Below are 114,619 nucleotides of genomic sequence, written 5' to 3' on the forward strand. Positions count from 1 at the left end.
CGACTCTCCCCGTGAGAGAAGCAATTCCGCTCTCCGCCCAGTCCCTGACCGGGTCGCCGGCGGAAGAGGAGGACATGAGCGTGATGCTACATTCCATCGCGAGGGGGCCGGAGTCGAGCGTGAAGGCACAACATATGGACCCGACGACAGCCGTCACGATTTCCGTTGCCGATCTCGCGGACGGGGCAGCCGACGAGCCTTTCTTCGCGGACGGGGGCGCGGCCGACCGTCCGATGCTGATCGTCGACCTCGACGATGTCCCCGCGTCGGTGCTCGAGCGGGCGGCTCACCGGGCCGCGATGTCCGATCGACTGCTGGTCGGCCGGGCGACGATGCCGCTCGATTCCGGCGCCTTGTCCCCATTGCTCGGCGCGCTCGACCTCACATATGCCACCGGCCCCGATCCGGTCGCGACGACGGTGGTCGGCACGCCCGATCCCGGCGCGAGCGCCGCAACCGTGCTCGACGCCGTCACGAAGAATCCGCTCGCGGTGCTGGTGTTGCGGCAGGTGTTGCGCACCGCCGACACCCTTGCGGTATCCGGCGCGCTCGATGTCGAGTCACTGGGATATTCCACGCTGCAGAGCGGACCCGAGTTCGCCCGGTGGCTCGACGACCGGGGACTCCGCCCGCTGCCCCCGCCCGCGTCCGGGGATCCCGTGCTCCTCGTGCGCGACGGCGTGACGCTGCACGTGACGCTCAATCGCCCGGAACGGCGCAACGCGTACGGCACGCAGTTGCGCGACGCATTGGTCGACGCGCTCCGGTTGCCGCTGGTGGACGAGAGCATCGAGCGTGTCGTGCTCGACGGCGCGGGACCGTCGTTCTGCGCGGGCGGAGACCTCGACGAGTTCGGGCGCACCCCTGACGCGGCGACCGCGCACCTGATCCGTACCCGCGGGGGCGCGGGACGAGTCGTCGCGCAGCTCGCAGACCGGATCGAGGTGCGTCTGCACGGTCACTGCGTCGGTGCCGGCATCGAGATTCCGGCGTTCGCGGGCAGAGTGGTGGCCCATCCGGCGACGGTGTTCCGCCTTCCCGAAGTGTCGATGGGGCTGATCCCCGGAGCAGGCGGCACGGTGAGCATCCCCCGTCGCATCGGGCGGTGGCGCGCGATGCATCTGTTCGTCACGGCGCTGCCGCTGGACGCGGATCGCGCGTTGGCGTGGGGCTTGATCGACGAGATCCGCGCCGACTGACCCGTCCGCGACCGGTCAGGCCATGAGGACGGTGAAACGCCAATCCAGGACGGGCGCCGGCTCGGTGGCCGCACGGTGTGCGTACACGAGAGAGCGCAGTGCGAGCACACCTCCGCCCTGTGGGAGCGGTTCGGCGGACTCGACGTGCAGGTCGCTGGTGAGGGTGTCGCCCTCGTGCACGGGACCGGTGTGGTCGCACGACCGCCACCCGAGCACGGTCACCATATTCGGCAGTGCACGCGTCGCCTGGGACAGTGCGATCCCGATCGTGTGCCCGCCGTACACCAGTCGCCCCGCCGACCCGACACGCTCGTCATGGTGTGTCGCAGCGATATTCAGGCTCAGGCGCGCGAGTTCGGGTGCACCGGACACGACGTCTCCACTCGATCGCAGCACGGCGCCGGCGAGCGCGGGATCGAAATGGGTTCCGGGAACTCGACTCCGATACAGATCGAGGTCCCAGTTGCCGGGTGAGGACCAGATCGGCTGGTCCCGAGGTCCGATTACGGACAGGTCTTCCGCGTGGACGATCCGGCCGGGATCTGGAGTCTCGCTCAACGGCAGCATCGCACATCGGTAGAAATCGAGCACTGTCCTGCCGTCCTGGTCCACGGTGTTCACGCGCAGCGCCGCCAGGCCGGTGGGTCGACGACCCGGCTTCGCCGAATTCTCTTTCAGGCCCACTACTTCGGTGGTCGTGTAGAGCGTGTCGCCGATGAAGGGGAATCGGTGGAAACGCAATCCTCGGTAGAACAGGTTGGCCTTGACGTGGTGCGTCACCAGCGTCGACTGGCCGATCGCGATGTCGGTGACGAAACCGGCGTGTGCGAGAGCGCCGCCCGCGACCGCGGTCGAGAGGTGCCGGTCGAGGGGAAGACGGAACCGGTCGCCGAGGATCGCTTGGTGGGTCGCCGCGAGTCCGTCGGTGAGGGTGACTGCGGGTGCGGTGTCGAAGACGCGGCCGACGGTGAGTTCGTCGAAATATGGGCCGCCGACAGAAACGGGATTCGTGGTCATGTCAGGCTCCGGCTTTCGACAGGGTGCGACGGGCGCTGCTCGCCGCCGGAAGAGTGTGGCTCGGACGTCACGGAGAACCTCGTGGATTTCGGGACAGCGGGGAACGCGGTGAATGTACGGCCATTGTGGGGTGCTGCGCCAGAGTTATAGGCAGATGCAGCCACACGTATTGCTGAAAACTCTGGAATTTCGGGCGGATTCGAAGGGGCAGGCATTGACACGGCTACGCGTGGTCAACAAAATGGCCGTACAAAGTTTGGTCGGGTCGCCACCCGGCACCGATCGAAGGATCCGCGTGAGCACTCTGAACGACGAAGAGACTTTTCTGATCGAGACGGTCCGCGACTTCGTCGACCGCGAGGTCAAGCCCACCGTGCAGGAAGTCGAGCACGCCAACGAGTACCCGGAACGCTGGATCGAGCAGATGAAGCAGATCGGCATCTACGGCCTCGCGGTACCCGAGGAGTACGGCGGATCCCCGGTGTCGATGCCCTGCTACGTGCAGGTGACCGAGGAACTCTCGCGCGGCTGGATGAGTCTTGCGGGCGCGATGGGCGGCCACACGGTCGTGGCGAAACTGCTTGCGCTGTACGGCACCGAGGAGCAGAAGCGCAGGTACCTGCCCAAGCTTGCCACCGGAGAGATCCGCGCGACGATGGCGCTCACCGAACCGGGCGGTGGCTCCGACCTCCAGGCGATGACGACCACCGCGAAGCGCGACGGCGACGATCTGGTGATCAACGGCGCGAAGACCTGGATCACCAATGCGCGACGTGCGGGGCTGATCGCGCTGTTGTGCAAGACCGATCCGCAGGCCACCCCGCGGCACAAGGGCATCTCCGTCGTTCTCGTCGAACACGGCCCCGGCCTGACGGTCTCACGGGATCTGCCGAAACTCGGCTACAAGGGCGTCGAGTCGTGCGAACTGAGCTTCGACAACTACCGGATTCCGGCCGAGGCGATCCTCGGAGGCGACCCGGGCAAAGGTTTCGGACACATGATGAAGGGCCTCGAGACCGGCCGTCTGCAGGTCGCCTCCCGCGCGCTCGGTGTTGCGGCCGCGGCACTCGAGGATTCGCTGGCCTATGCGCAACATCGCGAGAGCTTCGGGGTGCCCATCTGGAAACACCAGTCGATCGGCAACTACCTCGCCGACATGGCCACCAAACTGACCGCAGCTCGGCAACTCACCCGCTATGCGGCGGAAAAGTACGACAGCGGCGAACGATGCGACATGGAAGCAGGCATGGCGAAGCTGTACTGCTCGGAGATTGCGATGGAGATCGCCCTGAACGCGGTGCGCATCCACGGGGGTTACGGGTACTCGACCGAGTACGACGTCGAACGCTACTTCCGTGACGCACCCCTGATGATCGTCGGTGAGGGGACCAACGAGATCCAGCGCAACGTGATCGCGAGCCAACTCGTGGCCCGCGGCGGAATCTGACCGGTACCACCGGGATCGGCGGTCATGGACGGCAGAGCACGAGGGACGGAACCGGCCTACGCGCAGCTCGCCCGTCGGCTACGGGACGAGGTGGAAGCCGGCCGGTACAGCAACGGGACGCGCCTGCCTACCGAAGCCGAATTGGCCGAGCAGCACCGGGTGAGCAGGCAGACGGTTCGGCGTGCGTTCCAGGATCTCGTGGCGGACGGCATCGTCTACCGCGTCCCGGGGCGTGGCACGTTCGCGGACGAGTCGGGCAGGCGTTACCGGCGGCAACTCGGGTCGATCGAGGACCTCCTCGCGTTGTCCGCCGACACCGTCATGGAGATCGTCACCCCGCTACACAGGGGAGTCGACATCGATGCGGCGAGCCGGTTGCGGCTCGACACCGATCTGCTCTATTCGGTCGTGCTCCGGCGGGTGCACGGGGCCACCCCTTTCGTGCTCACCACCATTCATCTCCCCGACGAGATCGCGGCGCACGTGCTGGACGCACCGGCGTTGCGGGCGGGCGCGTCGAGCCGTAACACCGTGATCGGCCTGCTCGAGCCTCATCTCGACAGCCCGATCGTCGAAGCCGCACAGTCGATCACCGTGGCATCGGCATCCGAGCAGGTCGCGGCCGAGTTGAACTGTGCGGTAGGGCATCCGCTGCTGAGAGTGGACCGCCTGTACTCGAACGCCGAGGGACTACCGGCGGAGCTGTCGGTGAGTTACTTTCTGCCGGAGCACTACACGTATCGCGTCACCCTCAGGCGGACCGGGCATTGACCGCCACAACTACCCGAACAGGAGCACAAATGCGAGTTTTCCACGGAATCGACGAGGTCGAGAAGGCGGTCGGGGAGGACCTCGGCCACAGTGAGTGGATGGAGATCACCCAGGAGCGCGTGAACCTGTTCGCCGACGCCACCGGTGATCACCAGTGGATCCACGTCGATCCGGACAAGGCGAAGAACGGCCCGTACGGCACGACGATCGCACACGGGTATCTGACCTTGTCGCTGCTGCCGGTCCTCGGCGCGAAGATCTTCTCACTCGACGGCGTGACGATGAAGATCAATTACGGCGCGAACAAGGTGCGTTTCCCCGCTCCGGTGCCCGTCGGTTCGAGGATTCGTGCCGGCGCCGAGTTCACGTCGCTCGAACGCACCGCGAAAGGCGCGAATCTGGTGGTGAACTACACCGTCGAGGTCGAGGGCGGAACCAAGCCGGCGCTGGTCGCCGAAACGGTCGTCGTACTCGTTCCCTGATCCGTCTCAGGATATTTCGACGCGCAGGATGCGATCGTCGTCGTCGCCGGGCTGCCCGCGACCGTCGCGGTTCGAGGTGGTCAACCACAGCGAACCGTCCGGCGCGGCGGCGACGGTCCTGAGCCGTCCGTACTCGCCGACGAAGAATTCCCGCGCGTCCACCGTGTCGTCCGGCCGGATCGTGATGCTCCACAGTCTTTCTCCGCGGAGGGCTGCCATCCAGAGCCGGTCGTCGGCGAAGGCGAGCCCGGACGGGGAGGCGTCGGATACCGGCCAGGTCGTGACGGGGTCGACGAACTCCGGAGCGCCGCCGGTCCCTTCCACGTCGGGCCAGCCGTAGTTCGCTCCGGGCGTGACGAGATTCAGCTCGTCGACGTCGTTCTGGCCGAACTCCGATGCCCACAGACGACCCGGTCCGTCGAACGCGAGTCCTTGCACGTTGCGGTGGCCGAGCGAATAGACCGGCGATGCGGGATCGGGGTTGCCCGGAGCGGGCGCGCCGTCCGGCGTGATCCTGAGGATCTTGCCGCCGAGCGACGCGGGGTCCTGAGCGAGTTCGGCGTCACCGGCTTCACCCGTCGCGGCGTACAACATGCCGTCCGGACCGAAGACCAGCCGTCCGCCGTCGTGGATCCGGGCCGCGGGAATGCCGTCGACGATCACGGACGGTTCCGACAGGGCCGTGCCGTCGTAGACGGCGCGCAGGATGCGGTTGTCCGCGCCGGTCGTCGCGTACAGGAAGACGAGGCCGTCGGCGTCGAAGGTTGGGGAGACCGCGATGCCGAGCAACCCCGATTCACCCTGCGCGACCACATCGCCGATGCGGCCCACCTCGCGGACGGTGCCGTCGGGGGCGATATCGAGTACCCGCCCCGAGTCCCGTTCGGTCACCAGCGCGGAACCGCCGGGCAGGAACGCGATCCCCCACGGAGTCTCGAGCCCGGATGCGACGGTGCCGGTGACACGCGGGTCGCCCGCGTCGGGTGCCGGCGACTCGGCCGTGGCGGTGCTCGCCCGGGTGGGTTCCTCGTCGATCGCGGGAGTGGACGGCGACGCGCACGCCACGAGGGGCACCGCCACAGCGGTGACGGCGAGCCGAGCCAGGAGAGTTCTGGTCACGTCGTACATCCTCTCGCGGCGCGCGCGATTCTGCCGGGTCAGGACGAGAAACGGATGCGGGCTTGCGTCTTCCCGAGGACCGTCCGGCCCGCTGCCGACACGGTGATGTCGACGCGTGCCACACGCTCCACGTCGTCGAGGCGGGCGACCTTCGCGGAGATCGACAGGTCGGCCCCGTCCAGCGGGTCGACGACGACCGGCCGCGTGAAGCGCGCTTCGTACGAGATCACCGAGGTCGGATCCCCGGCCCAGTCGACGACGGCCTGCAGTCCCAGTGCCGCTGTCAGCATTCCCTGGCACAGCACGCCGGGCAGGCCTTCCCCGGCGGCGACCGCGTCGTCGAAGTGGATCGGGTTGAAGTCGCCCGACGCGCCCGCGTAGCGAACCAGATCCGCCCGAGTCACCTTCAGGTCCGACTTCGCGACGATCGCCCCGAGTTCGAGATCGTCGAAACGTGGTGCCGTGCTCCGCGTCATGCGTCGTCTCCCCGGTGCAGCAGTGTCGATGTGATCGTGGCGACCGGATCCCCGGCGGTATCCCGGATCTCGCACACCGTGGCGAGGATGGAACTGCCGGCGCGTTCGGTGACGTCGGTGATGGTGAGTGTGGTGGCCAGCTCGTCGCCGGCGACGATCGGGCGGTGATACTCGATCTTCTCCGAGCCGTGCACCGTCCGATGTAGCTCGAGGCCGGTGCCCGGAGTTTCCAGAAGTTGCACAACCGCCGGGCTCTGGACGACGGTGGTGAAGGTGGTCGGTGCGACGACGTCCGCGAAACCTGCGGCACGAGCGGCATCGACATCGTGGTGGATCGGGTTCTTCGATCGCACGGCACGAGCGAACTCGCGGATTTTCTCGCGTCCGACGAGATACGACGTCGCAGGGAAGACCCGTCCGCTCAAGTCGGGATTCAGTGGTGGCATCCACGGAGCGTAACGGTGAACGGCGGACGGGTCAGGTGGTGCATCCCCGCGCTGCGACCGGCCACCTGCCGACCACCGCGTCGCCGGAGACCGCCACCAACTCGTCGACCAGGTTCACGGCGTTGCATGCGTGGTTCGGCACCACTCGCACCCGCTCACCGAGCGCGGGCGGGGAGGTGTGACCCGGCCACTGCACGGTGGCGTGGTGTTCGGACAGCGCGACGATCCGGGCATCGGGCGTCCCCAGAATACGGCCGTATCCGGTTGCCCACGACGCCCGGTCGGCACCGAGAATCTTGCTCCCGGCGTCGAGGACCACGACATCGCCGCGTGCCGAGACCACCGTCGCGAGCGCGGTGAGCGCGAGGTCTTGCTCGGTGATCGCCTCGAGTTCGAGTTGCTGCGCATCGCCGAAGACGTATACGCCCGGCCGCAATTCCGTGGCTTCGGTCGGGGCCTCGATCATCACCGTGGGTGAGGAGCCGCCGCTGATCACCGCCGGTTCGATGCCCACTGCGCGCAGCGAGGCGGCCGCGGCCGCGAGCGCAACCGATTCTTCGGCGGCGGCCGCCGGCGGAACGCCCGGACCATACGAGTGACCGGGAAAGGTGAAGACGCCGTGTACCTCGAGGCCTTCGTCGCGGGCGGACGCGGCGACGGCGCCGGCCCGCTCGGGAGGAACTCCGGTGCGGTGATGCCCGCTGTCGATCTCGACGAGCACGCCGACGCCGGTGCCGGCATGCGCCGCGAGTGCCCGGACGCCGGCGGTGGACTCGACCCCGACCGTGAGCCGGACGCGTGCGGCGAGTGCCCGAAGCCGCGCGCCGCGGGCGGCGTCCACCCACAAGGGGTACGCCACGAAGAGGTCGTCGGCACCCGCGTCCGCGAATACCTCGGCCTCGGACACCGTCGCCACCGTCAGCCCACAGGCACCCGCGGCGAGCTGACGCCGAGCGATCTCGACGCACTTGTGTGTCTTGACGTGCGGTCGCAGGTGAAGCCCGCGCGCGTCGGCCGACTGCGCCATCCGCGTGACGTTGCGGTCGAGGACATCGGTATCGACGACGAGAACCGGAGTCGCGTCGAGGTCGGGGAACGAGGTCATTTCCGCAGCCTATCGGGGGTGAGTGGGGTCCCGGGGGAGCACATCGGGATTTGGAGAGTGCGCAACCTCTATTTGGGGTTACACTCGGCCGCATGAGTGGTGTGGATCACAAGAACGAGGATTTCGATGTCGTCGTGCGCGGCGGCCTGTGGTTCGACGGAACGGGTTCGCCCGGAGCCGTCCGCAACCTCGGTATCCGAGATGGTGTCGTCGCTGCGGTGACGTCGGACGACCTGCCCGTCGGGGCCGGCACCGAGGTGGTCGAGGCGGCCGGCCGCTGGGTCATGCCGGGCTTCGTCGACACGCACACGCACTACGACGCCGAGGTGCTCGTCGGCCCGGGTCTGCCCGAGTCGGTGCGACACGGCGTCACCACGGTGCTGATGGGAAACTGCTCGATCTCCACGGTGTACGTTCCGCCCGTCGACGCCGCCGACCTGTTCAGCCGCGTGGAGGCGCTGCCCCGCGAACACGTGCTCGCGGCACTCGAGCGCTCCAAGACGTGGAACTCGCCGCGTGAGTACATCGATACCCTCAACGAACTGCCGCTCGGCCCCAACATCACCGCATTCGTCGGACACTCGGACATCCGTGCCTCGGTGATGGGTCTGGGGCGTTCGACGGACGGTGCCAATCGGCCGACCCGCGACGAACTCGCCGCGATCGACGCGCGGGTATCGGAGGCTCTGGACGCGGGTTTCCTCGGCGTCTCCACGATGACGAATCCGTGGGACAAGATGGACGGCGACCGCTACCGCTCCCGCACATTGCCCTCGACGCATGCCTCGTGGTCGGAATTCCGTCGCCTGCACAGGATCCTGCGCAGGCGTGGACGTGTGCTGCAGGCCGTCCCCAATCTCAACACGAAGTACGACGTGGCGTTCTTCGCGGCGGCGAGCACCGGACTCGGGCGCAAGCCGATGAAGACCTCCGTCCTCGCAGCGGCCGACACCAAGGCGGAGCGGTGGGTCAATCGAATCTTCGGCCCGATCGCGTACGCGGCCAACAAGATCGGTAAGGGCGCGTTCCGCTGGCAGCACCTGCCGACGACCTTCGAGGTCTATTCCGACGGGATCGATCTCGTCGTATTCGAGGAGTTCGGTTCGGGGCGGGCGGCACTGCATCTCCAGGAGGAGATGGGGCGCAACGACCTGCTGCGCGACGAGGCCTATCGCCGCTGGTTCCGTCGTGATTTCGAGAAGAAGTTCTCGCCGAGGGTCTGGCACCGGGACTTCGACGACACCCGCATCGTGGAATGCCCCGACGAGTCGCTCGTCGGCCGGTCCATCGGTGACGTCGCGCGGGAACGGAAGCTCCACCCGGTGGACACGTTCCTCGACCTCGTCGTGGAATACGGCCGGGAATTCCGCTGGCACACCGTGATCGCCAACGATCGACCCGCGGTGGCCGACCGGCTCATCCGGACGGAAGGCATCACCCTCGGTTTCTCCGACGCCGGTGCACACCTGCGCAACATGGCGTTCTACAACTTCGGCATCTGCCTGCTGCGACGAATCCACGAAGGTGAGCAACGCGGAAAGCCGGTGTTGCCCTTGCACACCGCTGTCCACAAGCTCACCGGAGAACTCGCGGACTTCTACGGGATCGACGCCGGACATCTGCGGATCGGCGACCGTGCCGACTTCGTCGTCATCGATCCCGCCGGCCTCGACGAGGACACGGACCGGTATCACGAAGCGCCGCTGGAACAATTCGGCGGACTGCGGCGGATGGTCAACCGCAACGACCGGGCGGTCACCGCGACCGCTGTGGCGGGCACGGTCGTCTTCCGTGACGGGCAGTTCGTGGACGGATACGGGCGCACCGTCGGCACCGGCCGCTTCCTGAAGGCGGGTGTGGAGGAGCGCGGTCCCGCACCGGTACGGACGACGGAGGCGTCGGTGGGGTAGGAGTGCCCGTCCTGCACGGTGAGCGTCTGCCCCGGCGCACCCAGAAGGAACGACGCGAGGAAACGATCGGCCGGATCCTCGACGCGACGATCGCCTCACTCGCCGAACGCGGTTACACCTCCACGACCATCGGGGAGGTGTGCCGTCGTTCGGGAGTGTCGTCGGGCGGGGTTTTCCGGCACTTCCCCACGCGCCTCGGCCTGATGGTCGCGGCTGCCGAAGAGGTGAGCGAACGCCAGTTCGTGAACTTCCGGGCGGGACTCGCGGTGCTCGGCCGCCTCGAGGAACGCAGCGGTGCCGATACCACCGTCGACGTGGTGCGTACCTGCCTGCTGTTGTTGCGCCGCGCATGCCGGGCGCCGATGAATTCCGCGTGGTACGAACTTCTCGGCGCGGCCCGCACCGATCCGGCACTGCGTGATCACCTCTCTCCGATGGCCGCCCGCTACCACGCGCAGATCGCCGACTTCGGCAGGTCGCTGCCGGTCGCAGATCGGTTGCCGCCTGCGCAGTTCGATCTGGTCCTGTTCTCGCTCGTGCACATGTTCGACGGCGAGGCGGTGTCGTCGATCGTGCATCCCCAGCCCGAACTGGAGGATCCGCGAATCGAAATGCTGGCCCGAATGCTCACCGGCGTCACATCTCGCATAAGTTCGGACGATGATCGATAACGAAGCTGCTCCCGGTTGGTTTGTCGACGCTCTCGCGACACCCGTCGACAAGGGCACCGTCGATGTCGACGGTGCGACCATCGCCTATCGCGCGTGGGGTGAAGCGGGGGGCCCCGGTGTGGTGCTCGTGCACGGCGGCATGGCGCATTCCGGCTGGTGGGACCACATCGGACCGCAACTGGCCCGGGGACGCCGAGTGGTCGCGCTCGATCTCAGCGGACACGGGGACAGCACCCACCGTGAGCACTACTCTCTGGAGGCGTGGTCCGCAGAGGTGCTTGCCGCAGCGGCAGCAGGGGGGATAACCGGACGCCCGGTGCTGCTCGGGCACAGCATGGGCGGGATCGTGTCCTTCGCGACCGCGCATTTCCACGGCGACCGGCTCGGGGGTGTGATCATCCTCGATTCCCCGATCCGCGACATGACTCCCGAAGAACTCGAGATGCGAGCCAAGATCGCCGCGAATGCCGGTCCGCCGAAGGTGTATCCGTCGGTGGAGGCGGCGGTGGCGCGGTTCCGCCTCGTCCCACCGCAGGACACAGCCGAGCCTTTCGTCCTGGAACACATCGCTCGCGAATCCTTGAAGCAGGTCGAAGGCGGGTGGTCGTGGAAGTTCGACAATCTCCGGATGGGTCGCGAGGGACGCGGCAGCCTCGAGAACATGACGCCCCGATCGCGGCTGGCCTATTTCCGGAGCGAGCACGGCATCGTCGACGACGCGCTCGCTGCGAAGATCCGCCGGCAACTCGGCCCGGACACTCTCATGGTCGAACTTCCTGCGGCGGGCCACCATCCCATGATCGATCAGCCACTGGCTGTCGTCACCGCCGCACGTACCGTGCTGGCCGGCTGGGAAGGGTAGCGCCGTGAATCCCTTCCGTCCGGTCGCCATCCGGATCGGTGCGCTGCCCTGGCTCCCGAACTACTCACGCCCGATCATTGCCGTGGACAAGACGATTCAGCGCGTCACCCGTGGAAAGTTCACGCTCCTGAAGATCGCGGACTTGCCGTCGCTGGCGCTGACGGTGCGGGGACGGAAAACCGGTGAGCCACACACCACTCCGCTGCTGTGCGTGCCGCACGACGGCGGCTGGCTCGTCGTCGGCTCGAACTGGGGCCACCCCAAGCCTCCGGTCTGGGCGCTGAATCTGAGCGAGGCAGACGAGGCGGTCGTGCTGTTCGAGGGTCACCGGACTCCGGTGTCGGTGCGGGTCGCCGAAGGTGAAGAGCGCGAACGGTTGTGGCCCGAGTTGCTGAAGACGTGGCCCAACTACGACCTGTACGCGCGCCGGACCGACCGGACGCTGCCCGTGTTCGTGCTGACCCCGGAAACCGGGTAGGGGCAGTCGCTCACGCAGCACTTGCCATGGTGCGCTTTTCCTCCCGCGGTGCGAGGACCCGGAAACAGACACCCGCGACGACGAAGGTGCCCAGAGTCCCGATCAGTGCCGCGACGCCGGCGGATCCGGGCCGATCGCCGACCGTGTACCCGGCGAGCGCACTCCCGGCGAAGCGGTGTTCTTCGACCCGGCGTGCCATGCATTCGCCGGTATCGGTGTCCGGGCCCCGTGTGCACCCCCGCAGAGTCGCCGCTTCCAGTGCATCGGGCCCGGACGCACCGAGCGGGGAGACGAGGCCCGCGATCACCAGTGCTGCGAATGCCAGCCCGGCGAGCAACACCCCGCGCGGATGTGCGGCGGGGCGGGCCGCTAGGGACTGTTCTCGCAACAGGAAGACGGACGCCGGGTGGACCAGGGTCACGGCGACGACCACGAGGGCAGTCACCAACCCGTCGACGAGCGCGACCGGGATGTGCACCGCGAACAGGTACGCCACGTTCTCCACGGGCGTGGCGGTGGCTCCTCCCAGCGCGTATTCGACGACGAAACTTGCGGTCGCGGCGAACACGGAGACGAATCCTGCGGCGAGGGACACGAGCGTCGGCGTCAGGAGCGGCGAGCGAACCTCGCGACGCACAAGAAGTGCCCGCGCGGCCACCGCGACCACGAATCCGGCGGCGACCGCGGCGAGCGCCATGTTGGTGACGTTCGCACCGAGTGCGGAAAGCCCACCGTCCGCGAAGACGAACGCCTGCACGGTGAGCACGATGGCCATACTCAGGGCGCCGACGAAGGGGCCGAGCAGGATGGCGGCGATCGCCGCCCCGACGACATACCCGCTCACGCCGGGCAGGATCGGGACGGCAACCGTGTGCAGAGCGAAGATCAGCGCCGTGACCAGCGCGGCGAAGGGCACTGTCCGCACGTGGAGATCGCTGCGCGCGCACCAGGCGGCAAGGCACACACCGATCGCTGCCACGACATAGAACAAGACGGAGGCGCGCGGATCGATCAATCCGTCGCTCATGTGAAGTGCCACGACATCCACTTCGAGACCTCCCCGGCAGCGTGTTCGGGACGAAACAGTAACCCCGGCTACCCGCCGTCCGGGTGGGTTTCGGAGAGGCTGCCGACGATGCGGAGCATATACAGAAACCGGAACGTGTTCTATATTTCGGAGATGTACGAGTGGTCAGATACAGACCTCATGTTCCGCGATGCACTGCGCGGATTCATCGAGAAGGAACTCCGTCCGCATGTCGACAGGCTCGAGTCGGGTGAGTTGCCGCCCTACGACATCATTCGCAAGTTGTACTCGACGTTCGGCATCGACGAGATGGCTCGGGAATCGCTCGAACGGGCACTCGCGAAGGAAGAATCGGGTGAGAAGTCGTCCGGATCGGGCGGCATGGGCGGTTCTCCCGGAATGGCGGCATTGCTCAACATCGAGATCGCGGGGGTCAGTCTCGGTCTCGTGGCGTCTCTCGGTGTCAGCCTGGGTCTTACCGCCGGTACGATTCGCAGCCGCGGAACGCTCGCACAGAAGAAGCGGTGGCTGCCCGAACTCGTGACCTTCGAGAAGGTCGGCGCGTGGGCGATCACCGAACCCGATTCCGGCTCGGACGCCTTCGGCGGAATGAAGACCACGGTCCGCCGGGACGGTGACGACTACATCCTCAACGGACAGAAGACGTTCATCACCAACGGGCCGTACGCCGACGTCATCATCGTCTACGCGAAGCTCGACGAAGGAAACGCCTCCGTCGACCGGCGCGATCGCAAAGTACTCGCGTTCGTGCTCGACAAGGGAATGGAGGGGCTCACCCAGAGCCCGCCGTTCAAGAAGATGGGCATGAACTCCTCGCCCACCGGCGAATTGTTCTTCGACAATGTGCGCATCACCCGGGACCGACTCCTCGGGGAGACCGAGGACAGCGGCAAGAGCGACGGCAAGGACAGCGCGAAGGAATCGTTCGCGGCAGAACGCATCGGGATCGCGTACCTGTCGCTGGGCATCATCGAGCAGTGCCTGAAGCTGTGTGTCGAGTACTCCAAGTCGCGCAAGCTCTGGGGCAGCGAAATCGGCCGGTTCCAGCTGATCCAGCTCAAGCTCGCGGAGATGGAGATCGCGCGGGTGAACGTGCAGAACATGGTGTTCAGTGCCATCGAACGCGCAGAGGCCGGGAAGCCTGTGAGCCTGTCCGAGGCATCGGCGATGAAGCTCTACTCGTCGCGCGCCGCGACCGATGTCGCGATGGAGGCGGTGCAGTTGTTCGGCGGAAACGGCTATATGGCCGAGTACCGCGTGGAGCAGCTCGCCCGCGATGCGAAATCACTGATGATCTACGCGGGGAGCAACGAGATTCAGGTGACGCACATCGCGAAGGGATTGCTGTCCAGGTAATTTCGCTGGTTTCGATAACGACACGTCGGGCATTCTCAAATTCGCCCGGCGTGTCGTCTATTCTCGGCACTACAACAATCCGGCCACCGACGAGGGGAGTGGCCGGTACATAGTTATCGAGCGGAAATCGGGGGAGCGATGTACGCGTACGATATGGACACCGGAATCAGGCCACCAGGCCATGTCGACGGGCGGTCGGCGCGTGCCGAACGCACGCGGCAGGCCGTGATCGACGCGCATATTGCGTTGATCCGTGCCGGTGAACTCAAACCCACAGGAGCGCAGATCGCGGCGCGCGCAGGTGTGTCTTTGCGGTCCCTGTGGGGTCATTTCGGAGATCTCGAGAAGCTGTTCGAGGCGACCGGCGCCGAACTCTTACGGCGCCAGGACGACGCGTACGAGCCCGTGGATCCGTCGTTGCCGCTCTCCGAGCGGATCGATGCGTATTGCCGCCAGCGGGCCGAACTGCTCGAATTCATTGCGCCGTTCGCCCGATCGTCGGAGATTCGGGCGCCGTTCTCGCGGGAACTCCAGCACAATCGTCTGCGCTACTTCGAGCGGGCGGCGTTCGAAGCGCAAGTGTTGTTCGCGCGGGAACTCGACGGTGTGGGAAGCGAAGTGCGCTGCCAGATCGAGAGTTCGATCGCGATCAGCACGACGTGGCCGATGTGGGTTTCGCTCCGCGACGTGCTGCGTCTACCCGTGCCGGACGCCGTCGAAGTGATGAAACGCGCGGTCAAGGCGCTCATCTGCGAAGCGATGGCTGCCCGTCGTCCCGCAGCCGTGAGCTGAGCGCGAGGCCCGGTCAGCGCACGGTCCGGGCCTCGAGAAACGGCTCGATGACGGAGAGAACCTCCGGTAGCGCCGCCACCGTCGTCGCGTGGTCGAACCCACGCAGCACGGCCAGACGCGCGCCCGGGATCGAGCGCGATATCGCGCGGGTGTCGTCCACGCGCATGTGGTCCTCGGACCCGGCGACCGCGATCGTCGGAACATCGAGTGCCGCGAGGGCCTCGTCGTCGATCCCGGGCTCGAGGTCGGAGCGCCGGAAGTACGCGGCCAGCGCGAGTGGGTCGTTCGCGAGGAACGCCGCCCGCGTGGCCGCGTCCACCGGTTCCTGCCGCTGTCGTTCCCACTCGCGGACGAAACCCTCCATGCCGTCGCGCTCGAGCACGTCGACGCAGCCGCGAAAGAACATCGCGTCCATCGCCCCGCGCTGTGGTCGTGCGCTGCCGCCGAGCAGGACCAGGCCGGCGACCCGGTCCGGAGCGGCCAGGGCCAGCGCCAGCCCCGCCCTCGCGCCGAACGAGTACCCGACGTAGTGCACGCGCTCGACGTCCGCGGCGTCGAGCACGGCCAGCAGATCACCGACGATGCGATCCATCGCGTACGCGTCGGGCTCGTGCGGGGTGTCGCTGCGGCCGTGTCCACGCAGGTCCGGAAGGATCAGGCGGTACCGGTCGCCGAGCGCGCGCACGTAGCCGAAACCTCGCCACACCGAGGAGGACAGCGCGCTCCCGTGCACGAGCATCACATCGGGAGCGTTCTTCTCGTCCGAGCCGGCAATGGAGTACGAGAGATGGATTCCGTCGGCGGGGTTGGTCGTGACACTCATGTGCCCAGTGTGACCGACCGGGTGATCCCGATGTCGTCGAGGAACCGCTTGTCGTGCGAGACGACCACGAGTGCGCCCGCGAATCCGTGCAGCGCCTGCGTCAGATGATCGAGGCTCGGCAGATCCAGGTTGTTGGTCGGCTCGTCGAGCAGCAGCAGGCGGGGCGGCGGATCTGCCGCGAGGACGATCGCGAATGCGGCCCGCAGCCGTTCTCCGCCCGACAGCGCACCGACCGGCACGTCGCCGTCGCTGCCCCGGAACAGGAACCGGGCCAGTCGCGCCCTGATCTCCTGTGGTGGCAGATGAGGTGCCCGCTGTTCTGCGTTCTCCACCACCGACAGCGTGTCGTCGAAGATGTCGAGTCGCTGGGGGAGCAGCGCGAACGGCACAAGAGGGCCGGCCCCGACGATGCGGTCGAGCAGTGTCGTCTTGCCGGAACCGTTGGGGCCGCCGAGAGCGATACGTTCCGGTCCGACGATCTCGAGTGGCCCTTCCGCCACGCGACTACCCGGATGCACGGTGGTTTCCGGAAGGTCGACACGAATCTCCCGGTCGTCGCGCACGGCGTCCTGCGCGTGTGCGAGGTGCGCTCGCGCGGAGTCGAGATTCGCCTCGTGTTCACGGCGGTACCGTCCCGCCGATTCCTGAGCCTGCCGTTTACGCGCACCCATGACGATCTTCGGTTCGCGTTTCTGCTCGAACATCTTGCGTCCGTACCGTTGTCGTTGCGCGAGGGTCGCCTGCGCGGCTGCGAGATCTCGTGTTTGACGCCGGACGTCGTTGCGCGCGTCGCGCACGGCGGCACGTGCCGCCTCCTGTTCCGCAGCGACGATCTGCTCGTATTCGCTGTATCCGCAACCGAACAGCCGGAGTTGCCCGTCGCGGAGTTCGGCGATCGTGTCCATCCGGTCGAGGAGGTCGCGGTCGTGACCGGCGACGACGACGGTGCCGGCGAAACGGTCGAGGGCCTGTTGCAGTCGCGCGCGTCCCTCCGCGTCGAGATTGTTGGTGGGTTCGTCGAGCAACAGCACGTCCGGTTCGTCGAGCAACCGTGCAGTGAAGGCGAGCAGCATCGTTTCTCCCCCGGAGAGGCCACCCACGGTGCGGTCGAAGTCGCCTTCGTCGTGCACGATTCGTTCCAGACCGAGCCGGTGCACGAGTGCGAGGGCGCGCTCCTCGATGTCCCAGCGGTCGCCCACGATGCCGAAATCGCCGGCGTCTCCGACGCCGGATTCGATTCGCCGCAGGGCCCTTCGAATCTCGTCCAACCCGAGTACCGCCGCGACGGTTACCGACGGATCGAGCGTGACGTCCTGCTGGAGAAAGGCGACTCGGCCCCGGACGGTCAGCGCACCGCTCCGCGGCCGGAGGTGCCCGGCGACGAGACGGAGAAGTGTGCTTTTCCCGGTTCCGTTGCGCCCGACGAGACCGGTGCGCCCGAGTGTGAAAGTCGCGTCGAGGTTCTCGAAGACGCGGGTGCCGTCGGGATGGTCGTACGTGAGGCCGGACAGCGTGATGCCCGAGAGGGAAGACATGAGTGCTCCTGAAAGGTGGATCGATCGCGGGTGTGCCGCGTGGTCGACAACCACTACCGGAGCAACGCAGTTCTCCACTCGTTCGGTGACAGGGCCGAGTACCACGGTAGGTCGTGTGACGACGGTCGTGCAACCGAATATCGACACCCTCCCCGACGCTCCCGGCGGCGCGTACTGTCCGGCACATCGTCGAGAATTTGGGCATGATCGACGTCGTGCGTATTCGACGGCAGTGGGTTTCTGCAGGCGTGGCACCGGTCCTCGTGCTCGTGACAGCCGGATGCGGCTTGTTGGGGCCGGACCAGCCCGAGACGGTGGCCGCGGAGTTCGCATCCGCGCTCGACGCGGGCGATGTGCAGGCAGCGGCCGCGCTCACCACCGACCCGCAGGCCGCGGCCGCCGCGATCACCGGCATGTTCGACGGCCTCGGCACCAGCGATCCGGTGGTCGGCGTTGCGGGCACGGGCGACGGCAACACCTTCGACCTCGATGTCTCGTGGAATTTCGGGGAGGGACGCGACTGGGCGTACCGGACGACGGGGTCGGCTGTGGAGGACTCCGACTCGTGGAGAGTGCGCTGGGATCCGGCTGTGCTCTCCCCGGAACTCGCGCACGGGGCAGCAGTGCGTCTGGTGACCACCGCGGGTGCGCCGCCGACGATCTACGACCGGGCGGGCGGCACCCTGTTCAGCGAGCAGGTCGTCACGGTGGTGAATCTCGATGCGAACGCCGACCCCGCGGCAGTCGCACCGCTGCTCGCGCCCGTTGCGCCGACGATCACCGCAGAGTCTCTCGCCGCCGATCGGGCGAAAGCGCCCGGACAGTCGCTGACCGCGATCTCGCTGCGCGAGGACGACCTGGCTCCGATCGAGCAGCAGCTGACCGCCCTGCCCGGCGTCACGCTCGTTCCGCAATCGAGATTGCTGGTCGCAGACCGGGCGCTGGCCTCGCCGGTGTGGTCCGGCCTGGTGGAGTTGTGGGAACAGGGACAGGCCGAATCCGCGGGGTGGGTGGTCCAGCGGGTCGAGCCGGACGGGACCGCGCAGCAGGTGGCCGGCGAGACAGGGCCCGAGGCGCCCGACCTGTCCACCACGATCGATCCGCAATTGCAGATCGGGGCGGAAGCTGCGCTCGCCTCCCTCGACACTCCCGCGGTGATCGTCGGCATCGAGCCCTCGACGGGCGCCGTGCGCACGATCGCGCAGAACGCCGCCGCCGACCGCGAAGGTCCGCTCGCGCTCACCGGCCTGTATCCGCCGGGCTCGACCTTCAAGGTCGTCACCACCTCGGCCGCGCTTCAGGCCGGCCTCGCGGATCCGGACACGGTCCTGCCGTGTCCCGGAGTGGCGACGATCGAGGACCGCACGATCCCGAACGACGAGAGCTTCGATCTGGGGGCGGTGCCGTTGCACACAGCGTTCGCGTTCTCGTGCAACACCACGATGGGACAGCTCGCCGTGAACCTGCCTCCGACCGCACTGACGGACGCGGCTCGCCAGTTCGGGCTCGGCGCCGACTATGTCACGCCCGGACTTGTGACCGTCACCGGATCGGTACCGGAAACGGACACTCCCGCAGCCCTCGTCGAATCGGCGATCGGACAGGGACAGGTCACCGCGACACCCTTCGGTATGGCCCTCGTCGCGGCGGCCGTGGCGAACGGGAGCGCTCCGCTGCCGGTACTCGTCGAGGGGAGTGCGACGACCGTGGACGAGGAAATCGCTCCGGCACCGGCCGAAGTGACCGCTGCGCTGCGAACCATGATGCGCGAGACGATAACCGGCGGTACAGCAAGTATGTTGCGAGACATCCCCGATCTGACGGGTAAGACCGGGACCGCAGAGTACGGTGAAAACGACGGGGCGCACGGATGGTTCATCGGATCACGCGATAATCTGGCCTTCGCAGTGTTCGTGGCAGGGGCGAACGGTTCGGCTCCCGCAGTCGAAGCCGCCGGCAGGTGGTTGAGGGGGTAATCGGACGTGTGGCGTAATTGTGATTCGTTCGTAGGCACGCCGTGCTTGTTCCTCCTGTGGCTGAAGTGAAGGTTGGTTGTCATGGGATTTCGTGAGTGGCGGCGCAGGGGGCGGATGCGCGTGCTCGCCCTCACAGCGGTCGTCGTTCTGGTTGTCGCCGTGGCGGTCACTGCCTTCGTGGTCAACGGCTCACGGACCGACGCGCGTGGCCTGGTCGACGATTTCGTCGCCGCTCTCGACGCCCGTGACCCTGCCTCAGCGGCCTCGCTCACGTCGTACCCGAGCGCAGCAGAAAGCACCATCGGGCAGATGTTCGACGGCCTGTCCGACGGCACGGTCGACTACGAGGTCTCGCAGTTCGTCGAACTGAACAGTGAGTCCGGGTATTTCACGCTCTCCGCCGCCTGGAATTTCGGCGAGGGCATGGACTGGGGCTACCAGGTCGACGGTGCGGTCAGGAAACTCGGCGTGGGCTGGCGAGTGTCGTGGGACCCGGACATCATCGTGCCCGACCTCGGCGGCGGACGAACCGTTCACCACGTCCGCACCGACGCCGCGCCCCCGAAGATCTTCGACCGCACGGGCCGCCTCCTCATGGAGGAACAGACGATCAACGCCGTCGTGCTCGATCCCGCCGCCATGCCCGACCCCGGCGCGACCACGACCCGGCTGGCCGAGGTGCTCGCACCTGTCGCGCCGGTCATCACCGCGCAACTGATGCAGGACCGGCTCGCGAACGACCCCGGCAACCGGATCACCGCCGTCAAACTGCGGGACCAGGACTATCAGTTCCTCGGGAGCGACATCGAGTCGATCCCCGGTGTCGAAGTGATCCAGACTCCCACGCTGATCAGTGCCGATCGACGGATCTCCACGCCGTTGCTCGATACGCTGCGCTCGGCGTGGCAACTCGAACGCGACCGTACCGCGGGTTGGGCGGTCACGCTCGAAGATCCCGAGGAAGGTCCGATCCAGGTTGCGGGCTTCCAGGGGCCGCCGCCCCCGGACCTCAATGCCATGGTGGACTCGAAGGTGCAGCTTGCCGCGAAGGAAGCGGTGGTCACCACGGGAACGCCCACCGCGCTCGTCGCGATCCAGCCGTCCACGGGCGGCGTCCTCGCCGCCGACGTGAACAACTGGGCGATGGAACTCGGTCCGGTCGCGACCCACGGCATGTACCCGGCCGGAGGCACGCTCGACCCGGTCCGGTTGGCCGCCGGACTCGACAAGGGCATCGACGGCGCCGATGTGAGCTCGGAAGATCTCGCAGAGACGGCCCGCCGGCTCGGACTCGGCCTCGACGTCAGCGTGCCCGGCTTCGATTTCGAGACCAGCCAGATCGGCAATACGCGATCCGGAGTGGTGCAGTTCGCCGGATCCGGCAACGACGACGCACTGATCAGCCCCCTCGGGGCAGCTGTTCTGGCCGCATCCGTTGCGCGCGGCGAGGCTGTGGCGCCGTCGATCGTGCAGGGTCAGCCCGCGACGATCAACGACCCGGTCGACGCGTTGCCCCCGCACGTCGTCGACGCGCTGCGCGGCATGATGGCCGACAACGTACAGAAGGGACCAGCGTCCTTCCTGCGTAAGCACGCGGGACTGTCGGGAGTCGCCGCCGCGAGCGGGGACGACCGGTGGTTCTACGGCTACAGCGGCGATATCGCGTTCGCGGTATTCGTCGCCGACGCCGACGGGGGAGACCGGGCAATCAAGGTCGCGGATACATTCCTCAGCAAACTCGCGCAGCCGGACGAGGCTTTCTGACCTCGCCCGGCGACCGTCCCGGCGGAACGCCCGTCCGGGCGACCGGGGGCGGCAGGCGGTAGGTTCGGCGATCGTGACGGTTCTGGAACTGCTGCTGCTCGTGGTTGCGGGTTTCTTCGCGGGAGTGGTCGGATTCGTCACGGGGCTCGCATCATTGGTGTCGTATCCGGCACTGCTCGCCGTCGGGTTGCCGCCGGTCGCGGCGAACGTGACGAACACGGTCGCGATGGTCGGCGTCGGCGTCGGAGCGCTCACCAACTCCGTTCGTGAAGTCGTCGATACCGGGCCGCGGGTGTGGAGGTGGACGGCCTACGCCGCGTTGGGCGGCGCCATCGGAGCCGGGGTGCTGCTCGTCGCACCGGCCGGTTCGTTCGAGGCGGTCGTGCCGTATCTGGTGGCACTCGCCTCTCTCGCATTGCTGCTTCAGCCCCGTATCCGCGCTTTGGCGCGCGGCCGCGACCTGCCGCGTGCGTACGCCGCTGCGTTGTTCGTCGTGGCCGTGTACGGCGGCTACTTCGGTGCGGGCGCCGGCGTCATGATTCTGGCCGTGACCTTGATCTGTACGTCCGAGAGCATATGGCGGGCCAGCATCCTCAAGAGTTATCTGCTGGGTACCGCGAACCTCGTCGCCGCGATCGGATTCGCCGTGTTCGGGCCGGTGCACTGGCCGGCGGCCCTCGCGATGGCTCTCGGCGCGTTCGCCGGCGGCTGGTGCGGACCCCCACTGGTCGCGCGGATCCCGCCGACCGCGCTTCGCGTAGGTGTCGCGACGGCAGGATTCGGTCTCGCCGCGTGGCTCGCGCTCACGTGAACCGCGTCCGTGGCAACGCGGCGAGACCTCCGGGCGGCACTCAGTTCACGCCGTGCATCAGCTTCTTGATCCAGGGCGAACCCACGGCAAGGGCAACGCCGACCGCGATCGAGGCGCCGCCGATCCACAGGTAGTACGGCACTTCGTTGGTCTCGTCGTAGAAACCCGCCAGCGTGCCGGCCATCGCGCTGCCGAGGGCGACCGACAGATAGAACAACGCGACCATCTGTGTATGGAAGCTCTTCGGGGCGAGCTTCGTGGTCAGCGACAGGCCGACCGGCGACAGCAGCAACTCGGCAAAGGTGAAGAGCAGCAGGATGCCGACCAGGCCGAGCAGCGGGGCGCTGTTGGCACCGCCACCCGCCATCGGGATGAAGCACAGGAACGCGATGCCCATGATGATCGTGCCGGCAGCGAACTTGATCGGCGACGACGGCTGGCGCGGCCCGAGCTTGGTCCACACAGCCGCGAAGACACCGGCGAACGCGATGATGAACACCGGGTTGATGGACTGCACCCACGAGGGCGGGAACTCCCACCCGAACAGGTCGCGGTTCAGGCGGGTATCGGCGTACACCGCGACCATCGTGAACTGCTGCTGGAACAGCGACCAGAACACGGCGCTCGCCACGAACATCGGGATGAAGGACAGCACCCGGCTGCGTTCGACCGAGGTGATGTTCTTGCTCGAGAGGATGACCACGAAGTAGGTGATTGCCGCGATGACCGTCAGGGTGACGACGATGTCGGACAGACTGTTCGCGGAGATGATGCCGGTGGAGGCGAGGATCACGACCAGAACGAGCGCGGCCAGTGCGATTCCGCCGACACGCATCCGGCTTTCCGCCGGCAACGGGTTCGGCGGAACCTTGCCGATGTCACCGAGGTGCTTGCGGTAGAGCGTGTACTGCAACAGGCCGAGGAACATGCCGATCGCGGCGAGTCCGAATCCCCAGTGGAACCCGTACCGGACCTGCAGGAACCCCGTGAGCAGCGGACCGACGAGGGCGCCGATGTTGATGCCCATGTAGAAGATGGAGAATCCGGCGTCGCGGCGCTGGTCCTTCTCGTCGTAGAGGTCACCGACGATCGAGGTTGCGGTCGCTTTGAGTCCGCCACTGCCCACGGCCACGAGGATGAGGCCCACGCCGACACCGATGAAGCCCGGCAGCAGCGCGAGCGCGATGTGGCCGAACATGATCAGGATCGCGCTGTAGAACAGTGTCCGTTCGGAGCCGAGGAGACGGTCGGCGATCCATCCCCCGAGGATCGTCGACAGATAGACCGTGCCGCCGTACGCGCCGACGATCGAGGTTGCGGCGGCATTGCTGATCCCCAGACCACCCTCGGCAACCGAGTAGTACAGGTAGTAGATGAGGATGCCCTGCATGCCGTAGAAGGAGAATCGCTCCCACATCTCGACGCCGAACAGGTTGGCCAGCGCCAGAGGCTGGCCGAAAAACCTCGTATCGGATCGCGACTCCGGCACTGAAGCGGTGTCAGTCATATATCCACTGTTTCACCGTGGGACACCCTCGAGCCAATCGATCTCGAAAAATCACACAGTGGTTGTTCTCACGCGACCCGAGAATCGGACCGTCGGACCACACGGGCGAGAAGTCGCCAGCCGATCAGAGTCACGCCGAGGAAGCCGGTGGCGACGAGAATGAAGGCGGTGGCGGTTCCCTGACCGGTCGCCGCGCGGAGCAGCATGCCGCCGACAAGCGTGCTCACCCAGACGAGAAGGCCGGTGGGTGCTGCGGCGAACGCGTCGAACTTGTCGCGGTAGAGCCACGCGACGAGGAACCAGCCGACGGTCAGCCCGCCGAGGAACGGCCACGCGGTGCGTGCCAGGCCGACGAGATCGAGGACTTCTTCGTGGCTGGATCGGCCGAGGGCTGCGAACACGAGGATCAGGACCACGTCGGCAACCAGCGCGGGGGCGTACTTTTTCACGGCTTCAGGGTAGCGCCGTGGCGAACGTGTCCGAATGCACCGACGGGCGCCCCTCCGTGCGGAGGGACGCCCGAGGGCGATGGCGCGGGAGATGTCGGGGGGATCAGGCCTGCAGGCCGGCCTCGATCTCGAGGTGGAGAGTGATCTTGTCGCCGACGACGGCGCCGCCGCCCTCGAGCGGCATGTCGATGGAGATGCCGAAGTCCTTGCGGTTGATCACGGTCGTGGCGTCGAACCCGGCGACCGGGCCGTTGCCCATTCCGGCGTTGACGCCGTTGTACTCGAGGCGCAGCTCGACCGGCTTGGTGACGCCGCGGAGCGTGAAGTCGCCGTCGACGATGTAGTCGTCGCCGTCCGCGCGGACACCGGTGGAGACGAAGGTCGCGACGGGGAACTGCTCGGCGTCGAAGAAGTCGGCCGACCGGATGTGGGCGTCGCGATCGGCGTTCTTGGTGCTGATCGACGCGACGTCGATGTCGGCGCGAACCGATGCGGTGCCGTCCTCGGCGACGGTGATCGCGCCGGAGAAGCTCTCGAAGCTTCCGCGCACCTTGCTCACCATGAGGTGCCGGACGGTGAAGCCGACGTTGGAGTGGACCGGATCGAGGGCCCAGATCCCTGTGGTGAGGCCGGGAAAGGTGGTGGTGGCGGTCGTCATCGCGTTGTCTCCTCGTAGATTATTGAAACTTCAACTTGATGCGACAACCATGACACGACTTTGTTGCGCGCGCAACTACTTGGTGGCGCAGATCACAGAAGGTCGGTGTTGTCCGAGGTGTCCGCAGGCTTACGCCGCCGCGCGACGGCGCTGCGATCCTGTTCCTCACGTTCGGCGGCAGGGTCGATGTCCTCACCCGCGTTGCCCCCGCGGTACATCGCCGCGATCGTGCCCCAGCCGGTGAGCGCGACGAAACCGAAACTCACCGCGCGGTACACGAACACCGCGGCCAGCGACTGGGGAGCGGTCAGACCCGCCGCGGTGAGCGTGGCGATCAGAGTTCCGTCGACGAACCCCAGCCCGCCGGGCGCCAACGGCACGCTGCCCACCGCCTTGGCAGCGGCGAACGCGATGCACAGACCTGCGAGCGACGGGGAACCTCCCACCGCCCAGCACGCGAGACCGAGGCATGCGACATCGAAGACCCGGTGCACGGCCGACCACGCGATCGCCGCGACTGCGTCGCGTCGCGCGAGTTCGACAGCCTCGAGTTGGGCGAGCACCCGATCGAAGAGGCCGAAGCCGGTATCCGCGGGCTTTCCGGACACCCTGTTGACACGGGTGAGCACCCAGGTGCCGGCTGCCTCGATCGACGACGGGTTACGGGCGACATACCGCAGCCCGTAGAACATGGCGATGAGGCCCGCCAGCGACAGGACCAGCGTCACCGGACTGATCCGCGTGCCCACCGCGAACGCTCCCGCGACCCCGACGGAGGCCAGCGTGGCCGCCGCGATGACGCCGGATACCGCGAGCTGCCAGGACGCCACCACGGGGGTCGCGCCCCACTTGCGGGTCTGCCTGTAGGTGAACGCGGTCGAGAACACCGGGCCTGCCGGCAGCGTGACCGCCATGGCGGTACTGCCGTAGATCACCGATGCCGAGCGGAAGTGACCTACTCGCACACCGCCGGCGTGCAACAGCTGCTGCTGGACTCCCGCGAAACCGCTCAGGGAGATCATCTGAGCGGCGACACACGCTGCGAACCAGCCCCAGTGGATGCCGGTGAGCGCTTTCCAGGAATCGCTCATCGTGGGCCACAGGTAGATGGCTTCGGCGGTGAGCAACGCGATCAGAGCCGCCGCGACCAGCCATTTGATCCACAGGAAACGGCCCCGGCGCGGTGTGGCGTCGGGGCCAGAGAGGTCGTCCTGCGGCTGCGCCACGCCATTCACCGTAACCGACGCAGGTATGTAGGTGCCGCAATTAGCGTCCGCCCGTGACGTACCTCCCTGTGCTAACCCACCCGATCCGCGGAGTCGTCACCCGGACGCGGCCCGCTCGGATAATGGACGGGCGAGGCGAGCTGCGTGACCCTGCGCCGCCCGCGAAGCTGCACCTCGTCGCCGAGTTCCCAGTGCCCACGCTCGTCGTCGTCGGCGAAATAGAGTGCGCTCGACGACGCAAGAACGCGGCTCGGACGGAGCTTGGCCAGTTCCGTCAGGCGCGACGCCTCGTTGACCGGGTCGCCGATGACGGTGTATTCGAAGCGTTCGGCCGCGCCGATGTTTCCTGCCACCGCGAGTCCGGCCGAGACACCGATACCGACGTCGAGACCGGTGATGTCGTCGAGCGCGAAGCGCAGTTCGCGTGCTGCACCCAGCGCAGCGGTGGGTGCATCGGGCCGGTCGAGCGGCGCCCCGAAAATCACCAGGGCGGCGTCGCCCATGAACTTGTTGACGAAGCCGTGGTGCCGATCGACGACCTCCACCACGACCCGGAAGAACTCGTTGAGGAGATCGACGACCTCGTTGGGAGGACGCTCGGCCGCGGTGGCGGTCGACCCCACCATGTCCACGAACAGCACGGCCACGTAGCGGGTCTCACCGCCGAGTTCGGTGCCGTACTGCAGTGCCCGCCGGGCCACGTCTTCACCGACGTGCTGACCGAACAACTCGCGGAGCCGGCGGCGCTCGTCGGCCTCCGCCATCATCCGGTTGAAGCCCACTTGCAGGCGTCCGATCTCGCTGCCGTCGAACACCTCCACCTGCACGGCCGACGCGCCGCGCTGCACGCGTTCGATCGCCCAGCGCAACTGCTTGATCGGGTCGGAGATCTGCGCCGAGGTCAGCAACGACAGCACGAGGGCCAGCAGGATGGACGTGACCGCAAGCGCGAGTACCGCGTAGGCGAGTGCGTCGGACGAGAACGCGGAGTCGGTGGTGATCTGGGTGACGCACAGCAGGACGATCCCCGCGACGGGCATCAAGGTGCCCAGTCCCCACGTCATCGCGAGACGGGTGCCGACGCCCGGAGCCATGGTGCGATCGAAGTTGCCTTCGCTCAGTGCACGGGCCGCGACGGGGCGCAGAATCCGCTCGCCGAGCATGTAGGTGAACCCGAACGTGCTCGTCGCGGCCATCGCCACGGTGATCGCGACCGCGACGGCGAGGGAAGGCGTCTCCCCGGCGGTGAGGAACACGAACAAGACGCCGCCGAGCAACCACAGTCCGAGGTGCACGATCGCCTGACGCAACGGCGCGTGCAGTGCCGCCATCTGCTCGGACCGGGTGGGCGGGCCACCGCGGAGTTGCCAGCGCACCACCGAACGAAGCATCAGCGCCGCAGCGGTGAGACTCACGATGCCGGCGAAGACGAGGTACACCGCGAACACGGTGAAGTTCTGAACCCGGTCGACGGTGTCGAAGTCGTCGTCCGCGAACGGAACGCCGTAGCGCACGAAGGCGAACACCAGCATGGCGCCGAACAGGTTGGAGGCGCCCATCGAGGCCATATAGAGCGGCCAGCGACTACGCAGTGTCGCGGCGACGGCTCGATAGGACCTCAGCACGACTTCAGATCAAACCACTGTATGGACGGTCACAGCGCGTCGTGGTCACCTTCGGCACCACGGAGAGGTGAGAAGTCGCTCGGCGCGGCGGCACTTGCGGTTCCGCGATCCGGCAGGAGGCCGCGCGCTTCCGGTCGGGACGAAGAGTGTCACAGATCCTATTCTGTACGTATGGACCCGAAGGATCTGCGCGTTTCGGACGCCGAACGCGAACATGTGGGCGAGCTTCTCCAGCGAGCCGTAGGACAGGGAATGCTCTCGCTCGGCGAGTTCACCGAACGGATGGACACCGTCCTGGCAGCGAAAACGCGTGGCGATCTCAATCAGGTTCTCGTCGACCTGCCCGGCATCCAGATGCGGCCCGAGTACCTGCCGCAGGCCGCACCGGCGTTCCTGCCCCAGCAACAGGCGAGCACCGCCCCCGCGTACCCGGCGACCGGGCCGGGCGGTCCGCTCGTACTCAAGGGGCGTTTGTCGTCCCTGACCCGCAAGGGCCGGTGGGAGGTCGCGCCGGTTCTCCGGCTCGATACGTTCGCGTCCTCGGTCAACCTGGACTTCACCGAGGCGGTGATGCAGACGCAGGTCGTGCGAATCGAGGTGAACGACTCGTTCAGTTCGATCTCGATCCTGCTGCCCGCCGAAGCCACAGCCGATATCAACGGTGTCGAAACCGTCGCGTCGAGCGCCACCACGAAAGTGCGCGGCGGCGCGCCGTTCGGCCCGTTGCACGTCGTCGTGGTCGGGAAGATCTTCTGCGGCAACCTCAACGTCACACACCCGTTCGGCATGCGGCTGCGCAAGTTCATCAACGGCGCGTAGAACCCGCCCGCACCGCCGTTCCGTCCGTCCGGCTCAGGGCTGCTGCCGGCGCGCGATCAGTTCACTCACACTGATCGACCCGCCGGTGTCGGTGCCGTGCCGCCGACGGTGCGGATCGTTCGGATCGTCCGCGTGGTCGGGCTCCGAATCGGTGGGCGCCTCGGGCGACCGTTCCGTGGCACCGTTCCGTGGCACCGGCCGCTGAGGTGACTGCTGCGAATACTGCCCGGGTTGCGGGCGCTGCTGCGGGTTCGGCGGCTGCTGCGGGTACTGCCCCGCCTGCGGACGCGGCCGGGGCTGCGGGTGCTGTCTCACCGGTGGGCGCGGTCCGCCCTGCGGCTGCTGTCCCGCCGGTGGGCGCGGTTCGGCCTGCGGAAACAGCCCCGCCGGTGGGCGGGAACCCGGCTCCGGCCGCGGACCGGCTTGCGGCCGCGGTCCGGTTTCCGGCGGGCGATGCGCGTGCTGTCCCGACCCGGGAGCAGCTCGGCGCAGCTGCGACAGCCAGCTCTCGATCGCCTGCGGATCGCGTGCCCGCCCGGCACCCGTCGACGGCTCTCCGTCCTGTCGCGTTCCCTCGGCACCACCGTTCACCGGCGGGTTGCCGGCCGGATCCGGGTTCGTGGCGGACGGCCGCACGAAGTTCTGCGGCAGCGGCGGGGGAACGTCGCCCCGTCGGCGCCTGGGGAGCGGGGGCATGGCCGCCGTGGGCGGCTGGGACGCTGCCGTAGGCCGGCCCTGCGGCGGCTGTGCCTGCGCCGGGTCGACGGGAGGCGCGTCTGCGCCCCGTCGCTGCGGCATCGGCGGAAGCTGATCCGGAACCTGGCCCTGCGGTGCCCGGGGGCGCCGAGGGGGCAGCGGCGGACCCTGACGTTCGTCGCCCGCACCGGCCGGACCCTGCGGCCGGCGCTGCGGCGGCAGTTGCTGCGGGGAGCCGTGGCCCGGAGCCGCCGGCTCACCTGCGCGCGGCATCGGACGGCCGTCGACAGCCCGGTGACGCGGGTCGCCTGCCCGCTGCTGATCCGGACGGGGCCGGTGGGCCGGAGGACGAGGCACCGGGCGCCCGGGACCCTGGCGACGCGGCTGCGGCGTGAGATCGCGGAACTTGCGCTGCTCGGACGCCGGTCGCGGCGCTGCGATCTTGGGCAGCGGCTGAGTGAGGTCGGTTGCGTCGCCGAACATCCCTGCCGGGAAACGATGTGAACCGGTGGCCGAGACGGTCGCGGGACCGAACATGCCGACGGTGATGAGTTCGGGCACGTCCTCGGGCATCAGTTCGTCGGCGAGAATCGGTTCGGCGAGGCCGGCCTTCTCCTGGATCCGCTTCATCCACGCAGGTGCCCACCAGCAGTCGTCGCCGAGCAACTTCATCACTGCCGGTACCAGGAACATACGGATGACCGTCGCGTCGATGACGAGAGCGGCGATCATGCCGTAGGCGATGTACTTCATCATCACCAGTTCCGAGAACGCGAACGCACCGGTGACCACGATCAGGATCAGCGCGGCGGCGGTGATGATGCGGCCGGTGTGCGACGTGCCCACGCGAATGGATTCGGTGGTGCTCGCGCCCTGTGCCCGGGCTTCGACCATCCGGGAGAGCAGGAAGACTTCGTAGTCGGTCGACAGCCCGTACACGATCGCGATGATCAGCACGAGCACCGGAGACATGATCGGTCCCGGCGTGAAATTGAGTAGCTCTGCGCCGTTGCCGTTGATGAAGATCCAGGTGAGGATGCCGAGTGTCGAGCCGAGACCCAACGCGCTCATGAGGACGGCCTTGATCGGCAACACCAGCGATCCGAAGGCCAGGAACATCAGAATGATCGTCAGCGACACCACGACCAGCACCATCAAGGGCAGCGTGTCGAGGAGCGCGGCGATCGAATCCTGCTCGATGGCCGGCGTACCGCCGACGAGCACTTCGACGCCCTCTGGCCACTCCGCGGAGTGCAGGTAGTCGATAGTCGGAGCGGTCTCGTTGCGGTCCGTCAGACCGGCCTTCAAGACGCGCACGCCGTCCTTGGCCGGGCCCGTGATCGTGAAGTCCTCGACGAGACCCGGCGCGGCGTTCGCCGTCTCCATGATCTTGTTCAGGTCGCCGCCCTGGGCACCCTGGATCACCAGTCGCACGGGTTCGGCACGCTGTCCCGGGAACAACTCGTCGAACTGTTCCTGCGCGACGCGGGTCGGGTGGTCGGGCGGCAGGTAGGTCTCGTTGATGCCGCCGAACTTGATACCGGTCAGCGGCGTGATGAGCAGCAACAGGCCGATGACCGTCGGGATGGTCACCTTCATCGGATTGAGCATGACCCAGCGGGTGAGCCGCCCGATGTAACTGTTCTCGACCTGTTCGTTCGACTGGATCTGGCCGAACTTCTTCATGCCGAACTTGTCGATGCGCTTGCCGAGGATGCCGAGAATGGCGGGCAGCACCGTCACCGACAGCAAGGCGGCGAGAGAAATCGCAGCGATCGCGCCGTAGGAGACGGATTTGAGGAAGCCCTGCGGGAAGAGGAGCAGGCCGCCGAGGCTGGTGACCACCATCGTCGCGGAGAAGATGACGGTGCGCCCGGCCGTCATGACGGTGCGCCGGACGGCCGCGGGGGTGTCGTAGCCCTCGGCCAGTTCTTCTCGGAAACGGGACACCATGAACAGGCCGTAGTCGATCGCCAGACCCAGTCCGATCAGCGAGACGACGGGCGCGACGAACGAGTTGACCTCGGTGAAATTGGTGATCAGCCGCACGACGCCGTTTGCGGCGACGATCGTCAGACCACCGGTGATCAGCGGCAGCGCTGCCGCGATGACGCCACCGAACACGAAGAACAGGAGGATGCCGACGGCCGGGATCGCCAGGATCTCCATGCGCTTGATGTCGTTGGCCATCGTGTCGTTGAGCGCGCCGGAGATGGGCTGCAGACCGGCGAGCTGGACGTCGACACCGTCGATGTAGAACTTGTCCTTGATGTCGCGGAAGTTCCCGGTCAGCTCCGTGTCGTTCGCGCCGGCGATGGCGACCGACGCGAGGGCGTGCTGACGTGACTCGTCGGCCAGGCTCGGCAGCGACGGCGCGGTCTCGGTGGGCCAGTACGCACCGTTGATCTTGAGAATGTGTTCGGGATTTTCGGAAACCAGAGCGTTGAGGTTGTCGGTGACCTTCGCGGCGAACTCCGGGTCGTCGACGGTCTTGCCCTCGGGCGCGGTGTACAGAACCAGCACGTCACCGTTGGTGTCGCGGCCGAACGTGCCGTCTGCCAGCTTCGCCGCGGCGACGGACTGTGAGCCGGGATCGTCCCAGCCGCTCTGGCTGAGATGGTCGTTCAGGCTCAGTCCGTACCCGGCGAGCCCGAGCAGCGCCGCCACCATCACCGCAATGACGGTGAAGCGCGCGCGATAGACGAGCGTTCCCCAACGGTCGAACACTAGATCTCCTATTCGGCGACGCTCTTGCGCCCCACGAGGAGGGCGGACAGCGGTCGGAACGGCTGCAGCCAGGCTCCTTCGTCGGGCAGCGATTCCAGGCTGACGCGGGGCAGCGGTTCACGGAACACCCCGGGGATGTCCTCGAGATCGACGAAGTCGAGGATCTCGGACGTGACCGCCCAGCTGGCGTGCTCGCGGAAACCCAGCACCTGCACCGCGATGCCCGCAGCTGCGAGCTCTTCGAGAGGTTCGCGGAACGCCTGCCCGTCCGCCGACGCCACCATGACGCCGGCAAGGCCGCCACGCCGGCGCAACTCGATGTGCTCGAGCATATCGGAGTCGACGTCGCTGTCCTCGTCGATCTTGGGCTTGGCGAACACCGCGAAGCCCACATTGCGCAGGGCTTCCACCCACGGGCGCACCACGTCGGCGCTGCCCGGGGCGATGTTGGTGAAGACCGTCGCCTCGGGTTCGAGCGGAGTACCGGTCCGGCGGGACAGATCGGCGGTGCGGCCGAGAAGCCAGCGGCCGAGTGCGTCGAACCGGGGACGGTATGCGGCGGTGGGCCGGCCGCCGAGGATGGCGCCGAGACCCATATCGAGGTTGGGAGCATCCCACACGAGAAGGACACGACCGGGCTGGTCGCTGCCGCCGACAGGCCCGCTGTCGATGGCGGTGGGGTCGGTCGTATCGGACAGCTCTTCGTGGACGCTCATGCTCCGATCTTCCCCCAGACCATTTCGGCGATGGTGCTGCCCACCTGGTGGGCCTTCCCCTCGAACTTGGTCACGGGTCGCTCGAGGCTGATCGGCGACTCCCCCGACAGGGGCTTCAGCAGCGGCTCGGCGTCTCCGGTTTCCCGGATCGCTTCGGCGTATTCGGCGTGGTCGGTGGCGACATGCAGCACACCGCCGGGCACGAGGCGATCGGCGATCAGGGAGAAGGTGGGGGCCTGCAGCAGCCGGCGCTTGTGGTGCCGGGCCTTGGGCCACGGGTCCGGAAAGAAGACCCGCACCCCGGTCAGCGATCCGGGAGCAACCATCTTCTCGAGCACCTCCACGGCGTCGCCGCGCAGGATGCGCAGGTTCGTGACCGGGGAGTCGGTGTCGAGGGTGCGCTCGATGCGCTGCAGTGTCTGGGCGAGGCCGGGCCGGTAGACCTCGACGGCGATCAGATTCACGTCGGGTTCGGCCCGCGCCATCGAGACGGCGGCGGTTCCCGTTCCGGATCCGATCTCGAGCACCACGGGTGCCGAACGCCCGAACCACGCGTCGATGTCGAGCTGGTCGTCGCCGACGTCCCGGCCGAGCTGGGGCCAGAGCCGGTCCCACGTCAGCTGCTGGGGTTCGGTCAACGCTCCCCGTCGGGACCGGAAGCTCGTCACCCTCGGGTAGAGGCGATTCCCGCGGGTGGGCTGCTCGTCGAGCAGCTCGGTCGTGTCTTGATCGGCGTCGTTCACCCGACCATTGTCACGTATCCGGCGAGTGGGTGGCAGGAGTGACGGAAGGGACCACAGTGTTTTCTCAGGCTTGCACCGGGATTTTCAGGGTCTGAGCCTCGTTTACCCGGGATTTTGCACAGTTTTCCGGCCCGCGGTCGCTTTTCTTCCCACCGAGATCCCCTCACATTCTCAGAATTGCGTCGAGTGTTACCCCTGCACGGCAGGGTGTCTTCTGACACAATCCGCGCCGACGATCGGGGGATGTCGATGACGGAGGACCTCTGGCACCGGCTCGCAGGAGACGTGGAGCGCGTCGACAGCGTCGCCGGCCGCGCTCTGCACGCCGTGGTGCGCGACCGCGCCGCACCGCTACGGATGCAGGTTGCCGGACGAGTCGGCACCGGATTCCGGTCCGTGCGGGACGCCGTCCGGGCCTCGGCCGGTGCCGACGGCACCGTCGAGGTCGAGAGTGTGGCCGTCGACGTGCCGGACACAGCCGATCCCGTGTTCGACGGGGACGTCGTCGTCTACGCCGTGCCGGTCCGGCTCGATCCCGCGTCCGTGCATCCCGCCGACCGGTCCGCTCTGTCTCACATCGACGCACGACGTGTCGTCGTGGTGGTCGTCGGCGGCACGGTCGAACATGTCGATCCGGTCGCCGCGACACTCGGCCTCGGGGCGTTCGCCGTCGGTGATCCCGCGCTCACCGACGCGATTGCCGCACGACTGGCCGCGGCCTCTCGTCTCCGCGACGAGCACCTTGTGCGGATGGTCGCGGGGATCGCCGCCACACCCGCCGCCCGCGACCTGATCGAGGCGGCACTCGACGCGGCGAACCTCTCGCGCCGGGTCTCATGACGACCGGTGCCGACGATGTGGTGCGCCGCTGGAACCCTCGGGGCTGGGCGCGGCTCCACGAACCTTCGTCGCGGGCCGTGCGCGTCGTGGGTCTCGCGGGGTCGGGAGTCGGAGCACTGTGCGGTGAACTCGGCCGGCTCGGCGGTGTGGACGTGGTCCGCGACGGGCCGGCGTCGGTGGTGCTGGTGGTGTTCGACGCGTCGGCGGTGATCGGTCGCACCGAACTGGAGATGATCGCCGACGCCGCCGCCGACGCGACCGAGGTGGTGTGCGCCCTGACCGGTACGGACCGGTATCCGGGGTGGCGCACGGTGCGCGACCGCGATGTCGCCCTGTTGCACCGGCACGCGACGTACCTCCCGCGCGTCACCGTCCTCCCGGTGTCGGCGGAGATGTCGCGCCGCGCACGGGAGGTCGGCGGCGACGCGGGTTCGGTGCTGTTGCTGGAAACCGGAATCGTCGAGCTACGCGATGTGCTCGCCGCAGCGGTCGATTCCGCGAGCGACCCGCGACGTGCGCGCGGAGCTGTCGTGTCGCAGACCCGCCGCATGATCTACGACGAGGTGGACGCGCTGCGTGCCGGTGACGACACAGCCGGTCTCCGCGCCGAGCGGCAACGACTGGCGCTGACACCCATGCCCGCGGCCCCACCGGACCTCCAGCGCGCGCGGGTCGAACTACTCCAGGACGTCGCAAAGGAGATCCGGGGAGTGGCCGCGTCGATCCGTGATGTGCTCGACGACACCGGACGGCCCGCCGACGACGTGGCCGGTGCACTGGACGCACACCTCGAGGGAGTGCGCGCCCGCCTCGCCGCCGCTCTCGCCTCACGGGCCGGCGCGGCGCTGCACGACAGCGACGGAAGACCGCCCGAGTGGACACGTTCACCGCTGCCGGAGCCCGCGCGCACCTTCGAGGACCGGCTGACACTGGTCGTCGGCGCATCGGCCGGTGCGGGCCTCGGGCGGCTGCTCGTCACCCCGTTCGGTGAGATCCCCGGCGTGGCGGTGGTGGCCGTCGCACTCGGCGGTGCAGTCCCGGCGGGATGGTGGCTCGTTCACGCGCGGCGCCGGATCGCGCACCGCGAACGCGTGCGGCGCTGGGTCGGTGAAGAGCTGGCGACCGCCCGTGCCGACCTCGAGGCATGGGTGCGCGCGTGCACTTACGAGGTGGAGTCACGCGTCCTTTCGGCGGCTCGGAGCGCACACGACGCACAGACGAGCCGACGGCGGGAACGCGTCTCCGCGCTCGACGAGGAGATAGGACGGCTCACCGGCGAAAGGCGCGCGCGAATTGCGGCGTGCGAGCGGGACCTCGCGGCGCTCGGGCAGCCCAGGGAACCGGGAGGGCGTCCGGTGCGTCGAACCGATCGAACGGCGAATCGGCCGGGAGCGACCGTGCCGGGGATGGGGGATCGATCGGATGATGGAAACGTTTCCGGGTGACGACAGCCCGAGTGGGCCGAGGACCGACGTGTTCGACCCGGTGGCCGCGTCCGTCTGGGCAGACGGAACGGAACCCGCCGCAGATCTGGACGGGGACGGAATCTACGACACGGTGATCTTCGGCAGCGAGGTGTTCGACAGCGGCCTGTCCGCAGGTGGAGCTCTGATCGTCGCCACCGATACCGACCTCGACGGGCACACCGACAGGCTCACCGCTGTGGAGGACAACGGCGACTACGGCGTGTGGGAGTTACACCGCGACCTCGACGGAACAACACGCTGGACACGCGTCGACCACGGTAATCTGGAACGCGATGTGGATCACGAAAACGGTGGCGAGTGAGCGCCACCGTCTGTACGAGGGGGGTAGGTGAAGGTATTCTGCGCGCTCTCTGAATCGTTCATGTGACATTTCCGACCGGCCCCGAGTGTTACCGGTAGGACATCCACAGTTAGCCTCTACGAATAGGACTTCCGGCGCCCGCTTCGCCGTCCGGCCACGGATGAAGCTGGTGGTACCCCTGCCGAGAGGGGAAAAGCCCGGGTCTGCCACTGTCCCTGCGTCATCGGCGCAGGTCGGGGGAGGGATCCGGTTCCGGGCACACCCCAGGAGAGTTTGATGACCTCAGCGACCATTCCCGGTTTGAACGGTACCGACGACAAGCTCCCGACCCAGCATGCCGAGCTGCTTGCCTGGGTCCAGGAGGTTGCCGAGCTCACCCAGCCCGATCGCGTCGTGTGGGCCGACGGATCCGACGAGGAATGGGACCGGCTGACCGCTCAACTGGTCGAGGCGGGAACGTTCACCCGTCTCAACGACGAGAAGAAGCCGAACTCGTTCCTCGCCAACTCCGACCCGTCGGATGTGGCGCGTGTCGAGTCCCGCACCTACATCTGCACCGAGGACGAGATCGGCGCTGGCCCCACGAACAACTGGATGGCGCCGGACGAGATGCGCGCCCTCATGACGGAGCTGTACCGCGGCTGCATGCGCGGACGCACGCTCTTCGTGGTGCCCTTCTGCATGGGTCCGCTCGGTGCCGACGACCCGAAGCTCGGCGTCGAGCTCACGGACTCGGAGTACGTCGTCGTCTCCATGCGGATCATGACCCGCATGGGCACCGCCGCCCTCGAGAAGCTGGGCACCGACCGCCCCTTCGTGAAGGCGCTGCACTCCGTCGGTGCGCCCCTCGAAGCCGGTCAGCAGGATGTCGCGTGGCCGTGCAACGACACGAAGTACATCACCCACTTCCCGGAAACCCGCGAGATCTGGAGCTTCGGTTCCGGCTACGGCGGCAATGCGCTCCTCGGTAAGAAGTGCTACTCGCTGCGCATCGCGTCGGCCATGGCCCACGACGAGGGCTGGCTCGCCGAGCACATGCTCATCCTCAAGCTGATCTCCCCTGAGAACAAGCCTTACTACGTGGCCGCGGCCTTCCCGTCGGCATGCGGTAAGACAAACCTCGCGATGATCCAGCCGACCATTCCGGGCTGGCGCGCCGAGACCCTCGGCGACGACATCGCCTGGATGCGCTTCGGCGAAGACGGCCGCCTCTACGCGGTGAACCCCGAGTTCGGTTTCTTCGGTGTCGCACCGGGTACGAGCGCCGACTCCAACCCCAACGCGATGGCCACCATCGAGGCCGGCAACACCATCTACACCAACGTTGCCAAGACCGACGACGGCGACATCTGGTGGGAGGGCATCGGCGGCGAGACCCCGTCGCACCTGACCGACTGGCTCGGCAACGACTGGACGCCCGAGTCCGGCACCAAGGCCGCGCACCCGAACTCGCGGTACTGCACCCCGATGTCGCAGTGCCCGATCCTCGCCCCGGAGTGGGACGACCCGCAGGGTGTGCCGATCTCCGCGATCCTGTTCGGTGGACGTCGCAAGACGACCGTTCCGCTGGTGAGCGAGTCCTTCGACTGGCAGCACGGCACCTTCCTCGGCGCGACCCTGTCGTCGGAGCAGACCGCTGCCGCCGAGGGCACGGTCGGAACCGTCCGCCGCGACCCGATGGCGATGCTGCCGTTCCTCGGCTACAACGCCGGTGATTACCTGAACCACTGGATCAACCTGGGTAAGAACGCCGACGAGACCAAGCTCCCGAAGATCTTCTACGTCAACTGGTTCCGTCGCGGCGAAGACGGCCGCTTCCTGTGGCCCGGTTTCGGCGAGAACTCGCGCGTCCTGAAGTGGATCGTGGACCGTATCGAGCACAAGGCCGACGCGCAGTCCACACCGATCGGGTACGTGCCGACCGCCGCCGACTTGACCCTCGACGGACTCGACGTCGAGACCGCCGATGTCGACGAGGCACTGAAGGTCGACGTCGAAGAGTGGAAGCAGGAACTGCCCCTCATCGAGGAGTGGTTCGAGTTCCTCGGCGAGAAGGTGCCGTCGGGTATCCGTGACGAGTTCGAGGCACTGAAGCAGCGCCTCGGCTGATCGAACGTACTACGACGAATGCCGCTGTCCACCGGACAGCGGCATTCGTTCTATCCGAGGGCAGAAGCGGTCGGTCTCTTGCTGTTCGCTCGGGGGTCCGGTCCCGAGGCTCCGGGAGCGGAACGCCGATGTCGGTGGAGCGCTGCGGGGGCGGGATCCGGCCGTATCCACTCCGGCTCGATGACGACTGTGCCGACTCGGGACGTGGTTGTCGACTGATGTCTGGAAGAGGTAGATCTCGAGCCGCCAGGAGAGCCGCAAGAGTCCCGACGACGGTCGAACGCGCGGACCCGGCCTACGTCAGCCGGCGAATCGGCGGACGAGTTCCTCGACGCGGCGCTCCTGGTTCCCCGGTGAGTAGCGTGCCGCGAGCCAGAGTGTCGCCACGCCGTGCATCGCCCCCCACAGGACCTCTGCCCCCGTGTCGAGATCGGCCGGCGGGTGGCCGACGTCGCGCAATACGTCGACGATCGAGCCGAAGGCGTCCCGCAGCGCGCGGGGCGTGTCGTCGGACGCGAACGGCGTCCTGATCGGTAGACGGAACATCGCCTCGTACGTAGCCGGGTTTCGCGCGGCGAAGTCGAGGTACGCCGTGACGAGCGCGCGCAGGCGCTCGGCACCGGTCACGTCCGAGGCGTCCGGCAGTGCGGCGAGCGCCGCCGCGAGCTCGTCGAAGCCGACGAGTGCTACAGCCGTGACGATCTGGGACCGGCCCTGCGGGAAGTGGCCGTAGAGCACAGGCTGGCTGTACTCGATCGCGTCCGCGAGTCGCCGCACGGTCACGGCCTCCCAGCCTTGCTCCTCGGCCAGAGTCCGGGCGGAGGCGACGATCCGCTGCTCTCGTTCTGCGAGCTGTTGTGCCTTGCGCGCTGCTGCCGGTGTAGTCACGACTCGGAGTCTAGCGCCGCTAGGTTTCTGCTGCTACATTTACTAGCGTTGCTAGATTTTCAAATCATCCGAGGGAGTCTGACATGGACTGGTTGTCGATCGTCGCCGTGGTGGTCGTCGGACCGATGGTGGGTGTGGAGGCGTCGGTGGCGTTCGTCATCAACCCGATCGTCGACCGGCTGCCGGGGAACGCGGGATTGCTCGCAAGGAGCGACGGCGGGCGCATGCTCGGACGGGCAATGCCGTTCTGGTACGTCGGGTCTCTGGTGCTCACCGTCGCCACGGCGCTGCTGTCACCCGTCGCCTGGGCGGCCTGGACGTCCGCCGCCCTCCTGGCGCTGAGCATCGGCCTCTCGGTCGCAGTGCTCGTGCCGATCAACAATCGCTCGAAGAACTGGACGCCGGAGACTGCACCGTCGGACTGGCGCGAGCAGGTCGGGCGCTGGGATCGGTACCACCTTGTGCGCATCGCGCTGCTCGTCGCGGCCTTCGCGCTGCTTGCTGTCGCGGCCGCGGCCTGAGGAGTCGTCCGCTCCGAGGTCCAGGGCACGACGAACCGGAGACCGCGGCCACCCGCAGCCACAGCCTCCTCGCCTCCTCTGGGAATAATGCCGACTAGCGGATACGTTCGTACTTCGATGGGACCTCCGCGTCCGCATGCGGCGACGGGATGGTGCAATAGACCACAAGCTAGATCGATACGGCCGCAGCAGTGGCCACGAGGAGGACTCCACAATGGGGATCTACAACAATGTGACCGAGCTGGTCGGCCGCACGCCGATCGTGCGCCTGAACCGGCTGACCGAGGACGCCGGTGCGACCGTCGCCGCGAAGCTGGAGTTCTACAACCCGGCGAACAGCGTCAAGGACCGCATCGGTGTCGCGATCATCGACGCTGCCGAGCAGTCGGGTGAGCTCGCGCCCGGCGGCACGATCGTCGAGGGTACGTCCGGCAACACGGGTATCGCGCTCGCCATGGTGGGCGCTGCGCGCGGCTACAACGTCATCCTGACGATGCCGGAGACGATGTCGACCGAGCGTCGCGTCATGCTCCGCGCCTACGGAGCGCAGATCGTGCTCACCCCGGGTTCCGAGGGCATGAAGGGTGCGGTCGCCAAGGCCGAGGAGATCGTGGCGAACACGGAGAACGCGATCCTCGCGCGCCAGTTCGGCAACCCCGCCAACCCGGCGATCCACGAGCGCACCACCGGTGAAGAGGTCTGGAACGACACCGACGGCGCCGTCGACATCTTCGTCGCGGGCATCGGTACCGGCGGCACCCTCACGGGCGTCGGCCGCACCCTCAAGGCGCGCAAGCCCGACGTGAAGATCGTCGGTGTCGAGCCCGCCGATTCGCCGATCCTCACCGGCGGTGAGCCCGGACCGCACAAGATCCAGGGCATCGGCGCGAACTTCGTGCCCGACGTTCTCGATCGCGAGATCTACGACGAGATCATCGACGTCAAGTTCAACGACGCCATCGACGTCGCCCGCCGTCTGGGCACCGAGGAAGGCATCCTCGGCGGCATCTCGGCCGGTGCCAACGTGTGGGCTGCACTCGAGATCGCGAAGCGCCCGGAGAACGCCGGCAAGCTGATCGTCGTCGTCGTGCCCGACTTCGGCGAGCGCTACATCTCCACCCCGCTGTTCGAGCACATCCGGGACTGATTCCGTGCTCGGTATTCTCCGCACCGTTCGTGAAGATCTGCAGGCTGCGCGCGGACAGGACCCGGCCGCGCGCAGCAACGCGGAGAACGCAATCGTCTATTCCGGCCTGCACGCGATCTGGTCGCACCGGATCGCCCACAAGATGTGGGCTGTGCCTGCCCTGCGCGGCCCCGCTCGGGTTCTCGCGCAGTTCACCCGGTTTCTCACCGGCATCGAGATCCACCCGGGGGCGACGATCGGGCGACGCTTCTTCATCGATCACGGGATGGGCGTCGTCATCGGTGAGACGGCGGAGATCGGCGACGACGTCATGCTGTACCACGGCGTGACGCTCGGGGGTCGGGCGCTCGTCAAGCGCAAGCGCCACCCCACGCTGGGTAACCGCGTGACTGTCGGAGCCGGGGCGAAGATCCTCGGACCCGTCGTCATCGGGGACGACAGTGCGGTCGGCGCGAACGCCGTCGTCACGCACGACGTGCCGCCCGATTCCGTCGCGACCGGCATTCCGGCGACCGTGCGGTCGCGGCGGCAGCACGAGCCGCTCGTCGATCCGACGACGTTCATCGATCCCGCGATGTACATCTGACTGCTGCTTCGGTTTCCGCTGAAGCGAGAAGGGTGGCACCCGGTCTTCCGACCGAGTGCCACCCTTCTGCTGTGCGCAGTGCCGCGCGGATCAATCCTGTCCGGATCGACCCTGTGCGGATCAGTCCTGGTATCCGGGCGGGTAGAGAACAGACTTGGTCTCGCAGAACGCCTCGAGGCCTTCCGGGCCGTTCTCGCGTCCGATGCCCGAGTTCTTGTACCCGCCGAAGGGCGAACCGGGATCGAATGCGTACCAGTTGATTCCGTACGTGCCGGTGCGCACGCGCGACGCGATGTCCAGGCCCTTCTCCACATCGGTGGTGTACACCGACCCTGCCAGCCCGTAGTCGGAGTCGTTGGCGATCTTCACGGCCTCGTCGACGCTGTCGTAGGGCAGCACGCACAGGACGGGTCCGAAGATCTCCTCGCGGGCGATCGTCATGGAATTGTCGACGTCGGCGAAGACGGTGGGCTCGACGAAGTATCCCGTGTCGAGTCCGGCGGGGCGGCCGCCGCCGAGAACGAGGCGCGCGCCTTCTTCGAGGCCCTTGGCGATGTACCCCTCGACACGTTCACGCTGCTTGGCGGAGATCAGTGGGCCGAGCTGTGCGCTGTCGTCGGACGGCGGCCCGACGGGGAAGAACGCTGCGGTGGCGACGATCTTCTCGACGACTTCGTCGTACCGGGATCGCGGCGCCAGGATCCGGGTCTGGCCGACACATGCCTGTCCGGTGTTCATCAGGCCCGACATCACGAGCATCGCGATGGTGGAGTCGAGATCGGCGTCCTCGAGGATGATGGCCGCGGACTTGCCGCCGAGTTCGAGTGAGCACCGCTTGAGGTTGCGTGCGGCGATCTCGCCGATGTGCTTGCCCACGGCGGTCGAACCGGTGAAGGTGATCTTGTCGAGGTCGGGGTGCGAGACGAGGTACTCGCCGGTCTCGGCGCCACCGGGGACCACCGACAGGACACCCTCGGGAAGCCCTGCCTCCGTGAAGATCTCCGCGACGACGTTGACTGCCAAGGGAGATTCAGGTGCGGGCTTGAGGACCATGCTGCAGCCCGCGAGCAGGGCGGGGCCGAGCTTGTTGGCGCACAGGAACAAAGGCACGTTCCAGGCGATGACGGCGCCGACGACGCCGACGGGCTCACGGGTGACACGCGAGCGGCCGAACGAACCGGTCCGCTCGTCGGTCCACTGGAACGTCTCGGCAAGTCCTGCATAGTAATTGAGCGTCGCGAGCGACGGCGTCATCTGCATCATCTGGACCGAGGCGGCAGGCTGCCCCATTTCGGACGAGACGAGCGACGCGAGGTCGGCGGCGCGTTCTTCCATCAGCTTCGCGGCCTTCGCGATGACCTGGCCGCGTTCGGCCGGGGACATGCGGGGCCACGGCCCGTCGTCGAACGCGCGGCGAGCGGCGGCGACTGCGGCGTCGACGTCCTCGGGTCCTGCGACGGGAACCGATCCGACGCGTTCCTCCGTGGCAGGGGAGAACACCTCGAGCTTCTCGTCGGTCGACGGTTCCACCCAATGCCCGCCGATGAACAACTTGTCGTAGTCGGTCATGTCCGCTTCCTCACCAGTTGCTGTTCGCTCATGTAAAGGCAGGTTCGTGGTTCGGTGCCGACGATCCCGCGGCCCACCTGTGACCTCGAACACTAGAACAGGTTACAGGTTTTTGGAAAGAGTGCGGGCGACCGGTGGCGGGAAACCGTTGTGATGACCACACTGGAGAGTGCCTGGGGTCACGCGACGGACGGTCACGGGCCATGACGCTCGGTCACGGGCCAACGGTCAGGAGACAAACAATGGCGGAGAACAACCCCTTCGGATTCGATCCGGACGACCTCGACCGCGTGGTCCGTGAAGCCGGGGAGGAGCTACGACAGCTCAAGGACCGGGTGCTGTCGTTCCTCGACGCACCGGAACAGCCGCGCTCCCCTCGGAGCGCACCCACGCCCGAGACGACGGGCGACACCGGAGCCGGTGTGTGGGTCGTCTACAACTGCGACGAGGACGGCGTGGTGCGCGTCGACCAGGTCTACCCCGCCGAACTCGACGCACTGCGTGCGCTCAAGGGCAACACGGATCCGACCAGATCGGTGCGGTTCCTGCCGTACGGGATGAGCGTGAGCGTCCTCGACAGGCCGGACAAGACCGCGTCGGACGACGAGACGGAGACCGCCGAGGACTCCGGCCTGTAACGGGCTCAACCTCGGTGGATGTACGACTCGAGCTGGTCGCGCTCGGCTTCGAGTTCGTCGAGGCGGCTCTTGACCACGTCGCCGATGCTGACGATGCCGACGAGGCGGCCGTCCTCGACCACGGGTAGGTGACGCACCCGCCTCGAGGTCATGGTTTCGGCGAGACTGTCCACCGTGTCGGTGGGCAGGCAGGTCGTCACGTCGGTGGTCATGAGGTTCCGCGCCTGATCGGCGAGGATGGACGGCCCGCGGTGGTTGAGGCTGCGCACCACGTCGCGCTCGGTGATGATGCCGACCACCGCCCCGTCCTCGACGACGACCATCGCCCCGATGTTGTAGCGGGCGAAATCTCCGAGCAGCTCACAGATCGGCGTCTCGGGTGGGACGGTGCAGACTCCCGAACCCTTGTTCCGCAAAATCTCAGCAATCCGCATCCCGGTACCGCCGATCGATCCGCTGGAAGAGTGGTACGTCAGAGGGTAGGGCAGTGTCCCGCGCGCGCAGGACTTGGTTATCTAGTCGTGACCTGCGGCGAGGAGCGACGCGCCGGCCAGCGTGCCCAGTGCGCCGAGTTCGGCGGGCACGACGCGCACCTCGCGCAGGAAACCGAGGCGGGCATGCCGCGTCGTCGAGGCCAGCAACGGTCGCCACAGGTGCGTCCCGGACTGTGCGAATCCGCCACCGACCACAACGTGTGAGACATCCGCCAGGGCTACCGCCGATGCGATGACCTGGCCCAGCGCGGTTCCCGCGCGTTCGAGTGCGGCTGCCGCCACGCCGCTGCCTGCCTGTGCGTCGGCAGCGAGGGCGGTGCCGTCGGATCCTTCCCAGCCGTGCAGCCGCGCCCACCGCACCGCTGCCGGCCCGCTCGCGACGGTCTCGATACATCCGACCCCGCCGCACGCACACACCGCGGTGCCGTACGCCGAGACCATGTGCCCGATGTGGCCGGCGTTGCCGGTGCGGCCCGTGACGATCCGGCCGCCGAGCACCAGCCCGCCTCCGATGCCGGTACCGACGACGACGCCGAGCAGGTCGGCCACGCCGCGCCCGGCGCCGAAGCGCTGTTCGCCCAGCGCGGCGGCCGCTCCGTCCATCGCGAGCCGTACCCGGGCACCCGGGAACAGACTGCGGACCGCATCGGCCAGCGGGAACCCGCTCGCCCATTCGGTGATGTTGATGGGAAACACCGTGCCCCGCGCGGTGTCGACCGGGCCGGCCGCGGCGATACCGACCGCCGTGACCGGTTCGGTGCCGGCGACCTCCCGCAACAACGCCGCGCACGTCTCCCACACCCCTGCGGCGGGCACGGGTACGGACTGCGGTTCGAGAGGTGTCGCGTCGTCGGCGACGGTGGCCGCGGCAAGTTTGGTGCCGCCGACGTCGAGTGCCAGTGCGGTCATACCGTGACCCTAGGGGATGCCTGCAGCAGGACCCACCGGGACGTCACCGGCGTTGCATCACGAGAACCAGGTTGCTCACAAGGATTTCGCGGATCCACGGCACCTTCACGAGCCACCACGCCCACCGCGGGTGATACCGCGGGAACGCGGCGAGCAGGGTGCCTTCGGTACTCGAGCGCGCCCAGCGCAGACCGTCGGCCGCTCCCACTTCGAACAGGGACTGCCCGTACCGGTTCTTCGGCTCGTGGCCGTGCTTGCGCGCATACCGGCGCGCCGCGTACTCACCGCCGAATGCGTGCCACGGCCCGGTCTCGTGGCCCCCGAAAGGTCCCCACCACAACGTGTAGGACAGCACCATCAACCCGCCCGGTCGCGTCACCCGCAACATCTCGTCGGCCATCACCCAGGGGGCCGGGACGTGCTCCGCGACATTCGACGAGAAGCACACATCCACCGACCCGTCCCGCAGCGGCAACGCCAGCCCCGACCCGCGGATCGCGCCGCCCACCCGGAGGCCCGCCGCGTGCATCTCGGACGGGTCCGGCTCGATCGGGACATAACGGGCCCCGACGGCGTTGAAGGCGTCCGCGAAGTATCCGGGTCCGCCGCCGACGTCGACGACCGTCGTGCCGGCCAGCCCGGTGCCGGTCGCGCCGGTGTGCAGATCGCCGATCAGATCGACGGTGTCGCGGGCGAGCCCGCCGTAGAACTTGTCGGGCGCGGACTGCTCGAAACGGAAACTGCTCAGCAGGCCGGCCGACCGCCGCAACGTCGCGCGTCGTGCGAAGAGCCGGGTCACGCTGGAGTCGGGCGCGGTCGGAGAAGGCACGTCGAGACACCTTAGTGTGAGGCCGGCGGACGCTCTCCATACCTATGGCGCGGCGTACCCGTTAGGGTGTTCGTTGTCATACCTAGGCCCTCCCGGGTCACACACCGGTCCCTTCGGGACGTCGCAAGATATTGGGGGCTCCGCGTGCAGGAGGTACTGCTGCTCTGCTGGCGTGACACCGGACACCCTCAAGGGGGTGGCAGTGAGCGGTACCTGGAGCAGGTAGGAGCCCAGCTCGCTGCGCGCGGTATCAAGGTCACGCTGCGTACCGCGTCGTATCCCGGTGCCCGCCGCCGCGACAGCGTCGACGGTATCGACATCAGTCGCGGTGGTGGCCGGCTGACGGTGTACCCCCGAGCGCTGGCCGCGATCCTGGCCGGCCGGTTCGGTGTCGGCCCGCTCGCCGGAATCCGGCCCGACGCCGTCATCGACACCCAGAACGGCATCCCGTTCTTCGCGCGGGTTGTCGCCGGCGCACCGGTCACCCTTCTCGTGCACCACTGCCACCGTGAGCAATGGCCCGTGGCGGGACGCCTGATGGCCAAGCTCGGCTGGTGGATCGAATCGTCGCTGTCACCCCGCGTGCATCGCCGCAACCAGTACCTCACGGTGTCCCTGCCGTCCGCCGACGAACTGCGCGCGCTCGGCGTCGACCGGGAACGCATTGCGGTGGTCCGTAACGGCGCCGACGCGATACCTGCCGGGGTCGCACCCGGCGACGACCACACCCGTACCGAGCACCCGAGCCTGTGTGTGCTGTCGCGGCTCGTACCGCACAAGCAGATCGAAGATGCGCTCGGTGCTGTCGCGGCGCTGCGCGCCCGAATCCCCGGTCTGCATCTGGATGTCATCGGCGGCGGATGGTGGGAGCAGAATCTGCGCGACGCCGCCGCAGACCTCGGGATCGCGGACGCGGTGACGTTCCACGGCCACGTCCCGGAGGATCGCAAGCACGAACTCCTCTCCCGCGCATGGCTCCACGTCATGCCCTCCCGCAAGGAAGGGTGGGGTCTGGCGGTGGTCGAAGCCGCCCAGCACGGTGTGCCCACCATCGGCTACCGGAGTTCGAAGGGCCTGACCGATTCCATCATCGACGGGGTGACCGGGTTGCTCGTCGACTCCCCGGCCGAGTTGACCGATGCCGTCGCCGACCTTCTCGAGGACCCCGGGCGCCTGCGTCAACTCGGTGCGAAGGCACGCATCCGGGCCGGGGAGTTCTCGTGGGAGGCGACCGGCGACGGAGTGTTCGACGTGCTTGCCGGTACCACCCGTGGTCAGCCTGTATCAGGACTGTTTCCGAGGACGGGCGAACCGCTGCACCAGCACGCCCACCACGCCGCAGGCTGAGAGCAGCAGCCACACCACGTGTGCCGCGATGGCGGATGCACGGTGCGGAGAGGCGTCCGTGGTCACGCCGTCCACGCGGTAGAGACTCAGATCGTCGTCGCTGTAGACCGGCTCGAGCGCGGCCAGAGTCCGCTGCGACTCGCCCCGATCTCCGGGGGTGCGGTGCTCGACGAGCACCCAGCCCACCCCCTCCGCGGCGAGCGTGTCGGGACCGGCGCCGGTGAGCAGGAGTCGTTCCACTTCCTCCGCGCGGTGCCCCTCGCCGGCCACCGTGTCCCCGGCCACCAGCAGGGTCCCGGTCTGCAACACGTCCGCGCGCACCATGCGCGGAGCCGGATCAAGCACGGCGGCCGGACCGGCGAAATCGAAGATCCGGAACATGCCACCGGGGAGCACGGCCACGTCGCCGTCGCGTGCGGTCACGTACTCGGTGACCTTCTGCCACCCGTCCGGGTAGCGAGCGGGACGGACCTGCCCGGAGACGCCCCATGCGAGGTCGGGCAGTGCGAGGACGAGTCCCGCGACCACCACTGCCGCCCAGATCGGGGGACCGGAGAATCGACGTTGTAGTGCCCCGACGCCCGCTGCTGCGGCGAGCGCGTAGCCGGGCATCGCCACCGCCACCCACTTCTGGGTGTCCCGGAGCAGCCCCACGCCGGGCACGTTCGCCATCGACCATTCGCCGGCAGCGAGTCCAGGGCCCGTCGCGGCCAGGGCCGGTCCGAGCACTGCGACCGCGGCGAGCACACCGGCCGCGACGACCACGGGATGACGACGACGTCGCCACAGCGCCGGCACACCGCACGCGACGATGCCGAGCAGCAGCAACGTGCCGACGAGCGCCCACGGGGTGGTGCGGGAGCCCGGCACGGCATCGCCGTTCCAGATGCCGCCGAGTCCCGCGACGGAACCGAGGGTGCCGAGGAGTGGTTCTGCCCGCGCGGCGAACGCACGCACACCGGCCGGGTCGGCTTCGGTTCCTCCACCGGCCAGGAGAGTGGCGGTGAGCCACGGCAGCGACGCAAAGACGGTGAAGGCAACGGCTCCCGCCACCCGCATGACAGTCGAATTCCGGCCCCCGGGCAGGGCAAGAACGGCGAGCGTCACCACGGCGGCGAGCAGCACCCCGGTGGGCGTCAGCCCGGCCGCTGCCAGGCACACCGCCAGCGCGGGCCATCCACCACGCTGCCGACGTCGGATCGACACGGCCGCGCATATCGCCCAGGGCAGCGCCGCGTATCCGGCGAGCAGGCTCCAATGGCCTTGCAGCAGGCGCTCCGCCACATAGGGATTCCAGATGGCGACCGTCGCCGCCACCACTTGGGCTGCCACCCCGGCCCGCGGCAGAACGACGGCCACGAGACGTGCCGCTCCCCATCCCGCCGCCCACACCGACAGTGCGAGGATCGCGCTCACCGCGACCCCACCGTCCACCACCGTGGTCACCCACGCGAGCAGCGCATCCTGGGGGACCGCGCGGGCTGCCGCGTCGGACAGCCCGAGGGACGAGTCGGTGAGGAAAGACCGCGGCGTGCTCACCGCGTCGCGCAGCAGCAGGTAACCGGGTGACGTGAGGAGCGGGCCGAGCACGACGAACGTCAGGAGCAGCGACCACAGCGCCGGCACCGACCGCACCGGCAGCACCGGTGCGACCGACCGCGAGGACACCGGCGTCAGCATGGCGGCAGAATACGGGGTCCGTACTGATGCGAGGATGGGCGGATGCCTCGACCCGAGACCACGCGCCGGTCGGCTGCCGCTGGAATGACGATGGTGACCGTCGGGGCGATGACGGCCAACATCGCGGCCTACCTGCTGCACCTGCCCGCGGGCCGATGGCTCGGCCCCGCCGGGTACGGCGAGTTCGCGAGCCTGCTCGCCGCCCAACTCGTGCTGGCGGTCCCCGCGCTCGCGTTGCAGACGGTCGTGGCGCGCGAGGCTGTGCACGGCAGCAGCGTCGCGGTGCTGCGGCGCCTCGGGTACCGGTGCGCCGCCTGGGCGGGCCTCGCCGCGCTGGTTCTCGTTCCCGTGGTGGCGTGGGCACTCGACACCAGCGTCGCCGGTGCGTTCGGATCTCTCGTGACGGCGCCCCTGCTCGTCCTTCTCGCGGCCGAACAGGGCCTTCTCCAGGGGCGTGGCAGGTTCGCGGCGCTCAGCGTCGTGCTGGCCACAGCGGGCATCGCGAAGGTCGCCCCGGCGGTTGTCGTGCTCATGCTCGGTGGCGGACCCGGGGCGGCGCTGTTCGCCGGCGCTGTGGGGACCGGCATCACCGCGATCTTTGCGTCCGTCCTCGTCGGGCGCACCGATCCGGCTGACGCGGGGTCCTCCTGGACGCCGTCCGCCGGTGCGATCCTGCGCGCCTCCCAGGTGCAACTCGCGCTGATCGCGCTGACCTCACTCGATCTGCTGCTCGCCCGGATGGTGCTGGACCCGGAGTCCGCAGGCCTGTATGCCCTCGGTGCTGTCGCGACGAAGGTGGCGTTCTGGCTGCCGCAGGCTGTGGGTGTGGTGCTCTATCCACGAATGGCCGATCCGGCGGAGTCCGCGGGGGCGGTGCGGTCCGCGCTGACGGTGCTCGTGGCGCTGGGCGCGGCGCTCGTCGCGGCAGCAGCGTTGTGTGCACCGCTCGTCCCGCTGCTCGTGGGAGATGCGTACCGGCCTGTGCAGTCGTTGCTGTGGATGTTCGCCCTCCAGGGAGCGTGCCTGGCGGTGCTGCAGGGCGCGCTGCTGTCGGCGATCGCGGGCGAGCGCACGCACCTGGCACTGGTCGCATGGGCCGGTCTTCTCGTCGAGGTGATCCTGATGGTGACGGTGGCGTCGACGATCGAGCAGTTCGTCGGCGTCGCGGTGGGGGTGGCGGCCACGACCGCCGCGGTGGTCGCAGTGCTGGCCGTACGAACCGCCGCCGCGTCCGCCCCACGCCCGGACAGCGAACCCAGCCCGGGCAGCGGACCCAGCCCGGGCAGCGGACTCACGACCTGACCCACAACGACACCGCCCCCACCGTGAACGGTGGGGGCGGTGTCGTTGTTCTTTGCGCTGCGCGTGCCTACTGCTGCGGAGGCTTCCGCAGGTCGGTGCGCGGGATCTCCTGCGTCTGATCGGTGGTCCAGTCACGCTGCTGCGTGTCCGAGCCCTGATCGTTCCGCGGGATGACCTCGGTCCTGTCGTCGGTGTAGTCCCGCTGCGGCGACGCGGAGTGCGCCGGTCCCACCGTCGTGGTGGCCGGGCCGGCCGGCGACGGTCCGGTGGTGGCAGCGGCACGACGGCCACCGTTCTGTCCGCCACGGAGACCGAGCACGATGCCCGCGATCAGCAGGATCGCGCCGAGGATGCCGAGGATGATCGGCACGGTACGACCGAACAGGGACAGCTGATCCTGTCCGTCCTTGGCCTGGCCGATCTGGTACTCGACGGTTTCCTCGTCGAACGGCAGTGTCACGTCGAGAATCGTCACCTCGGGGGTGTCGGCTTCGCGTGCGTAGTACTGGTTCTGTGCTTCCTGGCCCTTGACCACGACACCCGTGATGGGGTCGACCCACAGGTCGCGGACGTTGTTGTACCAGCGGGTCATCGTGATCGGCTCGTCACCCTCACCGACACCCCACGTGGAAGCGGGAAGGCTCAGCTTGTAGGTCGGGACCTCGGGATCGGCCTCGGACAGGTCGATCGGTCCGACTTCCTGGCTGAAGTGGTAGACCGCCATGCCGTTGATCTCTTCCTCACCCTTGAACTCGAGGGGGAAGGTCTCACGCGCGTTGATGTCGTAGTAGGGGTACGACTCCTGCTTGACATCGAACGGGAACTTGTACTGCAGGCCGTCGCGGTCGCCGAGATCGGTGGGCGGCGCGTCGGCAGTCGACTGCACCGTGCTCACCCGATCGGCGAAGTCCTCGGACGACACGGGCATCGACGTGTCGCGGTCGATCGTGACGCGGTCGACGGTCGCCGACACCAGTCCGGTGTCGCCCTGCATGTCGAGGCGACGCACCGTCTGACCCGCCTGGAGGGTCATGATGTCGCCGTCTGCGGGATCTTCCACCGTCACGTAACGCTGCGCCACGATCGGGACGTCCCTGTCGACCTGAGCATTGCCTGCGAGCAGGGCTCGGGAATTGAGGATGTCACCCGTGCCCTCGGCAACGGTGGTCACCTCGAGGTCGAGGGGTGTAGTCGCCAATTTGCCGACAGTGTAGGTCGGTACGAGAATTGCGATTACCAGGAGGAACGCCCCCAGGCCTATCAGAATCAACGCAAGTATCCGGCCGGAGCTCGAACGCTCAGCCATGCTGTCTCTCCTCACTCAACGGGTTGTCATCGAGTACCCCCACCGGCAGCAGGGCTGCACGGATCGCCTTGGCATCCGACCCGCGAACGCCACGTGAGCCAAGACACTAACAGTCCGCGGTGCTCGGTTGCTCGTGGCTCGTGACGAACCCGCATTTACGCGGGTGTGCCTGGGCGGGCACACTGGTCGCCGATGAGTAGTACAAGGGTCTCCGACCCCCGCGTAAACGGGTTTCTCCCGGCGCTGGAGGGCATGCGCGGACTGGCATCGGTCGCCGTGGTGGTGACCCACGTCGCTTTCCAGACCGGTGCCGTGCACGAGTCGGCGCTCGGACGCGTGTGGGGTCGGCTGGACCTGGCCGTCGCCCTGTTCTTCGCCTTGTCGGGATTTCTGCTGTGGCGTCCGCACGCAGCCGAGGCCCGCGGTCTCGGCCCGCTGCCGTCTGCCCGGCGGTATCTGGTGTCGCGCGCGACGCGCATCCTGCCCGCCTACTGGATCGCGGTGATCCTGGTGCTGTGGCTGCTCCCCGGCGCCGGCGGCGGAGCCACGGTGTGGTGGGCGAACCTGACGTTCACGCAGGTCTTCGTGCCGCTCACCCTCACCGAGGGGCTCACCCAGATGTGGAGCCTGTCGGTGGAGGTCGCGTTCTATGCGGCGCTGCCGCTGATGGCGCTCGCCGTCTGCCGGTTGCGGGGCCCGGCCGCACGGATCCGGATTCCGCTCCTGCTCGGAGTGAGCGTGCTCTCGCTGCTGTGGGTGTGGTTGCCGATACCGACTCCCGAGCACATCAATCACGAGAACTGGCTGCCGGGGTATCTGCCCTGGTTCGCCGCCGGAATAGTGCTCGCCGAATTGGTGACCGGTCCCAGGACCTGGGTGCACCGGATCGCGGAGCGCCGGTACCTGATGCTGGGGATCGCGGCGGTCACATTCGGTCTGGCGACGACTCCGCTTGCCGGACCGAAGACGCTCACCGACCTCGAACCGTGGGAGTACAGCAACAAGATCGTGCTGGGCGCGATCATGAGTTTCGCGCTGCTCGCTCCGCTGGTCCTCGCCCCGCGCGAGCACCACGGATTCCTCGCGAGCGCGCCGGCGCTCGCGGTGGGGCGCTGGTCCTACGGCTTGTTCATCTGGCATCTCGCGGTGATGGCGATCATCTTCCCCGTCTTCGGGATCGCACCGTTCCAGGGGCATTTCTGGCCGGTGCTGGCCGTGACCTTCGTGCTCAGCGTTGCGATCGCGTCGGCCAGTTACGCGCTCGTGGAGGTGCCCGCGCGTGAGGCCTTCCAGCGTTGGGACCGCTCTCGCAAGGGCAGGGCGGCGAGCCCCACCGCGACGAGTCCCACCAGCGCCGCGAGCTGAATCAGGTACGAGTGCCCGACGTAGCCGTCGGGTGAGCGCCACGGCCCGGTGGACAACAGGGCCATCGCGAGCACGGTGGCACCGCCGGCAGTTCCCACAAGCAGACGCGATGCGGCTCGCCGACCCCAGCGTCGGGTCGCGGTGACGAGTCCCAGGGTGCCGAGGACCGCGACGACGGCACCTGCACCGCCGGCCACGACGACGGCAGCGGCGAGGACACCGGCCAGTCCGGCGACCGGCGACCGCCATGTGCGCGGTGCGGGACCGGGATCGGAGGCGCGCCGACGCGAGAGCGGCCACAGGGCCAGCGCGAACAGCGGCACCAGCAGCGCCAGTCCACCGAAGATCCCCACCCGGTACCAGCGGTCGGTCGTGAACTCGAGCGTCAGTGTGCTGTCCGGTCCGGCGGGCAGTATCCACCCCTGCTGCCAGCCGTCGACGACGACAGGGGTGGGCTCGAGACCGTCGGTGCTGCTGCTCGCCACCCAGCCGATGTTGGTGCTTTCCGGGATCACGACGAGCCGGTCCTCGTCGCTCGCGGGCACGGTGAGCTCCCGCAGGTTCGCGGACCAGGCGCCGGTCTCCAACTCCACCGGGGACACGGCCGGGGCGTCGGCGCCCGGCACCGTCAGTTGCAGGCGGGACACGATGAACGGGGTTCCCGGCGACACGTCGACGTCGACGCGACCGGCGTTCATGCCCACCGCATCGGTATCGCAGAGCGTCGCCGGCACTTCGGCCCCGGCGGCGAGATCGGCAACGCTCGCCGTCACCGACGTGCGGTAGGGCTGCCCGTCGACGGTGACCACCGGGCCGTCGTCGCAGCCGACCGTCACCTCCCGGTCGTAGATCCGGTCCTGCGCACCGATCGGGCCGTCGTCACCGCGGACGGTCACCTCGGCGATACCCGGGGGCGCAAGCTTCGAGAATCCCAGCACCGTGCGGTCGAGGACGTCGTCCCAGCGGAGAACGGTCAGCGTGATCCGGTCGGTGACATGCGGAGCGAGGTCCAGTGTGGTGGTGCCTTCGCTCAGCTCACGTACCTGTGGACCGTTCCCGAGGTTCACCGCGATCGCGCGTGGCGCGACGGGCAGCACTCCCAGCGACGTCGCGATGTCGAGGCCGGTGACCCGTTGCGGTGACGGCAGTTCCAGCGTCAGCGTCGGGCGGGGTCCGCCGGGTGCGAGGGAGCGTTCGTCGGCCGCCCACGATGTGCGCGGGTCCCCGTCGGTGGCGGCGAACGCCGACCCCTGCAGATCCACGACTTCCGCGTCACCGCGGGCGACGACGCGATCGGTGCGGTCGATGACATCGTCGAGTGCGGGCCCGGGGCGCACGCGCAGCCACAGGTCCGGTTCGACGACGGTCGCGGCAGGCACCTCGAGCGTGCGTGTGAAGAGGTTGGGTTCTTCCGTCGACGTCGCGAGTCCCCGCGCGCAGCGCACCCGGTCCGGGGTGTCGACGCAACTGCCGCGTCCGGGGAATTCCTGTCCGAGATCCCAGCCGCGCACCGTGACACCCTCCGCGGGTCCCGGAACGACGATGCGGCGCCGGATGTCGAGGCGCTCGGGGTTGCGGCCGTCGGTGAATTCGTCGACCGCAAGTTCCGCGATCCCGAATTGGTTTCCGCGCGAACCACTTTCGGTGTGGGTCGAGGTGATGCGGATCCACGACGTGGTACCGAGCGGCAACGCGACGGTCTGAGGGCGGCCGGGCTCCTCGACCCGCACGGCGGTACTGCCCCGCTCGGTGGTCACTTCGAGCCACCGGACGGGATCGCCGAGCGCACCGGAACTGGTGGTCAGTTGCAGCATGCCCGAGTGGACCGGGGTGTCGAGATCGAGTTGCAACCACTGTCCGACGGCGGATTCGAGGCCGTTGCTGTGCCACCCGGTGGTGGGATCTCCGTCGACGACAGCTGCGGGCCCGCTGCCCACCGCGGTGCCTCCGAGTTGCGTGGCGTCCGACGCCGCGCTCGACACGGTGATCCGTGCGCCTTCCCATTCGGCACGGACGAGTTCGGCGCCGGGCACCGGATAGTCGGGTACCGCGTTGCGGGTGCGGCGTGGGTCGTCCGCGGCACGAATCGCCGACGAATGGTGATCGACCTGGCCGTAGTCGGTTTCCCGGTCGGTGGGGGTGTCGGTGACGGTGGCCTCGTCGACGGGCAGCCCCGTGCGGGCAGCGTCGGCGGAGAGAAGCGTGGGCCCGGCCAGATCCGGGTCTCCCGCGCGGAGGTTGAGCAGCGATTCGGGACCGCCCTGGACGACGGGCACATCGGCCGCGTCCACCATGTACGGCCCGATGGGTGTCGATTCGGTAGCCGCGACCTTGTAGATCTCGACTGCGGGATATGCCGGCCGCAGGTCCGCGTCGGTCACGAACCCGTCGGCACTCGCCGACACGATGTCGTTGCCGAACCGGGCGACGCGCTCGATCCCGGGCGACTCGTCGAGGGCTCGATGGACGAGTGCGGGTCGCGCGGACGGGGACGTCTCGGGATCGAGGTCGTTGCGCACCACGAGGAACCCGATGCCCTGGCCACGCAGGGTTGCGGCGAGTCCCGGCGACGGGCGGCCGTCCGCGATCTGCCGTTGCACCGAATCGAGGGCGCGGATCGCTCCGGGCGGGACGAGGGGCACGGCGTCGCGCGAGGCCCACGGCGTGGTTGCGAGCGCCTGCAGCGGCTCGTCGCGCGTCAGTCCCCAGATCTGGCTGCCGAACGGTGCCCCGGGCACGATCAGAGCACGTTCGCCGCGTTCGTCGGTGTGCTCGTCGAGCCATGCGGCGGTGGCGTGCCAGTAGTCCGGAACCTCGTCGTAGGCGCCGCGCGGCGCGAGCTTGCCTGTCCACGCCAGCGACGTGGCGAGGGTGAGGGCAACAAGGATGAGCGTGGCGCACGCGACCATCGGGTTGCGTTCGGGGTGGGCGAACGCCGTCCGGGTGCGCGCCCACGGCACCGAACCGGGAAGCGGAACCCGGCGCAGCAGGTGCGCGAGACCGAGTACGAGCGGCAGCCGCACCAGCGGTTCCAGTTTGTGCACGTTGCGCAACGGCGCGCCCGTGGAGTCGAGGAACGCGCGCACCTGATCGGCGACCGGCGATCCGAGCTCCCCGGCATATCCGGCGCCGAGGCCCGCGATTCCGACGAACAGGATCAGCGTGAGCCGGCCACGTGCCGGCATCGAGTGCATCGCGAGCCCGGCCAGTCCGGCGGCGGCGATCGCACCGGTGACCAGCACGGCAGCGGGCTGTGTGACCAGTACGGCGCCGGCGATGCGTTCGGGTGAGACGAACGGCGTCCAGCTGCTCGTTCCGCGAAGAACTTCCGCGAGCGATGTCCACTGGGTGGTCACACCCGACGATTCGATGAAGTCGAGGAACGGCGGGCTGACGCGGCCGAGCAGGAGCAGCGGCACCATCCACCACGTCACGGCGACGAGGCACAGCGGTATCCACCACGCCGTGAACCGCCACCATCGGCGGTTGGGCTTGTGCGAGGCCCACCACAACGCTGCGATCAGGCACGCAGCGGCCGTCGCGACGGCATTGATCGCACCCATGAGCGCGACTGCCGCGGCCGATTGCGCCGCGAGCCTGCGCGGCGAACCCACGTACCGAGTGCTCAGATACCGCACCACCGGCAGGAGCACCCACGGGGCGAGCATCATCGGATGCGCTTCGGACGAGATGGACCCGAGCGTGGTCAGAACGCGGGGGGAGAGAACGAACACGGCCGCCGCGACAACGCGGGAACCGCGGTTCCCGACTCCGAGGGCCTCGGCGAGCCGCACGATTCCCCAGAACCCGACGACGAGCAGCACCGCCCACCAGGCACGCTGCGTGATCCACGGCGGGATGTGCAGCAGCTGCCCGGCGGCGAAGAACGTGCCGTGAGGAAAGAAGTAGCCGTACGCCTGGTTTTGTACCTGTCCCAGCGGTGCGGTGCTACTCCACTGGTGAGCGGCGCGCGCGAGAAATCCGAGAGGGTTCTGCGTCAGGTCGTACTTCGTGTCGGCGACGACCAGGCCTGGAACCTGAGCGAACGACAACAGCACTGCCACCACGGTGGCGCCGAACAGCCACCGGCGGGACAGGGGTTCGGCGGACGGAGTGTCCGTCGCGCCTCGGTACGTGAGTGAACTCGAAGCGTTGCCGGAGCCGTCAGCGGCTGCCGTACTCAACCTGGTTCAGGAGGGAGGACTCGGCGTTTCCGCTGCGGTCGATCTGGGGACGCGTGTTCTCCTGCACTGCAGCAGTAACTCCGAACACCGCGACGACGCCGAGAACAGCACCGATTACCGCGCTGCCCAGGCCCGGACCCAGGAACTTCGCCATACCAATCTCCCCATCGTTCGTAACGCATGTCATATTGCTCGCGCCAAACTATCACCCCGGCGCGCGATGTCCGACCGCCTGCACCCCGAGAAGGATCTAGACCCCGAGCGAACCCAGCAGCGTGCGCAGCTTCGCGGTGGTTTCGTCGAGTTCCGCGTGCGGATCGGAATCGGCGACGATCCCCCCGCCTGCCCAGGCGACCGCCCGCCGGCAGTCCGAACTCAGCTCGGCGCAGCGGATCGCGACGAACCAGTCGCCGTCACCGTCGGCGTCGCACCAGCCGACCGCACCGCCGTAGAACCTGCGGTCGCCCTCGACCCGCGCGATGGCGTCCATGGCCGCTTCGGTGGGCGTACCGGCCACGGCGGGGGTGGGGTGCAATGCGGCCGCGAGGGTGAGCGCGTCCGTCTCCGGGTCGCGCAGCGTCCCGGTGATGGGGGTGGCCAGGTGCCACACATCCGGCGTGGAGGTGAGCTCGGGGGTTTCGGGGATCTGCAGGTCGCGGCACAGCGGCGCGAGACGGGCCCGGATCCACTCGACGACGTACCCGTGCTCGGCCAGGTTCTTCGCCGACCCCAGCAGTTCCTTGCCGGCGCGGCGGTCGTCGTCGGGGTCGTCGCACCGCGCCGCCGTCCCGGCGAGTGGTCGGCACGTGACGGTGTCCCCCCGGCGGCTGACGAGCAATTCGGGGCTCGCGCCGACCAAGGTGTGTCCCCAGAATCGTTCACCGGCCGCACTGAGATCGACCGCGAACGTCGCCGCGTCGGGATGCCGCTCGATCATGCGGGTGGCGAGGGTGAGGGGGTCGATGGGTGCGTCGGCCTCGAGGGCGACTCTCCTGGCCGCCACGACCTTGTCGAATTCGCCGAGTTCGAGCCGTTCCACCAGTGCGCGGACCCGCGCGACATGCACGCGCGGCAGCGGAAGCTCGGTGGTCCGGTAGACGTCCGGAAGGTCGGGGAGGTCGTCCGGCGCGGCCCACGGTCCGTCGGTGACGTCGGTGTGTTCCGGCTGGGCCAGCGCGACCGGTCGTGTCGGATCGAACGGCAGGGCGCCGACGACGATGTCGGCGTCTCCGCGGTGCAGGGCGCGAGACGCGGACGCGACATCGTCGAAGAGACGACGCGTGCCGGTGGCGTGCACGGTGCGATCGGCGCGGGAAAGCAGAAAACCGTCCATGGTGATTCGACGATATTCCTGCGCGCGCCGCGCTCAGCGTCCAGGTGGCACGATCAGCACGGGACGGTGACTGTGGCGCAGGACGTGGTCGGCCACCGAAGACTGCAGCAGCGAGCGCAGGCCCGTGGTGCCACGCGTGCCGGCGACGATGATGTCGACGTCGAGTTCGTCCGCCGCTTCGACGATGGCAGCCCACACCGCGTTGACCACCTCGACGGTGCGACCCTCGGCCTGCAACCCGAGGGAGTTGGCGAGTGCGAGTCCTTCGTCGTTGGTGACCTTCGCATCGGTCAGCGCGATGTCCTCACGGTCCTCGTCCGGAACCCATTCCGGTTGCATGACGCCGGAGAGTCCCGACATGCGCGCCGCCTGCCGCACCATCGGCTCCCAGGCTGTGACGACCACCGCTCGGCACGACTCGAGGAACCGCCCCGCGTACTGCACGGCGCGCTTGGAATTCTCGGACCCGTCGTAGGCGATCAGGATCAGATCTGCGGCCACCGGGCACCTCCTGTGTCGAGTGATACGGGGTCGAGTGGAGTCCGGGTCTGCCCGGGAAGGCCTCTACGACTGCGGGATGCGGGACGAATGCTCGGGTGCACCTTAGCGTGCGGCGACCGGCTGCGGGAGGGTTCGTCGCGGCGGTCCGCTACCGTCGGAACGATGCGGACCCGCCACACGCTCGCCGTCGTTCTCACCGCTGCACTCGCAGCCGCGGGATGCGGCGCGAACGACACCTCCGATGTCTCGACCACCAGCGGAACGGATGACACCGCGACGTCCGAGTCGAGGACCGCCACGTCGTCCGCGGAGGCCCTTCCGGCCGCGCCACCGGCGTGCGGCGACGATCTGCTCGCCTCGCTCACGGGCAGGCAGAAGCTTGCGCAGTTGCTCAACGTGGGAGTCACCGGAGCGGACGACGCACGTGCGGCCGTGCAGTCCGAACAGATCGGCGGCATCTTCATCGGTAGCTGGACCGACCCCGCAATGCTCGCCGAACGGCAGGTTCAGGGTGTCGCGGCGCAGAGCACGCTGCCGTTGATGGTCACCATCGACGAGGAGGGCGGACGGGTGTCGCGTGTCGGGGCACTGCTCGGCACCGATCCGTCGGCGCGCGTCACCGCCGAGACCATGACGGTCGAGCAGACCTATCAGATGGCACTCGAGCGTGGACGGGAGCTGCGCGAGCTCGGTATCACCGTCAACTTCGCTCCCGACGTCGACGTGAGCAGTCAGCCCGACGACTCGGTCATCGGCGACCGTTCGTATTCGTCCGACCCGCAGGTGGTCGTCGAGTACGCCGGCGCCTACGCGCAGGGTCTCCGCGATGCGGGCATCATGCCGGTGCTCAAGCATTTCCCGGGCCACGGGTCGGCGTCGGGGGATTCGCACACCGGTGCTGTCACTGCTCCGCCGCTCGAGCAGCTGGAGCAGAGCGATCTCGTGCCCTACCGGGCACTGGTCGCGCCCGATGTCGCCGTCATGCTCGGGCACCTCGATGTTCCGGGACTGACGGGCGGGTTGCCGGCCAGCATCAGCCCGGAAGCGGTGGAGCTGTTGCGGTCGGGCTCGTACGGAGCACCCGAGTTCGACGGGGTGATCTTCACCGACGATCTGTCGGGGATGCGGGCGATCACCGACACCTACGACATCACCGAAGCGGTCGAGGCTGCGCTGGTGGCCGGCGTCGACCAGGCGCTGTGGCTGACCACGGACGAGGTCCCCGAGGTCCTCGACCACCTCGAGGACGCCGTGGCGGCGGGGGAACTGCCGCAGTCGCGGGTGGACGACGCCGTCCGTACGGTCGCTCGGGCCAAGGGCGCCCTGGACTGCTGATACGCATGTTCGCGCCTGTGCGCAGACTTCCCTACCGTAGAGTAAGAAACCGATTCGAGGAGGTGGGGAGGGTCGATGGCCGGCGGAACCAAACGATTGCCGCGCGCGGTGCGGGAGCAGCAGATGCTCGATGCCGCGGTGGACGTTTTCTCCGAGAACGGTTTCCACGACACCTCCATGGATGCGATCGCAGCACGGGCATCGATCTCGAAACCGATGCTCTACCTCTATTACGGCTCGAAGGACGAGTTGTTCGCCGCGTGCATCAGCCGCGAGGGGCAGCGTTTCGTCGAAGCGCTCACCCCGGCCGGCGATCCGTCGCTGTCGCCGCGTGAGCAACTGCGGGTCGCGCTCGAGTCGTTCCTCGGCTTCGTCGACCAGCACCGCAGTTCGTGGATGGTGCTCTACCGCCAGGCGCTTGCGCAACAGGTCTTCGCAGGACAGGTGCGGGGCAGCCGGGATCGGCTCATCGAACTCACCGCACATCTGCTCGAGTCGAGCACCCGGGACCCCGAACCGGGGACGGACTTCACGATCATGGCTGTCGCGCTGGTCGGTGCGGGAGAAGCGGTAGCCGACCGGATCGCGGGGGGCGAGATCGACGTCGCGAAGGCCGCCGAACTCCTCGACAACCTGGCATGGCGCGGTCTCGCGGGCAGAAAACGCTCGGATCCGCCGGGCTGAAACACCGCCGGATGTCGGAGGGCAGGTGCCGGGACGCCCCCATCGCGTCCCGGAACCTGCCCTCCGATCGTCAGCGCAGTGTTGCGGTGAGGTGTGGGTAGAGCTTCTTCGGATGGCGAAGCGAGATATCCCAGCCGTCGGCGTCGCGCCGCGCGTAGAGATTCACGGTCGCCGGAAGAAGTACCGGTTTACCGAATTTCACCGCGTAGGTCACTGCTCCGGGGACCTTGCCCTCGACGGCGCGTAATGCTGCCGCCGCACTCCACATTCCGTGGGCGATGGTCTTCGGGAAGCCGAAGGCCTTGGCGCCCAGGGTCGAAACGTGGATCGGATTCCGGTCTCCGGATACCGCAGCATACCGGGAGATGACCTTCTGATCCACCCTCAGTGTGGAAGTCGGGACCGGCGGAATTTCCACCTCCGGTGGGTCCTTCCTGGGCTGCCCCGACAGTGAAGTCCGTTGCTGATGAAGGAACGTGGAGGTCTGGCGCCACACCGGTTCCCTGCCGACCGCGACCTCGCTCACCACGTCGACCAGCAGACCCTTGCGGTGTTCGCGCATGTTCTCCGCGTGTACCCGCACGTCGAGCGGTTCGGTGACGGAGATGGGCCGGTACTGTTCGATCACGTTCTCGGCGTGTACCGAGCCGACGGCTGCGAACGGAAACCCTTTGGACACCATGAGTTTCATGACCACCGGGAAGGTGAGCATGAACGGGTAGGTGAGCGGCAGGGTGTCGCCGAACGTCAGCCCGCACACCTTGGTGTACTCGGCGAGGTTGTCCGGATCCACGCGCAGACCACGAAGGACGAGCGTGTCGTCGGGCAGCGTGTCGCCCTTGGCTCCCACGACCGGAAGTGCCGACAGCACAGCACGGCCGTAGACGCCGAGAACCGAAGGGCTCGAATCGAGTTCGATGACCGCCATCAGGCCCCCAGCATGGACTGACCGCACACGCGGACGACCTGGCCGGTCACGGCGCTCGACGCGGGGCTCGCGAACCACGCCACGGTTTCCGCGACGTCGACCGTCTCGCCACCCTGCTGCAACGAACTCATCAGTCGTCCGCCTTCGCGGGTCGCGACCGGGATGGCCGCGGTCATCGCGGTCTCGATGAAGCCCGGGGCGACGGCGTTGATCGTGATGTTCTTCTCGGCGAGGACCGGAGCGGTGGCCTGGACCAGTCCGATGACCCCGGCTTTGGACGCACCGTAGTTGGTCTGGCCACGATTGCCGGCGATCCCCGCGATCGAGGAGACATCCACGACGCGGCCGCCCTCCTTGAGCGCGCCCTTCTCGACCAGGACATCGGTGATCTTCTGGGGTGCAACGAGATTGACGCCTATGACGGCGTTCCACCGGGCGTCGTCCATGTTCGCGAGCAGCTTGTCGCGGGTGATGCCCGCGTTGTGCACGATGATGTCCGCTCCGCCGTGGCGTTCGAGAAGGTGCGCCGCGAGCTTGTCGCCTGCGTCGGGCGCGGTCACGTCGAGGGCGAGCGCAGTGCCGCCGACCTTGTTGGCGGTCTGCGCGAGTGCTTCCCCGGCCGCGGGGACGTCTGCCGCGACAACCGTGGCGCCGTCGCGCGCAAGGACCTCCGCGATGGTGGCGCCGATGCCGCGCGCCGCACCGGTGACGACGGCGACCTTTCCGGCGAGGGGCTTGTCCCACGACGCCGGAGCGGTCGCGTCGCCGTCTCCGATGCGGATGACCTGACCGTCGACGAAGGCGGATTTCGCCGAGAGCAGGAACCGCAGGGTCGATTCGGCGCCGGACAGTCCGGTCGACGCCTTGGGCGAGACGTAGACGAGTTGGGCGGTCGCACCGCGGCGAAGCTCTTTCGCGAGGCTGCGGGTGAATCCTTCGAGCGCGCGCTGCGCGATGCGTTCGTCCACCGACGACGCGTCCTCGGGCGTGGTGCCGAGAACGACGACGCGTCCGCTCGGGGCCACGTTTCGGATCGCGGGCTGGAAGAAGGTGAAGAGCTGTTCGAGGCCCGCGGAGTCGGTGATGCCCGTAGCGTCGAAGACGAGTCCGCCGAACGACGTGTCGGCGGGGTCGGCGATCGGGTAGTCACTCAGCAGCGACCGGATCGGCTCGATCAGCCGGCCGTTGCCACCGACGAGGAGCGGCCCGGGGAGTGCGGGTTCGCCGGGCTGGTAACGCCTGAGCTTCTCCGGCTGCGGCAGGCCGAACTGCTTGGCGAGGAAAGATCCGGGTGCGGACGAGATGAGCTGGGCGTAGAGCTTCGGAGCGCCCTTGGCTTCTGCCACGGTTCCACCTTCTTCTTTTCGGTCGTCGATGCAGTGGTCGACAACAAACTTACCCGTGAGTAAGAATAGTAACCAGAATTCGAGTCCATCTGAATCCGGGAGACACCAGTGACCACCAAAGCCCGTTCCACGCAACAGCGCCGTGTCGCCGTCCTCGGGGGCAACCGGATCCCGTTCGCACGGTCCGACCGCAAGTACGCGCGCGCATCGAACCAGGACATGTTCACCGCGACACTCGACGGCCTCGTCGGTCGCTTCAACCTCCAGGGCGAACGCCTCGGCGCAGTCGTCGGTGGCGCCGTTCTCAAACACAGCCGTGACTTCAACCTCGTCCGGGAGTCGGTCCTGGGCAGCGCACTCAGCCCGTACACGCCCGCATGGGACCTCCAGCAGGCCTGCGGCACGGGTCTGCAGTCGATCATCTCGGTGGGAGACGCGATCGCCGCCGGCCGCATCGAGGCCGGCATCGGCGGTGGCGTCGACACCACCTCCGACGCACCCATCGCCGTGAGCAACGAACTCCGCGAATTCCTGCTCTCGCTGAACCGGGCACGCGGCACCGGAGCACGCGCCAAGCTGCTCGGCAACGTCCGTCCGTCGATGCTCGGCATCGAGATCCCCCGCAACGGCGAACCCCGCACCGGTCTGTCGATGGGCGAGCACGCCGCGATCACCGCCAAGGAATTCGGGGTCCGCCGCGAGGATCAGGACGAACTGGCCGTCGCGAGCCACCGCAACATGGCCGCGGCCTACGATCGCGGATTCTTCGACGATCTGGTCACCCCGTTCCTCGGCCTCACCCGCGACGACAATCTGCGGCCCGATTCGTCGGTCGAGAAGCTGTCGACGCTGAAGCCGGTGTTCGGGAAGAAGCTCGGCGACGCCACCATGACGGCGGGTAACTCCACTCCTCTCACCGACGGCGCTTCCGCGGCGCTTCTGTCCAGCGAGGAGTGGGCGGCGGAACGGAAGCTTCCGGTGCTGGCGTACCTGGTGGACTCCGAGACCGCCGCGGTCGACTACATCCACGGCGGCGACGGCCTGCTCATGGCTCCCACCTATGCAATTCCGCGTCTGCTGCAGCGCAACGGGCTGACGTTGCAGGATTTCGACTTCTACGAGATCCACGAGGCATTCGCATCCGTGGTGCTCGCCACGCTGCAGGCGTTCGAGTCGGAGGATTACTGCAAGGGCAAGCTCGGACTCGACGCACCCCTCGGATCGATCGACCGCACCAAGCTCAACGTCAACGGTTCTTCACTCGCGGCCGGGCATCCGTTCGCGGCGACCGGTGGACGCATCGTGGCGGCGCTCGCCAAGATGCTGCACGAAAAGAAGCAGGAGACCGGGCAGCCGGTCCGCGGCCTCATCTCCATCTGCGCTGCCGGTGGCCAAGGTGTGACCGCAATTCTCGAGGCGTAGACCACACCGAACGAAAAAAATCCGGTAGGTCTGTAACGCCTCGGCGAGCACAGCGATAGACCGGTCGACCCCGTGTTGCTGCCTGACCCCCGACCTGGTAGCAACACGGGGTTTCTGCATTCCGGCCGCAGCACGGTGAAACCGGGGAACTACTCTGGGTGTGGTAACCGGCGCACGGGGTTTCCGTCCCGGCGCGCCCAGTTGGTGAAGGGATTTGGGTGAGCGGCACACACGGGACCGACGGCTCCGAACACGAGAACGACGACGTTCGACCGGCCGAGCCCGATTCGCGGGGTTCGTCGGCAGGCGAGGCAGACAGTTCGTCGGCTCCGACCGAGCAGTTCGCTGCTTTTTCGGCGCCGCGGGTCCCGGAGACTCCCCGTGAAGAGCCTGCCGACCCCGGCACCGAGCCGCCGGAGCCTGAGAAGCCGCAGTCCGGCACGCCCCACTCCGGGACGCCGCAGCCCGAGACGGCAAAACTCGAGACCGCGCGCCCCGAAACACCGCGCCCCGAGACCGCACGTCCCGAGACGGACCCGTCCGAAGCGGCCACGGCGGTGATTCCGGTGGTGACGCAATCCGGTCGCGAAGACGCGTCCACCGCCCGTATCCACCGCTCGTCGGATGCCTCGTCCGCGAAGCCCGCCGGAAGTACACCGCTGCCTTCGTCGGCTCCGGATTCCCGCAACGCGCCGCCCCCGGCATCGCCTCCCACACCGCCGCCGGGTTCACCGCCCCCGGTCGCGCCTCCGCCCGGTGGCAACTCCGGATCGTCCGGCGACGGATCGGGCTCCTGGTGGTCGGGCGTGCCCAAGCGCACGGTCGCGCTGGTCGTCGGCGGAGTCGTCGCCTTGCTCGCCGTGCTGTACGTCGCAGACCTCGCGGTCAGTTCCGGCAAGGTGCCGCGCGGCGTCACCGTTGCCGGCATCGAGATCGGCGGGGAGTCGCTCGACGAGGCCGAAGCGCACCTGCGTCAGGTGCTCAGCGAGCGCCTCGACGAGCCCGTCCCGGTTGTCGCCGGGGAGACGAGCGGGGAAATCGTGCCTGCTCAGGCGGGGATCGGTATCGATTGGGATGCGACGCTCGACCGCGTCGGATCGCAGCCTCTGAACCCCTTCACGAGATTGGCCTCGTTCTTCGGCGACGAGGAGATCGGCGTCGTCTCCACCCGAGACGACGCGACCCTCGCCGTTGCCATCGACGAGTTCACGGCGGCCGCCGCGTATTCGCCTCGCGAGGGCAACATCGTGTTCGAGGGCGGTACCCCCGTCCCCGTCACCCCGCAGCCCGGTCAGCGCGTAGATGTCGCTACCGCATCCGACGTGTTCGCCGAGCGCTGGGCATTCGGTGAAGTGTCGCTGCCGGTCGAGCAGGTCGATGTCACGGTCACGCGTGAGGGCCTGGACCGCGCCCTCGCCGACATCGCCGTTCCGGCGGTCTCCGCCGACCTCGTCGTGCGCGGCAAGGACGGGACGCCGGCGACCCTCGCTCGCGACCAGATCGGTGCGGTGCTGTCGTTCGTGCCGGACGGCAAAGGCGGATTGACGCCGGAATACCATCCCGAGGCGGCCGTCGAGATTCTCGCGCCTCAGCTCCGGCCGACGGAAACCGAGCCCCGCGACGCCCGGATCGAGATCCAGGGCGGACGTCCCGCGGTGGTGCCCGGTGTGAAGGGCGAACTCGTCGACTGGGCCAAGACCCTCGAAACGTTCCCCGAACTGCTCGCCGTCACCGACGACCGGGTCGTCGAGGCGGTCTATCAGACCGTGGACCCTGCGCTCACCACCGAGGCAGCCGAGAAGCTCGGCATCAACGAGGTCATCGGGGAGTACACGACCGGCGGTTTCGAATACGCGTCCGGTGTCAACATCCGCCTGGCCGCCGCGGAGATCAACGGTGCGGTCCTGAAACCGGGAGAGACCTTCTCCCTCAACGGGTACACCGGCCCCCGCGGCGCAGCGGAGGGCTACGTCGAATCGGGCATCATCGAGGCGGGACGCCCCGGCAAAGCGGTCGGCGGCGGCATCAGCCAGCTGGCGACCACGCTCTACAACGCGTCCTACTTCGCGGGCATGGAGGACGTGGCCCACACCGAGCACAGCTACTACATCTCCCGCTATCCCGCCGCCCGTGAGGCCACTGTCTTCGAGGGTGCGATCGACCTGCAGTTCCGCAATCCGTTCGAGACGGGCGTGCTCATCCAGACGATCACCACCGGTTCCGACGTCACCGTGCGTCTGTGGGGGACCAAGACCGTGGACGTGCAGTCGATCACGGGTGAGCGCACGAACTTCACCACGCCGAACACCATCACGTTGCCTGCCGGCCCCGGCTGCATCGCGTCGAGCGGAGCCCAGGGATTCACGGTCTCCGACACTCGTGTCGTGACCGACGCAAAGACGGGTGCGCAGATTTCGAACACGACGCGGACGGTGCGCTACGACCCGGTGCCGATCGTCAAGTGCGTCGAGCCCGACGACAAGGACGGTGCGGACTCCGAAGGTGATCAGGGCGTGGGAGGCGACGCGCCCGCTCCGGCGAGCCCGGCGCCGGCGCCCGCGTCGTCGACGCCCGCGAGCGCTCCGGCCGGTGAAGCACCGGCGCAGGCGCCCGCGGAGGGCACCGCGTCCGATGCGGCCGACCCGATCGCGGAGCCGGAAGCCGCGGCGCCCGCGCGGAGACAGCCCGAGTCCGTGACTGCACCCGGGAACTGAGATTCGGCCGGTCCCGCTGAGCGAGATTCCACGTCGGGGAGTGTGACGCCGCTCATAGCCTCGGCGGCATGACCACACACATCAGCGCGGAGTCGTCGGCCGTCGAGCTTCTCGCAGATCAGCAGGCCGAGTTCCGTTCTCAGCGGGCGAGTTCTCCCGCGGAACGCCGGGCCCGCATCCAGCGGGTGATCGACATGCTCGTCGCCCGCTGCGACGAACTGGTCGAGGCGATCGACGCCGACTTCGGTGGACGTCATCCGGGCTACACGACCGTCAACGACGTGCTCGGCTCGGTGACCGCTCTGAAGTACGCGCGCGATCACCTCGACGGCTGGATGCAGCCGGAGCAGCGGACGGTGTTCGCGCCGTACGACCAACTCGGTGCTACCGCTGCGATCCATTACCAGCCCAAGGGCTCGGTCGCGATCATCGGAACGTGGAACGCTCCGGTCTACACCCTGATGGGCCCACTCGCCGGTGTCCTCGCAGCCGGCAACCGCGCGGTGCTCAAACCGTCCGAGGTGGTCCCGCGCACCGCGCAGGTGCTGGCCGAGGCGGCCGCCGAGTTCCTCGATCCCGTGGACGTCGCGGTGGTCACCGGTGGCCCGGATGTCGCGCGGTCCCTCACGTCGCTGCCCTTCGACCACATCGTCTTCACCGGTGGTGTGGCCGCCGGTCGCTCGGTGCTCGAGAACGCTGCCCGCAACCTCGTCCCGGTGACCCTGGAACTGGGCGGGAAGTCGCCGGTGATCATCGGGCGCTCGGCCGACCTCGACACGGCGGCGTTCCGTATCGCGGTTGCCAAGGCCACCAACGGAGGTCAGCTCTGCGTCAACGCCGACACCGTGTACGTGCCCGCCGAATCCCTCGAGTCGTTCGTTTCGGCGATAACCCGGTCCTACGCGGAGTTGCTGCCCACGGTGGCCGGAAATCCGGACGCCACCGCGATCGTCGATGACCGGCATGCCGCACGGATCGACGGATACGTCAGCGAGGCAGCAGGACTGGGCGCACGAGTCGAGGTGGCTCCGGACGAGCCGATCAGCACCGAGGAACGCCGTCGGCCGCTGCGCTTGGTGCTCGACCCGCCAGAGTCTGCGGCGATCTCGCGGGAAGAGATCTTCGGACCCGCCCTGGTGGTGCGGACATACGACGATCTCACGCACGTCCTCGACACCGTCAACTCGGGTGCGAAACCCTTGGCGCTGTACTACTTCGGGAGGGACGCCGACGAGCAGCGCACCGTCGTCGACGGCACCACGTCCGGTGGCGTCACGATCAACGACGTGCTGATGCACGCGGGGATGCTCGACGCGCCGTTCGGCGGTGTCGGTGAATCCGGGATGGGTCACTACAACGGTCGCGAAGGATTCCTCGAATTCAGCCACGCCCGAACAATTTTCGAGTCACCGGAACATGATCCGCGCCGCGAGTGGGGAATGTTGCCGCCGTACGGCGAGGGATACCGCGCCGCGATGGCGGCTCAGATCACCCCGTGACTGCCCGGCTACCCCACGCTCGCCCCCACCCCGAGGAGAACACCTGATGAAGACCCGTGGCGCGATTATCCGCACAGCACCCGGTACCTACGAGATCGCCGACCTCGAGTTGGACGAACCGCGCCACGGCGAACTGATGGTCCGGATGGTGGCCGCAGGGCTGTGTCATTCCGACGACCACATCGCCACCGGTGACCACGCGGTCGGCAGTTACCCCATCTGCGGCGGGCACGAGGGTGCCGGTGTGGTGGTGCAGGTCGGACCCGGCACCACGGGATGGAGCGAGGGCGACCATGTGGTGTTCTCGTTCCTGGCTGCGTGCGGACGGTGCCGCTGGTGCGCGAAGGGCCTCCAGAACCTGTGCGATCGAGGTGCGGCGATCATGACCGGCAGCCGCCCCGACGATCCGGCGAGCTTCCGGCTGAGCCTCGACGGCGTCGAGGTCGCACAGACGTGCGGCCTGTCCACGTTCAGCGAATACACCACCGTCAGCGTCGATTCCGCGATCAAGGTGGACAAGGATCTCCCGCTCGACAAGCTGTGCCTGCTCGGCTGCGGTGTCGGCACCGGATGGGGCGCGGCGGTCAACTCCGCAGAGGTGTATCCCGGGCAGACCGTCATCGTGCAGGGAATCGGCGGAATCGGCATCAACGCCGTGCAGGGAGCCGCGCACGCCGGAGCGGCCCACATCATCGCCGTCGACCCGGTGGAGTTCAAGCGCGAGAGTGCACTGCGGTTCGGTGCGACCCATGCCGTCGCGGGTATGACGGAGGCCACCGAGATCGCACGTTCGTACACCAACGGGCAGGGCGCCGATGCCGCGATCGTCACCGTGGGCGTGACGACCGGCGAGCACATCGCGGAGGCGTTCTCGTCGATCCGGAAGGCCGGCACCTGTGTGGTGACCGGTCTCGGGAAGATGACCGACTTCGGGATCCCCATCAGCGCCATGGAATTGGTGCTGTACCAGAAGCGACTCCAGGGCTCGTTGTTCGGCGCCTTCGCGCCGACCGCCGACATCCCTTGGATGATCGACCTCTACACCTCGGGCAAGCTCATGCTCGACGAGCTGGTGACGTCCACCTACAAGCTCGACGACATCGCCCAAGGCTTCACCGACATGCACGAGGGCAGGAATCTGCGCGGGGTGGTCGTGTTCTGATCGTGCGGTAACCGGACGACAGTGGCTCCCGCCGATATCGGCGGGAGCCACTGTCGCCTCGTTGTGTCCGCGGGTGTTACGCCGGGATCAGAATGCGGCTTCGTCGAGCTCCATGATGTCGAGGTCGACATTGGCGATGACGTTGCGCGACGTGGTCAGCTGCGGCAGAACGTTCTTGGCGAAGAACGATGCTGCGGCGACCTTGCCTTCGTAGAAGGCCTTGTCCTTGGCGTCCGCACCGGCGTCGAGCGCGGTGAGTGCGATCTCGGCGTGCTCGAGCAGCAGCCAGCCGATCATCAGGTCACCGAAGGACTCGAGGAAGCGGACCGATCCGAGACCGACCTTGTACAGCTCGGTCGGCTGCTCCTGCGCACCCATGAGGAACTGGGTGAGCGTCGCGACCATGGCCTGCGTGTCGTCGAGGGCGGTGGCGAGCAGTGCACGCTCCGCCTTGAGACGGTCGTCGCCGCTCTCGCGCTCGAGGAACTTCTTGATCTGTCCGGCCACGTGGGCGAGAGCGACACCGCGATCGCGGGCGATCTTGCGGAAGAAGAAGTCCTGCGCCTGGATGGCGGTGGTGCCCTCGTACAGCGAGTCGATCTTCGCGTCGCGGATGTACTGCTCGATCGGGTAGTCCTGGAGGAAGCCGGAACCACCGAAGGTCTGCAGCGAGTCGGTCAGGTACTGGTAGGCCCGCTCCGAGCCACAGCCCTTGACGACCGGCAGAAGCAGGTCGTTGATGCGGTGGGCGAGGCCGGCGTCGGCGCCGGAGACCTGCTCGGCGACAACGTCGTCCTGGTGTGCGGCGGTGTAGAGGTACACGGCGCGCAGGCCCTCGGAGTACGCCTTCTGCATCGCGAGCGAGCGGCGCACGTCGGGGTGGTGCAGGATCGACACGCGCGGGGCGGTCTTGTCGGACATCTGGGTCAGGTCGGCGCCCTGGATGCGGTCCTTGGCGTACGCGAGTGCGTTCTGGTAGCCGGTCGACAGGGTGGCGATGGCCTTGGTGCCGACCATCATGCGAGCGTGCTCGATGACGTCGAACATCTGCGCGATGCCGTTGTGGACCTCACCGACGAGCCAGCCCTTGGCCGGGACGCCGTGGCCACCGAAGGTGAGCTCGCAGGTCGCGGAGGCCTTCAGACCCATCTTGTGCTCGACGTTGGTGACGAACACGCCGTTGCGGTCGCCCATCTCGCCCTTCTCGAAGTCGAAGTGGAACTTCGGGACGAAGAAGAGCGACAGGCCCTTGGTGCCGGGGCCGGCGCCCTCGGGGCGGGCGAGGACGAGGTGGAAGATGTTCTCGAACAGGTCGTCGGAGTCGGCCGAGGTGATGAAGCGCTTGACGCCCTCGATGTGCCACGAGCCGTCGTCCTGCTTGATCGCCTTGGTGCGGCCCGCGCCCACGTCGGATCCGGCGTCGGGCTCGGTGAGCACCATGGTGGCGCCCCAGCCGCGTTCGACACAGGTGGCGGCCCACTGCTTCTGCTCGTCGGTGCCGTTCTCGAACAGCACGCCGGCGAAGGCGGGACCTGCTGCGTACATGAATGCGGCGGGCTGCGCGCCGAGCATCATCTCGTTGACCGCCCACAGGAGCGCGCGCGGCGACTCGGTGCCGCCGAGCTCCTCAGGGATGCCCATGGACCAGTAGCCGGCATCCCACCACGCCCGGAACGCCTTCTTGAAGCCCTCGGGGATGGACACCGAGTGGGTCTCCGGGTCGAAGACCGGGGGAGTGCGGTCGGTTTCCGCGAAGGCCTCGGCAGCGGGACCCTCGGCGAGCGCCTTGACCTCGGAAAGGATGCCGCGCGAGGTCTCCTCGTCGAGGTCGCCGAACGCACCTGTTTCGAGGACCTTCTGAATCTGCAGGAACTCGAAGAGATTGAACTCGAGGTCGCGGAGGTTGCTCTTGTAATGGCCCATGTCTGATGTCTCCCGGGGGTGTGGTGCGGTCCAGTTGGATCAAGTACCGCCCAAGCTTATTACTCGTCGGTAACATCTCTATGTTACTCGTCGGGCAACTAACTTCCAAGACTGACTTTGCGTGCCACCACCAAGGCATCGACGGCAGTTCCCGCTTCCGTTTCGCGGTGCCTGCGTTCGGCAACCTCGATATCGAGTCGGCCGTCGATGTCGTTCACGACATCTGTTGGTGTGTAGAGGATCTCGGCATCCTTGGGGCCTCCGACTCCGTGCTGGAGATTTGTCGAGTCGTGGCCGAGAAATATGAGGATTCCGTCAGGTTTCAGCGAACTGATGGCTTTGTCGACGAGTGCTTTCCGTTGCGACGGAGGGAAATGCAGGAATACCGAGAGGATCAAGTCATACGTGCCGTCGAAGGTGTCGGAAATCACATCGGAGAGCTGATATCGCAACCGGTCGCGCGATCTCTTGGGCGCCTGCGCAGCGATTCGGCGGGCCTTGTCCAGCGCCACGGCCGAGAAGTCGGTGCCGACCACCTCCCAGCCGCGCGTCGCGAGCCACAACGAGTGGCGGCCCTCCCCGCAGCCGAGATCGAGCGCGCGCCCGTGCGGCAGCGACGTCGCGAACTCCACCACCACCGGGTTGGGCGGAGCGCCCCACACCAGTTCCGAGGATTCGTACCGGTCGTCCCAGTCCTGTGCGTCCATACCGGCACGGTAGCGACCGGGCGCGATACCGGCTCCGACGAGGTGCGATACCACTGGGCGCGGCCTGCCCGGACCCCGTGCTGTGACATTTTCGTAACCCGCGCTACCGTGTCTCGATGCGGCGCACTGATGAGCAGTGCCCGAGGAGGAGGAGTTCGCCTGATGGGTGCACAGATCGCCGTCCCCGCCACGCTGAGGAACAGCGCGCTTCTCGGGTTGGGTGTGCACAGGCCCGACCGGGTCGTCACCAACGCGGAGATCTGTGAACAGATCGATTCCAGCGACGAGTGGATCCAGTCGCGATCCGGAATCAAGGAACGCCGTTTCGCGAAGGCGCACCCCGAAGAGACGATCGTGGACATGTCGGTCGATGCCGCCTCGAAGGCGCTCGACGCAGCCGGACTGAGCGGCCCGCAGATCGACACCGTCATCATCGCGACCTCCACCTACGGCTTCCAGACGCCGCAGGCCGCCGCGCTCGTCGCGGACCGCCTCGGTACCGGCGGCGCCGCCGCCCTCGACATCCAGGCCGGTTGCGCAGGCTTCTGTTACGCGTTGGGTGTCGCATCCGACCTGGTGCGCGCCGGGACCGCGGAGAAGGTGCTCGTCGTCGGCGTCGAGCGAATGAGCGACGCCACCGAACCCACCGACCGCTCCGTGCGATTCATCTTCGGTGACGGTGCGGGCGCGGTCGTCGTCGGTGCCTCCGACGAGGTCGGTGTCGGCCCCACGGTGTGGGGATCGGACGGCTCGCAGGGCAACGCCATCCGCCAGGAGCCCGACTGGGTCGACTTCGCCCAGAACCCGCAGCAGAAGCGTCCCTGGATCATCATGGAAGGCACCGCGGTGTTCCGCTGGGCAGCCTTCGAGATGAGCAAGTACGCCCGCCAGATCGCCGACAAGTCCGGGGTCGCTCTCGCCGACCTCGACGCATTCGTGCCGCACCAGGCGAACCTGCGGATCAACGACGTCATCGTCAAGCAGCTCGAGCTTCCCGAGTCCGTGCAGGTGGCCGACGACATCATCGAGACCGGCAACACCTCTGCCGCGTCGATCCCGCTGGCGATGGAGAAGATGCTGCGCACCGGTCAGGTCGAGGCGGGCAGCACTGCCCTTCTCCTCGCGTTCGGTGCCGGCCTGTCCTACGCCGGCCAGATCGTGAAGATGCCTCCGCTGGCGCAGTAGTACATGGCCCGTACAGGACAGCCGTCGATTCCTCGATGGCTGTGGATTCTGTGCTTCATCGCGGTCTCGATCGCGGTCGTCGTCCTCGAACCCGTCGTCACCGACGAGTCGGGGGCAGCGGAGCCGCCGGTGGGGATTGCCACGGGAGGCGACCCCACGGCGGTCCTCGCGGCGCTCTCGGCGCTGCCGGTACGCGCCGCCGATCCTCAGGACGGCTACAGCCGTGAGCTCTTCGGGCCCGCCTGGACCGACAACGTCACGGTCGGGTTCGGCCGCAACGGCTGCGACACCCGCAACGACATTCTCAAGCGCGACCTCGTCGACATCTCGCTCGAGCCCGCCACGAAGGACTGCACGGTCCGGACCGGCACCCTGCGGGATACGTACACGAACCTGGAGATCTTCTTCCGACGCGGTACCGACACGTCCTCCGCGGTGCAGATCGACCACATCGTGGCATTGTCCGACGCGTGGAAGAAGGGTGCGCGCCACCTCGACGACCAGGCGCGTCGCAACCTGGCCAACGATCCGCGCAATCTGCAGGCGGTCGACGGCCGCACCAACCAGTCGAAAGGCGACTCCGACGCCTCCGCCTGGCTGCCACCGAATGCGGGCTATCACTGCGACTACGTGGCGCGGCAGGTCGAGGTGAAGGTCGAGTACCGGCTGTGGGTCACCCCGGAAGAGCGCGACGCCATGGCCCGCGTTCTGTCGTCGTGCTGAAGCGGAGCGGTCACCTGGCGCGGAGGTTGATCGGCCCTCCGTCGTCGGGAAACGGCAGTGACGTGAAGTTCATCGGTGCGACGTAGTCGGCGGGTACGTCCCACTCGTACCGGAGCAGCAGGTGGTGCAGCACCGACTTGATCTCGGCGCCCGAGAAGTGCTGCCCGAGACAGCGGTGCACGCCACCGCCGAAAGGCGTCCACGCGTGGGGATGGACGCGGTCCTCCCGCCGTTCGGGAGCGAACCGCTCGGGGTCGAAACGTTCGGGATCCGGCCACAATTCGGCCATGTGGTGGCTGTAGTGGACACCGACGTTGACGAGCGTGCCCTTGGGAATGAAATGCCCCAGGATCTCGGTGTCGGCCCTTGCCCGGCGCACGACGCCGGGTACCGGCGTGACCAGGCGCTGGCACTCCTTGATCACCAGATCGAGCGCGGTGAGGTCGTCGAGTTGCGCGAAGACGGGCGTCGCGGTGCCGAGCGCTTCGGATTCCTCGCGGCACCGCTGCTGCCACTCGGGGTACTGGCCGAGATATTGCATCGCCGTCGAGAGCGTGATGGTGGAGGTGTCGTGTGCTGCCATCATCAGAAAGATCATGTGGTTGACGACGTCGTCGTCCGAGAACCGTTCCCCGTCCTCGGACTCCACGTGGCAGAAGACCGAGAAGATGTCGTTGCCCTCGGCTGCGCGCCGTGCGGGCAGGTAGCGGCGGAAGAACGCCTCGAGCCGCTTGCGTCCCTGGATGCCCTTGCGCCACCTGCTGCCGGGCAACGGATAGCGGACGATCGCGGTCGCCGCCTGTACGCACCCGATGAAGGCGCGGTTGACCTCCTGCATCTCCTGGTCCGACGATCCCTCGGCGCCGCCCATGAAGATCTCGGTGGCCAGACTCAGGGTGAGTTCCTTGAGCGCGGGGTAGGCCCGGAAGCCGTCACCGGGGACCCAGGTCTCGAGCGTGCGTTCGATCGACGGATGCATCGCGTCGGTGTAGAGCGCGAGGCGGTCGCGCGTGAAGGCTTTCGCCATGATCCGGCGATGCGCGGTGTGTTCGTCGCCGTCCATGAGCATCAGTCCGCGGTCGAAGAACGGGCCGATCAACGCGCGCCATCCCGGGCCGCTCTGCAGGGCGCGGTCGCGGTTCTGCAATGCCGCTCCCACGGCGTCGGGCCCGATGAGCACGACCCACGGGCGCCCGGCGAACCGGAACCACGACACGGGGCCGTGCCGGTGGAACCGCTTGTCGTAGGCCTTGATCGGGTCCCGCATGTAGTCCAGCGCGTAGCCGATGTACGGGAGTCCGCTGTCGCCGGGGACGGGCTCGAGACCGGGCGGCGGGGGAGCGAGCATCTTCGTCACGGGGTACATCTCCCGTCGGGTCGGGATCTGACTCTGGCTGTGGTCAGATTACTGTAACCCGCATCACACCGAGTGTGGCGTTCGATCGATATCCGCGTGCGACCGCAGTACTCCGGGCACGCTCAGCCGGCCTGGTCGGAGGGGCGGAGAAGGATCTCGTTGATGGTCAGATGACGGGGACGGGTGAGCGCGAAGACGATCACGTCCGCGATGTCGGGTGGCTCCACCGTGGAGGCGTCGTAACCCTGTTGCACGACCTGCCGGGTCGCGTTGTCGGTGATGTGCGTCGGCAACTCGGTGTCGACGATTCCGGGCTCGATGAGCATCACGCGCACGTCGGGGTGCAGTTCCTGGCGCAGTGACTCGGACCAGCCGTTGATTCCCCACTTCGTGGCGGCATAGACACCGTTGGTGGGCCGGGCGGTACGTCCGGCAACCGAGGAGATGTTGACGAGGTCCCCGCCACCGTCCCGAAGCTGCTCGAGGAAGACCTCGGTGGTCGTGATGGCCCCGAGCAGGTTGACCTCGATCATCCTGCGGTAGTCGTCGTGAAACTTCGGCGAGAACGGTCCGAGCAGCATGACGCCCGCGTTGTTGATCAGGACGTCCGCTCCGCCGAACTCGTCCTGCACCCGCTGAGCAGCGGCGACGAGGGAATCGCGGTCGGTCACGTCGGCCCGGATCGCGAGCGCACCGCTGCCCAGGTCGGCCGCGAGAGCTTCGATCCGGGCGAGGCGACGTGCGAGCAGCGCGACGCGGAAGCCCGCGCCCGCGAGGGCACGTGCGGTCGCGGCACCGATGCCGGACGACGCGCCGGTTACCACCGCCACGCGGCCCGAGTTCGAGGATTCGGTCATGAATCGGTCCCTTCGTGGGTGACGCTTCCATCAGACCACCGTCCGGGCGCCGGGGTCTGCGAAATCGCCCGGCCGACGCACGTCGCGGAGATGTACGTGACCGCCGACACATGCCATGCTGACGCGCATGGACGTCGAACGACCGAAGCTCGAAGGTACGGTCGCGGTCGGAAACGGTCGCCGTCTCGGTTTCGCCGAATTCGGCTCCGCGCAGGGACGCGCGGTGTTCTGGCTGCACGGCACCCCGGGAGCGCGCCGCCAGATCCCCGTCGAAGCCCGCGCCTTCGCCGAACGGGAGAACATCCGGCTGATCGGGATCGACCGTCCGGGGATCGGGTCGTCGACCCCGCACCTGTACGAGAACGTCCTGGCCTTCACCGACGATCTGGAGATCATCGCCGACACCCTGGGCGTCGATCGGATGGCGGTTGTCGGCCTCTCCGGCGGCGGTCCCTTCACGCTGGCGTCCGCGTACGCGCTGCAGGATCGGGTGGTGGCTGCCGCAGTGCTCGGCGGTGTCGCCCCGGTGGTCGGTCCGGAGGCGATCAGCAGTGCGCTGATGCGACTGGGAACGTTCGTCGCGCCGGTCCTTCAGGTGGCGGGCGCCCCCATCGGTACCGCACTGAGCGCCGGTATCCGGCTGGTCCGGCCCTTGGGGTCGCCGATCATCGACCTCTACGGACGACTCTCGCCTGAGGCCGACCGCCGTCTGCTCGCGAGGCCGGAGTTCAAGGCGATGTTCCTCGACGACCTGCTCAACGGCAGCCGGCACCGCATCTCCGCGCCGTTCGCCGACATCGTGGTGTTCACCCGCGACTGGGGCTTTCGCGTGTCGGACGTGAAGGTGCCGGTCCGCTGGTGGCACGGCGACAGCGACCACATCATTCCGTTCGAACACGGCCTGCACATGGTGGATCTGCTGCCCGACGCGGAGTTCCATCATCTGCCGGGTGAGAGTCATCTCGCCGGTCTCGGTGCCGCCCAGGAGATTCTCACGACGCTGATGAAACTGTGGGACGACGCGGACGCCGGCCGGTAGAGGTGCCGGACGGCGCCTACCGCGACCGCTCGAGGACGTCGAGCAGCGCGCGCAGTTCCGAGGCGTCGACCTGCCCGGGTGCCGATGCCGTGCCCACCATCCCGAAGGTCGCGGCGGAACCGAACACCTGACCGGCGATCCGGGAGACCACACCCAGGCCACCCATCGACATGGTGATCAGCGGACGGTCCGCGTACTCCTCGTGCATGATGCGTGTCGCATCGAGCAGGGTGAGCACGTCGACAGCGGACCGGGGCATCACCGCGATCTTGCAGATGTCCGCTCCGAGTGCCTGCATCGCACGCAACCGCGAGACGATGTCGTCTTTCGGGGGCGTGGCATCGAAATCGTGGTTGGACGCGACCACCGCGACGTTCCGGGCGTGGGCGGACGCGACGATCCGCTTCACCGCGCGGCTCTCGCGCCGGTACTCCACGTCGATCAGGTCCACGGCACCGCTCTCGGCGAGCGCGATCGCCAGCTCGGCGTACGCGTCGTCGCCGGAGGTGGCCTGTCCGCCCTCGTGCGCGGTCCGGCAGGTCGCGAGCAGCGGCGTGGCACCGAGGGCGCCGGCGAGCGCGTGCGCCTGGGCGACCACCGACGCGGTGTCCTCGAGGGTGCCGAAGAAGTCGACCCGCCACTCCACGACATCGGCGACCTGCCCGGACAGTGCCTCGGCCTGCGCGTGCAGCTCGTCCGGGGTCCGGCCGGTGATGGGCACGATGATCTTGGGTGTGCCCTCGCCGATCGTCACGTCCTTGACGCGGACCGGTGTGATGCTCCGACCCATGTGTCGCCTCCCGTTGCCTGCCCGCCGCGGCATGTCGCCTCTGGGCGTCCATTCGATCACGTGAGGTTCCGCGCGCTGCGCCGGACCTCTCGGTCCCTGGCGTGCGGAACCGGCCGCTACGAGCCCGGTGACGCCGGTGGTTCCGTCCGGTCGCCGGGGGCGGACACCGCCACGGTGTCGTGTTCGGCGGACGCCGTGCGCGCTGCGTCCGCGTCCTTCGCGCTGATCGCTTCGCCACGCGCCACCATGCCGGCTTCGTCGGAGAGCGGGATCTCCTTCAGGAAGCAGGCCAGGACGATGGCGACGATCAGGAACGGGATGAGGTACCAGAAGACGGGGGCGAGCGAGTCCGCGTAGGCGTCGACGACGCCCTGCCGCACCTCGTCGGGCAGTGCCTTCATGATCGCGGGGTCGAGGGTGGCGGTGGCCTGTCCGGCCTGCTCCGGATCGGCCCCCGCGGTGGTGAACACGTCGGTGAGCTTCACGGAGAGCTGGTTGGTGAAGATCGTGCCGAAGATCGCGACACCCAGCGCGGCGCCCACCTCGCGGAAGTAGTTGTTCGAGCTCGTGGCGGTACCGATCTCGTCGACCGGCACGGCGTTCTGGACGACGAGGATGACCACCTGCATGATCAGGCCGAGCCCGAGTCCGAAGACGAAGAGCATCGAGCAGATCACCCACAGTGGTGTGCTGCCTTGCAGGGTGGTCAGCCACAGCATCGCCAGCGCGGTGATCGAGGCCCCGGCGATCGGGTACATCTTGTAGCGCTGCGTCTTGGTGATCGCGAGGCCCGAGCCGATCGAGGTGATCAGGAGGCCGACCATCATGGGCAGCAGCAGCAGGCCCGATACCGCCGCGGAGGTGCCGGACGACATCTGCAGGAACGTGGGCATGAACGCGAGCGCTGCGAACATACCGAGACCGAGCACGAAACCGATCGCGGTCGCGTTGACGAAGATCGAATTGCGGAACAGCGACAGCGGGATGATGGGGTCTTGTGCCCGGGATTCGACGAGCACGAACAGGCATGCCATGGCCAGCAGGCCGATGCCGAATGCCCAGGTGAGCGGGTCGCTCCAGCCGCGGTCCGCGTCGCCGCCGAAATCGGTGAAGAAGATCAGGCAGGTCGTCGCGAGCGACAGCGTGATCACACCGAGAATGTCGATGCGCTTGGTGGGCTTCTTCGTCGGCAGCGTGAGCATGAACCACGAGATCAGCAGCGCGACGATGCCGACGGGAATGTTGATGTAGAAGCACCATTCCCACGTCAGGTGATCGACGAAGAACCCGCCGAGCAGCGGGCCGCCGACGGCGGAGAGACCGAAGATCGCGCCGAGCGGACCCATGTACTTGCCACGTTCGCTGGCGGGAACGATGTCGGCGATGATGGCCTGCGACAAGATCATCAGGCCGCCGCCTCCGGCGCCCTGCAGAGCGCGGAACACCACGAACGTCCAGAAGTCGTCGGTGAACGCGCAGCCCGCCGACGCGAGGGTGAAAATCGCGATGGCGATCATGAACAGGTACCGGCGGCCGAAGACGTCGCCGAACTTGCCGTAGACGGGCATCACGATCGTGGTGGCGAGCAGGTATGCGGTGGTGATCCACGCCTGGTGCTCGACGCCGCCGAGCTGGCCCACGATGGTGGGCATCGCGGTGGAAACGATCGTCTGGTCGAGGCTCGCCAGCAGCATGCCGGCGATCAGGGCCGAGAAGATGATCCAGATTCGGCGTTGGGAGAGAACCAGTGGTTCTGCGGTAGAGGTCACCGTATTCCTGTCGGGTCGTGGAGGTCGAGAGGGTGTTCGAGCAACCGCTGGGCACATCCGATGTCGCGTTCGAGCAGGTCGCGGAACGGTGGGCTGTCGGGCGTGCGGAAGAACTCGTCGACGGCGTCGTGAATGAGACCGGCGACGAATCGCACGGTGACGCGGACGAAGGGGTCGTCGGCGGAGAGCCCTTCGCGTGCGGCGATCAGTTCGGCGAAGTCCTGCTGGTGCGACTCGCCCAGCGACATCATGCGGGCGAGCAACTGAGGTTCGCTGCGCACGATCTCACAGCGGAGTCGATGTTGTTCCCGAGTGAAATCGTTGCGTTCGAACAGTGCAACGGCGAGCCGTGCGATATCGCGCAGCAGGGCCGGCGAGGAGCCGGGCCCTGTGCGGTCGCCCCCCGCCACGAACTCGTCGCGGTCTTCCGGGGTGAGTGCTGCGGGCGGGTTGCCGAGCACCGCGTCCTCTTTCGAGGCGAAGTAGTTGAAGAAGGTTCGTCGCGACACTCCGACGTGTTCGCACAGTTCCTCGACGGTGAAGCCGGCGAGACCCCGACGGGCGGTGAGTGTGCGTGCGTGCTCGACGAGCGCGGCGCGTGTGCGCTGCATGCGACGGGTCCGGGCACCCTCGTCGATAGAAATTGCACTCTCGGACACGGAGTGCATTTCTACCACCTGCGCCCCGCAGCCGCACCCTCGCGTCAGTCGAGCCAGGACCTGACCGGCGGCTTGACCCACATGATCTTCTCGTCGGGGTGGGTGCGCGTGGCCGAAGGATGATCCGGGTGCTCGTGCGCCCATGCGGTCTTCTCGTCGAGCAACTGCGCCACGAGCGCCCACGTTTCCATCGTGCGCGGCGGGTGGGCGTCTGCGGCTCGTGCCAGCCGCCTGCGCGTGTCGTCGGACATGGCCAGCAACTCCGCGCCGGTGACACCGCGGTTCCAGGTGTAGCGGGCGAGGCCCACCGCCTTCTCCCGGCGATTCTTTTCAGCGCGGTCGGTGTGGGCGAAGTCGGCGCTCGTCATCCACCCTCCTGCTTCTCCGTGTTCGGTGGCCGTGCGGCCGCGATGGTCCCGTCCAGTCTGCATATTCTCGCGCACCGGCGACACCTCACCGCACCCTTGACAGACCTCACGCACGCGGCCCACGCTCGACGGACGACACACCGAGGGGGTGGCCCCGTGTCCGCACAGGCCGCGTTGCCGGAGGGAACCCCGGACTCTGTCGTGGCACAAGCCCAGCGCGCTCCCCGCCCGCCGGTCTTCGATCCAACCGCCGGTATCGCCGTCGACCGCCCGACCCCGCGCGGGGTTCCGCCCCATCGGCTCGTCGCCGTCGGCGACTCGCTTCTCCAGGGATTCCAGAGCGGTGCGATCTACCGGACGGAGGTGTCGGTACCCGCGATCGTCGCCTACGAACTGGGCATCCTTGCGGCCTTCCGGTATCCCCGCTTCGGGGGACCCGGGGGGCTTCCGCTCAATGTCGAATTGTTGTTGCGCCGGCTCGAGGATCGATACGGGGGCCGTCTCGACGTGTGGGAACTTCCGACTGCCTTGTTCGCTGTGCGCGGGTTCATGGACGAGGTCGAGGACTACTGGGAGCGCGGCCCGGGTGCCGAGGCGCCGATCGTGGCCGGCTACAACCACAATCTCTCGTGCTACGGCTGGGATCTGCGGGACGCGCTGGAGAAGACCGCGGCACACTGCGAACGTGCGCTCGCGAGCCCGCGGGACAACCTCGTCGACCAGATCGTCGAGAACAATGCCGAGCGCGCCGCTCTCAGGGTCTATCCGCGGTCGGACGAGCAGCGTCGTCACGAGACCGTGTTCGACGCCGCGCGGGCGCTCGGTGCCGAGCACGACGACGGCACCGATGCCGGTATCGAGACGCTGGTGGTCTTCCTGGGCGCCAACAACGCTTTGCGCGCCGCCACCGAACTGCGGGTCGTGTGGAGCGGTGAGGACTTCCGGCAACTCGAGCGCACCCGCGACGCCACGATCTGGACACCGGAGCACTTCGACGCCGAATTCGCCGAGGTCGTGGCGCGACTCCGGACGGTCGAGGCTCGTCACATCATCCTGTGCACCGTCCCGCACGTCACCATCGCGCCGATAGCCCGGGGGATCGGCACGAAGTCAGGGTCACCGTACTTTCCGTACTACACCCGGCCCTGGATCGACGAAGGCCGCTTCGACCCTGCTCGCGACGAGCACCTCACGGGTGCGCAGGCGTACGCGGTCGACACCGCGATCGACCTCTACAACATCACCATCACAGAGGCAGTCGCCGATGCTCGCCGGGACGGTCTCGACTGGTACCTGCTCGAGTCTGCGGGAATCCTCGACCGTCTGGCCGCGCGCCGCTACGTCGATGATCTCGCGGCGCGTCCGGAGTGGTGGACTCCGTATCCGCTGCCGCCGCTGCTCGCCGCTCTCATGCCCGTCCCGGACACCCGGTTCCTGTCCGCGGACGGGAACGGCGGACGCGCCACGGGCGGCTTGTTCTCCTTGGACGGCGTGCATCCGACGACCGTCGGTTACGGCATCCTCGCGCAGGAGATCGTCGACATCATGGTGCGAGCCGGCGTGGAGTTCCGGCATCCCCGCGGTGCGGTGCGCGAGGGTCGCGTCGAAGTGGATTTCGCCCGGTTGCTCCGCAACGACACGCTGGTGCAGGCGCCTCCGCAGAATGTCGACTCGTCGCTGTCGGTGCTCGGTTGGGCGGACCAGGTTCTCGATCTGTTCCGGATTCGGTGGAACCTGGGGATCTGACCGGTCAGGTCAGGTTCACTACATGTTCCTGTGCCGCGAAGGCGGCCTGTAACTTTTTGCGGGACAGCCCTTTCGGTCCGCACGCGCATCCGGACGGAATGCCGTCGTCCTCGAACTGCGTCGCCTCGAGCGTGTCGACGAACTCGGAATGGAGCTTGTCGCCGTGGTGACCGGTCGCTTCACGGTCGCGGTTGCCACGCCCGCCCGGTCCGCTCTTGGACACGACCACCGGGCCCGCGGAAGTCTCGTACACGGCCGCGATGGTGTGGCCGGCGGGACACCGAACCTTCAATTCCGCCTTTTCCGTGCGATTGGGACCTAATTCCTTCACAGCCGCCAACGCCAATTTCCGGCGTTCGGTGGGGGGTGTCGTGGCGATATCCATGCTCCTATTGCACCTCAGATCCATTCGTTCCACAGGGCTTCCGGTCAATCGGACGGGGCGAACTCAGATGATCTCGTCGGTGAGGTGGTGGAGGGTGCCGAACCGGTGTGCCGTAATCGATACCGATTGTTCGAGAAGGAAGGGCAGCATCTCCACCCGACCGGACTCGGTCACAGGGTGATCCCAGACCGGCACGTCGCAACGGCCACCGAGGCGCTCTGCGACAGTGCGGGGCTCTCCACCGATCATCCGGACGCGCACCGAGTCGCCGGAGCAGATCCGATCCAGCCACTCCGCGTCGGTTTCGGTGACACTCTTTTCGATCATCTGCCCGGTTGCCGACAGGACGGCGCGTGGAATCTCAAGAGCGGAAGACACTTCCACTTGCGCACCGGTGCGTGCCGCCGCGCCGAGTACCCTCACGAAATCTACCGGGTTTCCGTCCTCGCCGAGTCGGACGCACACCCGCGCCGGAAGATAACGGAAGAGGTTCCGCTCCACGACGAGGCGGCTGACATCCTTCGGGACGCCGAACTCCGAACGCCATACGCGGGCGTCATCGGCGAACGCCCGGCGCAGCATCCCCGAATCGGTGCCGGTCCATTCTCGGGACGCAGTCAGGAGACGGCCGACGACCGCCTCGGTGGCTCCGTCGGCAGCAACGGCGTCGACGGCCTTGTGTGGCAGCGACTCCCATGAACCGAACCCGAAGAGGTACTGGGGACCGCCCGCCTTGAATCCCGCGCCGACCGACGACTTCTTCCAGCCGCCGAACGGTTGCCTGCGCACCACAGCACCCGTGATCCCGCGATTGACGTACACGTTCCCGGCCTCGACGCGGCCCAGCCAGCGGGCGATCTCTGCGGTGTCGAGCGAATGCAGACCGGCGGTGAGCCCGTATCCGACTTCGTTCTGGATGTCGATCGCCTCGTCGAGGTCCGCCGCGGTCATGATTCCCAGCACAGGACCGAAGAACTCGACCAGATGCGTGCGCGACCCGCGTTGCACGCCCTCGCGCACGCCCGGAGTCCACAACCTGCCCTCGTCGTCGAGCCGACGCGGTGCCGTCAACCACGATTCGCCCGGTTCCAGTGTGGTGAGGGCGTCGAGCAGTTTCCCGTGCGCAGGTTCGACGAGCGGTCCCATCCGGGTGCGAGGGTCGTGCGCCGGCCCGACAGTGAGCGACGTGACGGCGTCGACGAGCTGGTCCCGGAACCGCCGTGACGATGCCACCGATCCGACGAGGACGACGAGCGACGCAGCCGAGCACTTCTGCCCCGCATGGCCGAACGCCGATTGCACGATGTCGCGCACCGCGGCGTCGGGATCGGCACTCGGCGTCACCACGATCGCGTTCTTGCCGCTGGTCTCGGCCATGAGCCGCAGTCCGGGCCGGAACGATCGAAATCGCTCTGCGGTCTCGTAGGCACCGGTGAGCACGACCCGGTCGACGCGAGGATCCGAGATCAGTTGCGTGCCCAGCGAGCGTTCTCCCAGGTGTACGAGGTGAAGAACGTCGCGCGGCACCCCGGCTTCCCACATTGCCTCGGCGAGTACGGAACCGCAGCGTGCGGTCAGGGCGGCGGGCTTGAGCACGACCGCCGACCCCGATGCCAGCGCCGCCAGCGTCGACCCTGCCGGGATCGCTACCGGAAAATTCCACGGCGGCGTGACCACGGTGAGCGCCGAGGGCACGAAGCGGGCTCCGTCCACGGCTGCGAGATCGCGCGCCCGGTCGGCGTAGTAGCGGGCGAAGTCGATCGCCTCGGAGACCTCCGGGTCGGATTCGTCGAGAGTCTTGCCGCCCTCGGCCGCCATGATCTCCAACAGGTCGGCGCGACGCGCCTCGAGCCTCCGCGCGACACGTTCGAGCACCGTCGCCCGGTCCGCGGCGCTGCGCGCGCCCCAGCCGCGCCCGGCGTCCGCCGCTGCCGCCACGATGGCGTCGAGCCGATCGGACGACGTCACCGTGTGGGCGCGCACGAGGTCCGAGCCGAGGCAGGAGGAGGGAACCCGTTCGAGGATCGCCCGCCCCCAGGCCAGATTCCGGGGCAGCGACGGGTCGGTGTCCGCGGTGTTGAAGAAGCCGTCGCCGTCCGCGGCGTCCGGAACCTCGTGGCGGTCCTGTCGCCGATTCGGCTCAGGGACTCGTTCGTCGAGCGCAGCGACCGAATCCCGGAATCGCTGCGCCTCCCGCTCGAACAGCGACGGATCGTCGCGCAGATCGAACACGGCCGACATGTAGTTGTCCTGGCCCGCGCCTTCTTCGAGCCTGCGCACCAGGTACGACAGCGCGACGTCGAACTCCTCGGGATGCACGACGGGGGTGTAGAGCACCAGACCACCGACGTGGCGGCGCACCACGTCGGCCTGGTTCTGCGCCATGCCCAGGAGCATCTCGAAATCGACCCCGTGTCGCACGCCGTGTCTGCCTGCCAGGAGCCAGGCGTAGGCGATATCGAACAGGTTGTGCCCGGCGACCCCGATCCGGACGTTGTCGATCCGTTCGGGTGTCAGCGCGTAGTGCAGCAACCGCTTGTAGTTCGTGTCGGTGTCCTGTTTCGTGCTCCAGGTAGCGAGCGGCCAGCCGCGCAGCGCCGCCTCGACGCGTTCCATCGGCAGATTTGCGCCCTTGACCACGCGCACCTTGATGGGAGCGCCGCCGCGGGCACGCCGAGAGGCGGCCCATTCCTGGAGCCGGATCAACGCGGCGAGCGCATCGGGAAGATAAGCCTGGACGACGATGCCGGCCTCGAGGTGCAGGAACTCGGGGAGGTCCAGCAGTCTCGTGAAGACCGCGATGGTCGGTTCGAGGTCGCGGTATTCCTCCATATCGAGATTGACGAACTTCGGTGTGGCCGACTGTGCCGCGAGCCGATACAACGGCGTGAGCCTGTCCACGATGTCGGTGACGGCCTCGTCGAACCCCCACGCGGCGTGCGGGGCGATGGTGGCGGAGACCTTGATCGACACGTAGTCCACGTCGTCGCGCGCCAGCAGCGTCCGTGTGCCTTCGAAGCGGCGGGCCGCTTCCTTGTCGCCGAGCACCGCTTCCCCGAGCAGATTGAGGTTCAGCCGCACACGACGGCGCCGGATCACGGCGAGGGCACGTCCGAGCCGCCGGTCGGTCGCATCGACGAGCAGGTGCCCGACCATCGCCCGCAGCGCACGGCGCGCGACGGGTACGACGAGGTGGGGGAACTCGGGACCGAGCGTGCCACCGGCACGCAACGCCAGTCGCAGATGAGAGGGAAGGAAGGAAGGTACCTCGCGGGAGAGTTCGGCCAGGTTGTGCGCCGCGACCGTCGGGTCCTCCGGACGGATCACCCCGTCGACGAAACGGACGGTGAAGTCGAGGCCGTGCGGATCCTTCAGCACACCCGCCAGCTGGCGGCCTGCCCGGTCGGGAGTCGAGGTGGCGGACTCTTCGATCCAACGGCGGGCGAGCGTGACCGCATCGTCTGCGATCGCCCCGGGTGGATACGGTGCGTGCGTGCTCTCCGTCATGGCTGCACTCCGATCATCGACCGCCCCCACGGTGGCACGGGGCGGTCCGGCTCCGGACGGCTAGCGTTTGCGGAGCCCGTCGAGCATCAAGGTCAAGCCGCCGCCCAGCATCCAGACGTCCTTGGCGAGCGCCAGTCCGTCCTGGGTGGGGCGCGGGTCCCCTTCCTCGTGCATGCCGGGGGTTTTCCAGTACATCGCCATCATGCCGCCGCCGAAGGCCGTCAACGCCGCGCCCGCCAGGAAGGACGGAACGACGGGTGCCAGTAGCGCTGCACCGATCCCGATTTCGGCGGTCGACAAGGCCGTACCGAACGTTGTCGGACGCCACTGCTTGACGAAGGGGAACGCCTGCGAGGCCATGCCCTGCAGTGCCTCCGCATTCTCAGCGGGAAGATTCCGTTTTCCCAGTCCCGAGTTGAGGATGAATGCACCGGTGGCAACTCGGAGCGGGATATGAGCAATTCGCACGACGAACCTCCGTGGTCGGCTTCGATGCTGCTCGCCAATCTACCGACTGCGAGTCGAATGCGTTTGATCTCCGAAGGCTTCGGGCATACCGGACAGGACAACGAGCGCAGGTTGATGAGCATCGGGTGGGCGAGCGAAGCCGGCCGCGCGGTGCCGGAGGATGGGTGGACAAGTGACAGGGCAAATTTCGACTTCGAGGGGCTCCTCGGTAACGGGGCGGCTCTCACGGAATCATTGGTTCGAGCGACTCGCCCGCGCGGGTTACGTCGGTAGTGGGCTGGTGCACCTGCTGGTGGGCTACCTCGCGATCCGCGTTGCCCTGGGCAGCAACGAGGAGGCATCACAGTCGGGCGCTCTGGCCGAAATCGCGGCCAAGCCCGGCGGCAAGTTCCTGCTGTCCGTCCTGTGCGTCGTGCTCTTCGTATTGGCCCTCTGGCGTCTTGCGGAGGGTGTGCTCGGCGGGGCGGCGCACTCGTCGTCGGCCGGCCAGGACAAAAAGGACGAGACGTTCGGCCGGATCAAGGCCGTCGGTGTCGCTCTCGTGTACTTCGGTCTGGCCTTCACGGCATTCGGGTATGCGCGTGGTAGCGGCAAGTCGAGCGGTGAACAGAGCTCCGGTATCACCGCGCGTCTCCTCGAGTCCGGCGGCGGAAAGTTCCTGCTCGTCGTTGCTGCTCTCGTGATCATCGGTGTCGGCCTCTACCACATCTACAAGGGCGCGACGAAGAAGTTCGTCGAAGACCTGAAGGGCAACACGAGTTCGTTCGTCCGCGGACTCGGGATGGCCGGTTACATCGCCAAGGGTGTCGCCGTCACGCTGATCGGCGGTCTCGTGATCGCCGCGGTCTTCCAGGCCGATCCGGAGAAGGCTTCCGGTCTCGACGCCGCGTTGAAGACGCTGGGTGCGCAGCCGTTCGGGGTGTTCCTGCTCATCGCGGTGGGCCTCGGGCTGATCATGTACGGCATCTACAGCTTCGTCCGGGCACGCGACGCGAAGATGTGATGCGTGCGGCGGCCGAAGCCGCCACGAACGAGAACGCTCGACCGGGTCGGCCCGGTCGAGCGTTCTTTTATGCGTGCGCCCGGATCGAAGGGCGGCGGATCCGCAGGTGTACTGCGGTCAGAGGTCGAATTCTGCCGGGTTGATGCCGACCGCATGCGCAGCGCCCCGCACCGCGGCCTTCTCATGATCGTCGAAGAATCCGTCGGCACCGCCGATGATGATTCCGATCTGGATCACGGCACGCGCTTGATCCTGCTTGGCCTTGAGCTTCGCGATGGTGGCTGTGGCCTCCACCTTCCCGAAGTCGAAGTCGGACTCGAGCTTGCTGCAGTACCAGTCGAACTTCTCACGAAGTTCGGAGGGCGGGAAGACCGACAGGACGTCGTTGCTCATGATGAGCGCGGCGGTCTTCTGCCGCTCGCTCGGATCGATACTGCCGTCGGCAGCCGCGATCAGCGCGCACATGGCCATGCTCGCGTTCGCGAATTCCTTGTTCCGGAACTGATCGCTCTTGGTCTTGAGCTGACCGCTCAGTTCGGTGGTCTTGGCTTTGAGTTGATCCCAGAACGCCATCGTTGCCTTTCATAGATGAAACCGTCGAAGTCCACTCTGCCATCACGGCGAACGCCCCTGCTCCAACGAGCGGCTGTCTACGGTGGAAAGAAGTCGGGCGCACGGCTTCGGCCCGATCCAACGGAAAGGTGCAGCGATGAGGGCATGGCAGTTCGAAGGATCCGGTAAACCGATCGCATTGAACGAGGTACCGGAACCGACGCCGGGTGCCGGAGAGGTCGTCATCGACGTCAAGGCTGCGGGCTTGTGCCACAGCGACATCATGTACATGGAGGTCGGGGAAGGGACCATGCCGTTCCTGCCGATGACCCAGGGGCATGAGAATGCCGGGGTCATCAGCGCCGTCGGTGACGGGGTCGAGGGCTGGAAGGTCGGCGACGTCGTGGGCGTCTGTTCCTCCGGAGTGCGCCCGCCGCTCGGGATGTTCACGCCCGGTGGGTTCGCCGACAAACTCGTCGCCGATGCCCTTGATCTTGCCCGTGTGCCGGAGGGGCTCGACCTGTCGCTGGCGGCCCTCGCGACCGATGCGGGAATGACGTCCTATCACGCGATGATCAAGGTCGGCCACGCCAGCACCGGAATGAAGGTCGGTGTCATCGGGTACGGAGGACTGGGCCAGATCGGTACTCGCGCTGCGGTACTCGCGGGCGCCGAGGTGCATGTCGCCGAAACCAAGGAATCCGTGTGGGATCTGGCCCGGGCGGCAGGCGTCGCCGATGTCGTGGGCGATGCCTCCGAATGGGCCGGCAAGGGTTTCGATCTCGTGGTCGACTACGCGGGCTTCGACACTACGCAGAAAGCTGTCGACGCCGTGAAACGAGGGACCGGAACAGTCGTCCAGGTCGGTCTGGGGCTCCCGACCTTCACCATCCAGTCGGCGTCGATTCTCGGCAAGACCCTTGTCGGCTCGCTGGGAGGAACCGTTCAGGACATCGAAGAGGTGTTCGGCCTGTTGCTCGATCGTGAAATCGAACCGGCCTACACGGACATCGCGTTCGAGGAGATCGGCGCGGGCCTGGAACGGCTGCGTCGCAACGAGGTTTCCGGCCGCCTGGTCGCACGTTTCGGCGACTGAACCACTCCGTGACGGCCGATGCGGCCGGGTCGGGGAATGTCAGCGGGGCTCGGGGCCGAGATCTACTATGCGCTGGGAGATCTCGGCCACGGGTACGTTGGATTCCTGCGACAGCGCAACCATCATGTCGAATGCACGCTCGGCGTCGACGGCGTAGCGCTCCATGAGCATCCCCTTCGCTTGACCGATCAGATCTCGTGATGCGATCGCCGAGTGCAGTTGCTGTCGACGCTGAGCTCCGACGATCGCGATGGCGGCATGAGCGGCAAGTACCTCACCGAGGTAGATCGACTCGGCGCCGAAGACGTGCGGGCGTCCGGCGAAGAGGTTCAGAGCACCGGCTTGATCGTTGCCGGTGTAGAGCTTGAACGACAGGACGCTCGATACACCGGCTTCCACTGCGGCAGGAGCAAACTTCGGCCATCGCGAGTCGACGGCCAGATCGTCGGCCCGAGTGAGCAGTGCATCGTGCGCGGCGTCGACGCACGGCCCCTCACCCAGTTGCGCTTGGAGCGAGTCCATTTCGGCCGGCATCCCCGACGTGGCAGCGCGCGATTCGAACTTCTTGCGACCGGTGATCGTCAGAATGTCGGCGCTGTCGGCGCCTGGGACCAACTCCACCGCGGCCGTGGTGACGTGTCGCAGAGTGCTGTCGAGGTCGGTACCTCCGGTGTCGAGTGATCGCGCGAACTCTGCCATCGCCCGGCCGAGGCTGTCGTGATCGAACGCGTTCATCTCAATGCCCCTGCCCGGTCGGCGGCCTCGGTGTGCACGGATGCGCATCGAGACGCCGCAGCGCCCGCGCAGCGCGCGTCGTCAGGTCCACACTAGCCCCGCTCTTCGGCTGCGACCCTCGAGTTCCTGTATCCCTTTCTGCCGCAAGAGAGAAACTGCTGGCAGTGGCCGCAAGAAAACCGCGCCGACCCATTGCACCTACAACCAGATGGTTGTACGTTTGGAGTCGTGAACGGAGACGACGAGGACCGGGCCGACGCCCTGTTCCACGCGCTCGCAGACCGCACCCGCCGCGACATCATGCGCCGGGTGCTGGCAGGAGAGCGCTCGGTCTCCGCACTCGCGGCGCACTACGACATGAGTTTCGCCGCGGTCCAGAAGCATGTCGCCGTGCTGGAGAGAGCCGGTCTGCTGACCAAGCGTCGCAGCGGCCGGGAGCAGCTTGCCAGAGGCGACGTGGAAGCGGTGCGGTCGGTGGCCTCGATGCTCACCGAGCTGGAACAGATCTGGCGTGGCCGTATCGCGCGCATCGACGAACTGATCGCGTCCGACTCGACCCAGGAGGAATGAGTCATGCCTGTGACAGACATTCGCAAGGACACCGAGAACCTGAGCCTGACGATCACCGCGGACTTCGCCGCACCGGTGGAGCGCGTCTGGCAGATCTACGCGGACCCGCGTCAACTGGAAAAGGTCTGGGGGCCTCCGGAATATCCCGCGACATTCGTGGACCACGACCTCTCGCCCGGGGGACGCATCACCTACTTCATGTCCGGCCCGGAAGGGGAGAAGTACCCGGGATACTGGGAGGTCACCGCGGTCGACGAACCGACGAGTTTCTCCTTTTCCGACGGATTCGCCGACGCGGATTTCAATCCCGATCCCACCCTGCCGGTGTCGGTGAACGTGTACACCTTCACCGAGCACGACGGAGGCACCCGGGCGACGTACGTGAGCACCTACGAGTCGGCGGAAGCACTCGAGAAGGTTGTGGACATGGGGATCATCGAGGGCTCCTCGTCGGCGATCGGCCAGATCGACGATCTGATAGCTGCCTGAACCAGCGAAAGGCAGTGCGCCCGCTCGAACCGGATCCGGTTCGAGCGGGCTGCTGCCGTGCTGAGCGAGCACAACCCCCGGCGTCGCGCCGGATACGCCGTGTCGGCGCTGTCGAGCGCTCCCTCTTCATCCGAAACCGCGGAGCGGGGGATTCATCCGGCATACGGTCGTAGGGGCGCCCGATGTCCCGGAGAATCGAGAGACACCCATGACGACCCTGCAATCCGCCGCTTCTTCTGCGACACCCGGCGTGCAGCGTGTCGGACTCCGTTTGTACCTACTCGCGATGATCCTGGTCGAGATCTCGGCGTATCGGACAGGTAGGGGCACAGCGCTGATCGTCGCCCTCGCGGTGGCGATCGCGTTCGTCGCACGCGGGGTCTGGCTGCGCCGTCCCGTGACCCGTATGCACGCGGCAGCGGCCTTGCTGTGTCTGCTGGTGGCGGGTCTCGCGTATGCCTGGGGACACAGTCATGTCGCGTTCGTCGCTATCGCGGTGTCGGGGCCCGTGCTGGTGCTTCCCGTGGCGAGCAAGCCGGAGCCGGAGGAGGAGGGTCGGATCGCCTCGCTCGTGCGGGAGTCCAGCGGCGACCCTTTGGCGCCGTTCGCGCTCAATTCGACCAAGTCGTACTTCTACAATTCCGGCCGCACCGCCGCGATCGGGTATCGGACCCGCGCCGGCATCGCGGTGGTGTCGGGCGACCCGGTGGGCCACGCGCCGGCGTTCGACAACCTGCTGTCGGATTTCTCGCGCTTCGCTGCCGACCGGGGATGGCGGGTGGCTGTTCTCGGGGCCAGTGAGACCACCGCCCGGTTGTGGCAGGCGGGCGGTCGGGGTCGCCCGCGCCTGAGGTCGGTGTGTATCGGGTGCGACGTGGTCGTCGACGTCGGACACTTTTCCCTCGTCGGCAGGCGTTTCCGCAATCTGCGCCAAGCGGTACACCGCAGCCAGAACGCGGGAGTCACCACCGAGATCGTCGCGGAGAGAGACCTCTCTCCGGAAGTGCGCAGTCAACTGCTCGAGATCGTGTCCCACGCTCGCTCCGGTCACCAGCGCCGGGGCTTTTCCATGATCCTCGACCATCTTCTCGACGGGACGTACCCGGACATGATGATCGTCATCGCACGCGACCGGGACATGGTTCCCGTCGGGTTTCAGCGCTACGGTCTTGCGCATCACGGTGACGAATGGAGCCTGGACGTACCGTGGCGCAGTCCGCGGGCACCGAACGGCACAGACGAGCGGATGGCCGTCGAGGTCATCGACCACGTCCGGAGCGCCGGCGGAACGTCGGTGTCGCTGGCATTCGCCCCGTTCCCGGACTTGCTCGGCCCGAACGGCACGGGCCGGTGGCGGGCGGCGGTGCGCATGGTGCTCCGCCTCGGAGACTCGGTCATCGCACTCGAGTCGCTGTATCGGTATCTGGACAAGTTCCACGCAGGAGCGGACCGGCGGTTCGTCCTGTTCAAACTGCGGTACCTCCTGCCGGCAGCGTTCGCGATGCTGACCTTCGAATTCGTTCCTCACCGCGAATACAGCGCCCCCGCGACACCCGGCCGTAGTCCCGGCCTACCGCGCTAGCGGACACGCACGGGCTCACGCTGTGCCGGACACCCTGCGAGGAAAACGTAACGCCGCGTTTCTCCGATCGGCACCATGCCGGACACACACTGCCGACACGCTTGCCCGGCACTGTCCGACCAGGAGGTTGATGTGTCCTACGTTCCCCCCGACGAACTCGCTCGCTCGATGGTCGACGCCGGCCAGAGCAAGGTCCTCATGTCCACTCGGGACACGCTCATCCGTTCCTACATGGGCGGTGCGATCCTCGCGCTCGCGGCCGCCTTCGCTGTCACGGTCACCGTGCAGACCGGCAACGCACTGCTCGGCGCGGTTCTCTTCCCGGTCGGCTTCTGCATGCTGTATCTGCTCGGATTCGACCTGCTCACCGGGGTATTCACGCTTGCTCCGGTCGCCTACATCGACAAGCGTCCCGGCGTGACGGCAGGTGCGGTCCTCCGCAACTGGGGTCTGGTGTTCCTCGGTAATTTCGCGGGCGCGTTCACGGTCGCCGTGATGATCACCTACATCCTCACCTACGGGTATTCCATCCCGGCGAACGATGTGGCCCAGCAACTCATGCACATCGGTGAAGCGCGCACCGTCGGTTACGCCGAGCACGGCGCGGCAGGCATGATGACCCTGTTCCTGCGCGGCGTGCTGTGCAACTGGATGGTGTCCACCGCTGTGGTTGCCGCGCTGATGTCCAAGAGTGTTCCGGGCAAGGTCCTGGTCATGTGGATGCCGATCATGTTGTTCTTCTACATGGGCTTCGAGCATTCGGTGGTCAACATGTTCCTGTTCCCCTCCGGATTGCTGCTCGGTGGCGAATTCTCGCTCGGCGATTACCTCGTATGGAACGAAATCCCCACGGTCATAGGTAATCTCGTGGGAGGCATCGTTTTTGTCGGCGCCGTGATCTACGTGACCCACATGCGCACCGCTCCCAAGCGGGGAGCCGGAACCGACACAGAAACCGCCGAATCGGAACTCACGCCGGCCTGAGCAGGCATCCGTCCCGACAGCAGCGGGCACTACGCCCGCTGCTCCGACAACGACATCGACAGGGAGTACCCATGAACCCCATTCTTCCGAAGGCCGACGCTGCCGCAATTGTCGACGCGGCCAGAATCCGGCAGGGACTCACGTGGGCGGACCTCGCCGAACACCTCGGCACCCCGCTGGTGTGGACGACAGCCGCCCTCCTCGGGCAGTATCCGCTCAGCCCGGACCAGGCGCGGCTCGTGTGTGAACGACTCGAGTTGAACGACACCGTCGCCGAAAGTCTTGCACTGCAACCGCACCGCGGTTCCTCACCCGAGGTGATGCGCGATCCGACGATCTACCGCTTTTCCGAAGCGCTCTCGATGTACGGACCGGCGCTCAAAGCGCTCATCCACGAAGAGTTCGGTGACGGCATCATGAGCGCGATCAACTTCACCGTCGACATCACGCGACGTCCCGATCCGGACGGTGACCGCGTCGTTGTCACCTTCGACGGGAAGTTCCTGGACTACCGCTGGTAACCCGGTCAAGGGTTGAGGGTTCGCGAGGCGACTACGGTGTATTCACGTCTGTCATGGCGAACGCTTTGCCTGATCGGTCCGTTTCGGTTTCCGTTGATTTGGTTCTTTCCCGATTCTCGTGTTTCCGACCGCGATACGATTGCATGTCATAGGTGCCTGGAACTGCAAGGAACAGGTATGGCTGTCCGGTCGAGGTTCGGTCGTACTGTCCCATCCGCATTCTGAGGGGGAGTCATGTCCGAACCGGCCGATCCCACCGACTTCCGCGGACGCGGTGTCGGCACCAGCGATTCGATCTCGGCCAATCCGGTGTTCGAGCGGCCAGGAGAGGCCACTGAACTCCCGAAAAACCGTATGCCGCAGTCGGAGTCGTATCCCGACACCGCCTACCAAATCGTGCACGACGAGGCGATGCTGGACGGCAACGCGCGCCTGAATCTGGCCACGTTCGTCGGCACGTGGATGGACGACTTTGCCGTTCGTCTCTACACCGAGTCCGCCGACAAGAACATGATCGACAAGGACGAGTATCCGCAGACGGCGGCCATCGAAACACGGTGCTGGACAATGCTTGCCGATCTGTGGAGCGCGGCCGATCCCGACAACGCCATCGGAACGTCCACGATCGGTTCCTCCGAGGCGTGCATGCTCGGCGGGCTGGCACTCAAGCGGAGGTGGCAGAAGCGCCGGCGCTCCGAGGGCAAATCCACCGAGGCGCCGAACCTCGTGCTCTCGAGCGCTGTTCAGGTGTGCTGGGAGAAATTCTGCAACTATTTCGAAGTCGAAGCACGGTATGTACCCATTACCTTGGAGCACAGAACCCTCGACGGGCACGAACTCGACAAGTATGTGGACGAGAACACCATCGGCGTCGTTGCCATCATGGGCGTGACCTATACCGGAGCGTACGAACCTGTTGCCGAGATCAGTGCGGCACTGGATCGCATCGCCGCCGACACCGGCGTCGATGTCCCGATCCATGTCGACGGCGCGTCCGGAGCGATGATCGCGCCCTTCTGCCAGCCGGACCTGGTGTGGGATTTCCGGCTCGACCGAGTGGCGTCGATCAGCACGTCGGGCCACAAGTACGGCCTCGTCTATCCGGGTGTGGGCTGGGTGGTCTGGCGGGACAAAGCGGCGCTACCGGACGAACTGATCTTCTACGTCAGTTACCTCGGCGGCAGCATGCCGACCTTTGCGTTGAACTTCTCACGTCCGGGTGCGCAGGTGCTGTTGCAGTACTACATGTTCCTTCGCCTGGGGTCCGACGGTTACACGCGAGTCCAACAGGAGTCGCTGGCAGTCGCGCAGTATCTCGCGCAGGAAATAGCCAAGCTTCCGGCATTCGAACTGTGGAACGACGGCTCCGACATTCCGGTGTTCGCGTGGATGCTGAAAAAGGGTTACACCGACAAGTGGACCCTCTACGACCTGTCGGACAGGTTGAGGATGAAAGGGTGGCTCGTACCCGCGTATCCCATGCCCGACGACCTCGCGGACGTCACGGTGCAGCGGATTGTCGTCCGCAACGGTTTGAGTCACGACCTCGCCACCGCGCTTCTGGCCGAGATCAAGACGGAGGTCGACTTCCTCGATCGGTTGGAGACTCCGATTCCACGTGAAGGTCAGCCGGTGCTGTTCCACCATTAGTCGGCCCGCTCGTCGCTGCGGGAGCGATACACCATGGGCGTAGAGCGGTCCGTCGTCGCGAACGGGGAGGGTGCCAACTGCATACCGATCCGTGACCGAGAAGCCTGATATCCCGGCGCCTCGTGGTCGAGGATGGGGTACGACGCCGGGAGAAGGATGGACGCTCTTCGGATTCGGGGAGCATGGGGCTCTCGGGGTCGAACGGCTCGTGGATGTGCGGGCCCGCCCACCACAGGAGAATCGCGATGAAAGCAGCAGTCGTCACCGATTTCACAGCACCGCTCGAGATCCAAGATCTGCCCGTGCCCGACCCCGGACCCACCGACGTGCTGGTGAAGATGGAGGTCAGCGGTCTCTGCCACACCGATATCCACGCCGCACACGGTGATTGGCCGGTCAAGCCGTCGCCGCCGTTCGTGCCCGGTCACGAGGGCATCGGCCGTGTCGAAGCGATCGGGTCGGAGGTGACCGATCGCGCGGTGGGGGACCGGGTTGCTATCGCGTGGCTCGGATATGCGTGCGGCGCCTGCCGATACTGCATCTCCGGCTGGGAGACGCTCTGCGAGAACCAGCGTAATTCCGGGTACTCCGTGAACGGGAGTTTCGGTGAGTACGCCGTTCTCCCTTCTGCTTTCGCGACCCCCGTTCCCGATGGTGTGTCCTCCGTGGATGCGGGTCCGCTGACATGCGCCGGAGTCACGACCTACAAAGCGGTGCAGGTGGCGCAGGTGCGTCCCGCCCAGACCGTCGCGGTCTTCGGCATCGGCGGACTGGGCCACCTGGCGGTGCAGTACGCCAGAATCGCAGGTGGCTTCGTGATTGCGGTGGACGTCTCCGACGACAAGCTCGAGATGGCGCGGCGTCTCGGCGCAGACCACGTTGTGAACGCCAAGGCAGAGGATCCGGTAGAGGCGATTGCCCGGCTCGGTGGAGCGGATGTGGCTCTTGCGCTGGTGGCCTCGGCCGCGTCCTTCCAGCAGGCCTACGCCTCGCTGCGTCGAGGCGGGCGACTCGTGTGCGTGGCGCTGCCGGCCGGGGATGCGTCGCTGCCGGTGCCGATCTTCGACACGGTCCTCGGCGGAAAGTCCGTCATCGGTTCGATTGTGGGGACGCGCAACGACCTGGCCGACGTCTTCGCGCTGCACGCAGCCGGGCGCACCCAGGTCATCTCCGAAACGCGTCCCCTGGAATCGGTGAACGAGTCCATCAGCGATGTGCTGAGCGGAGCCGTGCCCGCACGTGTGGTGTTCGAGTTCTGACCGCGCGCTGCCCATGCGCTGAGCGGGTCCAGCGTTGAAGGCTCGAGGACGAAGACGGCCCCGGCGACGCGATGCGTCGGCCGGGGCCTTCGTTTCTGAGCCGATGACGGGAATCGAACCCGCGTATTCAGCTTGGGAAGCTGATGTTCTACCATTGAACTACATCGGCACGCTGGGCTTTTGCCGGTTTTCACCGGCTCCGCTCGAGCTAGGAGCAAACTTTAGCAGACTCCCCGATCGGTCGCTGCACCCCTACACGAGGGTCTGTCCCTTCCTGATCCGCCGGCGCATATCGGCGAGAAGGACGCGGTACGGCAGTTCGCGCAGCGCGACCGGCAGTCGCTTGTTCACCGCGCCGAGCGCCTTCATGAACCGCTCGAAGCGCCGTTGATCGCGGGGCGTCCACGCCATGAGCATCTCGTCGCGGAACCGCTGCGGCAGGTAGCCCGCGGTGAAGAACAGGTTGAGCCGGCCGAACAGGAACGGGATCGGCTGCGGCAGGAATTCCATGCGCGCGATAGACAGCAGATGTTCCCGCACGACCGGATCGATGCGGACGTTCTCGAGCCCTTCCTTCCAGTACTGCTCGAAGGCGTCGCGGTCCTTCGGCCACTTCGACCGAGGGACCTGCAGCGTGGTCCCGAAGGCGGCCCCGCGCTGGTAGAAGTAGTCGACGGCGTCCTCGGGGATCGGCCCGTAGAGGGAACGGTGCGTACGAGGCGGCTGTCGCGGCGCTTGGAGCGTGTGTGCTGATCACGCACGTGCATGGTTATTCTGCCCGGGGCATGACGATCGCATCGCTGAAGTTGACGGTGACCGCAGCCGTCGAGGATGAAGGCGCCGCACTACACGACGTCCAGTACCTCATTGAGGTCGACACCGACGGCCCCACGGAGAGCGTCTCGGAAGTCAGCCAGTTCGTCACGTGCTTCAGCCCGAATCATCGAGCCTTCCTCGATGAGGGCACCTTTGGGTTGGCCATAGCTGTGAGCGGGGCAGCACCCGACCCGATCGAGATCGTATGGGCTGACGAGCAGACCGCCGGCGTGCGCGGCACCCGTCGTCTGGTAAAGGCCGAACTTGTGTGGGAGTACGGTACCGAGACCCACATCACCACCATGATCACGCCGGGAGGAGATAAGCGTCTTAAGATGCCGACGGTGATCGTCGACCAGTCCAAGCAGATGCTTGGCATTGATCGTGGACCGAATCCGCAGGAACTTCTGCTCGCCGCCGTGTCAGCCGATCTGACCCACCGTATCGTCAGCATTGCGGCGCTTCGAGGAATGCCTGTCCCCAACGTGACGGTCGAAGGGAGCGGGCGACTCGACATTCGAGGCATGCTTAACGTTTCGCCCGACATCCCGGCGCGCTTTCATAATGTCGAGTTCGTGGTGCGCACCGACGCTGGACCGGATGTCTCCATACTCGCCGATGTGGTGCGTGAGGCGGCGGAGAAGAACGTCATCCTCACTGCCTTGCGCCGCCCCAACACTGTGACGGTGGATGTCCACACTCCTTCGGGTAGGGCGATAAGTTTTGAGAGCAACGCCGCCCAAGTGGCTGGGTGTCTCGAGGAAATCGCCCAGAAGCCGGTCGTGGCCGCGGCCAGTGATGCCCTGGACGGGTAGTGATGTCGACGCCTGTGAGCAGCCTCGGGCTGTTCCACACTCATCTGCTACATAACGTCGTCGTGAAACCACAGGCACCTGCCCTCATCTCGGCCAGGCTAAGCGTGACCTACGCCGACCTCGCTCGCCTCACTGAGGAGTATGCCTCCGCCCTCGATGAGCATGGTCTGCGCGCAGGTGACGTGGTCGTGTTCGAGATGGAACCACAGCCAGAGGCAGTGGCTCTGATGGCGGCAGCTGCCAGCCGCGCGGTGATCTTTGTGAACATGAGCCCCGAGCTGCCGCAGGCGCGCAAGGAGTATCTCCTACAGCGGGTCGGGGCCGCTGCCCACATCGGCTGGCGCCGGCCGCTGCACAGCACTTGCGCCGTGTCCGGCCACGTCGACGATTCCAGCCACCTCCACCTTGGCGGAAGCATCCGACCTCGGATCGACCCACGACCGCCTGTAGAGCAAGACCTCGCGTACATCGTGTTTACCTCCGGCTCGACCGGAGTGCCAAAAGGAATCATGATGTCACACCGGGCGATCGTAGCGTTCTGGCGCGGCTTTGCAGGATTCGGCGTCGTACCCGGGGTCCGCTTGGGGACGATGTCACCCCTGCAGTTCGATTTCGCTCTGCTTGACGTGGGGCTTGCGCTCGGTGCGGGCGGGACACTGGTGCAGCTCTCCAGTGTGCTGTCGCACCAACCGTCGGGCTTTATCCGGGCGCTAGACAAATATGAGGTTCAGCAGATGGATGGTGTCCCTGCCATTTGGCGGGCGCTCTTGGCAAGTGACCACCTCGACGGGCTCAGGGATTCGCCACTCGATACCGTGCTCTACGCGGGCGAGGGATTCCCCGTCGGGGGGCTGCGTAGACTGCGGGCCGTCAAGCCCGGCATTAGGCTCGTCAACGGTTTCGGCCACTCCGAGTCGATCGCCTGCACCTTCAATGTGCTCGGTGATAATTTCACCGACCAGTACGGCCGTGTGCCGTTAGGCGACCGGGCGATCGATGGGATGCAGCTATACCTCGTGGACGAGGACGGCCGGATCGTCACCGCACCGGGGCGCATCGGTGAGATCTATGTCGAGGGCGCTGCGCTGTGCAACGGCTACTGGCAGGACGCGGCCGCAACCGCAGCCGCCTTCGTCCCCAGCCCCGCGTCTGGTCCGGGGACGCTGGCCTTTCGGTCTCGTGACCTTGGCTACATGGACGAATCAGGCCAGTACTATTTCCATTCGCGCGCGGATACTCAAATCAAGTTCCTTGGCAACCGGGTCGAGCTTGAGGAGATCGACGCGCATCTACGGACGCATCCGGAGGTCTTGGAGGCAGTCACGGTGCTGGACGCCTCTGGTGAGGAGCCTCGTCTGATTTCCTTCGTGCAGCCCCCCGCGGGCCACAACCCGCACGCCCTAGTGAGCGAGTTGCGGCAGCACTGCAACCGGTGCCTCCCTCGCTACATGGTGCCCGCGCGTTTCAAAATCCTGGAGCGCCTACCGACCACGGTCAACGGCAAAATCGACCGAGTGGCCCTCCATCATTATGAGGATTCCAGATGATTGACCCTGCTATTTCACTGAGCGCCATCCGTCACCGGCACGGCGAGTGGCGCACGCTCGAGGATCTGGTCGATCGAGGGCTGGCTACCGAACAGGAGATCACTACCCTCAGTGGGGGCGGACTGACACGCTACTCCGTGATCGAGTTCCCCGTCCGGGAGTTGTTCGCCGAGTGTGCCGGAGATTCACTCACGGCTGTTGGCGTGGACCCGGCAATAGTGGATGCGGTCGTCTTCTTCTCTTCCACCTTCTCCTCCTATGACGATCACGATGACTTGATCGACCTGTGCTGGACAATGGGGCTGATCCACGCGTTGCCGATTGGACTGTTCGAGGCGCAGTGCAGCAACTTCTCTTATGCCTTGATGGTCGCGACGTCGTTGATCCACGGTCAAGGCATGCGGACGGTTCTCCTTCTTGGAGCCGATTCCCTGGATGAGAGTCGAGCGAGACGGCTGTTGCCAGCCGCTGGGTCAGTGTTCAGCGACACGGTGGTCAGTTGTGTCGTCAGCACGGAAATCGACTCCGGTTACGCCATCGAGTCCGTAGGACACGTGGTCGACCCGATGCTGGCCACGCTCGATCCGGAGAAGGACATCATCAAGTTCATCGACTTGTTCGCCACCAGACTTGCTCAGCTGTGTGCCGAGACATACGCGAGGACCGATCTGCATTCAGAGGATTTCAGCCATTTCGTGCTGGCGAACTTGATTGTGCCGGTCCTGCGGAATTATGCGGCTGTCGCTGGCATCTCCTTTTCCCGGGTACCGACCGAGAACATCGCCAGGTTCGGCCACTGCTTCGCGCACGATCAGCTCATCACGCTCGCGACTCTCGACAAGACCGGTGCCATGACCCAAGGACAGCGCGCCCTAGCCATCGGCATTGGCGCTAATCATCTTTTCAGCTCTACCGTTCTCCGCAAGCTCTGACTCAGAATAGGAAAATCCTGACAATGGCATGGACTGATCATGACGCCCAGACCTTCGTCCGGCACCATATTGAGGTCTGGAACACCCATGACCTGGAGCAGATCGTCCGTCTGTACTCCCCGGACATCGAGCTCGTGTCACCCTTCGCCGGACAGACTATGGGGAGTGACGTCGTCCAAGGTCATGACGGGCTCGAGAAGTACTTCGGCACGGCGCTAGCTGCGAATCCGGACCTTCGATTCGAGGTCGTGGATGTGTTGCGCTGCGTGGACACGGTGACGATTTACATGCGCAGTGTCGGTGGCCGGATGGTAGCGGAGGTCCTGTTCGTCGGTGATGACGGTCTGATCACCAAGGTTCTGGCGCATTACAGCGCCGCCGCCTAATGGCTGCAATCATCATCACTCCACCGGTCTATGCTGTCGGGGACCTTCAACCCGTGGAGCAGGTAGCGGGGGCGGGCGCACTCGCTGATCGGCTGCGTTCCTATGGGTTTGATCTGTGTTCAGTGTCGGACAAGCCGCCGTCCGAGCTCGCTGGCGCTGCTATTGCAGCACTGCTGCACAAGCTCGACGTGTCTGCCGATTCCGTCGACGCAGTGGTGTACGGTACGTGCTCGCACCGGGGTGAACCTGACGGCGCTGTGACTGTGCCCGCGATGTTGGATCGTCTCGGATTGGCCAGTGTGCCCTTCGTCGGCGTGTGGCTTGGCGAGGGACGTCTTCGAAGCCGCGGTAGATGCACGCGGCGACCCACAGTTGCAGTTCGTGGTCGAAGGCGTTGTATTTCACGGGACTGGCGGCGGTCGACCGGACCTGCGCGTGGGCCTTGTTCACGCCGTCGCGGAAGAGCCGCTTCTCGTCGTCGGTGCCTCGTGCCGCGACCGCCAGGTAGGTGAGGGTGGTGCGCGTGCGCTTGAGGGGGTGATCGAACAACCGCCCGGATTCGACGCGGCTCTCGAAGACGCCGTAGCCCACCTGGGGCCAGGACAGTTGCATGATGATGTTCGCCGCACCCGCGGCGAGCCCGAGACCGTCCATGGTGTCGTCCAGACCTGCGGGTTTCTCGAGGATCGTCATCGTGCTCCTTGTCGGCCGATTCAACTGAGCACGAATGTACTCAGATATGCGCGTCGCGTAAAGAGGTCTGAGAAGATGGGCGCATGGCAACAGGACGGCTCTACGGCGGACGCGCGGGTGAGGAACGGCAGGCCGATCGCCGGGCTCAGCTCATCGAAGCCGGGCTCGACATCCTCGGTGGAGCCGACGGCGAACCCGTTTTGTCGGTCCGCGGCGTCTGCAAGCGGGCAGCCTTGGCATCACGGTACTTCTACGAGAATTTCGCGGACCGCGACGAGCTCACCGGAGCGGTGTACGACTACGCGGTGCAGCGGATCGCGGAAAGCACTCTTGCCGCGGTCGTCGGTGCGCAGCCCGGCGACGACCGCGCGATCGTCCGCGCCTGCGTCGAGAACATCGTCCGCGAGATAGGCGAGGACCCGCGGCTCGGGCGGATGCTGTTCTCCGTGAGCCAGGCCAATCCCCAACTCGCCAAGCGCCGCCTCGCTTCGACGCGAATGTTCGCCGGGCTCGTCACCGCCCAGGCCGAGAACATCTACTCGATCACTCACACACCCCGCCTCGACCTGGCCGCGCACTATGTCGTCGGGGGGCTCGCGCAGGCGATGACCGCGTGGCTCGACGGCACGGTTCCCCTGGACGCAGACGACGTGGTCGAGCAGTGCACCGAACTGCTGCTCACGATGTCCGCACAACTGCGGCAGGACGCGGAGAGCTGACGACGTCTTCGTCGCCGATCTTCGGTGGTTGTTAACCTTTACCCCGTGCTCCTCTCCGATCGTGACATCCGCGCCCAGGTCGCCTCCGGGCATCTCGGTATCGACCCCTACGATCCGGAGCTCGTGCAGCCGTCGAGTGTGGACGTCAAACTCGACAGCCTGTTCCGTGTCTTCAACAACACCCGCTACACCCACATCGACCCCGCCAAGCAGCAGGACGAGCTGACGACGCTCGTGCAGGTGCCGCAGGGAGAGTCGTTCGTCCTGCACCCCGGCGAGTTCGTGCTCGGATCCACCATGGAGCGGTGCACCCTGCCCGATGACCTCGCGGGCCGCCTCGAGGGCAAATCGTCACTCGGGCGTCTCGGGCTGCTGACCCACTCCACGGCCGGCTTCATCGACCCCGGATTCGACGGTCACATCACCCTCGAACTGTCGAACGTCGCGAACCTGCCGATCACGCTGTGGCCCGGGATGAAGATCGGCCAGCTGTGCCTGTTCCGTTTGACGAGCCCCGCCGAGAATCCCTACGGCAGCGCAAAGGTCGGATCCAAGTATCAGGGGCAGCGTGGCCCGACGCCGTCGAAGGCGTATCTGAACTTCGTTCACGAACATCCCGACGCCCGTCCCAGCTGAGCGCGGCGCGGAATCGCCACGCCGCCGCTTCCCGTGGACGACAGGAATGCGATCGGAGAGGCGGGCTTCGCGGTCGGCCTTCGCCGCACCATGTCACGGCTGTAACGGGCAACCTCCCGATTTCGATGGCTCGATCGGGAGGGAACGGACGAAACGGAAGGTCGTGAGTGCGTGGGAGCACCGCTGAAAGCGCTGTTCGTGAACGAGAACATCGGTGGCCATGCAACTGTGCACCACTCCCTGCGCCGTGCCTTCGCCGAGCGCGACGATGTCGAGGTCGAATTCCTCGACGCGGGTGGGCCTTCTCTGCTCGGCCGGATCATGCGCGCGCCGATTCCCGGCCTCGGACGGCTCGATCTCGACCTGCAGGCGTTGCGGGGACAACTCGTGCATTCGCGCGGACTGCGCCGCCGGTTGCGGGAACGCCTTGCGGACGGCGACGTCGATGTTCTGCACGTCTACACACAAAACTGCATGCTCGGCTCTGCCGACATGGTGCGTGGACTCCCCACTGTGGTCACGACCGACAGCACCAACGAACTCAATGCCTACCTCCTGCCCTACCGCGCGGCGACCCGGTTCACCCGCCTCGCCGTTCGGGCGGCGGTGCGTTTCGAGCAACCCGTCCTCGACGCGGCGCTGACCGTTGTCGCGAACGGCCGTCGTACCGCGGCGTCGCTCACCGGGCCGACGTACGGCCTGTCGGACGACAAGGTCACGACGATGGCCCCGGGAATCTGGTCGCCGTTTCTCACCGGCGAGAGAGCGCTCCCCGATCGCACGGGGCGAGCGCGACCGACCATCGTCTTCATCGGCACCAGCATGGAACGAAAGGGTGGCAACACCCTGCTGCGCCTGCACCAGAAGCACCTCGCCGACGTGTGCGATCTGGTTCTCGTGACCAAGGATGCCGTGCCGGCCGGTCGCGCCGTGACCGTGATCGACGACCTCACCAGCGGTGACGACCGGTTGTGGGACATCCTCGCCGACGCCGACCTCATGTGTTTCCCGTCGGGAATGGATCAGGCTCCCAACGTGATTCTCGAAGCGGGCGCCGCGGGACTGCCCGTGATCGCCTCGACGGTGGGATCGATTCCGGAAATGGTGGTCGACGGCGAAACCGGCCTGCTCGTCGACCACGACGACGAGGACGCGCTCCTCGCCGCGATGCGTCTGCTGCTGGCCGATGGAATCCGCCGTCGCGAGATGGGCGCTTCGGCCCACGAGCGCATCGCCGAGCACTTCGATATCCGGACCACGGCCCACCGTCTGACCGAACTGCTGTACGAGGCGCACGGGTCGGTCGCTGCGCGGTGACCGACCCACTGCTTTTCGTCGCACACACCGGGCAGCGATCGGGCGCGGAGAAGGTCATGCTCGCGCTGATCGACCACGCACTGAGCGAAGGACGACGCGTGATCGTGGCATGTCCCGACGGGCCTCTCGCCGACGCTCTGCCCGGCGAGGTGGCGCGACTGGTGGTACCGCTGCTCGGGATGCAGGGACAGCAAGGTGTCCGTCGTGTGCTCGGCCTGGCATCTCTTCCCGTGAGGTGGGCGAGGGCTGGAGCCCGGATCCGCCGCGCACAGTCCACGGAACATGCTCGAGTCGTGTGTAATTCGTTGTTCGCGCTGCCGGCGGTCTCCCTGGCCGTCGCCGGAACCCGGCGCGCCGGACGCGCGGCATGGCTCGTACACGACACCCTGTCGTCTCGACGTCAGATCCTCGTCGCCCGACTCGGCCGACCAGGCGTCGGCACCGCTGTCGCCGTGTCGTGTGCGACGGCAGAACCCGTCCGGGCACTGGGATTTCGCACGGTCGTCGCTCGTAACGGTGTATCCGTCGGCGAGCGTCGCCGCGACCTGGCGGGCCCAGGCGCATCGCGCGTGGGCATCCTGGCCTCGATCACCGAGTGGAAGGGGCACCGGATTCTTCTGGAAGCGGTCTCCCGCATTCCCGATGTCCGGCTGGATATCGCGGGCACGCCGTTTCCCGGCGACGAGGCATTCCTCGACGAGTTGCGCACCCGTGCTGCGATGCCCGATCTGCGTGGACGCGTCGTTTTCCTCGGGCATGTCCCTCCCGCGCAGGTGCTCGATACGTGGGACGTCCTGGTCTCGGCGAGCACGTCACCGGAAGCGGGGCCCCTCGGAGTGTTGGAGGCCATGGCGCACGGCGTGCCGGTACTGGGCACCGATCACGGCGGCACGGCGGAATACCTCGCAGACGGCGCCGGTGTGCTGGTGCGGCCCGGTGATCCGGAGGCTCTCGCCGAGGCGCTGACGCGCCTCCTCGACGACCCGGTAGCGCGACGCGAGATATCCGATATCGCCCGGCAGCGCGTCTTGTCACTGCACGATATCGACCGAACGCTGCCGGACATGGCGTCCGCGCTGTGGGCATGAGTGCGGCCCGGCGCTCCGAGCAGGGGTACCGGCTCACGGAAGGCGCTCGCGCAGCGTGTCCTGAACGAGGCACTGTGCCGTCACACGCTGTTCCTGCCCTTTTCCGGTGTACTCGCGAGTAGCAATCGCATCGGGATAAAGTCTCTTCCGTTGCCCTCACATCCCATCGTGCGGGCGACTGCGCAGGCCGGTAACCCCCATCGCCGGCCTACGCAGAAGCCCCGGTCTACTCCACCAGAGTCGCCCGGGGCTTCACTCTTCCCGCCGGCATTTCCGGCATACCGAACGTCGAAACAAGTTCTGCCAGAACGGTTGTCGCGACAGCACAGCTCGGGCACGGTACCGTTTCCGGCGTACGTCGCCGACGGGACCGTCCGGCAGAGGCGGATCCGAGGCAGCAGGCCTTCGATCTGAGCGCGCCAGAGGTCGACCGCGGGACCGGGCGCGATCCCGGCGGTTCCGGGCTTCGAGTTGCCCAGCGGGGTCGTCGAGTTTCTTCGCGACCTGATCGGCACTCCTTCCTGACGTCCCCTTCCGTCGCACATCGGCGGCACCCTTCCAGGGGTGCCGCCGATGCGTGTGCGAGGTAGTGGACGATAACTTCATCTCGTACCGGTCGAACTCGGATGTGCCGAGAAGCAGGAGGATCACGAGTGACACCCGGCTCCATCTCAGGTACCACCGTGACGCTCGACGTCCTGCGCCGCGCCTACGGACGCAGTATGCGGCCGCTCACCGCTGCGGGGTCGTACCTGGACGGTGACGGATGGTGGGCCGGGATCACCGGAGCACCGGATCCCGACTACAACCTCGCGCTCGTCCACAACGGCGACGTCACCGCGCATGCGCAACACGTATACGACATCGTGACCGCAGCCCGCTTCCCGGCGATCGTGTTGCTCGCCGGACGAGGCCTCGCCGCCGCACAGGTGCTCGCCGACCGCGGCTGGGTGTGCGCGGGGGCTCTCGACCTGACGGTGTTCGTTCCGGTCCTCGCACCCGAGGACGACGCGTTGCGGGTCCTGGGGCGTGAGGACATGTCCGACGCGCGCGACCTGGCTGCGGGTGCGTTCGGGGTGTCGCCGGGGACCGCGGCGATTGCGTACGCCGACACCGTTCCGGAAGCACCCGGCCTGACGGCGACGGGCATCTTCGACGACGCTCGCTTACAGTCCTGCACACTGATTTCGGACGGCGGCGAGATCGAAACCGTGTGGTCGCTGGGGACGAGGAAGGGACGGCAGCGTCGTGGCTACGCGCGGCGTCTCGTGGATGCGGCGGCAGCCCGCACGTTCGCACTGCGTGGTCCGGTGCCGATGTGCGGTCTCACCAGCCCGCAGGTGACCCCGCTGTATGTCTCGGCCGGTGCGCAGGTGGTCGAGAACTGGCAGATGTGGTCGCGCCCTCGCTGGCTCCTCGGCGTGTAGCCGCGCGCTCCGGAGTGAGGTAACGTTCGGCCGGATTTTCGCGACCTAAAAGCGACATTTCCCCCCCCATACGGCAGTTCCGCGAAAGGGTCCGCGACGTGCTTGAAGGAAACATCCGCGACGCCGAGTTGCGTCGTGAACTCGGCGTCCCTCCGGCCGTCGATCTCCTCGGGCACGCTCGCGAACTGGCGCGGGTCGCGCTTCCGGCGGCCGTCGCGGCGGCGGTGGCGGCACTCGCGGTGTTCTTCGTCCGCGACAGCGGACCCGGCGTCTACGAGTCGACCGTCGTGGTGGAGATTCGCAGCAGCGCAGCGGTGTCGGGCTCGGACGCGTCGCTCGGGCAGCTGATCGCTCCCTACGTCGCGCTGTCGGAGGATTCCCGCGTGGTGGCCGCCATCGCGGCGGAGGTCGGTGAGGATCCGGCTGCGTTGTCCGGCAACATCTGGGTGGACTACGGAACGTCGCCGACACTGCTCACGGTGACGGCACGCGACGGGTCCCAGGAGGAAGCGGACCGGCTCGCTCAGGTGGTCGTTGCTGCGCTCGACCAGGCTCAGAGCACCCGGAACCGCACCGCACTCGAATCGCGCATCGCGGATCTCGACGGAATCGTCGCGGGTCTCCGTGCCGAACTCGCGGCCGGTGCCGACGACAGCACGGACGACGGCAGCCCGGACCCGGTGTTGCAGGCCGAACTGGATTCCCGCCTCGACCAGCTTCGTGCCGTGCGCTCCGGTGCCGGTGCCGAACACCTCCAGGTGCTGGCCGCGCCCGCCGGAAGCGGCACGAAGGTCTCGCCGAAACCGAAGGCAGAGGCTGCGGTCGCATTCCTGTTCACGCTGATCGTGGTCGCGGAGCTGCTGGTCGCCCTCAACGGCCGGTTCGGCAGGACCGTCACGCCGGCATGGGCGCGGCGGACTTCCCGCCGGTATCGCACGGCCCTGCAGGTCGATACCTCCGGCACCCCACGCCTGCCGCTCGACACGGTGGTGATGCTGCAGCAGCGCGCGTCGCTCGGCGAAGCGATTCTCGTTCTCGACGGTTCCGGGGTGGAGGCGGACCCGGACGTCTTCGGCGACGACGCCGCCGAACGCATCATCCGGTGCGGCTTGACCGATCAATGGTGGAAGCAACTGCGTCAGGAGAAGGTCGGGCTTGCCCTGATCGTCGTCACGACGGGTAGCGAAGACCGGGCTGCCGTGGAGAACAGTCTTCGTGCGCTGGCCGAGATCGAGGTCCCCACCAGGCTGGTCGTCTTGTCCGTCGAGAAGCCGCCGGCACCCGAGAAGGACGAGCCGGTGGCCGCCCCGACGGCGCCCGAGCCGAGCAGTGTTGCCCTCTCCCCGCAACCGCACTCGCAGCCGCAACCCCACCCGCGCCCGCAATCGCACCCGCAACAACCGCACGCGCGCTCGCAAGCGCCCGTGGACCCGCAGCGCCGGCCTCCCATGCCGACGCCTGTGCCTGTGCCCGACCGCGACCCGTCGTCCGGGCCCGTTCCGTTCGTCGATCCGGCACCGCCGACCCGGCCCATCGCGGCGCTCTCGAAGTCGCTCTTCGAGCCCCAGGAAAACACCCCTCATCCCCGCTACCGGAGCGGGGAGGGGCAGGTCGACACGCCGCAGGGGCACCCGCCGCATGCGGAGGAGACATATGCTCCGGTGAGCGAGTCGGTCAACCGCGAGTACGCCCAGGAGATCGTCCGGAACCGAGACGACCAGGGAAATCGGCCGCCGTCCAGCGATTCGGCTCCCGCACCGGACTCCACACCCCGAGCTCCGGACTAGGCCGAGTTGTATCCTCGCGGTCTCGCTATATAGTGATGGCGGTCACTCCGGGGGTGTGGGGTGGCCTGCGAGCCGAGCAACGTCGGCACATTACCTCGAAGGACTGCCTTGACTACCCGCATCGCCGGTACAACGCATGAGCACGTCGCGACACCGGGAAGTACAGAATGGATCAAAGCTCACCTTGCGCGCATGGACGATCTCTCGCCTGCCGATATCCGGAGTGACACCGAGCGCAAAGAAGTGAATCATCAGCCTGTGTAGAACGTGGGGGGACGGGCATTCAGCTTGTGGTGGCACCCACCGCAGCAGAATGGGACTTCCGCGCGCTACCGAGAGGAGTGCTGCATGAGGGAAGTGTTCAAGGGCGAACTGAACGAACTGCTCGAACGGCTCGGGGAACTCGGCGCTGTGGCCGCGGAGGGCCTCTCGTCGGCGACCGAGGCGCTGTTCCGCGGTGACCTGCTGGCGGCGCAGAGCACGCTCGACCTCGACGCCCGCCTCGACGAGCTGACCACGGACTGCGCCCATCGGGCCATGAAGATCCTCGCCTTGCAGGGGCCTGTCGCCGCGGACCTCCGACTCGTGTTCTCTGCAGTCAGGATCAGCGGTGATCTGAGCCGGATGGGGCAACTCACGCTCCACATCGCGCGCGTTGCACGCCGTCGCTTCCCGGACCTGCTCGTGCGAGGTGCCCTGCACGACGACCTCGCTGTGATGGCTGACGTCGCAGCCCGGATCGCAGCCGTGCTGCGCGATGTGTTCACTCATCTCGACCTCGAGGCGATTCAGAGTGTCCGTGCGCTCCAGCGCGAGTTGGACGCGGTGCACTCGCGGATCCTCGCCACCGTCGAAGGCAAGAACTGGGACGGTGACGTTCCGACGGCCGTGGACACCGTTCTCGTCGCGCGCTTCTACGGGCGGTTCGGAGACCAGGCCGCCGACGTGGCCGATCGGCTCATCTTCTTCGTCACCGGCGAAAGACCCGCGGAAGTCGCCTGAGTTCGCCGCGCGGATTCCCCCGAACCGTGTCATTCTCAGCTCACTCGAACATGAGGATGAACGGCGGTAGGGCGATGAAAACCGACGAGTACCTCTACTTCGTCGATCGTGCTTTCGACGGGATGCTGTCCGCGTCGACGAAGCTCGGCGACGCCGGCGCGAACACGGCACCGCCGCTGCCGGGCGCCAACTCGGTGTGGGCGATCACCTATCACTGCTGCGCGCTCGTCGAGTTCTGGGTGGGCCACATCGTCCTCGGCCGTGAGAGCAACCGCGACCGCGAGTCGGAGTTCGGTGCATCGGGCACCGTCGCGGAGTTGGCGCGGATGGTCGCCGAGCAGCGCACCCGGCTGGCCGAGGATCTCGCTGCGGTGGACCCGGCCGCCCGGCTGGCGCATGCTGTACCGGAGAAGTACCGGGGTGACGTGGTGTCGGTCGACGGGGTCCTGCTCCACGTCCTCGAAGAGCTTGCGCAGCATCACGGTCAGATCGAGATCACGCGCGATCTGCTGCTCTCCGCATCCGAGGAGGCCCGATGAGCAGGATTTCTTTCCCAGGATTCGACGACCTGGACATCGCCGAGTTGTCGGCTCGCGCGGGGGCGAAGTGGGCTCGAGCCGTCGACGAAGGCCTGTTGCCCGCGTGGGTCGCCGACATGGACTTCCCCGTTGCGCCGGTCATCCGCAGTGCGCTCCACGAACAGATCGAGACCGACCTCGGCTACCCGAATTGGGTGCACGGCACTCCGCTGCGTGAAGAATTCGCGACGCGGATGCGCGACCGGTACGGATGGGAACCGGACCCGGGCTCGGTCCGCGAGCAAACGGACTTGATCCAGGCCCTGCAACTGATCCTCCACTTGAGCACGCGACGCGGTGACTCGGTCGTCGTTCAGACCCCGAACTATCCGCCGTTTCTCGCCTCCATCCGCCGGATGGGCCTGCAGCAGCTCGATTTCCCCTTCGTCGATCGGGGCGACGGGTGGGTGCTGGACATGGAAGCCTTCGAGCAGCGGGTTGCGCGCCACCGCCCCCGCGTACTGGTGCTCGTCAACCCGCACAATCCCACCGGCCGTGTTCACACCCGCGCGGAGCTCGAGCAGATCGCAGACATCGCCGAACGGTTCGACCTGCTGGTGGTCAGCGACGAAATCCACGCCGAAATAGTCTTCGAGCCCCACGTGCACATCCCGTTCGCATCACTCGGCCCGGACGCGGCGAAACGCACTGTCACGATCACATCCGCGGGAAAGTCTTTCAATCTCGCCGGGTTACGGTGCGCGGTGGTGCATTACGGATCGGAACGGCTGCTGAGACGGCGTGACGCCGAACCGTTCGACCTGTACGGCGCGGTGTCCGTGCCCGGAGTGGTCGCCACGCTCGCCGCGTGGCGGCACGGTGACGCATGGCAGCGCGACCTCATGCAGGTCCTGGAACGGAATCGCAGGCACGTCGACGCCGTGCTTCGAGAAAGAATCCCCGCTGCGCGGCACCACCTCCCGGAGGGAACGTATCTCACCTGGATCGACGTCGGTCCGCTCGGATTCGATGATCCGGTCGAACGGGTGCGGGAGCGCGGCAGGATCCTCGTCGAGGGCGGGTTGCGGTTCGGCAGCGGATGCCGCAACTACGTGCGCATCAACTTCGCGACATCGGCCGAGCTTCTCGACATGATCCTCGAGGGCGTCATCTCCGCGCTCGGCAGCGGAGCCGATGTACCCGCGGCACCGTTCGCGGCGCCCCGAGTCCGGTAGACGCGTCGACTCGGCCGGGAGCCGAGAGGTGTAGCTCGGTGCGGACGCCGTAACGGTGAGTCGTCCGCCTACGATCGTTCTCGGGGGGCGCGACACGGCGCGTCCCGTGCGGCCGGTTTCGCGTCGCGCACTCCCGAGAAGGAGCTGGGTACATGCGAGGCCGGCACACAGAGCACCGGCGGTCCGAGCCGGAGCGCGGACGCCGCCCCGGACAATGACCTTCGACATCGTCGAGGGCAGTGCAGTCGACGCCCTCGTCCCGGAATGGTCCGACCTCACGCGGGACGTGGGCACACGTGTCGCCGCGCGACCGTCGTACGCGCTGAACTGGCACCGGAACCTCGGGCGGGGACGACTGGCAGTGGGTACGGCACGCCGCGGTGGCCGGCTCGTGGCGGTGGCTCCGCTCCACCGGCGCAATCGACTCGGCGTACAGACCCTCCGCTTTCCGGGGCACGGCCTCGGCACGATCGGCACGTTCGTCGCAACCGACGGTGCTGCCCTCGCCGAGTTGGTGGACGGGATCGCCGAAACCGGGATGTCGCTGCAACTCACCCACATCGACGTAGCGGATCCCCTGGTGGAGGTGTTGCGTACGTCGCCGCTGTGGAACGTCGGCGTCGAGGTGGACGATCGATGCCTCACCATCGATCTGCCGAGCGGCGCCGGTGCGACGACGCTGCGCGGCAGTCGTACGCTCAAGACACTGCGCCGGGCCGAACGAGCACTCGAGGGTGCCGGTACACCCGCGCGAGTCGAGGTGATCCGCGATCCGGAACACCTGGAGCGACGCTGGGACGACATCGTCGCCGTCGCGGCGGCAGCCGACGAGCACACCGACCGCGACAATTTCTTCGGACCACCGTTCGCGGCGTTCACCAAACCTCTGCTCGAGGCCGAAGCGCGGGCGGGAACTCTGCTCGTGGTGGGCTTGGTCGTCGGAACACGGTGGTGCGCACACGAAATCATGTTCCGCACCGGCGACGTGGCCGAGATGTGGATGGCCCGCTTTCATCCCGATGTGCGCCGGTACCAACCCGGTCAGCTGTTGCAGCGATGGCTCGCCGACCATCACGACGCCCTCGGCATCGCGAGATTCGACTACATGGTCGGCGTCTCGGAATTCAAATCGCATTGGGCGAACGGCGAATACCGGGTCGGAACCGTCGTTGCCACACCCGTCCGCCGCCGCCGCGCCCGATGGATGCTCCAGCTCGCCGAGCGCGGCAGCGACTGGGTGCGGCCGGTGCGTCGCGCCGCACGCGACGTGCTCCGGCCCGCAGGTGAATCCGTCTGATCAGAGGCATCCGGGTGTCGTTGCCGCCGTGCGCATCACGTGCCAGGCGGGTTTCGGTGCAAGGGCATGGTCGACGACACCGAAATTCTGTTCGCGATCGGATTCGTCGGTGCCGCGATCGACGAGGCTGTACACGAACAGCTTGTCCACGAAACCGAGGCGCCGCTGCTCGGTGATGCCGTCGCGCAGTATCTCTGCCTGCCGCTCCGCATCCACCGCATCGGTGCCGGTTCCGGTAGGAGATCCGAATTCGGTTGCCCATATCGGCTTTCCGTCGTCACCGTGCCCGATCATGATGTCGCGCATGTCGCGCATCCGGTAGAAGGAGTTCCAGCTCTCGGTCGAGGCGTCGGAGGGCAAGGCGGGGTAGCTGTACGGATGCATGCCCACCACATCGAAACTCTCCGCCACACCCAGTTCGTAGAGTTCCGAGAGGAAGGTCGTCGGAGCGATATCCGTCCCGTTGTCGGTCGCCGGGGACAATCCGCCGCTCACGACCACGGCGCCGGGCACCGCCGCACGGATACGACTCGAGGCGGACTCCAGTAGGGCCGCATACGCCACCGGGTCCGGCTGCGGTCCGAAGAACACCGCGAGGTTCGGCTCGTTCCAGATCTCCCAGTGGGAGACCCGGTCCCGGTACCGCTGCGCGACATCCGCGCCGAACCGCCCGAACTCGTCCGGATCGGCGGGCCGGCCGTGCGTATCGTCTGCGTCACCGGCGCGTGCCCACTCCGGGGTGTGGGTCAGCAATCCGAGGATCTGCAGTCCGTGCGCGCGGGCCGCATCGACGACCCGGT

General features: G+C 67.3%; 102 protein-coding genes, 1 tRNA gene and 2 pseudogenes (2 of these 105 running past the window's edge). 58 read left to right on the forward strand and 47 right to left on the reverse strand.

What is annotated here, in order from left to right; translation table 11 throughout:
• A protein-coding gene (locus tag ACLQ3J_RS04835; protein WP_425902346.1) for a CoA transferase crosses the window boundary here: on the reverse strand, positions 1-76 show its beginning. Its footprint begins 1,148 nt before the window's first position; only the first 76 of its 1,224 coding nucleotides appear in the window; it begins with the start codon at positions 74-76; its stop codon lies beyond the left edge, outside the window.
• 58 nt (positions 77-134) lie between these two features.
• On the opposite strand from ACLQ3J_RS04835, the gene ACLQ3J_RS04840 reads away from it, so the two are divergent.
• The gene (locus ACLQ3J_RS04840; RefSeq protein WP_425902739.1) at positions 135-1,199 is read left to right on the forward strand and encodes an enoyl-CoA hydratase/isomerase family protein; all 1,065 of its coding nucleotides are present in this window, start codon (positions 135-137) and stop codon (positions 1,197-1,199) included.
• A 15-nt stretch (positions 1,200-1,214) separates the two neighbouring features.
• Here the strand turns inward: ACLQ3J_RS04840 and ACLQ3J_RS04845 are convergent, their stop codons facing one another.
• Entirely contained in the window at positions 1,215-2,216 is a 1,002-nt protein-coding gene (locus ACLQ3J_RS04845; protein ID WP_425902347.1) for a MaoC family dehydratase, read from the reverse strand.
• A gap of 295 nt (positions 2,217-2,511) precedes the next feature.
• Here ACLQ3J_RS04845 and ACLQ3J_RS04850 point away from each other — a divergent pair, with 295 nt between their 5' ends.
• Genes ACLQ3J_RS04850 through ACLQ3J_RS04860 form a run of 3 tightly spaced genes read left to right on the forward strand, consistent with a single transcriptional unit; the run spans position 2,512 to position 4,916 of the window.
• Entirely contained in the window at positions 2,512-3,663 is a 1,152-nt protein-coding gene (locus ACLQ3J_RS04850) for an acyl-CoA dehydrogenase family protein (protein WP_169622105.1), read from the forward strand.
• Positions 3,664-3,687: 24 nt separating this feature from the next.
• Positions 3,688-4,434: a GntR family transcriptional regulator gene (locus ACLQ3J_RS04855; RefSeq protein WP_378528199.1), complete on the forward strand. Its 747-nt coding sequence runs from the start codon at positions 3,688-3,690 to the stop codon at positions 4,432-4,434.
• 29 nt (positions 4,435-4,463) lie between these two features.
• Entirely contained in the window at positions 4,464-4,916 is a 453-nt protein-coding gene (locus tag ACLQ3J_RS04860; protein WP_296550728.1) for a MaoC family dehydratase, read from the forward strand.
• Positions 4,917-4,922: 6 nt separating this feature from the next.
• Here the strand turns inward: ACLQ3J_RS04860 and ACLQ3J_RS04865 are convergent, their stop codons facing one another.
• From ACLQ3J_RS04865 to ACLQ3J_RS04880, 4 genes are read right to left on the reverse strand one after another with little or no spacing between them, the layout of a single operon-like run.
• The gene (locus ACLQ3J_RS04865; protein WP_296550729.1) at positions 4,923-6,035 is read right to left on the reverse strand and encodes a PQQ-dependent sugar dehydrogenase; all 1,113 of its coding nucleotides are present in this window, start codon (positions 6,033-6,035) and stop codon (positions 4,923-4,925) included.
• Positions 6,036-6,073: 38 nt separating this feature from the next.
• Positions 6,074-6,511 (reverse strand): MaoC/PaaZ C-terminal domain-containing protein, encoded by a 438-nt coding sequence (locus ACLQ3J_RS04870; RefSeq protein WP_169651492.1) that lies wholly within the window; start codon positions 6,509-6,511, stop codon positions 6,074-6,076.
• On the reverse strand, positions 6,508-6,957 hold the full coding sequence (locus tag ACLQ3J_RS04875) for an FAS1-like dehydratase domain-containing protein (RefSeq protein ID WP_296550730.1): 450 nt from the start codon (positions 6,955-6,957) through the stop codon (positions 6,508-6,510). The genes ACLQ3J_RS04870 and ACLQ3J_RS04875 overlap by 4 nt, the downstream gene beginning before the upstream one ends.
• Positions 6,958-6,988: 31 nt before the next feature.
• The gene (locus ACLQ3J_RS04880) at positions 6,989-8,062 is read right to left on the reverse strand and encodes an alanine racemase (RefSeq protein ID WP_425902348.1); all 1,074 of its coding nucleotides are present in this window, start codon (positions 8,060-8,062) and stop codon (positions 6,989-6,991) included.
• 92 nt (positions 8,063-8,154) lie between these two features.
• Between ACLQ3J_RS04880 and ACLQ3J_RS04885 the strand changes: the two genes are divergently transcribed.
• From ACLQ3J_RS04885 to ACLQ3J_RS04900, 4 genes are read left to right on the forward strand one after another with little or no spacing between them, the layout of a single operon-like run.
• Entirely contained in the window at positions 8,155-9,972 is a 1,818-nt protein-coding gene (locus ACLQ3J_RS04885) for an N-acyl-D-amino-acid deacylase family protein (protein WP_425902349.1), read from the forward strand.
• A 2-nt stretch (positions 9,973-9,974) separates the two neighbouring features.
• Entirely contained in the window at positions 9,975-10,643 is a 669-nt protein-coding gene (locus ACLQ3J_RS04890; protein ID WP_425902350.1) for a TetR/AcrR family transcriptional regulator, read from the forward strand.
• On the forward strand, positions 10,633-11,505 hold the full coding sequence (locus tag ACLQ3J_RS04895) for an alpha/beta fold hydrolase (protein WP_378528201.1): 873 nt from the start codon (positions 10,633-10,635) through the stop codon (positions 11,503-11,505). Before ACLQ3J_RS04890 ends, ACLQ3J_RS04895 begins: the two co-directional genes overlap by 11 nt.
• A gap of 4 nt (positions 11,506-11,509) precedes the next feature.
• The gene (locus tag ACLQ3J_RS04900; protein WP_422423561.1) at positions 11,510-11,983 is read left to right on the forward strand and encodes a nitroreductase family deazaflavin-dependent oxidoreductase; all 474 of its coding nucleotides are present in this window, start codon (positions 11,510-11,512) and stop codon (positions 11,981-11,983) included.
• Between the two features lie 10 nt (positions 11,984-11,993).
• Here ACLQ3J_RS04900 and ACLQ3J_RS04905 read toward each other — a convergent pair whose 3' ends face one another.
• Complete coding sequence (locus tag ACLQ3J_RS04905) at positions 11,994-13,010, reverse strand: energy-coupling factor ABC transporter permease (protein ID WP_425902351.1); 1,017 nt, start codon at positions 13,008-13,010, stop codon at positions 11,994-11,996.
• 153 nt (positions 13,011-13,163) lie between these two features.
• Between ACLQ3J_RS04905 and ACLQ3J_RS04910 the strand changes: the two genes are divergently transcribed.
• Positions 13,164-14,387, forward strand: coding sequence for an acyl-CoA dehydrogenase family protein (locus ACLQ3J_RS04910; RefSeq protein WP_169622116.1), 1,224 nt, complete (start codon positions 13,164-13,166; stop codon positions 14,385-14,387).
• A gap of 138 nt (positions 14,388-14,525) precedes the next feature.
• Positions 14,526-15,179 carry a TetR/AcrR family transcriptional regulator gene (locus ACLQ3J_RS04915; RefSeq protein WP_240952511.1) on the forward strand — a complete coding sequence of 218 codons (654 nt, stop codon included), beginning with the start codon at positions 14,526-14,528 and terminating at the stop codon, positions 15,177-15,179.
• Between the two features lie 13 nt (positions 15,180-15,192).
• Here the strand turns inward: ACLQ3J_RS04915 and ACLQ3J_RS04920 are convergent, their stop codons facing one another.
• Both ACLQ3J_RS04920 and ACLQ3J_RS04925 read right to left on the reverse strand, forming a co-directional pair.
• A complete protein-coding gene (locus ACLQ3J_RS04920; protein WP_425902353.1) occupies positions 15,193-16,002 on the reverse strand; it encodes an alpha/beta fold hydrolase in 810 nt (269 codons plus the stop codon).
• The gene (locus ACLQ3J_RS04925; RefSeq protein ID WP_425902355.1) at positions 15,999-17,537 is read right to left on the reverse strand and encodes an ABC-F family ATP-binding cassette domain-containing protein; all 1,539 of its coding nucleotides are present in this window, start codon (positions 17,535-17,537) and stop codon (positions 15,999-16,001) included. Before ACLQ3J_RS04925 ends, ACLQ3J_RS04920 begins: the two co-directional genes overlap by 4 nt.
• A gap of 203 nt (positions 17,538-17,740) precedes the next feature.
• Between ACLQ3J_RS04925 and ACLQ3J_RS04930 the strand changes: the two genes are divergently transcribed.
• The 3 genes from ACLQ3J_RS04930 (at position 17,741) to ACLQ3J_RS04940 (ending at position 22,088) form a co-directional block, all read left to right on the forward strand.
• Positions 17,741-19,513, forward strand: coding sequence for a penicillin-binding transpeptidase domain-containing protein (locus tag ACLQ3J_RS04930; RefSeq protein WP_425902357.1), 1,773 nt, complete (start codon positions 17,741-17,743; stop codon positions 19,511-19,513).
• Positions 19,514-19,627: 114 nt separating this feature from the next.
• Complete coding sequence (locus ACLQ3J_RS04935) at positions 19,628-21,277, forward strand: NTF2-like N-terminal transpeptidase domain-containing protein (protein ID WP_425902740.1); 1,650 nt, start codon at positions 19,628-19,630, stop codon at positions 21,275-21,277.
• 73 nt (positions 21,278-21,350) lie between these two features.
• A complete protein-coding gene (locus tag ACLQ3J_RS04940) occupies positions 21,351-22,088 on the forward strand; it encodes a sulfite exporter TauE/SafE family protein (protein ID WP_296550737.1) in 738 nt (245 codons plus the stop codon).
• Positions 22,089-22,128: 40 nt separating this feature from the next.
• On the opposite strand, the gene ACLQ3J_RS04945 is transcribed toward ACLQ3J_RS04940, so the two are convergent.
• From ACLQ3J_RS04945 to ACLQ3J_RS04965, 5 genes are all read right to left on the reverse strand, one after another.
• Positions 22,129-23,595 carry a peptide MFS transporter gene (locus ACLQ3J_RS04945; RefSeq protein WP_169651483.1) on the reverse strand — a complete coding sequence of 489 codons (1,467 nt, stop codon included), beginning with the start codon at positions 23,593-23,595 and terminating at the stop codon, positions 22,129-22,131.
• Positions 23,596-23,663: 68 nt separating this feature from the next.
• A complete protein-coding gene (locus tag ACLQ3J_RS04950; RefSeq protein WP_169622122.1) occupies positions 23,664-24,044 on the reverse strand; it encodes a DUF3054 family protein in 381 nt (126 codons plus the stop codon).
• Between the two features lie 103 nt (positions 24,045-24,147).
• Complete coding sequence (locus ACLQ3J_RS04955; RefSeq protein ID WP_169622123.1) at positions 24,148-24,702, reverse strand: YceI family protein; 555 nt, start codon at positions 24,700-24,702, stop codon at positions 24,148-24,150.
• Between the two features lie 92 nt (positions 24,703-24,794).
• Entirely contained in the window at positions 24,795-25,928 is a 1,134-nt protein-coding gene (locus ACLQ3J_RS04960) for a lysylphosphatidylglycerol synthase transmembrane domain-containing protein (RefSeq protein ID WP_378528207.1), read from the reverse strand.
• Between the two features lie 71 nt (positions 25,929-25,999).
• The gene (locus tag ACLQ3J_RS04965; protein ID WP_169622199.1) at positions 26,000-27,496 is read right to left on the reverse strand and encodes an adenylate/guanylate cyclase domain-containing protein; all 1,497 of its coding nucleotides are present in this window, start codon (positions 27,494-27,496) and stop codon (positions 26,000-26,002) included.
• Positions 27,497-27,724: 228 nt separating this feature from the next.
• Here ACLQ3J_RS04965 and ACLQ3J_RS04970 point away from each other — a divergent pair, with 228 nt between their 5' ends.
• Entirely contained in the window at positions 27,725-28,372 is a 648-nt protein-coding gene (locus tag ACLQ3J_RS04970; RefSeq protein ID WP_425902358.1) for a DUF1707 SHOCT-like domain-containing protein, read from the forward strand.
• A 33-nt stretch (positions 28,373-28,405) separates the two neighbouring features.
• Here the strand turns inward: ACLQ3J_RS04970 and ACLQ3J_RS04975 are convergent, their stop codons facing one another.
• The 3 genes from ACLQ3J_RS04975 to trmB are packed head-to-tail and all read right to left on the reverse strand — an operon-like array spanning position 28,406 to position 33,290.
• Positions 28,406-31,795, reverse strand: a complete 3,390-nt coding sequence (locus ACLQ3J_RS04975; RefSeq protein ID WP_425902360.1) for an MMPL family transporter — start codon at positions 31,793-31,795, stop codon at positions 28,406-28,408.
• Positions 31,796-31,803: 8 nt separating this feature from the next.
• On the reverse strand, positions 31,804-32,511 hold the full coding sequence (locus tag ACLQ3J_RS04980; RefSeq protein WP_169622127.1) for an NYN domain-containing protein: 708 nt from the start codon (positions 32,509-32,511) through the stop codon (positions 31,804-31,806).
• Positions 32,508-33,290, reverse strand: a complete 783-nt coding sequence (trmB, locus tag ACLQ3J_RS04985; RefSeq protein ID WP_206037209.1) for a tRNA (guanosine(46)-N7)-methyltransferase TrmB — start codon at positions 33,288-33,290, stop codon at positions 32,508-32,510. The genes ACLQ3J_RS04980 and trmB overlap by 4 nt, the downstream gene beginning before the upstream one ends.
• A 213-nt stretch (positions 33,291-33,503) precedes the next feature.
• Here trmB and ACLQ3J_RS04990 point away from each other — a divergent pair, with 213 nt between their 5' ends.
• The 4 genes from ACLQ3J_RS04990 (at position 33,504) to ACLQ3J_RS05005 (ending at position 37,991) form a co-directional block, all read left to right on the forward strand.
• The gene (locus ACLQ3J_RS04990; RefSeq protein WP_425902362.1) at positions 33,504-34,094 is read left to right on the forward strand and encodes a hypothetical protein; all 591 of its coding nucleotides are present in this window, start codon (positions 33,504-33,506) and stop codon (positions 34,092-34,094) included.
• Positions 34,091-35,539, forward strand: a complete 1,449-nt coding sequence (locus tag ACLQ3J_RS04995; protein WP_422423571.1) for a hypothetical protein — start codon at positions 34,091-34,093, stop codon at positions 35,537-35,539. The genes ACLQ3J_RS04990 and ACLQ3J_RS04995 overlap by 4 nt, the downstream gene beginning before the upstream one ends.
• Positions 35,540-35,567: 28 nt before the next feature.
• Positions 35,568-35,882 carry a DUF6802 family protein gene (locus tag ACLQ3J_RS05000; RefSeq protein WP_422423573.1) on the forward strand — a complete coding sequence of 105 codons (315 nt, stop codon included), beginning with the start codon at positions 35,568-35,570 and terminating at the stop codon, positions 35,880-35,882.
• Positions 35,883-36,158: 276 nt separating this feature from the next.
• Positions 36,159-37,991, forward strand: a complete 1,833-nt coding sequence (locus tag ACLQ3J_RS05005) for a phosphoenolpyruvate carboxykinase (GTP) (protein WP_169651479.1) — start codon at positions 36,159-36,161, stop codon at positions 37,989-37,991.
• A gap of 300 nt (positions 37,992-38,291) precedes the next feature.
• On the opposite strand, the gene ACLQ3J_RS05010 is transcribed toward ACLQ3J_RS05005, so the two are convergent.
• The gene (locus tag ACLQ3J_RS05010; protein WP_425902365.1) at positions 38,292-38,879 is read right to left on the reverse strand and encodes a TetR/AcrR family transcriptional regulator; all 588 of its coding nucleotides are present in this window, start codon (positions 38,877-38,879) and stop codon (positions 38,292-38,294) included.
• Between the two features lie 83 nt (positions 38,880-38,962).
• Here ACLQ3J_RS05010 and ACLQ3J_RS05015 point away from each other — a divergent pair, with 83 nt between their 5' ends.
• The 3 genes from ACLQ3J_RS05015 to epsC all read left to right on the forward strand — a co-directional run bounded on the left by ACLQ3J_RS05015 (position 38,963) and on the right by epsC (position 41,133).
• Positions 38,963-39,400 (forward strand): anthrone oxygenase family protein, encoded by a 438-nt coding sequence (locus tag ACLQ3J_RS05015; protein WP_425902366.1) that lies wholly within the window; start codon positions 38,963-38,965, stop codon positions 39,398-39,400.
• A 214-nt stretch (positions 39,401-39,614) separates the two neighbouring features.
• Positions 39,615-40,547 carry a cysteine synthase A gene (gene cysK, locus ACLQ3J_RS05020; RefSeq protein WP_169622134.1) on the forward strand — a complete coding sequence of 311 codons (933 nt, stop codon included), beginning with the start codon at positions 39,615-39,617 and terminating at the stop codon, positions 40,545-40,547.
• Between the two features lie 4 nt (positions 40,548-40,551).
• Complete coding sequence (gene epsC / locus ACLQ3J_RS05025; protein WP_169622135.1) at positions 40,552-41,133, forward strand: serine O-acetyltransferase EpsC; 582 nt, start codon at positions 40,552-40,554, stop codon at positions 41,131-41,133.
• Positions 41,134-41,253: 120 nt separating this feature from the next.
• Here the strand turns inward: epsC and ACLQ3J_RS05030 are convergent, their stop codons facing one another.
• Entirely contained in the window at positions 41,254-42,702 is a 1,449-nt protein-coding gene (locus ACLQ3J_RS05030) for an aldehyde dehydrogenase (protein ID WP_425902368.1), read from the reverse strand.
• Positions 42,703-42,944: 242 nt separating this feature from the next.
• Here ACLQ3J_RS05030 and ACLQ3J_RS05035 point away from each other — a divergent pair, with 242 nt between their 5' ends.
• Positions 42,945-43,340: a hypothetical protein gene (locus ACLQ3J_RS05035; RefSeq protein ID WP_425902369.1), complete on the forward strand. Its 396-nt coding sequence runs from the start codon at positions 42,945-42,947 to the stop codon at positions 43,338-43,340.
• 5 nt (positions 43,341-43,345) lie between these two features.
• Here ACLQ3J_RS05035 and ACLQ3J_RS05040 read toward each other — a convergent pair whose 3' ends face one another.
• The 3 genes from ACLQ3J_RS05040 to ACLQ3J_RS05050 all read right to left on the reverse strand — a co-directional run bounded on the left by ACLQ3J_RS05040 (position 43,346) and on the right by ACLQ3J_RS05050 (position 45,542).
• Entirely contained in the window at positions 43,346-43,774 is a 429-nt protein-coding gene (locus ACLQ3J_RS05040; RefSeq protein ID WP_169622138.1) for a CBS domain-containing protein, read from the reverse strand.
• Positions 43,775-43,855: 81 nt separating this feature from the next.
• Positions 43,856-44,743, reverse strand: coding sequence for an ROK family protein (locus ACLQ3J_RS05045; protein ID WP_422424726.1), 888 nt, complete (start codon positions 44,741-44,743; stop codon positions 43,856-43,858).
• Between the two features lie 43 nt (positions 44,744-44,786).
• The gene (locus ACLQ3J_RS05050; protein WP_422424731.1) at positions 44,787-45,542 is read right to left on the reverse strand and encodes a class I SAM-dependent methyltransferase; all 756 of its coding nucleotides are present in this window, start codon (positions 45,540-45,542) and stop codon (positions 44,787-44,789) included.
• Positions 45,543-45,716: 174 nt separating this feature from the next.
• Between ACLQ3J_RS05050 and ACLQ3J_RS05055 the strand changes: the two genes are divergently transcribed.
• On the forward strand, positions 45,717-46,919 hold the full coding sequence (locus ACLQ3J_RS05055; protein ID WP_425902370.1) for a glycosyltransferase family 4 protein: 1,203 nt from the start codon (positions 45,717-45,719) through the stop codon (positions 46,917-46,919).
• Here ACLQ3J_RS05055 and ACLQ3J_RS05060 read toward each other — a convergent pair.
• Entirely contained in the window at positions 46,857-48,599 is a 1,743-nt protein-coding gene (locus ACLQ3J_RS05060) for a hypothetical protein (protein WP_425902372.1), read from the reverse strand. The genes ACLQ3J_RS05055 and ACLQ3J_RS05060 overlap by 63 nt on opposite strands.
• A 42-nt stretch (positions 48,600-48,641) precedes the next feature.
• Here ACLQ3J_RS05060 and ACLQ3J_RS05065 point away from each other — a divergent pair, with 42 nt between their 5' ends.
• Positions 48,642-49,901, forward strand: a complete 1,260-nt coding sequence (locus ACLQ3J_RS05065; RefSeq protein WP_169622141.1) for a polysaccharide biosynthesis protein — start codon at positions 48,642-48,644, stop codon at positions 49,899-49,901.
• Positions 49,902-49,968: 67 nt separating this feature from the next.
• On the opposite strand, the gene ACLQ3J_RS05070 is transcribed toward ACLQ3J_RS05065, so the two are convergent.
• The gene (locus ACLQ3J_RS05070) at positions 49,969-51,207 is read right to left on the reverse strand and encodes a DUF3068 domain-containing protein (RefSeq protein WP_169622142.1); all 1,239 of its coding nucleotides are present in this window, start codon (positions 51,205-51,207) and stop codon (positions 49,969-49,971) included.
• 192 nt (positions 51,208-51,399) lie between these two features.
• Here ACLQ3J_RS05070 and ACLQ3J_RS05075 point away from each other — a divergent pair, with 192 nt between their 5' ends.
• Positions 51,400-52,572, forward strand: a complete 1,173-nt coding sequence (locus tag ACLQ3J_RS05075; protein WP_169622143.1) for an acyltransferase family protein — start codon at positions 51,400-51,402, stop codon at positions 52,570-52,572.
• On the opposite strand, the gene ACLQ3J_RS05080 is transcribed toward ACLQ3J_RS05075, so the two are convergent.
• The 4 genes from ACLQ3J_RS05080 to ACLQ3J_RS05095 all read right to left on the reverse strand — a co-directional run bounded on the left by ACLQ3J_RS05080 (position 52,461) and on the right by ACLQ3J_RS05095 (position 58,590).
• Complete coding sequence (locus ACLQ3J_RS05080) at positions 52,461-56,756, reverse strand: alpha-(1->3)-arabinofuranosyltransferase domain-containing protein (protein ID WP_425902375.1); 4,296 nt, start codon at positions 56,754-56,756, stop codon at positions 52,461-52,463. The two genes, ACLQ3J_RS05075 and ACLQ3J_RS05080, sit on opposite strands and share 112 nt — an antisense overlap.
• Positions 56,737-56,910 (reverse strand): DUF2613 domain-containing protein, encoded by a 174-nt coding sequence (locus tag ACLQ3J_RS05085; RefSeq protein WP_169651475.1) that lies wholly within the window; start codon positions 56,908-56,910, stop codon positions 56,737-56,739. Before ACLQ3J_RS05085 ends, ACLQ3J_RS05080 begins: the two co-directional genes overlap by 20 nt.
• A gap of 96 nt (positions 56,911-57,006) precedes the next feature.
• A complete protein-coding gene (locus tag ACLQ3J_RS05090; RefSeq protein WP_169622146.1) occupies positions 57,007-58,089 on the reverse strand; it encodes an isochorismate synthase in 1,083 nt (360 codons plus the stop codon).
• A 33-nt stretch (positions 58,090-58,122) separates the two neighbouring features.
• Positions 58,123-58,590, reverse strand: a complete 468-nt coding sequence (locus ACLQ3J_RS05095) for a universal stress protein (RefSeq protein WP_169622147.1) — start codon at positions 58,588-58,590, stop codon at positions 58,123-58,125.
• 162 nt (positions 58,591-58,752) lie between these two features.
• Between ACLQ3J_RS05095 and ACLQ3J_RS05100 the strand changes: the two genes are divergently transcribed.
• Both ACLQ3J_RS05100 and ACLQ3J_RS05105 read left to right on the forward strand, forming a co-directional pair.
• On the forward strand, positions 58,753-59,925 hold the full coding sequence (locus ACLQ3J_RS05100) for a glycoside hydrolase family 3 N-terminal domain-containing protein (RefSeq protein WP_378528173.1): 1,173 nt from the start codon (positions 58,753-58,755) through the stop codon (positions 59,923-59,925).
• 75 nt (positions 59,926-60,000) lie between these two features.
• Entirely contained in the window at positions 60,001-60,609 is a 609-nt protein-coding gene (locus ACLQ3J_RS05105; RefSeq protein WP_169622149.1) for a TetR/AcrR family transcriptional regulator, read from the forward strand.
• A gap of 70 nt (positions 60,610-60,679) precedes the next feature.
• Here the strand turns inward: ACLQ3J_RS05105 and ACLQ3J_RS05110 are convergent, their stop codons facing one another.
• Complete coding sequence (locus tag ACLQ3J_RS05110) at positions 60,680-61,537, reverse strand: MaoC family dehydratase (protein WP_378528172.1); 858 nt, start codon at positions 61,535-61,537, stop codon at positions 60,680-60,682.
• Positions 61,537-62,883, reverse strand: a complete 1,347-nt coding sequence (locus tag ACLQ3J_RS05115; RefSeq protein ID WP_169622151.1) for a 3-oxoacyl-ACP reductase — start codon at positions 62,881-62,883, stop codon at positions 61,537-61,539. Before ACLQ3J_RS05115 ends, ACLQ3J_RS05110 begins: the two co-directional genes overlap by 1 nt.
• 108 nt (positions 62,884-62,991) lie before the next feature.
• Between ACLQ3J_RS05115 and ACLQ3J_RS05120 the strand changes: the two genes are divergently transcribed.
• From ACLQ3J_RS05120 to ACLQ3J_RS05135, 4 genes are all read left to right on the forward strand, one after another.
• On the forward strand, positions 62,992-64,305 hold the full coding sequence (locus ACLQ3J_RS05120; RefSeq protein WP_422425248.1) for an acetyl-CoA C-acetyltransferase: 1,314 nt from the start codon (positions 62,992-62,994) through the stop codon (positions 64,303-64,305).
• Positions 64,306-64,523: 218 nt separating this feature from the next.
• On the forward strand, positions 64,524-67,019 hold the full coding sequence (locus ACLQ3J_RS05125; RefSeq protein WP_425902376.1) for a VanW family protein: 2,496 nt from the start codon (positions 64,524-64,526) through the stop codon (positions 67,017-67,019).
• A 68-nt stretch (positions 67,020-67,087) separates the two neighbouring features.
• Complete coding sequence (locus ACLQ3J_RS05130; protein ID WP_425902378.1) at positions 67,088-68,518, forward strand: aldehyde dehydrogenase family protein; 1,431 nt, start codon at positions 67,088-67,090, stop codon at positions 68,516-68,518.
• A gap of 46 nt (positions 68,519-68,564) precedes the next feature.
• Positions 68,565-69,680: an NDMA-dependent alcohol dehydrogenase gene (locus ACLQ3J_RS05135; RefSeq protein ID WP_169651470.1), complete on the forward strand. Its 1,116-nt coding sequence runs from the start codon at positions 68,565-68,567 to the stop codon at positions 69,678-69,680.
• 87 nt (positions 69,681-69,767) lie between these two features.
• On the opposite strand, the gene ACLQ3J_RS05140 is transcribed toward ACLQ3J_RS05135, so the two are convergent.
• Complete coding sequence (locus ACLQ3J_RS05140) at positions 69,768-71,603, reverse strand: acyl-CoA dehydrogenase (RefSeq protein ID WP_169622156.1); 1,836 nt, start codon at positions 71,601-71,603, stop codon at positions 69,768-69,770.
• A gap of 98 nt (positions 71,604-71,701) precedes the next feature.
• Positions 71,702-72,310, reverse strand: coding sequence for an SAM-dependent methyltransferase (locus ACLQ3J_RS05145; protein ID WP_169651469.1), 609 nt, complete (start codon positions 72,308-72,310; stop codon positions 71,702-71,704).
• A 162-nt stretch (positions 72,311-72,472) separates the two neighbouring features.
• On the opposite strand from ACLQ3J_RS05145, the gene ACLQ3J_RS05150 reads away from it, so the two are divergent.
• Positions 72,473-73,495: a beta-ketoacyl-ACP synthase III gene (locus ACLQ3J_RS05150; protein WP_425902379.1), complete on the forward strand. Its 1,023-nt coding sequence runs from the start codon at positions 72,473-72,475 to the stop codon at positions 73,493-73,495.
• A gap of 3 nt (positions 73,496-73,498) precedes the next feature.
• A complete protein-coding gene (locus ACLQ3J_RS05155; protein WP_425902380.1) occupies positions 73,499-74,218 on the forward strand; it encodes an HNH endonuclease family protein in 720 nt (239 codons plus the stop codon).
• A gap of 10 nt (positions 74,219-74,228) precedes the next feature.
• On the opposite strand, the gene ACLQ3J_RS05160 is transcribed toward ACLQ3J_RS05155, so the two are convergent.
• A complete protein-coding gene (locus ACLQ3J_RS05160) occupies positions 74,229-75,575 on the reverse strand; it encodes a cytochrome P450 (protein ID WP_425902381.1) in 1,347 nt (448 codons plus the stop codon).
• Between the two features lie 122 nt (positions 75,576-75,697).
• Positions 75,698-76,432: an SDR family oxidoreductase gene (locus ACLQ3J_RS05165; protein ID WP_169622161.1), complete on the reverse strand. Its 735-nt coding sequence runs from the start codon at positions 76,430-76,432 to the stop codon at positions 75,698-75,700.
• A gap of 127 nt (positions 76,433-76,559) precedes the next feature.
• Here ACLQ3J_RS05165 and ACLQ3J_RS05170 point away from each other — a divergent pair, with 127 nt between their 5' ends.
• Positions 76,560-77,471 (forward strand): alpha/beta fold hydrolase, encoded by a 912-nt coding sequence (locus ACLQ3J_RS05170; RefSeq protein WP_169622162.1) that lies wholly within the window; start codon positions 76,560-76,562, stop codon positions 77,469-77,471.
• Between the two features lie 16 nt (positions 77,472-77,487).
• Here the strand turns inward: ACLQ3J_RS05170 and aroD are convergent, their stop codons facing one another.
• The 4 genes from aroD to ACLQ3J_RS05190 form a co-directional block, all read right to left on the reverse strand.
• Positions 77,488-78,261, reverse strand: coding sequence for a type I 3-dehydroquinate dehydratase (gene aroD, locus ACLQ3J_RS05175; protein WP_425902383.1), 774 nt, complete (start codon positions 78,259-78,261; stop codon positions 77,488-77,490).
• A gap of 116 nt (positions 78,262-78,377) precedes the next feature.
• Positions 78,378-80,030 (reverse strand): MDR family MFS transporter, encoded by a 1,653-nt coding sequence (locus ACLQ3J_RS05180; protein ID WP_425902384.1) that lies wholly within the window; start codon positions 80,028-80,030, stop codon positions 78,378-78,380.
• Positions 80,027-80,641 carry a TetR/AcrR family transcriptional regulator gene (locus ACLQ3J_RS05185; RefSeq protein ID WP_296550463.1) on the reverse strand — a complete coding sequence of 205 codons (615 nt, stop codon included), beginning with the start codon at positions 80,639-80,641 and terminating at the stop codon, positions 80,027-80,029. The genes ACLQ3J_RS05180 and ACLQ3J_RS05185 overlap by 4 nt, the downstream gene beginning before the upstream one ends.
• Before the next feature lie 92 nt (positions 80,642-80,733).
• Positions 80,734-81,057, reverse strand: a complete 324-nt coding sequence (locus tag ACLQ3J_RS05190; protein ID WP_169622166.1) for a hypothetical protein — start codon at positions 81,055-81,057, stop codon at positions 80,734-80,736.
• Positions 81,058-81,213: 156 nt separating this feature from the next.
• Between ACLQ3J_RS05190 and ACLQ3J_RS05195 the strand changes: the two genes are divergently transcribed.
• Positions 81,214-82,803, forward strand: coding sequence for a hypothetical protein (locus ACLQ3J_RS05195; RefSeq protein ID WP_422424407.1), 1,590 nt, complete (start codon positions 81,214-81,216; stop codon positions 82,801-82,803).
• A 4-nt stretch (positions 82,804-82,807) separates the two neighbouring features.
• On the opposite strand, the gene ACLQ3J_RS05200 is transcribed toward ACLQ3J_RS05195, so the two are convergent.
• From ACLQ3J_RS05200 to ACLQ3J_RS05210, 3 genes are all read right to left on the reverse strand, one after another.
• Entirely contained in the window at positions 82,808-83,056 is a 249-nt protein-coding gene (locus ACLQ3J_RS05200; RefSeq protein WP_240952518.1) for a hypothetical protein, read from the reverse strand.
• A 195-nt stretch (positions 83,057-83,251) separates the two neighbouring features.
• Positions 83,252-86,695, reverse strand: a complete 3,444-nt coding sequence (locus ACLQ3J_RS05205) for a proline dehydrogenase family protein (RefSeq protein WP_425902387.1) — start codon at positions 86,693-86,695, stop codon at positions 83,252-83,254.
• A gap of 60 nt (positions 86,696-86,755) precedes the next feature.
• Positions 86,756-87,163 carry a hypothetical protein gene (locus ACLQ3J_RS05210; RefSeq protein WP_169622169.1) on the reverse strand — a complete coding sequence of 136 codons (408 nt, stop codon included), beginning with the start codon at positions 87,161-87,163 and terminating at the stop codon, positions 86,756-86,758.
• Positions 87,164-87,323: 160 nt separating this feature from the next.
• Here ACLQ3J_RS05210 and ACLQ3J_RS05215 point away from each other — a divergent pair, with 160 nt between their 5' ends.
• The gene (locus tag ACLQ3J_RS05215; RefSeq protein ID WP_169622170.1) at positions 87,324-88,166 is read left to right on the forward strand and encodes a DUF1206 domain-containing protein; all 843 of its coding nucleotides are present in this window, start codon (positions 87,324-87,326) and stop codon (positions 88,164-88,166) included.
• Between the two features lie 117 nt (positions 88,167-88,283).
• Here the strand turns inward: ACLQ3J_RS05215 and ACLQ3J_RS05220 are convergent, their stop codons facing one another.
• Complete coding sequence (locus tag ACLQ3J_RS05220; protein ID WP_169622171.1) at positions 88,284-88,739, reverse strand: tellurite resistance TerB family protein; 456 nt, start codon at positions 88,737-88,739, stop codon at positions 88,284-88,286.
• A gap of 136 nt (positions 88,740-88,875) precedes the next feature.
• Between ACLQ3J_RS05220 and ACLQ3J_RS05225 the strand changes: the two genes are divergently transcribed.
• Positions 88,876-89,814 (forward strand): zinc-binding dehydrogenase, encoded by a 939-nt coding sequence (locus tag ACLQ3J_RS05225; RefSeq protein ID WP_425902390.1) that lies wholly within the window; start codon positions 88,876-88,878, stop codon positions 89,812-89,814.
• A gap of 39 nt (positions 89,815-89,853) precedes the next feature.
• Here ACLQ3J_RS05225 and ACLQ3J_RS05230 read toward each other — a convergent pair whose 3' ends face one another.
• Positions 89,854-90,549 carry a GAF and ANTAR domain-containing protein gene (locus ACLQ3J_RS05230; RefSeq protein WP_296550467.1) on the reverse strand — a complete coding sequence of 232 codons (696 nt, stop codon included), beginning with the start codon at positions 90,547-90,549 and terminating at the stop codon, positions 89,854-89,856.
• 228 nt (positions 90,550-90,777) lie between these two features.
• On the opposite strand from ACLQ3J_RS05230, the gene ACLQ3J_RS05235 reads away from it, so the two are divergent.
• The 7 genes from ACLQ3J_RS05235 to ACLQ3J_RS05265 all read left to right on the forward strand — a co-directional run bounded on the left by ACLQ3J_RS05235 (position 90,778) and on the right by ACLQ3J_RS05265 (position 97,604).
• Complete coding sequence (locus ACLQ3J_RS05235; protein ID WP_169622174.1) at positions 90,778-91,119, forward strand: ArsR/SmtB family transcription factor; 342 nt, start codon at positions 90,778-90,780, stop codon at positions 91,117-91,119.
• A 3-nt stretch (positions 91,120-91,122) separates the two neighbouring features.
• Positions 91,123-91,608 carry an SRPBCC family protein gene (locus tag ACLQ3J_RS05240; protein WP_296550468.1) on the forward strand — a complete coding sequence of 162 codons (486 nt, stop codon included), beginning with the start codon at positions 91,123-91,125 and terminating at the stop codon, positions 91,606-91,608.
• Between the two features lie 208 nt (positions 91,609-91,816).
• Positions 91,817-93,190 (forward strand): bifunctional lysylphosphatidylglycerol flippase/synthetase MprF, encoded by a 1,374-nt coding sequence (locus ACLQ3J_RS05245; RefSeq protein ID WP_425902392.1) that lies wholly within the window; start codon positions 91,817-91,819, stop codon positions 93,188-93,190.
• A 132-nt stretch (positions 93,191-93,322) separates the two neighbouring features.
• Positions 93,323-94,174, forward strand: a complete 852-nt coding sequence (locus ACLQ3J_RS05250) for a formate/nitrite transporter family protein (protein WP_425902393.1) — start codon at positions 93,323-93,325, stop codon at positions 94,172-94,174.
• A 71-nt stretch (positions 94,175-94,245) separates the two neighbouring features.
• Positions 94,246-94,695 (forward strand): cyanase, encoded by a 450-nt coding sequence (cynS, locus tag ACLQ3J_RS05255; protein ID WP_425902394.1) that lies wholly within the window; start codon positions 94,246-94,248, stop codon positions 94,693-94,695.
• Between the two features lie 234 nt (positions 94,696-94,929).
• The gene (locus tag ACLQ3J_RS05260; protein WP_169622178.1) at positions 94,930-96,345 is read left to right on the forward strand and encodes a glutamate decarboxylase; all 1,416 of its coding nucleotides are present in this window, start codon (positions 94,930-94,932) and stop codon (positions 96,343-96,345) included.
• A 245-nt stretch (positions 96,346-96,590) separates the two neighbouring features.
• Positions 96,591-97,604, forward strand: coding sequence for a zinc-dependent alcohol dehydrogenase (locus tag ACLQ3J_RS05265; protein WP_169622179.1), 1,014 nt, complete (start codon positions 96,591-96,593; stop codon positions 97,602-97,604).
• Between the two features lie 98 nt (positions 97,605-97,702).
• On the opposite strand, the gene ACLQ3J_RS05270 is transcribed toward ACLQ3J_RS05265, so the two are convergent.
• Together ACLQ3J_RS05270 and ACLQ3J_RS05275 are read right to left on the reverse strand one after the other, a co-directional pair.
• Positions 97,703-97,773: transfer RNA gene (locus ACLQ3J_RS05270), tRNA-Gly, on the reverse strand.
• Between the two features lie 83 nt (positions 97,774-97,856).
• A pseudogene (locus ACLQ3J_RS05275) lies at positions 97,857-98,309 on the reverse strand (oxygenase MpaB family protein); the annotation flags it as partial.
• 41 nt (positions 98,310-98,350) lie between these two features.
• On the opposite strand from ACLQ3J_RS05275, the gene ACLQ3J_RS05280 reads away from it, so the two are divergent.
• Genes ACLQ3J_RS05280 through ACLQ3J_RS05295 form a run of 4 tightly spaced genes read left to right on the forward strand, consistent with a single transcriptional unit; the run spans position 98,351 to position 102,100 of the window.
• The gene (locus tag ACLQ3J_RS05280; RefSeq protein WP_425902396.1) at positions 98,351-99,235 is read left to right on the forward strand and encodes an OsmC family protein; all 885 of its coding nucleotides are present in this window, start codon (positions 98,351-98,353) and stop codon (positions 99,233-99,235) included.
• Between the two features lie 2 nt (positions 99,236-99,237).
• The gene (locus tag ACLQ3J_RS05285) at positions 99,238-100,782 is read left to right on the forward strand and encodes an AMP-binding protein (RefSeq protein ID WP_425902397.1); all 1,545 of its coding nucleotides are present in this window, start codon (positions 99,238-99,240) and stop codon (positions 100,780-100,782) included.
• Complete coding sequence (locus ACLQ3J_RS05290) at positions 100,779-101,714, forward strand: 3-oxoacyl-[acyl-carrier-protein] synthase III C-terminal domain-containing protein (protein WP_425902398.1); 936 nt, start codon at positions 100,779-100,781, stop codon at positions 101,712-101,714. The genes ACLQ3J_RS05285 and ACLQ3J_RS05290 overlap by 4 nt, the downstream gene beginning before the upstream one ends.
• Positions 101,715-101,737: 23 nt before the next feature.
• Complete coding sequence (locus ACLQ3J_RS05295; RefSeq protein ID WP_378528754.1) at positions 101,738-102,100, forward strand: nuclear transport factor 2 family protein; 363 nt, start codon at positions 101,738-101,740, stop codon at positions 102,098-102,100.
• Between the two features lie 324 nt (positions 102,101-102,424).
• Here ACLQ3J_RS05295 and ACLQ3J_RS05300 read toward each other — a convergent pair.
• Positions 102,425-102,793 (reverse strand): annotated as a pseudogene (locus tag ACLQ3J_RS05300) (oxygenase MpaB family protein); the annotation flags it as partial.
• A gap of 83 nt (positions 102,794-102,876) precedes the next feature.
• Between ACLQ3J_RS05300 and ACLQ3J_RS05305 the strand changes: the two are divergent.
• The 10 genes from ACLQ3J_RS05305 to ACLQ3J_RS05350 all read left to right on the forward strand — a co-directional run bounded on the left by ACLQ3J_RS05305 (position 102,877) and on the right by ACLQ3J_RS05350 (position 113,819).
• Entirely contained in the window at positions 102,877-103,512 is a 636-nt protein-coding gene (locus tag ACLQ3J_RS05305; RefSeq protein WP_169651455.1) for a TetR/AcrR family transcriptional regulator, read from the forward strand.
• Positions 103,513-103,557: 45 nt separating this feature from the next.
• Positions 103,558-104,148, forward strand: coding sequence for a dCTP deaminase (dcd, locus tag ACLQ3J_RS05310; protein WP_169618873.1), 591 nt, complete (start codon positions 103,558-103,560; stop codon positions 104,146-104,148).
• Positions 104,149-104,319: 171 nt separating this feature from the next.
• Positions 104,320-105,465: a glycosyltransferase family 4 protein gene (locus ACLQ3J_RS05315; RefSeq protein WP_425902399.1), complete on the forward strand. Its 1,146-nt coding sequence runs from the start codon at positions 104,320-104,322 to the stop codon at positions 105,463-105,465.
• A complete protein-coding gene (locus tag ACLQ3J_RS05320) occupies positions 105,462-106,553 on the forward strand; it encodes a glycosyltransferase family 4 protein (protein WP_378528157.1) in 1,092 nt (363 codons plus the stop codon). The genes ACLQ3J_RS05315 and ACLQ3J_RS05320 overlap by 4 nt, the downstream gene beginning before the upstream one ends.
• Before the next feature lie 683 nt (positions 106,554-107,236).
• Positions 107,237-107,980, forward strand: a complete 744-nt coding sequence (locus tag ACLQ3J_RS05325) for an N-acetyltransferase (RefSeq protein WP_425902401.1) — start codon at positions 107,237-107,239, stop codon at positions 107,978-107,980.
• A gap of 98 nt (positions 107,981-108,078) precedes the next feature.
• A complete protein-coding gene (locus ACLQ3J_RS05330) occupies positions 108,079-109,767 on the forward strand; it encodes a hypothetical protein (RefSeq protein ID WP_425902402.1) in 1,689 nt (562 codons plus the stop codon).
• A 348-nt stretch (positions 109,768-110,115) separates the two neighbouring features.
• Entirely contained in the window at positions 110,116-110,769 is a 654-nt protein-coding gene (locus ACLQ3J_RS05335) for a phosphate signaling complex PhoU family protein (protein ID WP_169618883.1), read from the forward strand.
• Positions 110,770-110,843: 74 nt separating this feature from the next.
• A complete protein-coding gene (locus tag ACLQ3J_RS05340) occupies positions 110,844-111,308 on the forward strand; it encodes a DinB family protein (protein ID WP_169651450.1) in 465 nt (154 codons plus the stop codon).
• Positions 111,305-112,522 (forward strand): MalY/PatB family protein, encoded by a 1,218-nt coding sequence (locus ACLQ3J_RS05345; protein ID WP_169651449.1) that lies wholly within the window; start codon positions 111,305-111,307, stop codon positions 112,520-112,522. The genes ACLQ3J_RS05340 and ACLQ3J_RS05345 overlap by 4 nt, the downstream gene beginning before the upstream one ends.
• A gap of 214 nt (positions 112,523-112,736) precedes the next feature.
• Complete coding sequence (locus ACLQ3J_RS05350) at positions 112,737-113,819, forward strand: GNAT family N-acetyltransferase (RefSeq protein WP_296550477.1); 1,083 nt, start codon at positions 112,737-112,739, stop codon at positions 113,817-113,819.
• Here ACLQ3J_RS05350 and ACLQ3J_RS05355 read toward each other — a convergent pair whose 3' ends face one another.
• Positions 113,820-114,619 carry the 3' portion of a cellulase family glycosylhydrolase gene (locus ACLQ3J_RS05355; RefSeq protein ID WP_425902403.1) on the reverse strand. 286 nt of this gene lie beyond the right edge of the window, so the window shows 800 of its 1,086 coding nt (coding positions 287-1,086); its start codon lies beyond the right edge, outside the window — the gene reads right to left on this strand; the stop codon is at positions 113,820-113,822.

The organism is Rhodococcus sp. DT1 (genome assembly GCF_049844875.1).
Classification (GTDB): Bacteria; Actinomycetota; Actinomycetes; order Mycobacteriales; family Mycobacteriaceae; genus Rhodococcus.

Excerpts from the sequence above, each read along its gene's own strand:
- ACLQ3J_RS04840 (WP_425902739.1), top strand. The coding sequence starts at position 135 with ATGGACCCGACGACAGCCGTCACGATTTCCGTTGCCGATCTCGCGGAC.
- ACLQ3J_RS04845 (WP_425902347.1), bottom strand. The coding sequence starts at position 2,216 with ATGACCACGAATCCCGTTTCTGTCGGCGGCCCATATTTCGACGAACTC.
- ACLQ3J_RS04855 (WP_378528199.1), top strand. The coding sequence starts at position 3,688 with ATGGACGGCAGAGCACGAGGGACGGAACCGGCCTACGCGCAGCTCGCC.
- ACLQ3J_RS04860 (WP_296550728.1), top strand. The coding sequence starts at position 4,464 with ATGCGAGTTTTCCACGGAATCGACGAGGTCGAGAAGGCGGTCGGGGAG.
- ACLQ3J_RS04870 (WP_169651492.1), bottom strand. The coding sequence starts at position 6,511 with ATGACGCGGAGCACGGCACCACGTTTCGACGATCTCGAACTCGGGGCG.
- ACLQ3J_RS04875 (WP_296550730.1), bottom strand. The coding sequence starts at position 6,957 with ATGCCACCACTGAATCCCGACTTGAGCGGACGGGTCTTCCCTGCGACG.
- ACLQ3J_RS04880 (WP_425902348.1), bottom strand. The coding sequence starts at position 8,062 with ATGACCTCGTTCCCCGACCTCGACGCGACTCCGGTTCTCGTCGTCGAT.
- ACLQ3J_RS04885 (WP_425902349.1), top strand. The coding sequence starts at position 8,155 with ATGAGTGGTGTGGATCACAAGAACGAGGATTTCGATGTCGTCGTGCGC.
- ACLQ3J_RS04895 (WP_378528201.1), top strand. The coding sequence starts at position 10,633 with ATGATCGATAACGAAGCTGCTCCCGGTTGGTTTGTCGACGCTCTCGCG.
- ACLQ3J_RS04905 (WP_425902351.1), bottom strand. The coding sequence starts at position 13,010 with ATGAGCGACGGATTGATCGATCCGCGCGCCTCCGTCTTGTTCTATGTC.
- ACLQ3J_RS04910 (WP_169622116.1), top strand. The coding sequence starts at position 13,164 with ATGTACGAGTGGTCAGATACAGACCTCATGTTCCGCGATGCACTGCGC.
- ACLQ3J_RS04915 (WP_240952511.1), top strand. The coding sequence starts at position 14,526 with ATGTACGCGTACGATATGGACACCGGAATCAGGCCACCAGGCCATGTC.
- ACLQ3J_RS04920 (WP_425902353.1), bottom strand. The coding sequence starts at position 16,002 with ATGAGTGTCACGACCAACCCCGCCGACGGAATCCATCTCTCGTACTCC.
- ACLQ3J_RS04925 (WP_425902355.1), bottom strand. The coding sequence starts at position 17,537 with ATGTCTTCCCTCTCGGGCATCACGCTGTCCGGCCTCACGTACGACCAT.
- ACLQ3J_RS04930 (WP_425902357.1), top strand. The coding sequence starts at position 17,741 with ATGATCGACGTCGTGCGTATTCGACGGCAGTGGGTTTCTGCAGGCGTG.
- ACLQ3J_RS04935 (WP_425902740.1), top strand. The coding sequence starts at position 19,628 with ATGCGCGTGCTCGCCCTCACAGCGGTCGTCGTTCTGGTTGTCGCCGTG.
- ACLQ3J_RS04945 (WP_169651483.1), bottom strand. The coding sequence starts at position 23,595 with ATGACTGACACCGCTTCAGTGCCGGAGTCGCGATCCGATACGAGGTTT.
- ACLQ3J_RS04955 (WP_169622123.1), bottom strand. The coding sequence starts at position 24,702 with ATGACGACCGCCACCACCACCTTTCCCGGCCTCACCACAGGGATCTGG.
- ACLQ3J_RS04965 (WP_169622199.1), bottom strand. The coding sequence starts at position 27,496 with ATGGCCTCGATGGGCGCCTCCAACCTGTTCGGCGCCATGCTGGTGTTC.
- ACLQ3J_RS04970 (WP_425902358.1), top strand. The coding sequence starts at position 27,725 with ATGGACCCGAAGGATCTGCGCGTTTCGGACGCCGAACGCGAACATGTG.
- ACLQ3J_RS04980 (WP_169622127.1), bottom strand. The coding sequence starts at position 32,511 with ATGAGCGTCCACGAAGAGCTGTCCGATACGACCGACCCCACCGCCATC.
- ACLQ3J_RS04990 (WP_425902362.1), top strand. The coding sequence starts at position 33,504 with ATGACGGAGGACCTCTGGCACCGGCTCGCAGGAGACGTGGAGCGCGTC.
- ACLQ3J_RS04995 (WP_422423571.1), top strand. The coding sequence starts at position 34,091 with ATGACGACCGGTGCCGACGATGTGGTGCGCCGCTGGAACCCTCGGGGC.
- ACLQ3J_RS05005 (WP_169651479.1), top strand. The coding sequence starts at position 36,159 with ATGACCTCAGCGACCATTCCCGGTTTGAACGGTACCGACGACAAGCTC.
- ACLQ3J_RS05015 (WP_425902366.1), top strand. The coding sequence starts at position 38,963 with ATGGACTGGTTGTCGATCGTCGCCGTGGTGGTCGTCGGACCGATGGTG.
- cysK (WP_169622134.1), top strand. The coding sequence starts at position 39,615 with ATGGGGATCTACAACAATGTGACCGAGCTGGTCGGCCGCACGCCGATC.
- ACLQ3J_RS05030 (WP_425902368.1), bottom strand. The coding sequence starts at position 42,702 with ATGACCGACTACGACAAGTTGTTCATCGGCGGGCATTGGGTGGAACCG.
- ACLQ3J_RS05035 (WP_425902369.1), top strand. The coding sequence starts at position 42,945 with ATGGCGGAGAACAACCCCTTCGGATTCGATCCGGACGACCTCGACCGC.
- ACLQ3J_RS05040 (WP_169622138.1), bottom strand. The coding sequence starts at position 43,774 with ATGCGGATTGCTGAGATTTTGCGGAACAAGGGTTCGGGAGTCTGCACC.
- ACLQ3J_RS05045 (WP_422424726.1), bottom strand. The coding sequence starts at position 44,743 with ATGACCGCACTGGCACTCGACGTCGGCGGCACCAAACTTGCCGCGGCC.
- ACLQ3J_RS05060 (WP_425902372.1), bottom strand. The coding sequence starts at position 48,599 with ATGCTGACGCCGGTGTCCTCGCGGTCGGTCGCACCGGTGCTGCCGGTG.
- ACLQ3J_RS05065 (WP_169622141.1), top strand. The coding sequence starts at position 48,642 with ATGCCTCGACCCGAGACCACGCGCCGGTCGGCTGCCGCTGGAATGACG.
- ACLQ3J_RS05070 (WP_169622142.1), bottom strand. The coding sequence starts at position 51,207 with ATGGCTGAGCGTTCGAGCTCCGGCCGGATACTTGCGTTGATTCTGATA.
- ACLQ3J_RS05075 (WP_169622143.1), top strand. The coding sequence starts at position 51,400 with ATGAGTAGTACAAGGGTCTCCGACCCCCGCGTAAACGGGTTTCTCCCG.
- ACLQ3J_RS05085 (WP_169651475.1), bottom strand. The coding sequence starts at position 56,910 with ATGGCGAAGTTCCTGGGTCCGGGCCTGGGCAGCGCGGTAATCGGTGCT.
- ACLQ3J_RS05090 (WP_169622146.1), bottom strand. The coding sequence starts at position 58,089 with ATGGACGGTTTTCTGCTTTCCCGCGCCGATCGCACCGTGCACGCCACC.
- ACLQ3J_RS05100 (WP_378528173.1), top strand. The coding sequence starts at position 58,753 with ATGCGGACCCGCCACACGCTCGCCGTCGTTCTCACCGCTGCACTCGCA.
- ACLQ3J_RS05105 (WP_169622149.1), top strand. The coding sequence starts at position 60,001 with ATGGCCGGCGGAACCAAACGATTGCCGCGCGCGGTGCGGGAGCAGCAG.
- ACLQ3J_RS05110 (WP_378528172.1), bottom strand. The coding sequence starts at position 61,537 with ATGGCGGTCATCGAACTCGATTCGAGCCCTTCGGTTCTCGGCGTCTAC.
- ACLQ3J_RS05130 (WP_425902378.1), top strand. The coding sequence starts at position 67,088 with ATGACCACACACATCAGCGCGGAGTCGTCGGCCGTCGAGCTTCTCGCA.
- ACLQ3J_RS05135 (WP_169651470.1), top strand. The coding sequence starts at position 68,565 with ATGAAGACCCGTGGCGCGATTATCCGCACAGCACCCGGTACCTACGAG.
- ACLQ3J_RS05140 (WP_169622156.1), bottom strand. The coding sequence starts at position 71,603 with ATGGGCCATTACAAGAGCAACCTCCGCGACCTCGAGTTCAATCTCTTC.
- ACLQ3J_RS05145 (WP_169651469.1), bottom strand. The coding sequence starts at position 72,310 with ATGGACGCACAGGACTGGGACGACCGGTACGAATCCTCGGAACTGGTG.
- ACLQ3J_RS05150 (WP_425902379.1), top strand. The coding sequence starts at position 72,473 with ATGGGTGCACAGATCGCCGTCCCCGCCACGCTGAGGAACAGCGCGCTT.
- ACLQ3J_RS05155 (WP_425902380.1), top strand. The coding sequence starts at position 73,499 with ATGGCCCGTACAGGACAGCCGTCGATTCCTCGATGGCTGTGGATTCTG.
- ACLQ3J_RS05165 (WP_169622161.1), bottom strand. The coding sequence starts at position 76,432 with ATGACCGAATCCTCGAACTCGGGCCGCGTGGCGGTGGTAACCGGCGCG.
- ACLQ3J_RS05170 (WP_169622162.1), top strand. The coding sequence starts at position 76,560 with ATGGACGTCGAACGACCGAAGCTCGAAGGTACGGTCGCGGTCGGAAAC.
- aroD (WP_425902383.1), bottom strand. The coding sequence starts at position 78,261 with ATGGGTCGGAGCATCACACCGGTCCGCGTCAAGGACGTGACGATCGGC.
- ACLQ3J_RS05185 (WP_296550463.1), bottom strand. The coding sequence starts at position 80,641 with ATGCAGCGCACACGCGCCGCGCTCGTCGAGCACGCACGCACACTCACC.
- ACLQ3J_RS05190 (WP_169622166.1), bottom strand. The coding sequence starts at position 81,057 with ATGACGAGCGCCGACTTCGCCCACACCGACCGCGCTGAAAAGAATCGC.
- ACLQ3J_RS05205 (WP_425902387.1), bottom strand. The coding sequence starts at position 86,695 with ATGACGGAGAGCACGCACGCACCGTATCCACCCGGGGCGATCGCAGAC.
- ACLQ3J_RS05215 (WP_169622170.1), top strand. The coding sequence starts at position 87,324 with ATGGGTGGACAAGTGACAGGGCAAATTTCGACTTCGAGGGGCTCCTCG.
- ACLQ3J_RS05220 (WP_169622171.1), bottom strand. The coding sequence starts at position 88,739 with ATGGCGTTCTGGGATCAACTCAAAGCCAAGACCACCGAACTGAGCGGT.
- ACLQ3J_RS05225 (WP_425902390.1), top strand. The coding sequence starts at position 88,876 with ATGAGGGCATGGCAGTTCGAAGGATCCGGTAAACCGATCGCATTGAAC.
- ACLQ3J_RS05230 (WP_296550467.1), bottom strand. The coding sequence starts at position 90,549 with ATGAACGCGTTCGATCACGACAGCCTCGGCCGGGCGATGGCAGAGTTC.
- ACLQ3J_RS05240 (WP_296550468.1), top strand. The coding sequence starts at position 91,123 with ATGCCTGTGACAGACATTCGCAAGGACACCGAGAACCTGAGCCTGACG.
- ACLQ3J_RS05245 (WP_425902392.1), top strand. The coding sequence starts at position 91,817 with ATGACGACCCTGCAATCCGCCGCTTCTTCTGCGACACCCGGCGTGCAG.
- cynS (WP_425902394.1), top strand. The coding sequence starts at position 94,246 with ATGAACCCCATTCTTCCGAAGGCCGACGCTGCCGCAATTGTCGACGCG.
- ACLQ3J_RS05260 (WP_169622178.1), top strand. The coding sequence starts at position 94,930 with ATGTCCGAACCGGCCGATCCCACCGACTTCCGCGGACGCGGTGTCGGC.
- ACLQ3J_RS05265 (WP_169622179.1), top strand. The coding sequence starts at position 96,591 with ATGAAAGCAGCAGTCGTCACCGATTTCACAGCACCGCTCGAGATCCAA.
- ACLQ3J_RS05285 (WP_425902397.1), top strand. The coding sequence starts at position 99,238 with ATGTCGACGCCTGTGAGCAGCCTCGGGCTGTTCCACACTCATCTGCTA.
- ACLQ3J_RS05290 (WP_425902398.1), top strand. The coding sequence starts at position 100,779 with ATGATTGACCCTGCTATTTCACTGAGCGCCATCCGTCACCGGCACGGC.
- ACLQ3J_RS05295 (WP_378528754.1), top strand. The coding sequence starts at position 101,738 with ATGGCATGGACTGATCATGACGCCCAGACCTTCGTCCGGCACCATATT.
- ACLQ3J_RS05305 (WP_169651455.1), top strand. The coding sequence starts at position 102,877 with ATGGCAACAGGACGGCTCTACGGCGGACGCGCGGGTGAGGAACGGCAG.
- ACLQ3J_RS05335 (WP_169618883.1), top strand. The coding sequence starts at position 110,116 with ATGAGGGAAGTGTTCAAGGGCGAACTGAACGAACTGCTCGAACGGCTC.
- ACLQ3J_RS05340 (WP_169651450.1), top strand. The coding sequence starts at position 110,844 with ATGAAAACCGACGAGTACCTCTACTTCGTCGATCGTGCTTTCGACGGG.
- ACLQ3J_RS05345 (WP_169651449.1), top strand. The coding sequence starts at position 111,305 with ATGAGCAGGATTTCTTTCCCAGGATTCGACGACCTGGACATCGCCGAG.
- ACLQ3J_RS05350 (WP_296550477.1), top strand. The coding sequence starts at position 112,737 with ATGACCTTCGACATCGTCGAGGGCAGTGCAGTCGACGCCCTCGTCCCG.